The following is a 113,188-nucleotide window of genomic DNA, read 5'->3' as shown; positions in this document are numbered from 1 at the left end:
TGGGCCGCCGCATGGGCTACCACTCCAGTACGGTCTCCCGGAGGCTGAGCCCGGAGGAGTTGCCCCCGCTCGACTTCGTGACGGCGTACGTGACGGCCTGCGGGCAGGAGCCGGGGCCGTGGGAGGAGCAGTGGCGGCAGGCCGAGGCGGCGCAGAGCCGGGAACAGCCGGAGGATCCGCCGGCACCGCGCCGTCGCCGATGGTGGGCCTACGCCCTGGCGCCGGCCGTCCTGCTGGTGGCGGGCGTGGTGTGGCTGGCGACGGTGGATCGCACCCCGCAGGCCACGGCGGCCCCTCCGCCGGAGCCGGTGGCCGGGCAGGGGTTCCGCTGGACGATCGAGCACCTGACCGTGCGGCTGCCGTCGCGCCGCTGGACTATGGCGGAACCGGGCAACGTGGAGATCTGGGCGAACATGTCCTGCCCGCGGGGCGTCACCTCCTACGCGATCGCCCTGCAGCCGGGCGGCGAGCGGGTCGGGTACGACTGCGGCCGCTGGCAGCGCTACACCTGGACCGGGGTGGCGCCCGGGATGCACCACTTCGAGGTGACCAAGAGCGACGACGGGCAGGTGATCATGGGCGAGGGCCTGGTGAGTTCGACCACGAAGGTGGTCGAGGTGCCCAGGCCCACACCCAGTGGCTGATCTGGCACCCTTCCCGGATCCCCGATAGGTTCCGGGAATGTCCTCGCATCTCGCCCTGCTCGTCAATCCGGCCGCCCGCGGGGGCCGGACGCTGCGCCTGCTGGAGCCGGTGGTGCGCCGCCTGCGCGACGGGGGCGCCGAGGTGTCGGTGATCGTCGGCGACGACGCCGCCGACGCCCTGGAGCGAGCGTGTACGGCTGCCGCCGAACGCCCGGACGCGCTGGTGGCCTTCGGCGGCGACGGGCTGGTGCACCTGGCGGTGCAGGCGGTGGCGGGGACCGGCGTGCCGCTCGGGATCATCCCGGCGGGAACCGGCAACGACATCGCCGCCGCCTACGGGCTGCCGGTCAAGGACCAGCTGGCCGCGGCCGACACGGTGCTGCGCCTGCGCGCGAGGGCCGTGGACGCCGCCTGGATCGAGCGGGCGGGCGCGGACGGGGAGTGGTTCGCCGGCGTGGTGTGCTGCGGCTTCGACTCGCGGGTCAACGAGCGGGCCAACCGGCTGACCTGGCCGCCCGGCATGGCGAAGTACCTGGTGGCGCTGGCCGCGGAACTGCGCGCGTTCCGGCCGATCCCGTTCCGGGTGACGCTGGACGGCGAGGAGACGCTGGAGCGCGAGGCGATGCTGGTCTCGGTGGCCAACACCGGCACCTACGGCGCGGGCATGCGCATCAGCCCGGACGCCCGGCCCGACGACGGCCTTCTGGACGTCGTGGTGCTGGGCGCGGTGCCCAAGGCGGAGTTCGTGCGGGTCTTCCCGCGGGTGTACAAGGGGACGCACGTCCGGCACCCGGCGGTCTCGGTCCACCGGGTGCGCGAGGTCAGGGTGGAGGCGCCGGACGTGGTGGCCTACGCCGACGGCGAGCGGGTCGGGGCGGCGCCGGTGACCTGCCGGGTCGAGCCGGGCGCCCTGACGGTTCTCAGCTAGAGCCCGGGATTCGCCCTGTTTGAGCAGGGTGTGGGTGACTACCTGGCCTGACCGGAAAGGCGGTTTCGGTAGGCTGATCGGTATGACAACGCCAGCGGAGCGGTACGCGGCCTTCCGCGAGAAGTTCGGGGACGACGGCGGCGCACTCAGATCGTTCCGTGGACTGTACGACTTCGCGCTCGACGACTTCCAGCTCGACGCCTGCCGGGCCCTGGAGGCGGGCGACGGGGTCCTGGTGGCCGCGCCCACCGGCTCGGGCAAGACGGTCGTCGGCGAGTTCGCCGTCCACCTCGCCCTCGAGCAGGGCATGAAGTGCTTCTACACCACCCCGATCAAGGCGCTGTCCAACCAGAAGTACAACGACCTCGTCAAGCGGTACGGCACCGCCAAGGTCGGCCTGCTGACCGGCGACAACAGCGTCAACGGCGAGGCCCCGATCGTGGTCATGACCACCGAGGTGCTGCGCAACATGCTCTACGCCGGTTCGGCCACGCTGGCCGGGCTCGGCTTCGTCGTCATGGACGAGGTGCACTATCTGGCCGACCGCTTCCGCGGCGCCGTCTGGGAAGAGGTCATCATCCACCTGCCCGAGTCGGTCCGGCTCGTGGCGCTGTCGGCGACGGTCTCCAACGCCGAGGAGTTCGGGGAGTGGCTGGGCGAGGTGCGCGGCGACACCACCGTGATCGTCGACGAGCACCGCCCGGTGCCGCTGTGGCAGCACATGATGATCGGCAACCGGATCTACGACCTGTTCATCGCCGACGAGCTCACCCCGCGCATCAACCCCACCCTCATGCGCGTCACCCGCGACGCCGAGCGCCTCACCCAGGGCAAGGGCAGGAGAGGGTACGGCCGGCCCACTCGCTCCCGGCCCCCGGACCGCGCCCAGGTCATCGAGAAGCTGGACGGCGAGGGCCTGCTGCCGTCGATCACCTTCATCTTCTCCCGGGCCGGCTGCGACGCCGCGGTCATGCAGTGCCTGTATGCCGGGATCCGGCTGACGACCGAGCGCGAGCAGCACGAGATCCGGCAGATCGTCGACGAGCGCACCGCCCACCTGCCCGACGAGGACCTCGCCGTGCTCGGCTACCTCGAGTGGCGCGACTGCCTGGAGCGCGGCCTGGCCGCCCACCACGCGGGCATGCTGCCGGCCTTCAAGGAGGTCGTCGAGGAGCTGTTCACCCGCGGCCTGGTCAAGGCGGTCTTCGCCACCGAGACCCTCGCGCTGGGCATCAACATGCCCGCCCGCAGCGTCGTCATCGAGAAGCTGGACAAGTGGAACGGCGAGACCCACGCCGACCTGACGCCGGGGGAGTACACCCAGCTCACCGGCCGGGCGGGGCGGCGCGGCATCGACGTCGAGGGCCACGCGGTGGTGCTGTGGCAGCCGGGCATGGACCCGCTGGCCGTGGCCGGCCTGGCCGGCACCCGCACCTACCCGCTGCGCTCCAGCTTCCAGCCCTCCTACAACATGGCGGTCAACCTCGTCGGCCAGTTCGGCCGCGAGCGCACCAAGACCCTGCTGGAGGCGTCCTTCGCCCAGTTCCAGGCCGACCGGGCGGTGGTCGGCCTGGCCAAGCAGCTGCGCAAGCAGGAGGAGGCGCTCGAGGGCTACCAGGAGGCGATGACCTGTCACCTGGGCGACTTCACCGAGTACGCGGGGCTGCGCCGCCGGCTGTCCGACCGCGAGGCCGAGCTGTCCAAGGCCCGCGGCGCCGCGCGCCGGGCGGCCGCGGTCAAGTCGCTGGAGGCGTTGCAGCCCGGTGACGTCATCCGCGTGCCCGGCGGCCGGCGCGCGGGCCTGGCGATCGTGCTCGACCCGGGCCGCAACCCGCGCGGCCACGGGCCGAGCCCGCTGGTGCTGACCATCGGCAAGCAGGTCAAGAAGCTCGACCCGGCCGACTTCCCGGTGCCGGTGGAGCCCATCGAGAAGCTGCGCATCCCGAAGAACTTCAACCCGCGTGCCCCCAAGGAACGCGCCAACCTGGTCTCCAGCCTCCTGGCCAAGATCGGCGACCGCGACCTGGGCAAGCCGCAGCGCGCCCGCGACCACGCGATGGAGGACGACGAGATCAACGAGCTGCGCCGCCGTATCCGCCAGCATCCCTGCCACGGCTGCGACGAGCGCGAGGACCACGCCCGCTGGGCCGAGCGCTACCACAAGCTGCTGCGCGAGACCGAGGGGCTGCGCCGCCGGGTCGAGGGCCGCTCGCACGTCATCTCCCGCACCTTCGACCGCATCTGCGCGGTGCTGGAGCAGCTCGGCTACCTGGAGGACGAGACCGTCACCGAGGAGGGCCGCCGCCTGGGCCGCCTCTACACCGAGCTCGACCTGCTGACCGCCGAGTGCCTGCGCCAGGGGCTGTGGGAGGAGCTGGAGCCCGCGGAACTGGCCGCGTGCGTGTCCGCGCTGGTCTTCGAGTCGCGCCAGGCCGACGACGCCCGCCGTCCCAAGATCCCTGCGGGGCGAGCTCAGGACGCGCTGACCAAGATGGTGCGGCTGTGGGGCGAGCTGGAGGCGATCGAGAACGACCACGGCCTGCAGACCATCCGCGAGCCCGACCTCGGCTTCGCCTGGGCCGCCTTCCGCTGGACCAAGGGGCACAGCCTGGACGCGGTCCTCATGGACGGCGTCAACGGCGCCGAACTGGCGGCGGGCGACTTCGTGCGCTGGGTCAAGCAGCTCATGGACCTGCTCAGCCAGCTCGGCGCCGCCGCGCCCAAGGACAGCAAGGTCCGCCAGACGGCGAACAAGGCGATGGACGCCATGCGCCGGGGCGTGGTGGCCTATTCGTCCATGACGTGAGGCGTTAGTCCTCCTGTCCCGCGGGCAGGAGGCGCTGCCATGAGTTCCATCGAGTACGCCCTAGACGTCCGAGTCCCGATCCGCGTCGCCTACAACCAGTGGACGCAGTTCGAGACGTTCCCCGAATTCATGGAAGGGGTGGAGTCGGTCAAGCAGCTCTCCGACACGCGCAACGCCTGGCAGGCCGAGATCGCCGGGGTCAGGCGCGAGTTCGAGACCGAGATCACCGAGCAACGCCCCGACGAGAAGGTGGCCTGGCGCACCGTCGGGCCGCCGCATCACGGCGGAATCGTCACCTTCCGTCACATCGACGCGACCACCACCCGGGTCACGCTCCAGATGGAGTACGACCCGGAGGGCTTCGTCGAGACCGCGGGCGACTGGCTGCAGCTGGTCCGCATGCGCGTGCAGGGGGACCTGCGCCGGTTCAAGGACTTCATCGAGACCCGCGGCGGCGAGACCGGCGCGTGGCGCGGTGAGGTCCCGCCGCCCGCCACGGGTACGGCGCCGCCCGTCACGGGCATGCCGCGGCCTCCCGGCTCGCCGCCGATGGGCACCTAGGCTCCCGCGCCGCCCGGGTGGCGCATCCCCGGGCGGCGCGCAGGCGTCAGACGCGCTGCCAGAGTGCCGGGACGTTCGGCGGCTCCCAGCCGGGAATCGCGGTGTGCGTCTGCAGGCACTGGTAGGTCGCGCCGTTGTAGGTCACCCGGTCGCCGGGCCGGTAGGCGGTGCCGGAGGTCCAGGTTCCGCCGGGCTGCGTCGGCGTGGGCGTCGGGGTGGGGGTGACCGTGGGAGTCGGCGTGGGCGTCGGGGTGGGGGTCGGCGTCGGGGTGGGCTGGCTGCCGCCGAACTGCACGTCGGAGCAGGTGTAGAACGCCTCGTTGCTGCCGACGACCCGCTGCCAGATCGAGTACAGGATGTGCCGGCCGGTGCGCTGCGGGATGTCGATGGTCCAGTTCGTGAACGTCGTCGGGTTGACGTTGTTGAACGTCTTGATGTGCACCAGGTCCGACCAGCGCAGCGGCATGGTGGGGTTCCAGCCTTCGCGCGTGATGTAGAACTCGAAGTTGCTGTTCGCGTGGGGTGCGGAGGCGTGGTAGGTGATCGTGCGCGGGCCCGCGGTGAAGGGGGTGGCGGGCCAGTCGGCGCGCTGGAGGTCGAGGCCCCGGTACTTGTCACGACCGGCGCTGCACAGCTTGCCGTCGGGGATGAGCTGGCGGTGGCGGCCGCCGGCCTCCAGCAGGGAAACCTCGTTCCAGTCGTAGTACGCCTGCGTGCCTCCGGCGGCGACGGCCGCCTTGCAGGCGTCGGACTTGGGGGTCTCCGGGCCCTCGTTCTTGCAGGTGTAGACCCTGCTGGGCGGGTTGGACAGGGTGCCGTGAGCGTAGGCGGGGGCGGTGGTGAGGACCGTGGCCAGCAAGGCGGCGGGCAGGCCGGCCGCGGTCGCGAGCGCGACCTTGTTTCGGGTTCGCAACTGTCTCTCCTGCTCATCAATGGGGGGGTGATGGAGGGCAGTGGTTGCCTATTCTGTTAGGAAACTTTCCTAAGAGTTCAACTATCTCGGACGACAGCCTCCGGCGCAAGGGATTGACGGGCCGGAGGGGACACCCTACGCTCCCAAATTTATAGGAAACTTTCCTATAAATAGGGGGGACTCACCGGCCCCCGGCCCTCGCCCGCGCGTCGCAGCGAGGGCCGGGCACCATCAGTTGTCCTGCACGAACCGCTGAGCCAGCTGCCTGCCGAGCGTCACCGCCTGCTCGTGGTCGTCGATCGTCTGCACCTTCGTCCCGGCGCCGGTGAAGACGATGTAGGCGACCGGCCCGTCGGTGCCGCCGTTGCGCGGATCGGGATTGACGCCCAGGTTCGCCGCGGCCGCGTAGGATGCCTCGCCGATGATCGCGGCGGGCCCGGTGTCGCCCATGACGGTGTACTCCACCTGTCCGTTGTAGACGATCGCGACCACGGTCCCGCACCCGATGCCGCGGCTGCGGTAGTCCCAGGTGCCGCTCGGGCTCGGGACCACCATATACGGCAGGCGCGCGGCGTTGAGGTAGCCGCCGCCGCTCGCCGTACAGAAGGTCTGGGGCTGGAAGCAGCAGTCGGTGTCCTCGTTGCACTGCGCGGTGCGCACGCCGTCGCAGTCGATGTCCATGTCGCCCGTCCAGTGGACCGCGCCGGTCTTGGCGCAGACCGGGATCGTGGCCGAGGAGACGTCGGCGTCGGTCTTGTAGCGGCCGTTGGAGATCTGCTGGCAGGTGGTGACCTTGGCCAGGAGCTGCTCGGCCGTGGGGCCGCCGCCGCCCGGGTCGGCGCGGCCGGTCACGGGGACGCTGGCGGCGGACTCGTTGCCGGCGGCGTCCAGGGCGGTGACGGTGTAGGTGTGCGTGGAGCCCGCGGCCAGGCCCCCGATGGTGGCGGCGGGCGTGGGGGAGGCGGCCACCACGGCGGCGCCCTCGTAGACGCGGTAGCCGGTGACGCCGACGTTGTCGGCGGACTCGGTCCAGGCCAGCGAGATGCTGGCGGCCGAGGTGCCGGTCACGCGCGGTCCGCCGGGGACGGTCGGCGCCTGGCCGTCGGGGCCGCCGGAGCCGCTGACGGTGATCCGGTCCACGTTGGGGCCGCCGTCGGCGGTGACCCCGGTCGCCCTGACGGTGTTGACGCCGGCGGTGAGCGTGAGGCCGACGTGCTTCTCGGCCCAGGTGCTCCACGCGCCGGTGCCGGGGAAGCTCACCCCGGCCGCGACGGTGACGCCGTTGACGGCCAGGTCCATGGGCCGGACCGCGCCGGTGCCGTTGGCGTAGCGGATGGCGACCGTGTGCGTGCCCGCCTCTGCCACGTTCACGCTCCACTCGATGGAGCCGCCGGCGGCGTTGACGTAGTCGACGAAGCCGGATCCGGTGTACCCGGCGTGGTTGGTGGCGACGCTCGCCCGCTCCAGCGCCGCGCTCTCGGCCTGGTACTCGGTGGCGGGCCCGGCCGCGGTGGTGACCTCGAGGTAGTCGAGGTTGGGGTTGCCGCCGGCGCCGGTGGCGGTGATCCGCACGGTGTTGTCGCCCGCGTTCAGCGTCGCGGTGAGCGTGGAGGCGGCCCAGGCGCTCCACGCGCCGGTGGGCCCGAAGGCGCGCCCGGGGGAGACGACCGCGCCGTTGACGGCGACGTCGGTGGTGCGGGCCGTGGTGGTGCCGTTGGCGTAGCGGATGGCGAGGGTCGCGGTGCCCGCCGCGGGGGCGTGCACCGTCCATTCGGTGTACGGCCCGGCCGCGTTGTCGCTGTTGACGAAGCCGGTGCCGGAGAATCCGGGATGATTGGCCTCGACGGCGCCCCGGGAGCTGGTGGCGTTCTCGGCCTCGTAGCGGGTGGTGGCGGCCTGCGCGGGGAGCGCGAGCAGCCCGGACAGCAGCAGGACGCCTAACGACGCGATGGATAAGCGACGCATATCGCCCTCCTTCCGAGTTTATTAGGAAAGATTCCTAACAACCATGGTGATCCCCCGCGGTGAGGATTGCCAGTCATTCCCCTTGTCGGGGCGCCCGGCGGGGCTTACGATCCGTGTAATTCTTAGGAAACTTTCTTTAAAGAAAGGTCCTGCACGTGCGCCGATCACTCACCCCCCTGATCGCCGTTCTCGTGGTCATCGCCCTGTCGGCCCTGCCCGCCAATGCAGCGGGACGTCTGCTGGCCGCCTTCAGCCTGTCGGGGACAACCGGCACGTTCGTCGTCAGCAACCCCGGCACCACCTCGGTGTCGGGCTGGTCGATCGTGTTCGAGTTACCCTCGGGCGTCACCGCGAGCAATCCCCAGAACGCCACCGTCCGACAGACCGGCACGAGAGTGACGCTCACCCCGGCCTACTACATCGACACCTTGCAGCCGGGCAAGAACACCGAACCCTTCAGCCCCAAGGTCACGCTCAGCTCCGCCGTACAGCCGACCAGCTGCAAGATCAACGGCGCGAACTGCGACGGCAGCGGCCCCGAACCGCCGGCGCCCGCGGCCGTCACCGCGACCTACGACGTCAACGGCACCTCAGCCAAGATCGTCGTCGCCAACAACTCCACCACCGCGCTCAACGGCTGGACGGTCGTCTTCGACCTGCCCGCCGGCGTCACCGCGAGCAACGCCCAGCACTCCAGCATCAGCCAGAGCGGGCGCACGGTCACCCTCGCGCCCGCGCACTACAACACCACCATCGCGGCCGGGCGCACCACCGAGCCGTACAGCCCGACCTTCACCGTCAGCTCCGCCAACGCCGAGCCCACGAGCTGCCGCGTCAACGACGTCAACTGCGACGGCTCGCCCGACGCGCCGCCCGGCGCCCCCGGCAACCTGCGCTCACCGGTGAAGACCACCAAGACCGTCACCCTGGCCTGGAACGCGGCCACCCCCGGCAGCCTGCCCATCACCGGCTACGAGGTGTACAACGGCAGCGCCCTGGCCACCAGCGCCGAGGGCACCGAGGCCACCGTCACCGGCCTGACCCCGAACACCGCCTACACCTTCACCGTCAAGGCCAAGGACCGCAAGGGCACGCTCTCGGCGGCCAGCTCGCCGGTGACCGTCACCACCAACAACCCCTCCGACGACACCCAGGCCCCGAGCGTCCCCGGCAACCTGCGCAGCACCGCCAGGACCGCCGGCAGCGTCACCCTGGCCTGGAACGCCTCCACCGACAACACCGCCGTCGCCAACTACGACGTCTACCGGGGCGCCACGCTCGCGGCCACGGTCACCGGCACCACCGCGGTGATCTCCGGGCTGTCGCCGTCCACCCCGTACACCTTCACCGTGCGCGCCCGCGACCAGTACGACAACCTCTCGGCCGCCGGCGCGCCCGTCTCGGTCACCACGCTCGACATCGTCGAGACCGGCTACGCCCGCGTCGGCTACTTCGTCCAGTGGGGCATCTACGGCCGGCAGTTCTTCGTCAAGAACCTCGACACCAACGGCGCGGCCGCCAAGCTCACCCACATCAACTACGCCTTCGCCAACATCGACCCCGTCAACCTGACCTGCCTGCAGGGCGTCACCAGGGCCACCACGCCCAACCCGCAGGACCCCAGCCAGGGCGACGGCGCCGGCGACGCCGAGGCCGACTACGGCCGGCCCTTCAGCTCCGCGCAGTCCGTGGACGGCGTGGCCGACACCGGCTGGGAGAAGCTGCGCGGCAACTTCAACCAGCTCAAGAAGCTCAAGGCCAAGCACCCGCACCTGAAGATCCTCATCTCGCTCGGCGGATGGACCTACTCCAAGTACTTCTCGGACGTGGCCGCCACCGACGCCGCGCGCAAGAAGTTCGTCTCCTCCTGCATCGACATCTACATCAAGGGCAACCTCCCGGTCGTCAACGCCGCTGGCGGGCCCGGGGTCGCGGCCGGCATCTTCGACGGCATCGACCTCGACTGGGAGTGGCCGGGCGCCGAGGGGCACGCGGGCAACCACGTCAGCCCCAACGACAAGGCCAACAACACCCTGCTCATCGCCGAGTTCCGCCGCCAGCTCGACGCACTCGGCGCGCAGACCGGCAAGCGCTACCAGCTGACCGCGTTCACCCCGGCCGACCCGGCCAAGATCGCGGCCGGTTGGGACCTGCCGAACATCGCCCCCAACCTGGACATCTTCAACATCCAGGGCTACGACTTCCACGGCGCCGGCAGCGACAACTCGTGGGAGCCCTTCCGCACCGGCCACCAGGGCAACCTCTACCTGGACGCCGACAGCCCCTACAACCCCGACTTCAGCGTCGAGAAGGCGGTCAACGTCTACCTCGACGCCGGCGTCAATCCCCGCAAGCTCACCATCGGCCTGGCCTATTACGGCCGGGGCTGGAAGGAGGTCGCCGAGGGCGGCAAGTCCGGCGAATGGCAGTCGGCCAACGGCGCCGCACCCGGCCAGTTCGCCGAGGAGGCCGGCACCCGTGGCTACAGCAACCTGATCGCCGGCGTGCCCGGCTGCACGGTCAAGCACGACGAGGCCGCGGTCGCCACCTCCTGCTTCACCGGCAACGGCGGCCAGTGGTGGACCTTCGACGACACGTGGTCGATCGGCAAGAAGACCGCGTGGATCAAGAGCAAGGGCCTGCTGGGCGCGATGATCTGGGAGATGTCCGGTGACACCGGCACCCTGACCAACGCCCTGGACGCGGGCCTGAGGTAGAGAGAGTTCCGGCAGGCGAGGATGGGACGCTCGTGCCGCACGATCCCTTCGTGCGGCACGAGAGGAGAAGTCCGTGAAGCGGACAGCGATCACCATCCTCGCCTCCGGCGCGTCCCCCGCGCGTACCGGCCCCGGAAACTCCGGCCGGGCCGGAGCCGCGACCCCCTCCGCCGATTAGGGGGCGGCACGGCAGGGGCAGGGGTTGGAGTGCCCGCACCGCCTGGCTTTACTGCCTACATAGGCGAAGAAAGGCGGAGGTGCATCGCATGGGCGACCAGCTCACCCACCAGGCCGTGTGCAACACGATGAAGGGCATCGTGGCCCGCGTCCTCCAGGTCGAGGAGGGCGGCATCGCGTCCAGCTCGCGCATCACCGACCTGAGCCTCGTCGAATCGATCAAACTGCTGCGCATCGGCGGCCGCATCGAGCGCACCTTCGGCATCGAGCTCGACAACGAGGTCCTCTTCCGCACCGCGACCCTGAGCGAACTGGCCGACGAGGTCCACCGGCTGTGCCTGCGCGAGCAGGAGACCCAAGCCGCCTGAGAACACCGAGCGGGTCAGGAGCGCGGCATGAACCCCTTCCCCACCGCCGAGGCGCTCGAGCACACCCTTGGCGACCCCCATCTGCCGAACGGGCCGCTCACCTACGCCGCCGCCATGGCCGGCGACCGTACCGAGCGGTGGCCGCACGCCTCCCTGGACCGCCTGCGCGGCTGGGGGTACCCGGCCTTCCTCGTGCCCGCCGCCCGCGGCGGCCGCCTGACGGCGCTGGAGGAACTGCTGGCCCTGGCCCGCGTGGTGGCCCGCCGCGACCCCACCGCCGCGCTCATCGCCACCTCGCCGTGGCTGGCCGGCGTACCCGTCTGGCTGGCCGGCACCCCGGCCCAGCAGCGCGCCTACGCCGAAGCCACCCTGCGCGGCCAGTGGTCCGCCCTGGCCCTGCACGAGCCGCTCACCACCGGCGTCGCAGACGGCGGCTACCGGCTCGACGGCGACGTCACCCTGGTCAGCAACGTACGGCTGGCGCGCTTCGCCGTCCTGACCGGCCGCGACCCCGCCTCCGGCGGGTCCACGCTGCTGCTCGCCGACCTCGACCGGCTGCCCAGCGCCGGGTACGAGCTGCTGCCCCGCGTGCCCACCCACGGCGTGCGCGGCGCCGACGTCGCGGGCATCCGCTTCCACGGCGCGTTCGTGCCCGCCTCCGCCGTCCTCGGCCGCCCCGGCGGCGCCGGAGCCCTGATCAGCCGCTCGCTGACCACGATCAGGACCGTCCTGCCCGCCTTCAGCCTCGGCGCCCTGGACACCGGCCTGCGCTGCGCCCTCGACTTCCTGCGCCACCAGCACGTGCGCCACGGCCGCGCCGCCGACCTGCCGTCCGTCCGCGCCGAACTGGCCGCCGCCCACCTCGACCTGCGCCTGGCCGAAGCCGTCGCGCACTCCTGCGCCCGCCTCCTGCAGCAGCTGCCCGCGCTCGCGCCCATCTCCTCGGCCGTCGCCAAGTACCTCATCCCGCACCTGGCCGAGCAGCGGCTGCGCCGCCTGGCCGGCGTCCTCGGCGCCCGCTACCTGCTGCGCCAGGACCACTGGTCCGGCATCTTCGACAAGATGCTGCGCGACGCCCGGCTGTTCGTCCTGCTGCACGGCGCCGCCCACGACATGCTCGGCGCGCTCGCCGCCCAGCTGCCCTGCCTGGCCGGGCCCGCCGCCGACCCGCGCCGCGCCGACCCCGCCTTCCTGCCCGTCAGCGCGGCGCCGCCGTACCCCCTGGGGTTGCGCGCGCTCGCCGTCGCCGGCGCGGCCGACCCCGTCACGGCCGGTCTCGACGAGGTCTGCGCGGCGCTGCGGTCGCGCGCGCCCGAGGCCGCCGCGCTGCTGCACGCCGAGGGGGTACGGCTGCGCGCCGACGCACACGAGGCGCCCGGCCCGCGCACCGAACGCGGCCAGCGCGCAGGGGAGCGCTACGCCCGGGTCTTCGCCGCGCTCTGCCTGGCCAGGCGGCACCTGGCCGGGGAACGGCGGCACTGGCTGACACCCGCGCTCGTCACCCTGTTGCGCCCGGACCTCCCGCTGCCGGGCGACACGGCCGAGAGCCTGTACCTGGAACTGGCCACGGAGTGTTCCGGGCGGCGCGCGCTGTCGCTGTCACGCCCGGCCTGAAGAGGAGTGCGCCGGGCGCTCGGCGCTGAGGCCGCCGCGCCCGGCCTGATGAGGGGAGCCCGCATGGACGAGGCGACCACCCGGGCCCTGGCGGTCGCCGCCGAGCTCGACCGGGCGCTGGCCGACCCCGCCGACGAGCGCAACCCCGCCTCCTTCCCGGCCGCGGTCGCCGCCGACCGGGAGGGCCGGTTCCCCCGGCGGCTCTGCGCGGCGGCGCTGGCGTGGGGGCTGGCGGAGTACCTCATCCCGGCGGCCTCCGGCGGGCGGCTGAGCACGCTGGAGGAGGCGTTCGCGCTGTTCCGCGTCCTGGCCAGGCGCGACCTGACCGCGGCCACCACGATCGCGGCCAGCTTCCTGTCGGCGCTGCCCGTCTGGCTCGACGGCAGCCGGGCCCAGCGCCGTGCCGTGGCCGGGCTGCTGCGCGAGCACGAGCTGATGGGGCTGCCGATCGGCGCGGCCGAGCCCGGCGTGGACATCCTGGCCCGCGAGATCGCCGCCTTCGGCGACCGGCACGCCTGGCGGCTGGACGGGCGCACCTCGCTGATCGACAACGGCAGTCACGCCGCCGCCACGACCGTCCTGGCCCGGACCGGCCAGGGGCCCACGGCCTTCCTGCTGCTGCGCGGGGGCGGCGAGCACTGGTGGTTCCAGCCCGCCCGCGAGACCCACGGGCTGCGCGGCGGCGCGCTCAGCCGGCTCACGCTCGCCGGGGCGCCGGCCGGCGACGCCCAGGTCGTCGGACGGCTCGGCCAGGGGCTGGCCCTCGCCGGGCGGACCCTGCCCGTCGCCCGGCTGCTCGTGGCCGCGCTCACGCTCGGCGGCCTCGACACGTGCCTGCGCTCCGTGCTGCCCCGGGTGCCGGTCGAACCCGAGCCCGTGGCCCGCCGCCTCGTCGACGCCTACACCGACCTGCTCATCGGGGAGGCGGTCTGCCACGAGCTGTGCAGGACCGCCCGCCTGGACCCGCACGGCTTCGCCGGCGCTTCGGCCCGGGTGTGTCCCCCGGTGGCCCGCCTGGCCGGGGATGCCGTGGAGTCGCTGGCCGGGCTGCTGGGCGGGGACGGGTACTGCGCGGGCATCGTCGAGAAGATGCGCCGGGACGTCGCGGTCGCCGGCGCGCTGGCGGACGACCACCTGCCGCGTGCCGAGGACGACCTGCCGCCCGACCCCTTCGTGCGGATCCCACCCGAACTGGCCTGGCTCGAAAGGCCCCCGGCGGGCGAGGACTCCGGGCCGGCCTGGCTGGGCGGGCCTTCGGCGGCCGAGGGCACGGCCGGCTCCGTGGGCGGCGGGCTGGAGGCCGCTGCCGAGGTCGTTCGCGCCGACGGGCTGCCGGGGCCGCACGCTCCGCGGCTGCTGGAGCTGCTGGAGTGGTTCGCCGCGCGGCGACCGGGCTCCTGGCCGGCCGAGGCCGCCGCCGCGTGCGCCGCCGCCTGGCTGCGGGCGCGCGGCCGCGACGGGTACCACATGTGCGGCGGCTGGCTGCTGTTGTGCCTGCGGCGCCTGGCGATCCTGGCCGGGCACGAGCAGCCCGAGGACGCCGGTGTGCGCCGGGTGGCGCTGGTGCGCCTGCGCAGGGCGGGGGAGCAGCGGCGCCTGTTCTCCGATCACGACGTCGAGCTCGCCTGACCGACCGGCCAAACTGACCGCCCGGTCAAAGTGCTGTCGTCATCGGTGCACCCAACGTCACCTTCACGACAGTTTTCTTGGCGATCTCGCCGGAAATCCCCAAGGCGGAAGCCCGTCAGCCCCTCGGACGCACCCGCTGAGGCCCGCCCCCGCGGTGTCCGGCAACCTGCCAGGAGGTTGAAATGTTCGCCCTCGTCGCCGCCCTGCTGTTCGTGCTCGCCCTGATCTTCGAGATCGCCAACGTGGCTGTCGGCAGCGTCGTCACCGTCGCCACGCTCGGCACGGCCGGCCTGCTCTGCGTCGCCCTGCACCTGATGGGCGTGGGCGCCAACTGGACCCCGATGAAGAAGTAGTCAGCTCCGGTACGGCGAGCCGCACCCGTCCCGGTGTGCGGCTCGCCCGCAGGTCCCTCACCGGCTGAGCGCCGCCGCCTTCGCGGCCGCGGCGGCGGCGAAGGCCGAGATGATCGGATGCGGGCGCGAAGGGTCGCCCGACAGCTCCGGCTGGAAGAGCGTGCCCAGGTAGAACGGGTGCCCGGGGAGTTCGGCCGCCCGGACCGAGCCGTCCTCGGCCCGGCCGGTGAAGGCCAGGCCGCGCTCGGCCAGGGCCTGTTCGAAGGCCGGGTTGAAGCCGTAGCTGCAGTTGTAGGCGGCCATGGCGGCCGGCGCGCCCACCACCCGCTCGGCCAGCGAACCCGGCGTGAGCCGTACCAGGCTCTCGTGGCCGGCGAGCGAGCACGTCAGCGGCAGCAGCAGGAAGTCGCTCGCGCCCGGGTCGTTCTCGGCGTGGGCGACCGTCAGGCCGCAGACGTTGCGCGCGTACTCCAGCAGCGCGTGCTGGAAGCCGCCGCAGGTGGCCAGGAACGGGATGCCCTGCTCACGGGCGGTACGGGCGGCCGCGACCGCCCCCTCCTCGCTGGCGTAGGGACTGCCGGGCAGCATCCAGATGCCGTCGAAGCGGCCGAGGCCCGTGCCGGCCTCGGGAGTGGGAACCCAGTAGGCGTCCACGGCCAGGCCGTCGCGCTCGCGGAGCGCCTCGATGATCTGCGGAATCCGGGCGTGTGCCCGCACGCTGGGCGAACGATCGGCAACCAGGGCGATTCTCATGCCACCAGCCTGACCGGCCCGCCTTCATAAGGCCAACGAGAGTTTCTGCTGATCTGATAAGAAATGCTGATGGATCCGCGTCTGCTCCGCACGCTCGTCTCGGTCGCGCGCTGGGAGTCGTTCTCGGGCGCGGCGCAGGAGCTCGGCTACACCCAGTCCGCGGTCTCCCAGCAGATCGCCGCACTGGAGGCCGACCTCGGGCTGCCGTTGCTGCGCCGCCGCCCCGTGCGGCTCACCGAGGCGGGGGCGCGCCTGCTGGAACACGCCGGTCCGCTGCTGCTGCGCATCGAGGCCGCCCGAGCCGACGTACGGCGGGCTGCCGCCGCACCCGCCCACCGGCTCACCGTCGCCGCCTCCCCGCTGGCCGTCACCCCGGTCGTGGCCGGGCGGCTGGCACGGGCGCGCGCCGCGCAGCCGCGCCTGCACGTCGAGCTGACGACGGCCGGCCGGGACGGCGCGGCCACGGAGGTGGCGGCCGGGCGGGCGGAGCTGGGCCTGGCCGACGGCATCACCGCCCCCAGCGACCCCTTGCGCCTGCCGGACACAGGTCCGATGACCGCGCTCGGCATTGCCGAGGAGGACCTCGTCGTCGCCCTGCCGCCCGATCACCCGCTCGCCGGCCGGGCCGGGCTGCGCCTGGCCGACCTCGTGGACGCCGCGTGGCTGCAGACGTCCCTGTGCCCGCTGGAGCGCCTGCGCCAGCTCCTCGGGGACGGCTTCCGGTACGGCCTGGCCTACACGGGGGACGACGTGCACACCGTGCTCAACCTGGTCAGGGCCGGGCACGGGCTCACTCTGCTGCCCGCCTCGGTGGGGGAGGGGGTGCCGCTGCTCGGGCCCAGGCTGGTGCACCGGGTGGAGCTGCTGCACGGCGCCCTCCCGGACGGGCCGGCGGCGCAGGTCAGGGACGTGCTGGCGGCGAGTGGCGAAGCGGGCTGAGTCTGCTCTGTTCACGCCGGATTCCTCCGATGTTTCCGGATCGGCTCCCGTGGACTTCTCCTTCGCCTCACTACGGTGACGCCGGACGTGTAGAGGGGCTCATGGGGCCCGAGTTACGGGAGTACGGCATGCACAACTCAAGCCGCCGGTCCTTTCTGCGGACGACCGCGCTGACCGGCGCGGGCACGGCGGCCCTCGGCCTCGTCGGCGCACCGCCGGCCGGCGCGGCGGACTCTGCTTCGACGGGCGCCGCCTCGGCCGACCCCGGCGCCACGGACGCGGCCCGATCCCGGCGGCCCGACGCGGAGAGCCCGCGGTTCACGGTCGTCGTCATGCCCGACACGCAGTACCTCTTCGACGACCGGAGCATCCATCCCGAGCCGGTGGAGGCGTCGTTCCGCTACCTCCTGGAGCGGGGCAGGGAGGAGAACATCGTCTTCCTGGCCCACCTCGGCGATCTCACGCAGAACGGGCTGGCCCACGAGTTCGAGCCCATCGGCGAGTCCTTCCGGCTCCTGGACCGGCGCGGCCTGCCGTACAGCGTGCTGGCCGGCAACCACGACATCAACTCCTCGACCGACGACCAGCGCGGCCGCACGCCGTACCTCGACGTCTTCGGGCCGCAGCGGTTCCGCAGGTCGCGCACCTTCGGCGGGGCCAGCCCGGACGGCTACAACAGCTGCCACGTCTTCCGCGCCGGGGGCCGGGACTGGCTGCTGCTGGCCCTGGACTGGCGGCCGTCGCCGGCGGGGATCGCGTGGGCCCAGGGGGTGATCAGGCGGCATCCCACGTCGCCGGTGATCCTGACCACCCATGAGCTGATTTATGCGGATAACTATGGTGAAGAGGGGCGGTTCTCGGAGTTCGGCGCACGCCTGTGGGACCAGCTCATCGCGGGCAACGACCAGATCTTCCTCGCCGTCAACGGGCACTACTGGCCGCCCGCCCGCGTGACCCGCAAGAACGCCGCCGGTCGCGACGTGCACGTGCACATCACGAACTACCAGGACCGCTACTACGGCGGCGCCGGGATGATCAGGCTGTACCGGTTCGACCTGGCGCGGAACACCATCGACGTCGAGACGTTCTCCCCATGGCTGCTGGCCAAGGACCCGGCCCGGCTGAACGTCCTGGAGCGCCAGGAGATCGAGCGGACCGGCGCGCAGGACTACTTCTCGGTCCCGATCGACTTCGAGCAGCGCTTCGCCGGGTTCGCGCCGGTGCCGCCCCGCCCGGCGCGGCCCGCCCGGCCGATGCTCGTCCGCGGCACCGTGGCGTACTGGCGCTTCGACGGCTCCCGCCAGGACGGCTCGCCGGTCGGCGACGGCGAGCGGGTGGCCGACCTGTCCGGCCGCGGCAACGACCTGACCAAGGTGAGCGTGCCGGGCAGCCCGGCGGACGCGCTGACCTGGTCCGCGCAGCACCACCCCGACCAGCCGGGGCACGGCAGCCTGTACTTCCGCGGCAACAAGAACCCGCTGCGCGGCGCCCACCTCCAGACGGTCCCGTCCGCGCCGCTCAACACCGCCACCTTTCCGAACGGCTACACCGTCGAGGCGTTCTTCAAGCTGCCCGCCGGCTGGGACGCCGGTCAGAACGGCTGGGCCGCGCTGCTGAGCCGCTGGGGCCTGAGCAAGGAGGCGGGCAAGACCCAGGGCGACCCGGACGAGCCGGTCGCCACCCTGAGCCTGTCGCCCGGCCGGGAGCTCCAGTGGGCCGTCTACCCGGTGAACCTGCCCGGCCCGGTCACGAACTGGGGACACGAGCTGCCGCTGGACACCTGGTGGCACGTGGCCGTGGTGAACGACGGGCGGCACACCACCATGTACGTGGACGGCTGCCCGGTCGCCCGCAACCCCGCCACCAGGGCGACCGGCCTGTCCACGCTCGGGCTGCCGTGGATGCTCGGCGGGTTCGCCTACGGCGGCAGGCTGGACCAGGTCCTGCACGGCTGGGTGGGCGACGTCCGGATCGCCGAGCGCGCCCTGCGGGTGGAGCAGTTCATGATCGGCTGATCGGGATGCCGCCGGAGGCGCCGGTCAGGATACGGCTCTGGGAGCCTGCTCCTACTTCACGGCCCAGGCCCGGATGACCGTCTGGACCGCCCCGGCCCCGCCGTCCGCCGTGACGCCGGCCCGGAGGGAGACCGCGCCCCCGGACCCGGGGTTGGCCACCAGCGCGGTCCATCCAGGGCCGGAACGCACGACCGGCACCCGCTTCCACGTGGCCCCGTCGTCATGGGACACCTCCAGCCGCAGCGAGCGCACGGCCCCCGGAGCCCGCTCGACCCGGATCGGCACCGGCGTGACCTTCTGCGTGGCCCGGTTGGCGTCGTCCAGCCCGGCGGGCGTGTACCGGACGGTCATCAGCGGAAGCTCCTCGGCCTTCGCGGTGTGCGCGGAGCGGAAGGTCCACTGCGACTCCACCCGCGGCGACAGCGGGGAAGGACGCCGGGCCGCGGCCGTCAGAGTGTAGACGCCCGCCTGACCGGGCAGCGTGGCGGACAGCTCACAGCCGCTCTCGCAGCCGGTGAACTCCTTGCGGGCCAGCTGGGCGCCGTCCTTGGACAGGGTCAGGGCGCCGGTCGCGGCTTCGTCCCAGCCGGTGTGCCCCGTGCCATCGCTGAAGAGCTGGGCGGCCGAGAAGCCGACGGCGTCGCCGTACCGGATGCCGTTGCCCTTGGCGACCGCGGGGCCGGTCACCGCGGCCAGCCACAGCTCGCGGGCGGCCGGTGCGGATGCGGGCCCCTCCAGCGTCGCGGTGCCGGCCTGGACGCCCGGCTGCCAGCGCTCTCCCGGCGTGCGGTGGTGGATCAGGACGCCGGGCAGCGGCACCGGGCCGGACGGCAGCTGGAAGCCGGTGAGGCCGCCGGCGACCGCAACGGCGACGCCGGGGGTGACCTGTCCGCTCTCGCCGCGATACGTGGCCTTGGTCGTGGACAATTCACTGACCTTGGCGTCGTGAGCGGGATTGCCGGGGATGCCGCCGGTGTGCCGGGAGACCAGGTCGTAACGGTGGCCCGGCTTCTGCCAGACACTCCTGGTGAGGTAGGTGAGGCCGGGTTGCCGCACGGGGACGACGTAGAGCGGGAACGCGGCGACGTCCCACCAGCCGATGTACCACGCCCCGTTGACCAGCGTCAGCTCGCGGTCGGGGGTGCGCACGGCGGCGGGGTCGTCGAGCGTGAAGCGGATCTCCTTGGCCTGCCCGGCGTCCAGGGACACCCGGGCGTCGCCGTCGGCGATCGTCGCCTGCTGATGGGCGGTGACGGAGTAGGCGGGGCCGCCGGCGGAGAAGGCGTAGACGTCGGCGTAGACGTTCCACCGGCCCTTGGGCAGGCGGACCTTGGCGCTGCCCCTGTCGTCGAAGTACAGGAGGCGCTCCTGCCCGGTGCCGGCGTCGTAGACGGCGCCCGTGGTCACGAACGCGCGGTCGTCGCGGGGGATGACGGTGACCGTGAGGTCGTACGACTCCGGTTCGACGTAGGCGCTGGCCGGGGTCCTGACCGTGATGCCGCCGGCCGTGGCCGTGACGGCGCCGGGGTGGTCGCCGGGGGCTTTGCCGGTGGCGTCGAGGGTGACGGTCAGGGTGCTCTGGCCGCCTCCGGGCACGACGAGCCGGGTGGAGGGGAGCTTCAGGACCTCGCCCTCGGCCGCCAGCTCCAGCGTGAGGTCGTCGCCGGTGGTGTTCGTGTAGGTGATGGTTCTGGTCGTCACCCTGCTGCCGGTGTCGCCCCACGGGTGGGCGACCGCGAGGGTGGAGGGCTCCGGCACCACCGGGAGCCCGGTCGCCGCGACCAGGTCCACGCGGCCCGCGCCCTGCTCCTTCAAGGGAGCGCCCGGCTTGGCCGACGCGGTGAGCGCGGCCTTGATCCGCTGCCCGGACCAGCCGGGGTGCCGCTGGGCGACGATGGCCGCGGCGCCCGCGACGTGCGGTGCCGCCATCGAGGTTCCGGAGTGGGCGATGTGGCCGCCGCCCGCCTTCGCCGCGACGATGCCGGTGCCCGGCGCCGAGATCTCCGGCTTGACCGCGTGGTCGCCCGAGCGCGGGCCGCGGCTGGAGAAGTCCGCTGTGGCGTCCTGCCGGTCCACCGCGGCGACGGCCAGCGCGGCGTCGGCGCCGGCGGGGGAGCCCACCGGCTCGCGGGTGCCGGAGTTGCCCGCGGCGACCACGAACAGGGTGCCCTTCTCCGCGGAGATCCTGCCGATGGCCTCCTCCAGCGGATCGAGGCCGGGGGTGTCGGGGCCGCCGAGGCTCACGTTGACGATCTTGGCGTTGACCTCGTTCGCGGCCCACTCCATGCCGGACAGGATCGCCGACGTCGGGGCGCCGAACTCGTTGCCGACCTTGCCCACCGCCAGCTCCGCCTCGGGCGCCACCCCGCGGTAGCGCTCCCCGGCGCCCGCGACGATCGAGGCCACGTGGGTGCCGTGCCCGACGGTGTCGCCGTCGGGCCCGCCGATGAAGTTGGCGTACCGCTTGACCACGTCCTTCAGCGCCGGATGCGTGGCGTCGTAGCCGCTGTCCAGCACCGCCACCGTGACGCCCTTGCCGGTCCACCCCTTCTGCCAGACCTGGGGCGCGCCGATCTGCGCGACGCTCCGGTCGAGTGCGTACGGCACCAGCGCGTCCAGCCAGACCTTCCCGCCGGCCTGGACGCCCCGGGCGGCGGTCAGCCGCTTCCAGGCGGCGGCGGCCTCGCTCTTGGGCACCGAGGCCGCCGCCAGCCCGCCGGCCCGGAACCCCTTGGCCGCGGCGATCGCGGAGGCGCCCTTGGTGACCAGGGGAACGTCCGTGCGGCCGGCGTCGCCGTACCCGGAGGAGAGCAGGCCGGTGACGTCGAAGAGCCGTTCGTCGAGCCGGTCGGCGGCGATGAGCGGGAGCGCGTCGGAGGGGATCACGTACAGGTGGCCGTCGCGTTTCTTGGTCAGATACCGCACCTTCCTGCCCGGCGGCGGCTCGACGCGGAACCCGCCCGCCGCGCTCACCACCACCTTGTCGCCGCTCAGCAGGGTGACCGCGCCCGGTGCGGCACCCGCCGGGGCGGTCACCGGGGAGACTCCTAACAGGGACAGGGCCAGAAGCCCGTTGATCATGCTCATACCCGTGTCTTGCCGTTTCGCGGCCGAAGCGTTTCCTGTGGTGTCGGCCACACCGTGCGCAGAAGTGTCACAAACCGCTGCGGCCATCCCGTCAACCAGGTATGAGGCATCTTCAAGCGCGGATGGACCACTGGTCGTTCCTGTTCGGGCAGATCGCGATCTACTCGTTCCTGGTGCTGCTCGTCACCGGCGTCTTCCTGACGTTCTTCTACGACCCCGACCTGACCCAGGTCGTCTACCAGGGCAGCTATCTTCCGCTGCGGGACGTGCCGGTCAGCCGGGCGTTCGCGTCCTCGCTGGAGATCAGCTTCGACGTGCGCGGCGGGCTGTTGATGCGGCAGGCCCACCACTGGGCGACGCTGGTGTTCGTCGCCGCGGTCTGCCTTCACCTGCTGCGCCTGTTCTTCACCGGCGCGTTCCGCCGCCCGCGCGGGCTGAACTGGCTGATCTGGATCGGGCTCCTGGTGCTGGGCATGGCCGCGGGCGTGACCGGCGGCATCCTGCCCGACGACATGCTCTCGAGCGGCAGCCTCAGCCTCATCCAGGGGATCACCCAGTCGATCCCGTTCATCGGCACCACCGTGACCGGCTGGCTGTTCGGCGACGAGGCCCCCGGCACCCAGATCGTCCCGATCTTCTACTGGCTGCACGTGATCGTGCTGCCGATCATCATGGCCGAGCTGTTCGTCGCCCGGCGCTGGCTGCTGCAGCGGCACGGGCACAGCCACTACCCCGGCGCCGTGCACGTGCCTCCGCTCGCCTCGCTGGCGCTGTTCTTCTTCACCGCCGCGATGCTGACCCTCCTGGGCACCGTCGCCCAGATCAACCCCATCTGGCAGTACGGCCCCGCCCGGCCGGGCACCATCGGCGCCGGAGCGGTCCCGGACTGGTACATGGGCTTCCTCGACGGAGCCATCCGCGTCATGCCCGCCTGGGAACCCGTCATCGGCGGCCACCCCGTCACGCTGTCGGTGCTCATCCCCGCCCTGATCGTGCCCGGCGCGTTCTTCACCGTCCTGGCCGCCTACCCGCTGCTCGAGCGCCGCTTCACCCGCGACACGAAACCGCACCACACCCTCGACCGGCCCCGCGAGGCCGCCGTCCGCACCGCGCTGGGCGCCGCTGGGATGACCTTCTACGGGCTGCTGTGGGCCGCGGCCGCCAACGACCAGATCGCCCACACCTTCGACGTCTCGCTCTTCGCGGTCACGTGGTTCTTCCGCGTCGCCGTGATCGCGGGGCCCGTCCTGGCCTTCGAGCTCACCCGGCGCCTCTGCCTCGGGCTGCGCGGACAGGAGCGCGAGGAGCTCGCGCACGGCGTGGAGACGGGCACCGTCCGCCGCTCGCCCGAGGGCGGGTACACCGAGGTGACCGTGGCCGTCCGCGAGCAGGCGGGCATCGGGGGCACACCCGTTACCTGAGAAACGCCCGGGGTAGTGGCCGGGCCTATGAGCTCCACCATCACCACGAAGGTCCCCGCGCGGCTGGACCGGCTGCCGTGGTCGCGCTGGCACTGGCGCATCGTCATCGGGCTCGGCACCGTGTGGATCCTCGACGGCCTCGAGGTCACCATCGTCGGCAACCTGTCCGGCCAGCTCGCCAAGCCCGGCAGCGGCCTGGACATCACGCAGGCCCAGGTCGCCGGCCCCGCGGCGGCCCTCTACGTCGCGGGCGCCTGCCTCGGCGCGCTGTTCTTCGGCTGGCTCACCGACCGCTACGGCCGCAAGAAGCTGTTCATCATCACGCTGCTGGTCTACCTGGTGGCCACGCTGGCCACGGCGTTCTCCTTCAGCGCCTGGTGGTTCTTCCTGTTCCGCTTCATCACCGGCTTCGGCATCGGCGGCGAGTACGCGGCGATCAACTCCGCCATCGACGAGCTGATCCCCAGCCGGCACCGGGGCCGCGTCGACATCCTCATCAACGGCAGCTACTGGCTCGGCGCCGCGGGCGGCGCCCTGCTGACCGTCCCCCTCCTGAACGACCTTCCCGTCGCCATCGGGTGGCGCATCGCCTTCGGGCTGGGCGTGGTGCTGGGCCTGGCCATCCTGCTGGTACGGCGCAGCGTCCCGGAAAGCCCCCGCTGGCTGTTCATCCACGGGCGTGACCGGCAGGCCGAGGACATCGTGGCCGGCATCGAACGCGAGGTCGGCGGCGACCTGCCCGAGCCCGGGGAGTCGATGACGATCCACCAGCGCAGGTCCATCGGCTTCGTGCGCATCGCCCACACCATGGTGGCGCTCTACCCCAAACGCACCATCCTCGGCCTGTCGCTGTTCATCGGGCAGGCGTTCCTCTACAACGCGATCACGTTCGGCTACGCGCAGATCCTGGCCACCTTCTTCAAGATCGACACCCAGGCCGGCTACTACTTCGCGGTCATCGCGATCGGCAACTTCCTCGGGCCGCTGCTCCTGGGACCCCTCTTCGACACCGTCGGCCGCATCCCGATGATCTCCGCCACGTACATCGGCTCCGGGGCGCTGCTGCTCGGCACGGCCTGGCTCTTCGCCCAGGGCCACCTCACCGCCGTCACCCTGACGATCTGCTGGTCCGTCGTGCTGTTCGTGGCCTCGGCCGGGGCCAGCTCCGCCTACCTCACGGTCAGCGAGATCTTCCCCATGGAGACCCGGGCCCTGGCCATCGCGTTCTTCTTCGCCATCGGCACCGCCGCGGGCGGCATCGCCGGGCCGCTCATCTTCTCCAGCCTGGTGTCCACCGGTGTACCGGGCGACACCGCGCTCGCCTTCGCCATCGGCGCCTGCGTCATGATCCTGGCGGGGCTCGTGGAGCTCTTCCTGGGCGTCAAGGCGGAACGCAAGGGCCTGGAGGCCATCGCCGCCCCGCTCTCCGCCGCCGGTCCCGGCTAGCTGTACCGACAGCTAGCCGGGGAATGTGTCCCCTTTTGTCAGGTAGAGGGGAAATCTGGTGACATCTTCTACCCGGTGGGCGGGCGTGCGGAGGACACATCCATGGCACACGACGCCCTGCGGGCTCCTGAGGCCGTCTGGGACGACCGCGACACCTTCGATCTGTTCGACGGCGACCGCGACGGCAGGCTGTCGGCCGACGAGATCCTGCTGGGGCCGGCCGTGACGGCCCAGCCCCTCACCATGCCTGCCGCGCGAGCTCTACGAGGCGTTCGTGCGCGCCTACCGGCGGGCGTGAGGTTTGCCGGGCGGGGCCCGGGTATGGGAGGCCCTTCCCGATCGACGGCCGGAAGGGAGAGATCATGACCGGCCTCACCACGCCGGCCGAGCTGGCGGCGCAGCTCCGGGTGGACGCGGTCCGCTGCTCGGCCGCGGCGGAGTCGGGGCATCCGACCTCGGCGATGTCGGCGGCCGACCTCATGGCGGTGCTCCTGGCCGAGCGGCTGACCTACGACTTCGGCGATCCGGGCAACCCGCTCAACGATCATCTGATCTTCTCCAAGGGGCACGCCTCTCCGCTGCTGTATGCGATGTACAAGGCGGCGGGGGCGATCACCGACGCGGAGCTGCTGACCTTCCGCCGCCGGGGGAGCAGGCTCGAAGGACACCCGACGCCGCGGCTGCCGTGGGTGGACGTGGCCACCGGGTCGCTGGGGCAGGGACTGCCGGTGGGCGTCGGGGTGGCGCTGGCCGGGCGGCTGGAACGCCTGCCGTACCAGGTGTGGGTGCTGTGCGGGGACGGTGAGCTGGCGGAGGGGTCGATCTGGGAGGCGGCCGAGCACGCCGGGCACGAGGGGCTGGCGAACCTGACCGCCATCGTGGACGTCAACCGGCTCGGGCAGCGCGGGCCCACCCGGCACGGCTGGGACACCGGCGCCTACGCCCGGCGGTTCGGCGCGTTCGGATGGCATGCGATCGAGATCGACGGGCACGACCTCGGGCAGATCGGCGCCGCGTTCGGCGAGGCGCTGAGCACGCCGCGGCCGGTCGTGATCCTGGCGCGCACCCGCAAGGGCGAAGGCGTCAGGGAGGTGGCGGACCGGGAAGGGGTGCACGGCAAGCCGCTGGCCGAGCCGGAGCGGGCCGTCGAGGAGCTCGGCGGCCGGCGCGCGGCCGAGGTCACGCCGCGCCGCCGGCCGCGGCCGGACGGGCGGCCGCACCGCGTCCCCGCGCACGGGACGCCGGAACTGCACGTCTTCGACAAGGACGAGGCGACCAGGACCGCCTTCGGCCGGACGCTGGCCGCGCTGGGCGCCGCCCGCGCCGACGTCGTCGTGCTCGACGGCGAGGTCGCGGACTCCACCAAGACCGCGGAGTTCGCCGCCGCCTGCCCGGAGCGCTTCTTCGAGTGCTACATCGCCGAGCAGCAGCTCGTCGCCGCGGCGATGGGGCTGCAGGTGCGCGGCTGGAAGCCGTTCGCCGCCACGTTCGCCGCGTTCCTGACCCGGGCGCACGACTTCATCCGGATGGCCGCGGTGTCGGGCTGCGACCTCCGGCTGGCCGGCTCCCACGCGGGAGTGTCGATCGGCGAGGACGGCCCCTCGCAGATGGGGCTGGAGGACCTGGCCATGATGCGGGCCGTGCACGGCAGCACCGTCCTGTATCCCTGTGACGCCAACCAGGCCGCCGCGCTCACCGCCGAGATGGCCGATCTCGGCGGCGTCAGCTACCTGCGCACCACGCGCGCCGCCACACCGGTGATCTACGGCCCCGGCGAGCGGTTTCCCGTGGGCGGGTCACGGGTCCTGCGCCGCTCGCCCGAGGACCGCGTCACCATCCTGGCCGCCGGGATCACCGTCCACGAGGCGCTGGCCGCCGCCGACGCGCTGGCGGCCGACGGCCTGATGGCCGCCGTCCTCGACCTGTACTCGGTCAAGCCCGTGGACACGGCCGCGCTGCGCGCCGCCGCCGCGATCACCGACGCGCTCGTCACCGTCGAGGACCACCGGCCCGAAGGCGGCCTGGGCGACGCCGTGCTCGACGCGCTGGCCGATCTGGGACCGCGCGTGGTCAAGCTGGCCGTGCGGAACCTGCCCGGCTCGGCGAGCCCGGCCGAGCAGCTCGCCGACGCCGGCATCGACCGGCACGCCATCGAGGCGGCCGTCCGCGCGCTGCTCTGACGCCCGCCTGCCCGGCGGCGTGGACGCCCGCCTGCCCGGCGGCGTGGACGCCCGCGCCCGTGAAGCCGTCGTCGCGCTTCTCGGATGGTGACAAATGTTCACCAATCGTTTGACGCCTTTAGACCCTTCGGAGTCATCGCAGCTGGTGACGATGGGAGTGTCCGTCGCACCCCCGCAAGGAGGCTTCGTGCACACTCCGCCACCCCCCGGACTGTCCTGGCCGGTGCGGCTCACCGCCGCCCTCGCCCTGCTCGTCTCCCTCGTCGCCCTGGCCGGCGTCACCCCCGCCCGCGCCGACGTCTACGACTCCTGCACCATCTCGCGCTGCGCCGACGCGCGCGCCGCCCGGTCGATCTGGGCGTCCAAGGGCTACCCCACCCCCAGGGCCTGGTACTCCTGGCCGGACGGCCGGTCGAACTTCGCCGGCGGTCGCTTCTACAACCGCGAAGGCCAGCTCCCCGGCGGCGCCACCTACTATGAGTACGACGTGTACTCCAGGACGCGCGGCGCGCCGCGTGACGCGTACCGGATCGTCGTCAACCGCGGCACCGGCGTGGCGTGGTTCTCGCCCAACCACTACACCGACTTCCACCGGCTCTAGGAACGTCCCATGACCTCTGCCGCCCGCCCGCTGCCGCACTGGCTGACCGTGTGCACCGATCCGGCGCCGGTCGTGGTGGACGGGCGGCTGTGCCGTACCCGTGCCGCCTTCTTCGAGGAGGCGGCCCGGGCGCTGCGCCTCCCCGGCTACTTCGGCCACAACTGGGACGCGCTGTTCGACTGCCTGCGCGACGCCGGCGCCGTCTCCCTGACCGTGACGCACGCCGAGGACCTGCTGGGCGCGGAGCCGCCCCGGCAGTTCGCCACTCTGCTGGGCGTCTTCTCCGACGCCGCCGAGTCCGGGCTGACCGTGACGCTGTGCACGGAGCCGGAGCACGAGGCCCTGCTCCGGCAGCGGGTCGCCGCCGCGCTGGCCTGAGTCACCGGAAGGCGATGCCGCCGAAGGCCCCGGACACGGACCGCCCGGTGGTTCTCGGCGGAGGGGTGACCGTCTCCCCTTCGGCGGGCGACGGGGAACCTTCAGTGACCGGCCAGGGTGGTGCGCAGGATCTCGGTCCACCAGCCGAGCGTGCGTTCCCGTGCGGTCGCGGCCAGCCCGGCGCTTCTGCGGAAGTCGGCGCCGAACATCGGCTCCATCGCGAGGGCCTGGTGCAGTGCGGCCATCGTCAGCTGGATCGCCTCACGGGAGGGCGGCGTGCGGCCGGTGGCCGCGCACCGGGTGACCGCCTGGTCGTGCAGGCGGCCGATCACCTCGTCGAGCATTCCGCTGCCGGTGTCGCGCCAGCCCGACCGGTGGAGGGCGAGTGCCAGCTCGGCGTACCCGTCGGCGTAGATCGCCGCCAGCGCGCGCACCAGCTCGGCGGGGCCGTCGGTCCACTCGCTCAGCGCGTTGCGCAGTTCGGCCTTCAGCTTGGCGCCGCCGAAGCGCAGCAGCGACTCCAGGAGCTGCTCGCGGGTGCCGAAGTGGTGGTTGACCGCGGCGTCGGAGACCCCGACCTCGGCGGCCACGGCACGCACCTGGACGGCGGCCGGGCCGCCCGCGGCCAGCAGCTTGCTCGCCGCCTCGAGGATCATCCGCTTGGCGTCGTCGGGTTTGCGTCGTACTCGGGCAGCCATCCGCCCATCATACCTTGACCGGTCAAGGTAAAGCCCCTTACCTTGAGGTCCCAAGGTAAGGGGGCTGGAAATGTCTGGAAATTTCACTATTCCGGCGGTGACCGAGCTGGCCGAGGCACTAGGCGTCAAGATCCACGACCCGGCGCCGCCCAGCGAGATCCGCTTCACCCGCGCGGGCTGCCGGCTGCACGCCCTGGACTGGGGCGGGACGGGCGCCCCGATCCTCCTGCTGCACGGCGGCGGCCTGACCGCGCACACCTGGAACTTCGTCTGCCTCGGCCTGCGCGGCGCCGCCCGCCTGGTCGCGCTGGACCTGCGCGGTCACGGCGACAGCGACTGGTCCGACGACTACCGCATCGCCACCCTGGCCGCCGACGTCGTCGCCGCCGCCGACCACCTCGGCTTCGGCCGGGTACGGCTGGCCGGCATGTCGCTCGGCGGCGTGGTCGCGGCCCACGTCGCCGAGGCGTACCCCGATCGGGTGGACCGGCTGGCGATCGTCGGCGTCGCGCCCGGCGTGGACTTCGAGGGAACCCGGCACATGCGGGCGTTCATGAGCGCGCTCGTCCCGGTACGCGAGCTCGAGACGGTCGTGGAGGCCGCGATGCGGGTCAACCCGCACGCCGACCGCGCGCGGGTCGCCTACCGCATGAGCACCATGTTCCGCCGCAGGCCCGGCGGCTGGGAGCCGAAGGCCGATCTGCGCTCCCCGGACTTCCCCGGCATTCTCGCGGCCGTCGAGGGGATGGCCGCCCAGCTGACCGGGTTGCCGGTGCTGCTGGTGCGCGGCGCCCGCAGCAAGGTGCTTCCCCAGGCCGCCGCCGAACGCCTGGTCGGCGCCATCCCGGACGGCCGCCTGGTGGTCGTGCCGGACGCGGGACACAACGTCCAGGAGGACAACCCGGCCGCGCTGATCACCGCGTTGCGCGCCTTCCTGGCCTCCTGAACCCGCGCGGAGCGGCTAGGGTCTGTCCCTGTGCACGACATTCGTCTCCTCCGTCCCGAGGAACTCCCCCTCTGCCTGCAGCTCGAGAGCGACCGCGAGTGGTCCACCGACCCGGCCAAGTGGCAGCTGATGTTCGAGACCGGCGAGGTCTACGCCCTCGACGCGCCGGACGGCGACGGCCTGGCCGGGTGCGTCGTGCTCACCTCCTACGGCGACCGGCTCGCCGCCGTCGGCATGATGCTGGTCGCCACCCGGTACGGCAGGCAGGGCCTGGGCACGCGGCTGATGGAGCACGTCCTGGAGGCGGCGGGAGAGCGTACGGTCGAGCTGACCGCGACCCGCTTCGGCCGGCCGGTCTACGAGCGCCTGGGTTTCCGCCCGACCGGCGGCCTGACCATCACCTACGGCCCGCTGGCCGGGCGGACCGGCGCCGGGGTGCGGGCGGCCGGCCCCGGCGACCACGCCGCGATCGAAGCCCTCGACGCCGAGGCCACCGGCGCCGACCGGAGCAAGGCGCTGAGCCTGCTCCTGGCCCGGGCCGAGCGGACGGTCGTCACCGGCGACGGCTCCGGCTTCGCGATCGCGTGGAACGCCGGTCCCCAGCGGGTCATCGGCCCGGTCGTCGCGCCCTCCGAGGAGGTGGCCCGCGCGCTCGTCCTGGCCGCCGCCGACGGCGCCGACCGGGACGTGCGCATCGACCTCCTCGACGCCCTTCCGGGGCTGCGCCCCTGGCTGGCCGGGCTGGGCCTGACCGAGGGGCCCGCCGTACTGCCCACCATGGTCTACGGCGCCGGCGCCAGGCCCGGCGCGCGGGACAGGTACGTGGCGCCGATCCTCATCTCGATGGGGTAGCGGACATGCGGCGCAGGAGCGACTCGAACGGCCCCCGGTAGCCCTTGCGCCGCATCCAGGACGCCGCCGGAAGCGAGGCCGCCCACATGACGACCGCGATGGCGAGGGCGGCGGCGAAGCTGACGTCGTCGCGCAGGCCCAGGGTGAACGGGTAGAACAGCACCACCCACACCACCGACTGCGCCAGATAGAACGTCATCGAGCGCTGGCCCATCGCGGCGAGCGCGTTCGTGAGGCGCCCGCGGCTGTGGCCGATGCGCACACAGGCGAGCCCGATCGCCGCGGCCGCGCCGATGCCGCCGATGTATCCGGTGAAGCTGTGCGCTGCGTAGGTCAGCCAGACCGCGGGCGTGCCGCCGGACCAGGCGCCGACGGCCAGGAGGGCGGCGGGAAGGCGGCCGGCGAGGGCGGCGCCGAGGCAGAGCAGGGCGATCCGCTTCAGCAGCGCCACGTTCCGCTCGGGCTCGTCGAGCATCCTCTTGCGGGCCGCCAGGAGCCCCCAGGCCATGCCCGGCACCCCGAAGAGGATGGCCACGACGGTCTTGGCCGGCCAGCCCACGGCGTTGGTCAGCAGGTGCTCGGCGAAGGTCGGCGCCATGTACTTGGCGATGGTGAACGGCGAGCCCTGGAGGGCCGTGGTGTAGACCTGCACACTCTGCCAGGTGAGGAAGAGCGCCCCCGGGATCAGCGTCACGCCCCCCAGCCACCACAGCACCGAGTCCCGGGCGCGGACGAGCGAGGCGAGGAAGAGCATCGTCACGCCGTAGACCGCGATGACGTCGAACGGCACCAGGACGACCGCGTGGGCCAGCCCGATGAGGATCAGCCAGAAGCTGCGCCTGCGCAGCAGCCTCCGGACGGACGGCCAATCGCCGCCGCGCGCGTACTGGCGCTGCGTGAGCTGCCCGAGCCCGTAGCCGAACAGGAACACGAACATCCCGCGCGCCTGGTTGTCCGTGACGAGCGTGGTGAAGAAGTGCGCGATGTCGTTGAGGACCGACGACCCGCGGCTCCAGTCGAGGAGGAACTGCGGGGCGTGGGCCAGGGCGATCCCCAGCAGCATGAGGCCGCGGGCCAGGTCCGGCGCCAGGGACCGGGCGGCCGTGCTCGTGGGTGCCGGCATGGGGGCGGTGGTAGTCACGACGGCCTCCCCGTCGGGCCGGAAGACTGCATGGCGAAACTCCTCCAAACGCGAACTGCGTGCACTTGACGGGGACACAGTATGCGATGAGGAACAGTGTGCGCAAATGGTTCACACCGTTCACGGCGAGTGCAGTCGAGGAGCGGGTTTAGGCCAGGGTGAACCGGATCTCGCGGGTGGCCGGGTCCGCCTTGGCCAGCCGTACCGTCACGCGCTCCCCGAGCGGGAGGGCGCCGTCGCAGCGCGCGATCACGGCCGGATCCACGAGCTGGACCAGGCCGCCGGCGCCGCGCGCAGCCACGTCGATCACCACGGCGGCGAACTCCTGCCCGATCCGCTCGCGCAGCAGGAACGCCTCCACCAGATCGACGCCGGCCCGCTCCACCGCCCCGGCCCGCCGCCCGGTCACCGACATGATCTCCGGCAGGCCGGGCAACGCCGCCCGGATCTCGGCCGGGACCGGCTCGCCCGCGGCCACCGCCAGGCACACCTCGGTGGCGAAGCGGTCCACCAGCCGCCGCAGCGGCGCGGTCACGTGCGCGTACGGCGCCGCCACCGCGGCATGCTCGGCCAGCGCCGGCGGCTCCCCGTCGAAGGCCACGTAGCCGGAGCCGCGCAGCAGCACCTTCGACTCCTGGAGGAAGGCCGCCTGCTGCGGGTTCTTCGGATCGAGGTCGTGGACGACGCTGCCGTACGTGGCGCCGTCCGGCCAGGGCACGTCGAGGGCCTGGGCCACGCGGCGCACCTTGGCCAGGTCGCCCGGCTGCGGCGGCGGCAGCACGCGCAGCACGCCGATCTCGGCGTCGAGCATCATCGCGGCCGCGGCCATGCCGGTCAGCAGCGAGATCTGGGCGTTCCACGTCTCGGCCGGCAGCGGGATGCGGAAGTCCAGCCGGTAGCCGTCTCCGTCGGCCGCCACCTCCTGCTCGGGGGTGGGCAGGGTGACGCCGCCGCGGGCCCGCTCCAGGTCCAGGCGGAGGCGGCCGATCTCCGGCAGCAGGGCGAGCGTCCCGTCGGCGGTGGCCGTGTCCACGACGGCCTGCACGTAGGCGTAGTCCAGGCGCTCGCGGCTGCGCACCAGCGCCCGCTGGACGTCGGCGCCGACCGTGCGGCCCGCGGCGTCCAGGTCCACCCGCCACACCGCCGCCGGGCGGGTCGCGCCGGGCAGCAGGCTGGCGGCCCCCTCCGAGAGCACCGGCGGATGCAGGGGCACCTTGCCGCCGGGTAGGTAGACGGTCTCGCCCCTGGCCTTGGCCTCGGCGTCCAGCGCGCCGCCGGGCCGGACGAACGCGGCGACGTCGGCGATGGCGTACCACACGCGGTAGCCGTCGCCCAGGCGCTCCAGGTGGACGGCCTGGTCGAGGTCCATCGACCCGGGCGGGTCGATCGTGACGAACGGCAGCTCGGTGAGGTCCTCGCGCTCGCCCCGCAGCGGCGCGGCGGCGGCGCGCTCGGCCTCGGCGAGCGCCGCGGGCAGGAACGCCTCCGGCAGCCGCTGCTCCCGCCGGATCCGCTCGAAGCCGTCTTCCAGCCGGGCCGGAACCTCACCGTGCACGTGAATCTTGGTCGTCACACCGGCCAACCTACCCTCAGCCCTTGACCGCGCCCTCCTCGACACCGCGGAAGAAGAAGCGCTGCAGCGCCGCGAAAAGGATCGCGATCGGCAGGAACGCGATCATGATTCCGGCCGCGATGAGGCGCGGGTCGGAGCTGAAGGCTCCGCTGAGGTACTGCAGGCCGACGGTGAGCGTGTACCGCTCCGGGTTGGTCAGGACGATGAGCGGCCACAGGAAGTCGTCCCAGGCGCCGATGAACGAGAAGATGATCACCACGCTGATCATGCCGCGCACGTTCGGCAGGCCGATGCGGACGAAGCGCTGCCAGGCGTTCGCGCCGTCGATGATCGCCGCCTCGTCCATCTCGTCCGGGATCGCGGCGAACGCGGTCCGCATGAGCAGCACGTTCAGCATCGCGATCGCGCCCGGCAGCGCCACCCCGAGCAGCGTGTCGGTCAGCCCCATGCTCCGGATCGTCACGTACTGGGAGATGATCGTCACCTCGCCCGGCAGGATCAGCGTGCCCAGCGTGAGGCCCAGCAGCAGCTTCATGCCGGGGGCGCGCAGCCTGGCCAGCGCGTACCCGGCCAGGGTCGCGCCGACCGCGTTCCCGGCCACCGCCAGGGCCGCCACGATCAGCGAGTTGGCGATGTAGTTCCACACCGGGATGCTCTGGCCGACCCGCGCGTAGTTGCTCAGCGTCGGCTGCTGCGGCAGGAAGCTCGGCAGCTCGGTGAAGACGTCCTCGCCGCTGCCCTTGAGCGAGGTGGACAACATCCACAGGAACGGGCCGACGGTCAGCACCAGCACCAGGAGGAGCAGGGCGTAGCGCAGCACGTACTCCCGCGCGTGAGTGCGCATCTAGGCCCCCTTCCTGTTGAGCCGCAGCAGCAGGAGCATCGGGCCCACCGTGACGACGAACAGCACCAGGCTGAGCATCGAGGCGTAGCCGAGGTGGCCGCTGAAGCCCCTGGAGTACATCTGGATCAGCATCACCACCGACATGTCCTGCCCGCCGGGGCCGCCCGTGCCGTCCGACAGCACGTACAGCTCCGAGAAGACGCGCAGCGCCGAGACCGCGATCAGCACCGAGACCAGCAACATCGTGTTGCGCACCCCGGGCACCGTGATCGACCAGAACCTGCGCGCCGGCCCCGCCCCGTCGACCGCCGCGGCCTCGTGCAGCTCACGCCGCACGTTCCCCAGCGCCGACAGGTAGATGACCATGTAGTAGCCCAGGCCCTTCCAGATCGTCAGGCTGATCGCGCTGAACAGCAGCAGCCACCGGTCGGTCAGGAACGGCAGCGGCTCGGCCAGCACCCCGAGCCACTGCGCGAACCCGTTGATCAGCCCCCGGTCCTCCAGCAGCCACTCCCAGATCAGCGCCACCACCACCGCCGAGGCCACCACGGGCGTGTAGAACGTGGTGCGGAAGAACGTGATCCCGGGCAGCCTCTTCTCCACCAGTACGGCCAGCAGCAACGGCAGCAGGGTCAGCACCGGCAGGCAGACCAGCATGTAGACGATGCTGTTGAGCAGCGCGGTGGCCAGCTGGTCGTCGTTCAGCGCGCGCTCGAAGTTGGCCGCCCCGGTGAAGCGGCCGCCGCCCAGCGGCTTGGCGTTGGTGAAGGCCAGCACCAGCGTGTTGACCGCCGGCCACAGGTTGAACACGGCCAGCCACACCAGACCGGGCGCGGCGAACAACCACGGCGTCCACCGGCGCTGATAGGTCACGCTCACTGCTGCAGCAACTCGTTCGCCTTGGCCACCGCGGCGTCCACCGCCTGCCGGGAGGTGGCGCCCCCGCTGATGGCCAGCGCGAACTGCTGCCGGACGACCTTGTTGATCGAGTCGCCCACCTCGACCGGCAGCATCTTCGCCTCCGGCAGCGACGAGAACGCCGTCACCTTGGCGTCACCGCCGTTGCTGCCGTCGCTCTTGCTGAAGAACGGGTCCGTGGCCGACGCCTTCGTGCTCGGGAAGATCGCGGTCAGGTGCGCGAACGCCGCCTGGTTCTCCGGGCTGGTCACCCATCGCGCCAGGGCCGTCGCCGCCGCGAGGTTCTTGGTCTTGGCCGAGACCGACAGCCCCTGCACGTACAGCGGCGGGATGCCGAACGCCTTGCTCGAGACCACCTTCGGCGCCATCGACGGGTTGTCGACCGCCAGGGAGGAGATGAAGTTGCCGCCGGCCGTCGTCCAGGCCGCCTTGCCCTGGGTGAACAGCTTGGCGTTGCCCGCGTAGTCGTCGGTCAGCACGTCCTTGGGCAGCAGCCCCTCCTCGAACGCCGCCCGGTAGCGGTCCAGGACCGCCACGGCCTCCGGCGTGTTGAAGGTGAAGCTCTTGCCGTCGTCGCTCATCAGCTTGACCCCGGCGTTGATCAGGTCGCCGAGCTCCGGCTTGCGGCTCATCAGGTAGACCTTGCCGCCCGACTTCTCCTTCATCGTGCGGGCCTGCGCGATGAGCTCGTCCAGGTTCGCCGGCGGCTTGGCCGGGTCGAGCCCGTACTTCTTCATCAGCTCGGAGTTCCAGTAGTTCACGTCCGTGTTGAGGTACCACGGATAGCCGAAGACGCCGTCGATCCCGGCGAAGCGGTAGGCGGCCAGCCCGCCCTCGACGTAGTCGGCCATCGCGCCGGCGTCGGTCTTCGCGATGTCGGCCAGCATGCCCTGCCTGGCCAGTGGCAGCGCGAAGTCCGGCGGCACGTTCGTCACATCGGGCAGCGTCCCGCCGGCCGCCTGGCTCAGCACCTTGTCGGAGTAGCCTTCGCCGGGCTGGTCTAGCCACTCCACCTCGGCACCGGGATACTTCTTCTCGAAGGAATCGATGACGCCTTGCACGTAATCGGTGAACTTCGGCTTCAACGACCAGGTCTGCAGCGAGACCTTCCCCGTGATCCCGCCGCTCGCGCTCGCCGCGGGGCTGTTCGCGGGGGTCTCGGCGTCACCGAGCCCGCATCCCGCGAGCATCAGGACCGCCGCCGTGGTCAGCGCTGTTAAGGGGAAGCGCATCATGCTCACTCCTGCCGGGGTTGCTAAACCGCTTCAGTTTTCGGGACTATCTACCCGCCGTACTTGTCGTGTCAAGGGGAGGGGTCGTGGCGCGGCCGACGATCGACGACATCGCCCGCAGGGTCGGAGTGTCCAGGGGCGCGGTGTCGTTCGCGCTCAACGGGCGCCCGGGCGTCAGCGAGGAGACCCGCGCGCGCATCCTCGCCGTGGCGGAGGAGATGAACTGGCGCCCGCACAGCGCCGCCCGCGCCCTCGGCGGCGCCCGGGCCCAGGCGGCGGGGCTGGTCATCGCCCGACCCGCCCGCACCATCGGCGTCGAGCCGTTCTTCGCCCATCTGCTGTCCGGCCTGCAGGCGGGCCTGTCGGCTCGCGGGGTCGCGCTGCACCTGCTCGTCGTCGAGGACACCGCCGCCGAGATCGAGGTCTACCGCGCCTGGGCCAGCGAGCACCGCGTCGACGGCTTCATCCTGGTCGACCTGCAGGTGGCCGACCCCCGCATCGCCGCCATCGAGGACCTGGCCGTGCCCGCCGTCATCCTCGGCGGCCCCGGCAAGCACGGCAAACTCTCCAGCGTGTGGGCCGACGACCGCGCGGCCATGCTCTCCATCGCCGACTACCTCGCCGCCCTGGGCCACGACCACATCGCGCACGTCGCCGGCCTGCCCGGCTTCCGCCACACCCAGCGCCGCATCCGGGCCCTGCGCGACGCCGCCAAACGCCTCGGCCTGGCCGAGGTGGTCTCGGTGCCCACCGACTTCAGCGACGCCGAGGGGGCCGCCGCCACCCGGTCGCTGCTGTCGCGCTCGGCCCGGCCGTCCGCGATCGTCTACGACAGCGACGTGATGGCCGTCGCCGGGCTCGGCGTGGCGGCGGAGATGGGCGTGGCGGTGCCGAGGGAACTGTCCATCGTGGCCTTCGACGACTCGGTGCTGAACCGGATCGTGCACCCGGCCCTGACGGCGCTGTCGCGCGACACGTTCACGCTGGGCGAGACGGTCGCCGCGACGCTCCTGGAGACCCTCGCCGACCCCTCGCGCCCCAGGGACGTGAAGACCCCGACGCCCCGGCTGACGGTCCGTGAGAGCACGGCTCCCGCCGTACGCTAAAGGGGTTTAGTACGGCCTGGCGTAACGGCCGCCCTTGGGCAGCCCGATAAAGGAGGACAGTCCGCACGAACCGGATCGCCGGGGGGCGAGGATGTGGCGGGACGTCTCGCTGACCTATCGCGGTGCGCTGCAGATTCTCGGCCACCACGACCGCCCCTGGCTGGACCGGATGGACCGGCTGCTCGGCGGGGGCATCCTGGCCGCCGGGGTGACGGCGCTCGCGGTCGCGGCGCCCGGCCCCGCGGCGGCCTTCGCGGCGGTGTGGGGGTGGATCGACCAGAAGAACGAGGCGAGAAGTCTCCTGCGGGCGGCCCTCGACCGGGTCTCCGGCCGGTTGCTCGGCCTGGAGGGCTACGAGCGCCACCAGCTCATCGTCGCCGCCCACACCACGGTCGTGGTCTCGGCCTTCTTCGAGGCGCTGGGCGAGGCGGCGGAGGGGTTGTCGCTGCAGGACGAGGATCGCGGCATGCTCCTCACCTCCGCCGGGCACAGGGAGGGCGAGCACCTCTTCGAGATCCTGTACCAGTCGGAGGTGCCGATTCCCTCCGCCACCTGCGGGTTCGAGGAGAACCTCGGGCAGGTCGAGAAGTGGCTGAACCTGTTCGCCGAACGCACGCTGCGTCACCTCCACATCCTGCGCGAAAGGCGCGTCGAACTGCCCGGCGCGCCGTTCCTGGCGGGGCGGGCGCTGGAGCGCTACCGCTCGCGTTACCTCGGGCTGGCCGCCTCCGTGCCCGAGTTCTTCATCTGGGCCAGCCTGGGGGAGCACGCCGCCACCCGGCAGGTCGTCACGGGTGCCCGGACGGAGCTGCGGGAGGCGTTCCAATCGCAGGGGGCGGCGCTGGCGCGGATCGAACAGCTCCTGACCCTCGCCACGACCGGCCGGGAGAGGACCGAGCGGGACGTGGCGGCCGTGATCGCCCGCGCGAACAGGGGCGCGCTGTCGGAGCCGGTGGTGCCGGTGACCGATCAGCCGCACCCTGCGCTGACGGTCCCGACCGTCGCGGAGATCTACGTCAGCCCGCACTGCAGCTTCGCCACCTACCACCGCAACGTCAGCCATCCCGCTTCCGAGCCATGGTGGGGGAACCAGCGGGTCAGCCAGCACCTCGACCTGCTGCTGGCCGCGCATCTCACCTCGCCGGTCGCCTTCCAGCGGCCGCTGCTGCTGCTCGGGCATCCGGGAGCGGGCAAGAGCCTGCTCACCCAGGTGCTGGCCGCCCGGCTTCCGTCCGCCTCGTACACGGTGGTGCGGGTGCCGCTGCGGCGGGTGAACGCCGACGCCGGCATCCTGGAGCAGATCCAGGCCGCGCTCGACCTCGCCACGAACGGGCGGGCCCAGTGGTGGGAGGTCGCGCAGGCGAACCGGCAGGCCGTGCGCGTCGTCCTGCTCGACGGCCTGGACGAGCTCCTGCAGGCCGTGTCCGGAGGGCGCGACCGGCGCGGTTATCTACAGGAGATCATGGACTTCCAGCGGGCGGAGGCCCAGCAGGGCTTCCCGGTGGCGGTGATCGTCACCTCCCGCACCGTGGTCGCGGACCGGGTGCTCATCGCCGACGGCACGCCGATCATCAAGCTCAAGGACTTCGCGGACTGGCAGATCGCCGATTGGCTGAAGCGCTGGGACCGGGTCAACGAGGCCGCCATCGCGGCCGGGCGCGTGCGCACGCTCTCCCTCGCCTCCGTGCTGGAGCGCCGTGAGCTGGCCGAGCAGCCGCTGCTCCTCCTCATGCTCGCCCTGTACGCCGCCGACCCGGCCGCGCCGCCGATCGACGAGGTCATGTCGACGACGGCGTTGTACCGGCGGCTGCTGACCGAGTTCGTCCGCAGGGAGGCGGCCAAGCAGCCTGAGGGGTCCGTCGCGGAGAAGAAGCAGTTGTGGCGGCTGACGGTGGCGGCCTTCGCCATGCTGAACAGGGGGCGCCAGGACATCACGGACACCGAGCTGGGGGCGGATCTGATCGCCCTGGAAGACCGGCCGTCGGAGGCGGCCGACGTGGCGGAGATCGGCCGCGACCTGGTGGGGCGGTTCTTCTTCGTCCACCGGGCGGAGGCGCGCACGGGCAACGAAGGCTCCGTCCGGCGCTGCTACGAGTTCCTGCACGCCACGTTCGGGGAGTACCTGGTGGCCGCGCACATCGTCGAGTCCCTGCGCACGCTGGCCGCGATGCGCTCACTGAGCGGGAGGCCGGTGGACGACGGTTTCCTGTACGCGCTGCTGTCCCACCAGCCGCTCAGTGACCGCCGACAGGTCCTCGCCTTCGCCGCTGAGCTCTCCTTTGAGCTCACGGCACGGGACCGGGAGCAGATCCGAAGCCTCCTGGAGGAGTTGGCGGCGTCCGTCAGGCGGCGTCACGACACCGGGCGCCACGCCTCTTACCGGCCTGTTCCGCTGGATCGGGTGCGGCAACTGGCGGCGTACTCGCTGAACCTCGTGTTGCTACGAGTGCGGGTGGGGCCGCCGCTCGGCGTCGCTTCCTTGTGCGGGCCGGAGGACGATCCGCAGCTCGCCTGGCGCTCGACCGTGCGGCTGTGGGCTGCGGGACTTGGGCCGGAGAGGCTCGACGGGTTGATGGAGCTCTTCCACTACTCGAATGGTTTCGTGCGTGAAGTGCTCTTTCGCTATGGAGCGCCGCCGCAGGCGCACGAGCTCGACTTGGCCCGCTTGGCTGGGGACAAGATGTTGGAGCGGCGGCTGAAGTTCGGCGTAGGGGTCCATGACGGCTATGTGGTACCGGACGATTCCTGGGACGAGGCCACGGCAGCCTCGCTCGTCCGGGCCCTCCTATGGCCCGGCAAGCGCATTGATGTCAACCTGCGTGAGTTCTACCCAGGGGTCCCGGATGAAGCCGCCGCGGCAGTGGCCCGCCTCGCGGACATGCTGCTCATCCTGCGCAGTCGCCATCTGGTAGACGGGCTCTCGGGCCTGGTGAACTGGCGGCTCGGTTTCGGCGCTGCCCACCCTCCCAATCCCGCTGCTTTGGTCGCCGCGCTCCTGGCCGATCCGGACGAGCGTCTCGTGGAGATGCTCCGGTCTCACCTTGACGCGGATCACCCACTCATCGCCTCCCTGCAAGAGCCCGGCCAGATGGACATGCTCCGCGAGGTCGTCAAGCTCTTCCGCTGGCCCGACGACCCGGTGCTCCCCGACAGCGTGCACAGCCACGAATGGGATGAAAAGCGGTACTGGCCACATATTCCCTAAGGAAACCTGGCGCCCTACCCGATTGAGCTGCCGAATCCCCTCCCGCACCCCACCGTCACCACGGAGAATCACCATGTGACCCAGCGCGTTACCCCCCTGCCCGGCATGTGGTTCGAGCACGCCCTGCACGTGCCCCGCGACGACAGCCCAGCCTGGTACATGATCATCGAACCGCCCCACCCCACCTCCAAGGCGTTCCTGCAGATCCACTACCGCCACCTGGGGTCGGCGCCCGACTCCCTCCCGGAGAGCATCGACGCCGACCTCTTCGACGACATCGTCCTGCGCTGGCTGACTCCCGAGGAGAGCGCCCTGGCCCAGACCCGCGCGTCGTTCGAACCATAGGATCTCGCCCATGGCACTCGACTTGTTCGCAGGAATCTCGGTGTCCGACTACGCGGCCGCGCTGCCGTGGTACGAACGCCTGCTGGGCTCGCCTCCCACGTTCATCGCCCACGAGACCGAAGCCGTGTGGGAGCTGGCCGAGCACCGCTACGTCTACATCGAGCAGCAGCCGGAGGACGCCGGCCACGCCCAGCACACGATCTTCGTCGACGACCTGGACGCCGTCGTGGCGGGCATCACCGAGCGGGGCCTCGAACCGGCCAAGCGCGAGACCTACGGCAACGGCGTGCGCAAGGTCACCTACCACGACCCCGACGGCAACGAGATCGGCTACGGCGGCGCCCCGATAGGCCAGGAGACCCAGGAGCCCCAGGAGACCCCGAAGCGCCGCGCGATCCTCAGCGGTTCGACCTTCGAGGAGCAGATCGGCTACGCCCGCGCCGTCGTGGACGGCGACTGGGTGCACGTCTCCGGCACGACCGGCTACGACTACGCCACGATGACCATCTCGGCCGACGTGGCCGAGCAGGCCGAGCAGTGCCTGCGCAACATCGAGTTCGCTCTGACCGAGGCGGGCTGCACCTTCGCCGACGTGGTCCGGGTGCGCTACCTGCTGACCGACCGCGCGGACTTCGAGCCCTGCTGGCCGGCGCTGCGCCGGGCCTTCGGCGAGGTACGGCCGGCCGCCACGATGCTGGTGTGCGGCCTGGCCGAGCCCGAGATGAAGATCGAGATCGAGGTGTACGCCCGCCGCTCCGGCGCCTAGGCCCCCTCCGGATCCACCACGCCCCGGTCCGCCCAGAACGGTTCCACGAGTTCCCTGACCCGCTCGGGCCCCAGCCGGTCCAGCACCTCCAGCGCGCCCACGTTGTCCACGAGCTGCTCGGTCGAGGACGCCCCGAACAACACGGTGCACGTGGCGGGGTGGGCCAGCGCGAAGGCGACGCAGAGCTGGGCGGCGGTGGCGTCCACGCTCGCGGCGGCGGTGCCCAGGCCGGCCGCCGCCCGGATGATCGACGGGCGCACGCCTCCGGGATCGCGCCCGATCTGCCGGGACGGGGTGGTCTTCCCGGCCAGGATGCCGCCTTCCATCACGTCGGACGGCTGCAGCGCCAGGCCCTCGGCGAACAACGACGCGTACGGCCCGCCGTCCGGGATCGACCGGCGGCACGGGCTGTACTTGAGCTGTGCCAGCTGGGGCCCGGGTGACCCGGCCTCCAGCGCGTGGCCACGGATCGTGCGCACGGCGGTGGCCGACCAGTTGTTGACCCCCCAGGATCCGATCAGCCCTTCACGCTCCAGCTCGGCCAGGTCGCCCGCCAGCCGTACCAGATCGAGGTCGGTGCGCCGGATGTCGCCGAGGATGACCAGGTCGGCCCGGTCGGTTCCGGCACGGAACAGCGCGCGGGCGAGCTGGTCGCGCAGAGATTGCTCGGGGTAGCTCTCCAGCCAGAGCTTCACCGACAGCAGGTAGTCCGCGCGGGGGATCCCGGCGGCGCGGACGATGGCCGAGAACAGCACGTCGGTGAAGACCGGCGGCTGTCCGGGAAAGCCGTAGACGCCGACGTCGAACAGGTTGACGCCCAGGTCGGCCGCGTGGCGGACCATGGCGACGGCGTCGGCGAAGTCCATGCGGTCGTAGATGTGCCACGAGCCCAGCGCCAGGACGGACGCTTCCGGGCCATGGGTGCCGATCTTGCGATGGGGGACGGTGCTCATCGGACTCCTCAGGGCAGCCAGGGATGGATGACGGCTTTGACCTCGTCGTGTCTCGACATCGCCGCGAGCGCGTCCGTGGCCGCGCCGAGCCCGGCGGGTTTGCCGAACATGGCGTCCCAGTCGAAGCGGGCGCGGAACCCGCGCAGGAACGCGATGGCGCGGTGGTAGTCGCCGATGTCGCCGTTGAGCGAGCCGAGCACGGTCAGCTCCTTGCCCATGATCGTGCCGAGCGGCACCGGGTCGGGGCGCGGCCCGGTGCTGCCGACGATCACGCAGGTGCCGCCCCAGGCGGCCAGGTCCACGGCCTCGGCGGCCACCCCCGGCGCCCCGGCCATGTCGAGCACCAGCTCGGCGCCGCGCCCGCCGGTGGCCTCCCTGACCAGGGCCAGGCGTTCGCCGGCGGGGGAGTCCAGGCCGATGACGAGGTCGGCGCCGAACCGCCGGGCCAGCTCCAGGCGCGACGACGGGGCGCCGATGGTGATCACGGGACCGGCTCCCGAGGCGGCGGCGACCGCGGTGGTCACCAGGCCGAGCGCCCCGGCGCCCTGGACGACGACCGCGGCGCCGGGCCGGACGCCGCCCGCTCTGCCGTACGCGTGAAGGACGGTCTTGACCGCGCACCCGGCGGCGGCCGCCCAGGTGTCGGGGACGTCCTCGGGCAGCAGGAGCTTCAGCGCGCCGGGCCGCACGTAGGCGTAGGCGGCCAGGCCGCAGGTGGAGTACGGCCAGACGTCGGCGCGCTGGGTGAAGCCGTATCCGCGGCTGGAGCAGGCGACCGGGGTGCGCAGCACCGTGCAGCCGTGGCAGTGGCCGCAGGCCGACTCCGACCAGCCGATGCGGCTGCCGACGCGGATCGGCTCGCCGAGCGCGTCCACGGTACCGGGCCCGGCGGCGGCGACCGTCCCGGTCATCTCGTGGCCGAGGACCATGGGGAGCATGCCGGGCCAGGACATCGTCCCGTTCCAGAGGTGGACGTCGGTGGCGCACAGGGTGGCGCAGGTGAGCTTGACGACGGCGGCGCCGGGTTCGACGTCACGGGGGAGCGGGAGTTCCTCGATGACCAGCGGCTGGCCGTGCTCGCGGAGCACCGCGGCGCGGGTGGTGGCCGGGACGGGCACGATCGGGGTCCTTTCTCAGCGGGTGTGGGCGGTGTCCCAGACCTCGTTCCTGCTGCGCCACCACAGCAGGACCAGGATGACCAGGAAGGGCACCACCCCGCGGTATGCCTGCAGGGCGCTGAGCGAGACGGCGGCCCCCTCCAGCAGGCCCAGGATCAGGCCGCCGGCCAGCGTCATGGGCAGGCTGCGGAAGGCGCCCACCATGGCCACGGCCAGCGCGGTGGTGATGAGGTTGGCCAGCGTGGCGAAGTCGCCGCCGAGCCGCGGGGCGACCAGGACGATGACCAGCGTGCTGAGCGCGCCGATCGCCGCCCACACCGCCAGCGCCAGCCGGGGTACGGCGATGCCGACCACTTGGGCGGTCGCCGGCCGTTCCGACAGGGCCTGCAGCCGCAGGCCGAGCAGCGTGCGGCTGAACAGCAGCCCGACCCCGGCGGTGATGAGCACGGCGAAGGCCAGCGAGACCGGCACGGACTGCGGCACCACGACGCCGCCCACCGTGAACGCCGGCCCATCGAGGGGCGCCGGGAAACGCCGGGCGCCCGTCGCGGACCCGCCGAAGACGCGCAGGCCGATCGCCATGATGGCGACATACAGGGCGACGGTCACGGCCGCCTTGGTGCGCTCGTCGTGCCCGGCGAACCAGCGCACGAGCACCACCCCGATGAGCGCCGACAGGGCGGCGCCGGCCAGGAGCCCGCCGGCGAGGGCGAGCGGCCCGGGCACGCCTTCGCCGATGAGCCAGACCATCGCGTACGCCCCGGCCGCGCCCGTGGCCGCCATGGCGAAGTTCACCACGGCGACCAGCCGGTAGGTCAGCACGACGCACAGCCCGAGCAGCGCGTACACGCCGCCGCTCGTCAGCCCGGCGATCAGGGAGGCGAGCACGTCAGCCCTTGCCCGGGATGACGAAGCCCTCGGGCAGCACCCGCCAGGCGCGGTTCTCCGCCTTCACGAACCGCGCGCCCTCGACCGGGTTGTGGGCGTCGCCGGGCCCGAAGACGTACGGCGTGCCGACCAGCGGATACTCGACCGGCTTCATCTCCTTGAACGCCTTGGTCACCGACTCGCGGGTGATCGGCCCCCGGATGCCCTTGACCACCTGGACGAAGACGTCGGCCGCCATGATGGCGCCCTGGCTGAAGGCGGTCTTCGGGATCCCGCCGGCGCTCACCAGCTTGGCCCACCTGTCGTTGCCGGGCAGGCTCTCGTCGGTGTACGGCTGCCATTCGGTGGCCGAGTACACGTTGAGCCCTTCGGGGATCGCCTGGGCGTTGGCGTCGGTGTAGCTGTTGGCCAGCATGACGAAGTCGACGGCCGTCATGTTCTGCGTCTTGGCCTGGGCGAACCAGGGGCCGACCTGGGAGTTGTAGACGATGCCCGCGCAGCCCGCCTCCTTGGCCTTCACCAGGTAGGGGGTGGGGTCGCCCTGACCGACGGAGGTGTCCTTGACGGTCAGCCGCTTGCCGGTGACCGCCGACCACTCCTTGATCGCGTTCTCGATGCCGTCGCCGCTGCCGGGCAGGACCGTCAGGTAGGCGCACACCTTCTCGTGCTTCTTGGTCTGCGACAGGAAGTACAGGGCCGCGGTCAGCTGCTTGTACGGGCCCGGGTTCACCGGGGCGATGTTCGGGCTGGTGAAACAGGCGGGGTCGACGCCGACCGCCGGGATGGAGACGATGCCGGCCCTGCCGTACTTGGCCCGGTTGAGCCCGCAGTCCACGGCGCTGGAGGAGCCGACGAGCGCCACCACGGCCTCGGAGTCGATCAGCTCCACGGCGGCCTCGGTGGAGCGCTGGGGGTTCATGGCGTCGTCCTTGCTGATGTACTCGATCTTCCGGCCGTTGATCCCACCGGCCGCGTTGACCTCGTCGAAGACCGCCTGCACGGCCTTGGGCACCTCGGGCGCCTGGAACAGGCCGGTGACGCCGTTGATGGCGCCGACCTTGATCGGCCCCGTGTCCCCGCCGCCCCCGCCCCCGCCGCCGGCGCACCCGGCCAGTGCCAGCGCCGCCGCCCCCAGGACGGCGGCGGCCTTGTGTGAACGCTCCATCTGCGTGCTCCCTCCACGTAAGGGTTCAGGCCAGCGGGGCCGCCGCTATGCCGAGGTAGGCGTTGACCACGGCGGGGTCGTCGAGCACGGCCGCCGTGGGGCCGGAGGCGATGACCCGCCCGAAGTCGAGGACGGTGAGCTGTGAGCAGACCGCCGAGACGAGCTCCATGTCGTGTTCGATCAGCAGGACGGCGACGCCGTAGCGCTCCGGAACCTCGGCCAGGCGCGCGGCGAGGCGGCGCGATTCGGCGGCCGACTGCCCGGCGGCGGGTTCGTCGAGTAGCGCCACCTTGGGGCGGGCGGCGACGGCCGCCGCCACGTCCAGCAGCCGCCGGGTGCCCGCGTCGAGCAGCGACACCGGCACCGGCCCCGGCGGGCAGCCGAAGTACCTCAGCAGCTCGTCGGCCTCCGCGCGCTCCAGGCGGCGCCCCGCCCCGATGGTCAGGTACTCGTACTGGGTCAGCTCGGCCGGGATGACCGTGGTCTGGAAGGTACGGCGCAGCCCGCGCCCGGCCCGGGCCTCGGGCCGCAGCCCGTCCAGCGGCCGGCCGGACAGGGTGATGCCGCCCGCGTAACCGCCGATGAAGCCGGTGACGGCGGCGATGAACGTGCTCTTGCCCGCGCCGTTGGGCCCGATGAGGCCGGTGACCGTCCCTTCCGGCACGGTCAGGTTCACCTCGTGCAGCGCGCTCACCTCGCCGAACCGCACGCTGAGCCCGCGCACCTCCAGCAGCGGCGGGCCCGGCGGGGCGGGCGCCGGCACCACGGCGGGGCGATCGTCGCGCTCGTCGAGCAGCTTGCGCGCCGCGCGTTCCCGCCGCCGCATCTGGACGAAGTCCGTCTGGCTCATCCCGGAACGCAGGGCCAGGATGGCGAAGACGCCGAACAACATGCCGCCCAGGTCCTGCGGCAGCCGGAGGCGCTCCAGGACGGTGGCCATCACGGTGCCGAAGACGCCGCCCATGACCGCGCCGTCCACGTGGTGGGGGCCGATGAGGATGGCGACGGCGAAGAACGCCAGCGACTGGCCCATCGAGAAGTTCTGCGCGACCACGAGGCCGAGCTGCCCGGCCATCAGCCCGCCCCCGATGGCGGCGACGAACGCGCTGATGGCGAAGGCGGCGAGCTTGCTGCGCGCCACGGAGACGCCGTGGGAGGCCGCGGCCCGCTCGGAATGGCGCAGCTCCAGCCAGGACATGCCGAGCCGGGTGCGGTTGAACCGGCTCAGCCCGAGCGCGATGAGGCAGAAGACGATCACGGTGAGGACGAAGTAGCCGCCGTCGCCGGCGAACCACGCGGGGCGCTCGACCGTCTTCAGCTCACTGGTGCCGGGGAACTGGTGGGCGTTGAGCACGATGTCGGTCGAGACGGCGAAGCCGAAGGTGACCACCGCGAGGTTGACGCCGCGGATGCGTAGCGCGGGCAGGCCGATCAGGACGCCCACCGGGACCGCCGCCAGCCCGCCCAGCACCAGCCAGAGCAGGAACCCGCCGGGCGCGTCGAGCAGGTTGAGCCTGAGCACCACCCAGGCGCCGATCGCGGCGAAGGACATCTGGCACAGCGACATCATCCCGGCCCGGCCGACGATCACGCCGTAGCTCTGCATGATGATCGCGACGACGGCGGCGGTGATCGCCAGGAAGATCCAGTGGGCGGGGAAGAAGAGGGGCACGATCACGCAGGCGGCCGCGGCCAGGCCGAGCCCGGCGGCCGTGGCGCGCGGGTTCACGCGGGCTCACCTTCTCCCGGCGGCGGCGCCGTACCGAAGTAGGACTCGTGCAGCAGGCCGTCGTCGTCCTTCAGCCGGGCGCACGCGCCGGAGTAGACCACGCGGCCCTTGCGCAGCACGTAGGCGCGGGTGCCGATCTCCAGGGCCAGGGCGGCGAACTGCTCGACGAGCAGGATCGCGATGCCGAGGCCGGTCATCTCGCGCACCGCCAGCATCAGGCGGCGCACCACGACCGGCGCCAGGCCCATGGACATCTCGTCGATGAGCATGACGCGCGGGTCGGCGACCAGCGCGCGGCCGAGGGCGAGCATCTGCTGCTCGCCGCCGGACAGGTGCCCGGCCTGCAGGCTCCGGCGGCGTTCCAGCTCGGGGAAGAGCCGGTAGACGGCGTTCAGGTCGCCTTCGCCGCTGCGGGCGACCCTGAGGTTCTGCTCGACGCTGAGGGTGCGGAAGACCGTGCGGGACTGCTCGACGTAGCCGAGCCCGGCGCGGGCGCGCTTGTAGGCCGGCAGTTTCCCGATCGGGCCGCCGCCGAGGTGGATCGTGCCGGAGGAGACCCGGGCGAGCCCGGCGACGCCGTCCATCAGCGTGCTCTTGCCCGATCCGTTGGAGCCCAGGACGACGGTCACCGCCCCGGCCTCCGCCTCCAGCGACACGTCGTGGACGACGCGGGCCTCGCCCCGGTGGACGTCCACCCCGGCCAGGCTGAGGACGCTCACCGGAACGCCGCCAGAAGCGAGCCGATGACCTGCTCGTGCGCCTCGCGGGCGGGGGGCAGCTCGGGGGCGAGCAGGCCGAAGAAGCCGTGGATCAGGCCCTCGTAGCGCACCGCCCGTGCCTCGACCCCGGCTTCGCGCAGCCGGGCGGCGTACTCTTCCCCTTCGTCGCGCAGCACGTCGTACTCCGCGCCGAGCACCAGCGCAGGCGGCAGCCCGGACAGGTTCGCGGCTCGCAGCGGCAGCAGGTAGGGGTCCTCGAGGTCGGCCGCATTACGCGGATAAAGAGTGAAAAACCAGTCCATGCTCGCCTTGGACAGGAAATATCCGTCGGCGTAGTCGCGGTAGGAGGCGCGGCCGTCATCGGGATGCCCGAGCACGGGCGAGACGAGCACCTGGAGGTCGATCGACGGCCCGCCGAGGTCGCGCGCCTTCAGCGCGGTCACGGCCGCGAGGTTGCCGCCCGCGCTCTCCCCGCCGACCGCGATGCGCGCCGGATCGGCCCCGATCTCCGCCCCGTGCCTGCTCACCCACCGCACGGCGGCATAGCAGTCGTCGGCCGCCGCCGGAAAGGGGTTCTCGGGCGCCAGCCGGTAGTCCACCGACAGGACCACGACCCCCGCCCTCGAGCAGACGGTACGGCAGGCGTAGTCGTTCTCGTCCAGGCTGCCCAGCGTCCACCCGCCCCCGTGGAACCAGACGAACACGGGAAACGGCCCGATCCCGCCGGGGGTGTAGACGCGGGCCGGGATCGCGCCCGCCGGGCCCGGGAGCACGGCGTCGGCGACCCGGCCGACCGGGGGCAGGTTGTCCGGCAACTGCCACATGGCGCGGAACTGCTCACGGATGGCCTGCGGGTCCAGCAGGACGGGGACGACGGCGGGAGCGCGATCGAGGATCGCCTGGGCGTCGGGATGCAACGGCATGCCCACCTCCGCGTGGAGCGCCAAATCGTATCTGATTCCGTGTACGTTATGGGCATCCGCGGGATGGTGTCCAGAGCAGGGAGGAAGATGTTGCCCAACCGAGCCGACACGGTGTTCACGGGCGGGACGGTGCACACCCTCGACGCGACCGGCCGCCTGGCGCGGGCGCTGGCCGTACGCGGGGGCCGCATCGCCGCAGTCGGCGCCGAGGCCGAGGTCACGCCGCTCATCGGCCCCCGCACCCGGGTGATCGCACTGGACGGCCGCTCGGTGCTGCCCGGCGTGAACGACTCCCACCTCCACGGCGTCTGGCTCGGCGCCCTGTGGCCGGACCTCCTCATGGACCGGCTCACCCGGAGCGCGCCGGACCATTCGGAGGCCCGTCCGGCCGAGATCCGCCTCACGACCGGTGAGCAACGCCGGGCCGCGATCCTGCGCACGGGACGGATCCTGGCCGGGCTGGGCATCACCAGCTACACCGAGCCCGGCCTCGGGCCCGGCGAGGACGAGGGCCCGACCGGCTGCTTCGGCGCCGCGGCGCTGCGCGACTACGCGACGCTGGCCGAGGAGGGACGGCTCACCGCCCGGGTCACGGCGCTCATGCTGTTCGGCGAACTCGACGGCCCCAGCTCGGTGGCGGGCTTGCGAGAGGGCTTACGCACGTTCCGCCCGCCGGCCGAGGTGCCCGGCCGGCTGCGCGTCGCCGGAGTCAAGATCTTCGCCGACGGCATCCCGCCGATGGGCACCGCCTGGACCGACCAGCCGTACGGCGACGGCGGCCACGGCGGGCTCCTCGTCGAAGGCTCTTCACCGGAGGCGCTCGCCGAGATGATCGCCCTCACCCACGAGGCCGGCTACCAGGCCGGCGTCCACGCCACCGGCGGCCGCGCCGTCCGCGCCGCGGCAGCGGCGATGGCAAAGACGGCCGGGAAGGGCCGTGACCTGCGACACTACATCATCCACGGTGACCTGGCCGCCCCGGACACGCTGGCCGTGATGGCCCGCGCGGGCATCGGCCTCACCACCCAGCCGGGCATCGCCGTGGCCACCGCGGACATGCTGGCCGCCGCGCTCGGGCCCGAGGCGCTGCGCCGGGCGTGGCCGCTGCGGGAGGCGCTGGCGGCCGGGGTACGGCTCTGCCTCAGCTCGGACGCGCCCGTGGTCACCCCGGACTGGCGGCTGACCGTCGCCCAGGCGACGGCCCGGGGGCTGACGCTGGACGCGGCGCTGCGGGCCTGCACCGTCGTGCCCGCCTGGCAGGACGGCGCGGAGGGGTGGAAGGGGACGCTGGAGCCCGGCAAGGCGGCCGACCTGTGCGTGCTCGGCGGCAGCCTGCGGGAGGTGGAGCCCGCCGCCCTGCCCGAGGTGCCGGTCGTCCTGACCATGGTGGACGGCCGGATCGTCCACGAAGCCGGGGTATGACGGGGCCCTGGCGGCGTGATCCCGAAATCATATACCATCTCCGATACTGTTTCCGGGTGGAAGGGGTGCTTCATGTCGGTTCACCGGGACGCCTCCGGCGCGGCGCGCATCGTGGAGGTGGCGACCGGCTACATGGCCGCCAAGCAGCTCTTCGCCGCCACCGAGACCGGCCTGTTCGCGGCGCTGGCCAAAGGCCCCGCGTCCGCGGCCGAACTGGCCGCCCGCACCGGCCTGCCGGAGCGCACCGCCCGCATCCTGGCCGACGCCATGACCGCCCTGGGCCTGCTGACCAGAACCGGCGGCCGCTACGACAACACCCCGGCCGCCGCCCGCCACCTGACGGGCGGAGGAGAGGACCTCGACCTGCGCCCGTTCCTCACCTTCCTCGACACCATCAGCTACCCGCACTGGCTCGGCTTCGGCGCCAGCGCCCGCACCGCCCGGCCCGCCCCGCTCGACCTGGGCGGCGACCGGATGGAGATCTTCCTCACCGGCGTGATGACCTACAACGCGCTGCACGCCAGGACGCTCGCCGCCCACTACGACTTCACCGCCCACCGCCACGCCCTCGACCTCGGCGGCCTGTCCGGCGCTTTCCTCGCCGAGGCGCTCCGTTCCGCCCCCGCCCTGCGCGGCGCCTTCTGCGGCGACGGCGAACTGGCCGAGCTGGCCATGAAGGCGCTGGAGGAGGCCGGCGTGGCCGAGCGCGCCGAGCTGATCGAGACCGACCCGCTCACCGGCGACCTGCCCACCGGCTTCGACCTCGTCCTCCTGGAGCACGTGGTGCACCGCTTCGGCCCCGAGGAGAACCTGCGCCTGGCCGAACGCGCCCGCGCGGTGGCGGCCCCGGGCGCCACGCTGCTCGTGCTGGACTTCTTCCTCGACGCCGACCCCGTCCAGCGGCTCGTGGACGCCCTGCACGCGGCCGAGTACCTCGTCATCGACGGCACCCGGGTCCACCCGGAGGACGAGGTCCGCGGCTGGCTGGACGCCGCCGGCTGGGAGCCCCGCCAGACACTCTGCCTACCCGGCTGCCCGCGCGTGCTGGTGGCACGGGCCCGATGAGCGCACGGGCACGGCGCAGCGCGGTTGTGACGAGCAAGCGGGTACGGCGGAGCGCGGTAGTGACGAGCGAGTGGGTACGGCGGAGCGCGGTAGTGACGAACGGGTGGGTACGGCGGAGGGCGGACGTGACGTGGAGGCGGGCGGGATGAGCGGGCAGGGGCGGCTGGTCCTGGTCACCGGTGGGGCGAGCGGGATCGGGCGGGCGGTGGCCCGTGCGTTCGCCGAGGCCGGGGACCGGCCGGTGCTCGCCGACGTGGACGGGCCGGCCGCGGAGAAGGCCGCCGCGGAGATCGCCGCGGAGTTCGGCGGGGAGTTCGGCGGGGAGTTCGGCGGGGAGTCCGGCGCGGGGGGCGGCGGGAAGCCCGGCGCGGGGTTCGGCGCCGCGGCGGTGACCATGGACGTCACCGACGCCGCCTCGGTCGAGAGCGCGCTGGCCCGCGTGACGGCCGCGCACGGCCAGGTCGAGGTCCTGGTCAACAACGCCGGCGTCGTCGCCGGAGGCGGCCCGCTGGCGGAGCTGCCGGTGGAGGTCTTCGACCGGGTGGTGGCGGTCAACCTCCGCGGCACGTTCCTGGTCACCAGGGCGGTGGCGGGCCGGCTGATCGCGGCCGGGCGGGGCGGCTGCGTGGTCAACGTGAGTTCGGCCGGCGCCCGGCAGCCCACCGCCGGCCTGGGCCACTACGAGGCGACCAAGGCCGCCGTGGAGGCGCTCACCAGATCGACCGCCCTCGAGCTGGCCCCCCACGGCATCCGCGCCAACGCGGTGGCGCCCGGCCCGGTGCTGACCCCGATGACGGCCGGGCTCATGGCCGATCCGCGGGCGCGCGCCGCCTGGGAGTCACGCATCCCGCTCGGCAGGATCGCCGCGCCGGACGACGTGACGCCGCTGGTGCTGTTCCTCGCCTCCGCGGCCGCCGCGCACATCACCGGCGTCGTGGTGCCGGTGGACGGCGGCCAGCTCCTGACGTGAGCCGGGACCGCCTGGCCTGAGCCGGGACCGCCTGGTCTGAGCACGTCAGCTCGCCCGTCCTGGCCCAGGCGGGCCGGCTCCGCCCAGTCCGGGCCGGGGTCAGCTCTTCCTGGCCTGGGCCTTGTGCAGCGCCTCCGCGGTCGCGATCTTGTGCGCGCACGCCACCCGCTCGATCTCCTGGGCCTCCGCGCCCGCCTCGATCAGCTCGAGCATGTTCGCGTGCTCCTCGACCGACCGGCGGGCCCGCCCCGGCACGTGGCTGAAGGTGGAGCGGCGCATGTGATCCAGCCTCGCCCACTCCGCCTCCAGCAGCGCCCGCAGGTGCTCGTCCGGGCAGTGGGCGTAGATGGCGAAGTGGAACTCCCGGTTGAGCGCGGTGAAGGCTACGGGGTCGAACTCCTCCAGGGCGGCGATCATGCGCTGGTTCACCTCACGCGCCTGCGCGATGTGCTTGGCGGTCATGGACGGCGCCGAGATGGCCGTCGCGTACCCCTCCAGCCGGGCCAGCACCTGCAGCGCGTGCTCGACCTGGGCCGCGTCGAAGACCGCCACCCGGGCGCCGATGTTGCGCACCACCTCGACCAGCCCGTCGGACTGCAGCCGGCGCACCGCCTCCCGCAGCGGGATCGTGCTGACCCCGGTCTCCCGGGCGAGCTGGTCCATGACCAGCCGGTAGCCGGGGCCATAGGTGCCGTCGAGGATGCGTGAGCGCAGCAGCTCGTAGCTCAGCTCGGCCTTCGACACATTGGCCCGCGTGGACCCCTTCGCGGAATTCACCGCTCTGCCTCTCTCCCCGATGCGTTTGCCGATCAGTGCACGAGCGTTTTCGCCACGACTTCCAGCAGGCCGGGTCCGGCCAGCGCCTGCAGGTGGTCGCCAGGGACGGTGACCAGGCTGGCCCCGGCCACTAGCCCGACGATACGCTCGATTCCCGCCGTCACCACGTCCTCCCGCCCCGCGACGAACACCGGAGGCTCCTGGCCCCTCCACGGCCCCGGCTCGAACGGCGTGGCCCGGAGCCCTTCCACGCAGGTCACCAGCCCGGCCGCCCGGTCGCCGTGGGCGAGAACCATACCAGCGATCATGGCCGAGAGCGGATCGGCGGGCATCGGGCCGCCGGCGGCGGCCTGCCGTACCGCCTCGACGTCCAGTGCGGCGAACGGATCCACGGGGCTCAGCCCCCCGAGGACGGCGCGGCGCACCCGCCCGGGCGCCGCGGCGGGCAGTTCCCAGGCGATCCTCGCGCCCAGCGAGTAGCCGACCACGTCGAACGGGCCGCGATCGACCGCGTCCATCGCGCCGACGAGGGCGGCGGCGATGGCGCCGGCGCCGGCCTGCGCGCTGGTGACGGGCGCCGGGCTGTCCCCGTGGCCCGGCAGGTCGGCGACCACGGCCCTGCGGCCCGCCGCGGTCAGCGCGGCCACCATGCCGGTCCGCACCCAGTCGCGCTGCCCGTCGGCGGCGAAGCCGTGCAGGAGCAGCACCGGAGGCCCGGCCGCGGCCGGCTCCTCGGGGACGTGCACGCGTACGGCCAGCCGCGCTCGATCGGCCATCTCCCGGCATCCTTTCGCATACGATTTCAGATGTTAGATTAACCTGAGCCCTGCTCACGCCACCGTCGAGGGCACCGGGAAGTCGACCACGATCTGCCCGGTGCCGCTGCTGCCGAAGTACGGGCACAGCTGCTCGCCCCGGCCCGAGTAGTCCTTCCAGCCGAGGATCCCGAAGAGCATGGCGGTGTCGGCCATGGCCCCCTCGCCCGTGCAGCGCTCGTTGTAGTCGGGCAGCATCTCCAGGAACTCCGCGATCCGCCCCTCGGTCCACAGGTCGAGCACCGCCATGTCGGTCTTGCGGTTGAACGCGCTGCTGACCTCGTTGAGCAGGCTCTCGGCCACTTCGTTGGGCGGGAAGGCGTGCGAGAGCGAGCCGCTGGCCAGGAAGGCCACCTTGCGCTCGCTGCGCTCGGCCGCGCGCCGCAGCGCCTCGCCGATCCGGCGGTTCTCGTCGATGGAGGAGTAGACGTTGCACCCGATCGGCAGCACTCTGATGGCCGAGTCGCCGTTCATGAAGTACATCGGCACCAGCGTGGCGTACTCCAGGCCGAGGTCCTTGTAGGTGTGCACGAGCGCCTTCTGGCCGCCGGCCGCGATCTCCTCGCGGGCCAGCTCGGCCAGATGCGGGTCGCCCGGGTAGTCGTAGGCCAGGTCGTGGATGAAGTGCGGCAGCTCGTGGCTGGCGTAGGAGGCGCGGTGGCGGTCCTTGCCGTTGAGGTGGAAGCCGATGGTGTTCATCCAGTGGGTGTCGGCCACCAGGAAGGTGTCGGCGCCGAGCTCGCGGGCCCGCCGGCCGATCTCGGCCAGCGCCATCTCCGCCGGGCGCCGGATGCCGTGGTACTTGCCCGGCTGGATGGACAGCCAGATGGACGGCACGTGCGTGATCTTGGCGGCCAGGACGATCTCTCCCATGTGCATCCTCCGATCCGGGCGCCGAAGAGCGGCATCGCAGAATCATGTACGAACTCAAATATCTTTGTCTATAGTGCCCGCTCCTTCCGATCCGCTATCATCCACGATGTCGTATATGATCTGGAGCTGCCATGGACCATCCTCTCGGCCTCGCGCCGAGGAAGATCATCGCCGTCCACCTCAACTACCGAAGCCGCGCCGCGGAACGGGGCCGCGTGCCCGCCGCGCCCTCCTATTTCCTCAAGCCGCCCACCTCGCTGTCCTGGTCGGAGCGGCCCGTCGTCCGGCCCGCCGGCTGCGAACTGCTCGCCTTCGAAGGCGAGATCGCCCTGGTCATCGGCAGCCGCGCCCGGCAGGTGCCGCCGGAACGGGCCCTGGAGCACGTCGCCGGCTACACCGCCGCCAACGACTTCGGCGTCTACGACTTCAAGCACGCCGACCTCGGATCCAACCTGCGCGCCAAGGGCCAGGACGGCTACACGCCCGTCGGCCCGGCCATCCTCACCGGCGCCGACCCCGGTTCGCTGCGGCTGCGGACCTACCTCAACGGCCGGCTCGTCCAGGAGGCCGGCATGGGGGAGCTGCTGTTCGGCTTCGACCTGCTCATCGCCGACCTGTCGCGCTACATGACCCTGGAGCCCGGCGACCTCATCCTCACCGGCACCCCGGCAGGTTCGACCGTCGTGGAGCCGGGCGACCTCGTCGAGGTGGAGCTCGAAGGCGCCGGGCGGCTGCGCAACCAGGTCGTGGGCGACTCCCGCGACGCCCCGGCCGCCTGGGGCGTCCAGCCGCGGGTCACCCTGGAGAGCTGGGCCGCCGCCCTCGGCTCCGCCGGGTCGGCCGCGCCGTACCACTCCTTGAGCGCGGAGACGATGCACACGCTGCGCTCGGTCTCCACCGCGACGCTCTCCTCGCAGCTGCGCAGGCGCGGCATCGACCACCACTTCATCGAAGGCGTCCGGCCCACGCGGCCCGACCTGCGCATGGCCGGGTTCGCTCGGACGCTGCGCTACCTGCCGCTGCGCGAGGACATCTTCACCGAGATGGGCGGCGGGATGAACGCCCAGAAACGCACGATCGAGGAGATCCTCCCGGGAGAGGTGCTGGTGATCGAGGCGCGCGGCGACCACGGCGCGGGCACGCTCGGCGACATCCTGGCCCAGCGCGCGCTGCGCCGGGGCGCGGCCGGCGTCGTCACCGACGGGGGGCTGCGCGACAGCCCGTCCTTCGCCGGCCTGGACCTGCCCGCCTACTACGCGGTGCCGCACGCGGCCGTGCTCGGGCGCCGGCACGTGCCCGCGGTGTCGCAGGTGCCCGTGGCCTGCGGCGGCGTGCTCGTCATGCCGGGCGACGTGCTCGTGGGCGACGCGGAGGGCGTGGTCGTCGTGCCGTACGCCATGGCCGCCGACGTGGCCGCGGACGCCGCCCGCCAGGAGGACGAGGAGCGCTTCATCCTCCAGCGGGTCGCGGAGGGCGCCTCGATCGACGGCCTCTATCCGATGAACCCTGCTTGGCGGCAGGCTTATCGCGCCTGGCGGAAATCTGGAGAAGACGCATGAAGTACCGCTCGGATCCCGCGGCCATCCGGGGGTCGATCGCGCCGCTGGTGACGCCCTTCACCGCCTGGGGCGCGCTCGACCTCGCCTCCCTGCGCGCGCTGGTGCGCTGGCAGCTCGACCAGGGCTCGCACGGCATCTCCCTCGGCGGCTCCACCGGCGAGCCGTCCGCGCAGACCGTCGAGGAACGCATCGCCGCGATGACCGCGGTCGCGCAGGAGATCGCGGACCGGGCGCCGTTCCTGCCCGGCACCGGCTCGGCCAAGCTGGAGGAGACCCTCCAGCTGACCGCCGCGGCCGAGCGGCTCGGCGCCGACGCCGTCCTCGTCATCACGCCCTACTACGCCAGGCCCGGCCAGGAGGCGCTGTTCCGCTGGTACGCCACGATCGCCGGGGAGTTCCCCGGCCTGCCGATCGTCATCTACAACGTGCCCTCGCGCACCGCCGTGGACCTCGCGCCCGAGACCGCGGGACGGCTGCGCCGCGCGCACGCCAACATCGTGGGCATCAAGGAGACCACCCGCGACTTCGAGCACTTCTCCCGGGTCCTGCACCAGTGCGGGCGCGACTTCCTCATGTGGTCGGGCATCGAGCTGCTGTGCCTGCCGCTGCTGGCCATCGGCGGCGCCGGGTTCGTCAGCGCCGCCGCCAACCTCGCCCCCGCAGCCGTGGCCCGCATGTACACCGCCTACGCGGAAGGCGACCACGAGCGCGCCCTGGAGCTCCACTACGCCCTGCACCCGCTCGTGGACCTGCTGTTCGTCGAGACCAACCCCGCTCCGGCCAAGTGGGTGCTGGAACACCGGGGCCGGATCGCCTCCGCGCACGTCCGCCCGCCGCTCATCTCCCCGACCCCGGCCGGGATCACCCGGATCGAGGCCCTGCTGGCCGACTGTGAGGATCTGGTCCGATGATCCTGGAGCACTACATCGACGGGGCGCACGTCCCCAGCATCTCCGGCGACACCTTCACCTCGCTGGAACCGGCCACCAACCGTCCCTACCTCACGGTCTCCGCCGGGCACGCGGAGGACGTCGCCGCCGCCGTGGCCGCCGCCAGGAAGGCGTTCGGCGACGGCCCCTGGCCCCATATGCCCGCCGGCGAGCGGGCCGCGACGCTGCGCGCGATCGCCGCCGCCATCGAGACGCGCGACGAACGGCTGGCCGCGCTGGAGTGCCGCGACACGGGCCTGCCGATCACCCAGGCGCGGGGCCAGGCGCGCCGCGCGGCGCAGAACTTCCGCTTCTTCGCCGACGTCATCACCACGCTGGGCGAGGACGTCTACCGGGTCGGCTCGGCCCAGCTCAACTACGTCCTGCGCAAACCGGTCGGCGTCGCCGGGCTGATCACCCCGTGGAACACGCCGTTCATGCTGGCGACCTGGAAGCTGGCGCCCGCGCTGGCCGCCGGCTGCCCGGTCGTGCTGAAACCCGCCGAGTGGTCGCCGCTGTCGGCCGGGCTGCTGCCGGAGATCATGGAGGAGGCGGGCCTGCCGCCCGGCGTGTTCAACCTCGTGCACGGCATCGGGGAGGAGGCCGGGGCGGCGCTGGTGGAGCACCCCGACGTCCCGGTGATCTCCTTCACCGGGGAGAGCGCCACCGGGCGCGTCATCATGCGCGCCGCCGCCTGCCACCTCAAGACCCTGTCGATGGAGCTGGGCGGCAAGTCGCCGCTCATCGTGTTCGACGACGCCGACCTGGAACGTGCCCTGGACGCGGCCGTGTTCGGCGTGTTCTCGCTCAACGGCGAGCGGTGCACCGCCAGCTCCCGCGTGCTCGTGCACGCGCCGATCTACGCCGAGTTCACCGCCCGCCTGGCCGAGCGGGCCGCCCAGGTGCGCGTGGGCGTGCCCGACGACCCCGCCACCGAACTGGGCGCCCTCATCCACCCCGACCACTATGCCCAGGTCAGCGAGTACGTGCGGATCGGCGTCGAGCAGGGCGCCCGCCTGGCCGCGGGCGGCACCCGCCCGGCCCACCTGCCCGAGGGCAACTACCTGAGCGCGACGGTCTTCGCCGACGTCACCCCCGACATGCGCGTCTTCCAGGAGGAGATCTTCGGCCCCGTCGTGTGCGTCACCCCCTTCGGCAGCGAGTCCGAGGCGGTCGAACTGGCCAACGCCACCCGATACGGCCTGGCCGCCTACGTCTGGACCAGCGACCTGCGCCGCGCCCACCGGATGGCGCAGGCCGTCGAGAGCGGCATGGTCTGGGTCAACTCCCAGAACGTCCGCGACCTGCGCACGCCGTTCGGCGGGGTAAAGGCCAGCGGCCTGGGGCGCGAAGGCGGGCGGCACAGCATCGACGTCTACACCGCCGCGCACATCGTGCACCTGGCCACGGAGGACCTGCCGGTCCCCCGCTTCGGTACGGCGTGAGCCCGGGTCAGGAGCAGGTGGCCAGGATGACCGTGACGACCGTGCAACTGGCCGAGGCGCTGTCGTTGGCCGGGTTCGGGTCCGCGGGCGCCGAGGCGGTACGGCCGGCGGTGACCGTCACGTTGCCCAGGCTGAGCAGGCCCAGCGGGAGCCGGAAGCCGGAGGCGGCGCTTCCGCCGGCCGCGATGGCCCCGTAGGCGCAGGTGACGCTGCCGGGGACGGACGTGCAGCCGGGCGACAGGCCGGTCGCGGTCCTGCCCGGCGGCAGGGTGGCGGTCAGCGTGGCCGAGGTGAGCGGGCCGGGGCCGAGGTTGCGCGCGGTCATCGTGTAGCTCAGGTACGGCACCAGCAGTCCGAGCCTCGGCCGCGCGACCAGGTCCACGTCCACGTCGGCGTCGCCGGCCGGCGCCCAGTCGATGGTGAACTGGAACCCCGGGATCGTGGCCAGCACGGTCTTGCCGGAGCCGTCGGCGTTCATCGTGTACAGGTCGTTGTCCCGGGTGAAGGCGATCTTGGCGCCGTCCGGCGACCATCGGGGCGCGCCGCTGGTCGTGGTGTCGGCCGACAGGTTCGCCTGGCCGCTGCCGTCGGCGTTCATCACGTACACCTGGCCGCGGTCGGGGGAGAACCGGTTCCACCCGTAGACGATCTTCGTGCCGTCGGGGGACCAGTCGGGCAGCCCGGCCGCCTCGTTGCAGCAATAGCTCGTCAGCTGGGTCTCGCCGGTGCCATCGGCGTTCATGACCGAGATGTTCCGCGTGGGGTTCCGGAAGGCGATCTTGGTGCCGTCCGGCGACCACGCGGGGGCGTCGCCGTACACGCCCAGAGAGGTGAGGCCGGTGCCGTCGGGGCGGATCACGGTGAGCGTGCTGTCGGCGGCCGAGCGGTAGACGATCTTCGTGCCGTCCGGCGACCAGTCGACCGGGGCGTCGATGACGGCGGTGCCGCCGGGGACCTGGGCCTGGCCGGAGCCGTCCGGGTTCATGGTCCACAGGTAGTGCAGGCCGCCGTCCATGCGGGTGAAGGCGACCTTGGTGTTGTCGGCGTTGGCGGCGGCGTTGGAGTCGGGCACCTCGTTGTCGGTGAGCTTGGTGACGCCGGTGCCGTCCGGGTTGATCCGGTAGATCTCCCTGTCCGGATCGGTGGTCTGGTCGACGAAGTAGATCGGGCCGTTGCTGCCAGGGAAGGCGGCGTGCGCGGGGCTCGCCACTACGGTCAAGCCCGATAACACCAGCGCGAGCACTCCCGTGAGAACGGGTAACGGCCGCCGGGCACTGAGCATGTGATACCTCCGGTAGAGAAGGACCCACCCCATGCAAGCCAGTGCCCGGCCCGGAACATCGGCAACCCCTGTCACATGGCCAGCTCCGGCCATCGGCCGCCGTTACACGACGACCAGGTCCCGCGGGGTGTTGTTGAGGCGCAGTCCGCCCGATTCGGTGCAGACCAGAATGTCCTCGATGCGCGCTCCATGGGCTCCGGCGCGGTAAATGCCCGGCTCGACGGAGAACGCGAAGCCCGGCTCCATCGGCTCGTCGTTGCCGGCGACGATGTAGGGCTCCTCGTGGGTCTCGATGCCGATGCCGTGCCCGGTGCGGTGGATGAACAGCTCGCCGTACCCCGCCTCGGCGATCACCTCGCGGGCCGCGGCGTCGATCGACTCGCACGACACGCCCGGGCGCACCGCCGCGCAGGCCGCGTCCTGCGCCCGCCGCAGGACCTCGAAGAAGGCCGCGTACTCGGCCGGCGGCTCGCCGATGCAGTAGTTGCGGGTGGAGTCGGAGCAGTAGCCGTTGTGCAGCTGGCCGCCGATGTCCACCACGACCGGCTCCCCGGCCTGGATGACCCGGTCCGACAGCTCGTGGTGCGGGCTGGCGCCGTTGGGCCCGGAGGCCACGATCACGAAGTCGACCGTCTCGTGCCCGGCCGCCAGGATCGCCTCGGCGATGTCCCGGCCCACCTCCCTCTCCGTACGGCCCGGCCGCAGGAACCCCGGCACCTGCCGGTGCACCGCGTCGATCGCCTCGCCCGCCTGGCGCAGCGCCTCGACCTCGGCCGGCGACTTGCGCATGCGCAGCTCGCGCAGCACCGACCCGGCCAGCACCTGCTCGGTCCCCGGCATCGCGGAACGGAAGCGCAGCGAGGCCATCGCCCACATCCGGTCGGCCAGCCCGACCTTCGCCGCGGGGCCGAGCCGCTTGGCCGCGATCTCATACGGGTCGTCGGTCTCGTCCCAGGCCACGAACTCCAGCCCGAGCCGGGACGCGGGCGAGGCCTGCGCGGCCGGCAGCTCCAATCTGGGCACCATCATGTACGGCTCGCCGGCCGCGGGCACCACGAGACATGTGAGCCGCTCCAGCGGCAGGGCCTGGTAGCCGCTGACATAACGCAGATCCGGGCCCGGGGTGAGCAGCAGGGCGTCGAGGCCGGATGCGGCGGTGGCCTCCTGGACGGCGGCCAGGCGCGACACGGGATACAAGTCTTGGGACGTCACAGGCCCAATCTACTCGTCATCGCTCCGCTAAAATCCGCGAAAAGGTCTCACAACACGCCAAGCCGCCGCTACACTCCGTTCAAGGACGATCACATACGGTGGGACCTCTTGTCCCGTTCCACGCCATATGAGAGTGAACATGGTCGACGTCGCGGGCGGCCATCAGCCACCCCTCCCTTCACCGGACCACCAGCGTCCGATGAGCGCGGCCGAGCTCATCGGACACCTCACCCAGCAGCAGGCCGACGAGCACGACTCGGCCATGCTGGCCATCCGCCTGTCCCACGCCGAGCGCCTGGGCAACATGGGCTGGGCCGAGTGGAATCTCCGCACGGGCGACGCCGTGTGGTCCGACCACGTCTACGTGATCTTCGGCCGCGACCGCGCCGACGGTCCCCTCGGCCTGCCCGAGCTGGCCGGATACGTCGAACCCGGCGACCTCGGCGCGCTCGACCAGCTCCTGTGGAGCGTCGTGCAGGGAGTCGAACCGGTCCAGGCGGAGTTCCGTATCCGCCGGGGCGGCGAGGTGCGCAACCTGCGGGTCGTGCTGGAACCCCTGCTCGCGCCGGGCGGCCCGATCGGCGTCCACGGCGTCGTCCAGGACATCACCGGCCGCCGCAGGGCCGAGCGCATCATGTCCGAGTCGCGCCGCCAGCTCCTCGAGGCCAGGGAGCGCGCCGCCGAGGAGCGCCACGTCATGCTCGCCCTGCGCGAGGCCATCCTCCCCGCGCCCGGCGGCCGCCTCGACCTGCCCGGCACCCGGATCGCCGTCCGCTACGTCCCCGCCGAGAAGACCGCCAACCTCGGCGGCGACTGGTTCGAGGCCGCCGCCCTGCCCGACGACCGCGTCCTGCTGGCCATCGGCGACGTCTCCGGCCACGGCCTGCCCGCCATCGCCCACATGGCCCAGCTCCGGCACGCCCTCGTCGGCCTGACCATGACCGGCGAGCCCGCCGACCGCCTGCTCGCCTGGCTCAACGAACTCGTCCTGCACCGCCTCGACGAGACCACCGCCACCGCCATCATCGGCCACCTCGACACCGAGACCCGCGTCTTCACCTGGAGCCAGGCCGGCCACCTGCCGCCCATCCTGGTGCGCGAGGGCAAGGCCGAGGCCCTGGTCCAGCCCAAGGGCGTCCTGCTCGGCGCCACCTGCGACCAGCCCTACCGGCTGGCCAGCGTGGAACTCCAGGACGGGGACCTGCTGCTGCTGTTCACCGACGGCCTGGTCGAACGCCGCACCCGCGACATCGACGTCGGCCTGGACCTGGCGGTCTCGGCCGCCGCCCAGCTGCTCACCTGCGACCTGGACGCGGGCCTGGACCGCCTCCTCGCCGACATCGGCGGCCCGAACCCGGAGGACGACGCCTGCCTCCTGGCCGTCGGGGTCGGCTGCTGACGCTCGTCGCCGCGGGCCGCTCCCGTACGGCGCAGCCGAGCCGGCCCGATCCCGGGTTCCGTGGGCCGGGGCGGCCTGCCGTACCCCATGAGCTGGTGCGGCGGGAGGCGGAATGTCGGGGCGGGATGCCACCATGGGCGGGTGCTGATGCTTCTCGACACACCCTCGCTCTACTTCCGTGCCTTCTACGGCATCCCGGAGTCGATGACCGCCCCCGACGGCATGCCGGTCAACGCCGTCCGCGGGCTGATCGACATGATCGCCACGCTGGTGCGCACATACCGGCCGGCGGAGCTGGCGGCGACGATGGACGCCGACTGGCGGCCGGCGTTCCGGGTGGCCGCGATCCCGACCTACAAGGCGCACCGGGTGGCCCACGGCGACGCCGAGGAGGTGCCCGACACGCTGGTGCCGCAGATCCCGGTGATCGAGCAGGTGCTGGACGCCGTGGGGATCGCGCGGCTGGAGTCGCCGGGCTATGAGGCTGACGACGTCATCGGCACCCTCACCCGCCGGGCGGCGGGGGCGGTGGACGTGGTCACGGGCGACCGGGACCTGTTCCAGCTCGTGGACGACGCCCGGCCGGTCCGCGTCCTCTACACCGCGCGGGGGATCCGCAACCTGCAGATCGTGGACGAGGCGTTCGTGACGGACAAGTACGGCATTCCCGGCCGAGGGTATGCCGACTTCGCCACGCTGCGCGGTGACCCGTCCGACGGGCTCCCCGGCGTGCCGGGCGTGGGGGAGAAGACCGCGGCCGCGCTGATCACCCGGTTCGGCTCGCTGAGCGCGCTCCTCGAGGCCCTGGACTCCGGGGCCACCGAGGGCTTCCCGGCCGGCGCCCGCACGAAGCTGGGCGCCGCCCGCGACTACCTGCGCGTGGCCCCCGCCGTGGTGGAGGTGGCCGGCGACGCCCCGCTGCCCGGCGTGAGCCTCGCCCTGCCGGGCAAGCCGCACGACCCGGAGGCGCTGGTCCGGCTGGCCGACCGGTACGACCTCGACAGCCCGCTCAACCGCCTGCTCGACGCCCTGAAGTGAGCAACACGGGCATACCTTGATCGGTAGGACGCGATCATGTGACAATTCGCGCACCGGATTACGCAGAGTGGGGGAGCGGTGCCGTGGCGCGAACGCTGAGCGAGCGAACCTAGGGTGGCGGGCGACGAGCTGGGTGAGGCCTCCGAGCTGGGCCGCGTCTGTGCGCTCGCCGCCGAATGCGCCAGAGACCTGCGCCGATGCGCCGAGCTGTACGGCGGCCTGTTCCCCAGGGCGGCCTTCGACCCCGACCTCTACCACGCGCTCTGCCTGACCAGCGCCTTCAGCTCGCCGTGGTCGGCGGCCGAGCGGCTGCGCGTGGCCAACCGGGCGGCGTTGTGGGTCCGGGCGGTGGGCTGGCAGGTGGATCACGCGGCCACCACGCGCGAGGAGGTGGAGGAGCTGGCCGGCGACTGCCTGGCCGTGGCCGACGGGGCGGGTCCCCGGGGGCCGGCCACGCGCTTCCTGGCCGATCTGTGTGACGAGCTGGCGACGGTCAAGGAGTTCGAGGAGCTGCGCGGGGCGTGGCGGGAGCAGCTCGAGCGCATGCTGGCCGCGATGGGGCGGGTGTGGGCGTGGCGGGAGGCGGGGGCGGTGCCGTCCCTGGAGCGATATGTCGAGAACGCCGATAGCCACGGCTCGAGTTTCGTGGATCTGTCACACTGGATATACGCCGACCCGTGGGCCCGTGGGCATCTCGGCGTGCTGGGGCCGGTGAGCCGGCAGGTCCAGCGCTACCTTCACCTGCTGGGCGATCTGGCCTCCTACCGGCGGGATGTCAGCTGGGGCGCCCTCAACGTGCTCATGCTGGACGTGAGTCACGGGGACGTGACGGATCGGATGACCGTTCTGGCCGGGCAGGCCGCGGGGCTGATCGGCCCGTTGCGCGAGGTGAGCCCGCTGACGGCCGCCTACCTGCGGCGCCAGATCGGGTTTAGTACCGGGTTTCATGGCATTTCGGGCCTTCTGGCCTGACAGCTCACTGACTCAGGGGTTTACGAGCGGGCCGCGCTGTGGTGTATTACCGTTCTCTAGGCGACAAAGCGGGACATATGACTTCCTGTGATGGATTGTGCCTTGAGTGGAAATTGTGGCGTTGCTAGGGTGTCTCGTTGCCAGGTAAGTGGATCAGACCTTTTCTCTGCGCCTTGACAGGTCACTCTGACCAGGGCACTTCACAGGGCGGTGCTCGATGGACTTCGGTCGCTCTGATCGATGGCGACTGCCGACCGCGATCAAGATTCTGATCGCCGGCGGGTTTGGCGCGGGCAAGACCACGATGGTCGGCGCCGTCTCCGAAACGCGCCCGCTGCGCACCGAGGAGATGATCACGCACGTCAGCGCGGGCGTGGACGACATGGCGGGCGTGGAGGCCAAGCCGACCACGACCGTGGCCATGGACTTCGGCCGCATCACGATCCGCGGCGACTACATGCTGTACCTGTTCGGCACGCCGGGCCAGGAGCGCTTCTACTTCGTCTGGGACGAACTCGCCCTCGGCGCGCTGGGCGCGGTCGTCCTGGCCGACACCCGGCGGCTGGCCGACTGCTTCCCGGCCATCGACTACTTCGAGCGCCACCGCACCCCGTTCGTCGTGGCCCTCAACTGCTTCGACGGCGCCCGCCCCTTCACGGTCGGCCAGGTGCGCCAGGCGCTCGAGCTGGAGCCGGAGATCCCTATCGTGCTGTGCGACGCCAGGCGCCGCGACTCCGGCAAAGAGGTCCTCATCACTCTGGTCGAGCATGCGCTGCGCATGGGCGCCACCCCGGTCGGGACCGCGCCGTGACGCGAAGCCGCTACCTTTGACCGATGGAGGAGATCGATCGCCGGATCGTCACGCTGCTGGCCCAGGACGGCCGCATGAGCTTCACCGATCTGGCCAGGGAGACGGGACTGTCCGTTTCGGCCGTGCACCAGCGGGTGCGCCGCCTGGAAAAGCGCGGGATCGTGCGCGGGTACGCCGCGATGATCGACCATGACGCGATCGGCCTGCCGCTGACCGCGTTCGTCTCGATCAAACCCATCGACCCCGCGGCCCCCGACGACGCCCCCGACCGCCTGGCCCACCTCCACCAGATCGAGGCCTGCCACAGCGTCGCCGGGGACGAGAGCTACATCCTCAAGGTCCGCGTGGCCTCGCCGGTGGCGCTGGAGGACCTGCTGCAGCAGATCCGCGAGTCGGCCAACGTCTCCACCCGGACGACGGTGGTCCTGAGCACCCCCTACGAGCACCGTCCCCCGCCCCTGGGCGACGGCGCCGTCCCCGAGTAGCGCGGCCGCCCCGCACGCTCCGGGGCGGCCGCGGCCGGTCAGCGCTGCAGCGGGAGCGTGGGCAGCACCTTGACCATGACACCGTCGCAGCTGGCGCACGTCGCGTGCGCCCAGGGCGGCATGCTGCGCAGCCCGCGGTGGCGCCAGGAGACGGCGTCGCCGCCGTGCCCGTCGTCGAGGTGACGGGCTTCGTACTCGTCCTGCCAGATGTGCGAGCAGTGCTGGCAGAAGAAGGTCCAGGTTTCTGAGAACACGTCGGTTTCGCGCATGGCGAAGCACCCTCCGAGAGCTCGGTGCGGTTGGCTGGCGGGCTGGGGAGGTGCCGCCGGCCTATATCCGCCAGACGCTCAACCGGGTCCGGAGCTCGGCGTGCCCGGCCGGGCCCGCGCGTCCCGGCTCGCCCGCCCGCCGTACCACGGAAGCGGGTGCGGGAGACCCGCCGCCCGGCACCGCGGGCGGCGGGCCCGCGACGGCGCGCGCCCGTTTCGCGGGCTGACGCTGCGGGACCCGCGAGCCCGCCTCGTCGGTGCCGGACTCCTCGCCGAGGTGTACGGCGGAGGCCGCCGGGACGGGCTCGGCCGGCACCGCCGGGCAGCCGGGTGACCACATCGCCGCGCACAACCAGAGCGCGGCGAACGCGATCAGCCACCGCGCGGGGCGGCCGAGCGAGCGATACGTGGTCACATCATCACCGTAAGTCACCGAATCAAGCCATGACTCTTGCGTGATGATTCGTATCCGCAGGTCAGAAGGGATAAACGTGCCGTGACGCACCGTCACGGCACCCCCGGACCCGCCGAGGTCAGGCCAGTCGCGGCGTGTAGTGGGCGCGCAGCCTGGCCTTGGCCTCCTCCGTGGCGCCGAGCATGTCCAGCCCGCTCAGCGCCGCCCCCGCGATCGGCGGCACGTCGGCCACGATCACCTTGGCCCGCGGCGCACGGACGGCGAACTCGCCGTCGAGCAGTGCCGTCATCAGCGGATCCCGGGCGGTCAGCATGCCGCCGCCCAGCACCACCTCGGCCGGCGTCTCCAGCAGGTCCAGCCGCCGCAGGCACACCTCGGCCATGACCGCCACCTCGCCGGCCAGCCGCCGCGCCAGGGCCGCGGCCACCTCGTCCCCCGAGCGGGCCGCGGCGAACAGGCCGGGTGCCAGATCCAGCACCCGGTCCGGATCCACGCGGCCGAAATGCAGGTCGAGGACGAACTGCTCCACCGAATCCACCGCGAACTGCCGCCGCACCAGCGTGGAGAGCGTGGTCTCCGGCCCGCGGCCGTCCTCGGCGCGGACGGCGTGCCAGAGCATCTCCTCGGCCACGTCCTGCCCGCCGCCCCAGTCGCCGGACACCTTGCCCAGCGCGGGGAAGCGGGCCACCCGGCCGGTGGGGGAGACGCCGACGGCGTTGATCCCGGCGCCGCAGACGACGGCCACGCCCGACGGCCCGGAGGCGCCGGCGCGTAACAGGGCGAAGGTGTCGTTGCGCACCACGATCCGCCCGCCGACGCCCTGGGCCGCGAACTCGGCGGCCAGCGCCTCCTCCTCCACCGGCAGGTCGGCGCCGGCCAGGAAGGCGGCCACGAGCACGGGTGAGGTGGTCATTCCGGCCTGCCGTACCGCCCGCAGGGTGTCCGTGACGGCGGCGGGGACGCCGTCGCTCTGCGGGGTGAACGGGCCGCCGCGGGCGGTGGCCAGGACCTGCCCGTCCGCGGCGACAAGGGCCAGGTCGGTCTTGCTGTTGCCCCCGTCGACGGCCAGGATCAGCCCTTCACCCCCGTCAGCGTGACCCCTTCGATGAACACCTTCTGCGCGAGGAAGAAGATGATGATCACCGGGGCCGTCACCAGGAGCGTCGCCGCCATGGTGAGGTTCCATTGGACGCTGTGGAACGCCTTGAAGGTCGCCAGGCCGAGCGATAGCGTCCACCCTTCCTGGTCGACGCCCGCGTACAGCAGCGGGCCGTAGTAGTCGTTCCAGCAGTAGAAGAACTGGAAGATCGCGACCGCGGCGATGGCCGGGCGGGCCATCGGGAAGATGATCTTGACCAGTGTCCTGAAGTCCGAGCAGCCGTCCACGCGGGCGGCGTCGGTGTAGTCGCGCGGGATCGTCACGAGGAACTGGCGCAACAGGAAGATCGAGAACGCGTCGCCCATCAACATCGGCAGGATCAGCGGCCACAGCGAGTCGGTGAGGTCGAAGCGCGCCCAGATGATGTACACCGGGACGGCCACGACCTGGGGCGGCAGCATCATCGTGGTGATGACCAGCAGGAACGCCATCTTGCGCCCCCGGAAGCGGAACCTCGCCAGCGCGTAGGCCACCGGGACCGACGACAGCAGCATGAACAGGGTCGCCAGCCCCGCGTACATGAACGTGTTGAGCGTCCACTGCACCAGCTTGGACTTGGCGAACACGGCGGCGAAGTTCGACCAGCTCCACGTCTCCGGCCACAGGTTGCTGGTCAGCGCCTGCTCGTCGGTCATCAGCGCGGTCAGCAGGACGAAGACCATCGGCGCGAGGAAGATGATGCAGACGGCGATGGTCAGCGCGTGCGTGGCGATCCACATGAGCGTCCTGCGCCGCGCCCCGGCCGCGGGCTTCGCGCGTACGGCGGGCCGCCTGGCGGTGGCGGTGGCGGTCATGAGATCTCCTCCGCGTAGCGGAACCTGCGCAGCAGGAACAGGGTGCAGACCATGGCGGCGGCGAACAGCACCAGCGCCATCACGCTGGCCAGGCCCATCGTCCAGTCACGGAAACCGGTGTGGAAGAGGTGCTGGGGCAGGGTGAGCAGCGACTGGTCGGGGTAGCCGGGGGTGAAGGCGGTTCCGGGCGAGTCGGTCGAGCCGGAGGCCACCCGGGAGGCGATCATCGCCTGGGTGAAGTACTGCAGGGCGTAGATGACCGCGGTGACCGTGGAGAACAGCAGCACCGGCGAGATCATCGGCAGGGTGACGCTGCGGAACTGCCGCCAGGCGTTGGCGCCGTCCAGCGCCGCCGCCTCGTACAGGTGCTTGGGCACGTCCAGGAGCGCCGCCATGAAGATGACGATCATGTTGCCGGAGCTCCACAGCGCCAGCAGCGTCAGGCTCGGCTTGGACCAGGCGGCGCTGCCGAACCAGTCGGGCCCCTGGATGCCGACCAGCCCGAGAAGCTGGTTCCACGGGCCGGTCGAGGGGTTCATCAGGAAGACGAAGGCCACCGTCCCGGCCACCATCGGCACCAGCGAGGGCAGGTAGATGATGGTGCGGACCAGCCCCACGCCCGACTTCAGCCGGGTGACGAGCTGGGCGACGCCGAGCGCGAAGATCAGTTGCGCCGGGACCATGAAGGCCACCAGCCACAGCGTGTTCCTGACCGAGATCCAGAACCGCTCGTCCCTGACCAGGTAGGCGTAGTTGTCCAGGCCGACGTACTCGAGCGTGAACAGGTCGTAGCGGTGGAAGGAGAAGTAGACGGTCGCCAGCAGCGGGTAGACGAAGAAGATCGTGACACCCACCAGCCACGGCGACAGCCACACGAGGGCGCGCAGGCCCTCGCTGCGCCGCCACAGCGACGGCGCAGCGTGAGCGCGGAAGGCCATGGCGGATCAGCCTCCGGACAGCTTCATCTTGTCGTTGATGCGCTTGTCGACGTCTTTCAGCCCGGCGTCGAGGTCCTTGACCGCGCCCTTCTCCCAGGAGGCCATGAAGGTCGAGAGGGCGTCCTGGTTGAAGACGCTGTTGACGTTGGCGGGCAGCGTCGAGGTCTTCGGGTGGGCGAAGATGTCGAGGAAGGTCTTGAAGTTGTCGTCCTTGGCCAGGGCGGGCGACTCCATCGCGGCCTTGGTCGTGGGCACGTTGCGCAGCGCGTTGGACAGCGTCACCAGCGAGTCGGTGTCGGTCGTCAGGTGCTTGATCAGCTCCCACGCCTGCTGCGGGTTCTTGGCGCCCTTCGGGACGCCGATGACGGTTCCGGCGGTGAAGCCGCTGCCGTACAGGTCGGGCTTGTCGTCGGCGACCGGCAGCGGGGCGGTGCCGTAGTCCATGCTCTTGGCCTTGGGGTCGTTGGCGATCATGGCGTTGCGCCACTCGCCGTCGAGGACCATCGCGACCTTGCCCTTGAAGAACGGGTGCTCGGCGCCCCACTCGTCACCCAGGCCCTTGCGGAACTTGTCCAGCTTGTCGTAGCCGTACCAGTCGACGAGCTCCTTCTGCCAGGTCAGCAGCTGCTTCCAGGCGGGGTCGGAGCCGATGGCCGAGGTGCCGTCGTCGTTGTACCACTTGGCGCCGACCATCGGGCCGAGGTGCGAGGGGCTGTTCTCGTAGTACTGCGAGCTGGGGATGAATCCGGCCACTTTGATGTCGCCGTTGGCGTCGCGGACGGTGAGCTTCTTGGTCAGCTCGGTCAGCTCCGACAACGTCTTGGGCGGCTCGCTGCCCTTCATCAGGGCCTTGTTGTAGTAGAGGCCGTAGGCGTCGGCCAGCAGCGGCATCGTGCAGCGCCGGCCCTCGAACTCGGTGTACAGGCGCGAGGCCTCGGGCAGCACCGACAGGTCGATGCCGTCCTGCTTGATGACCGCGGTGAGATCCTGGAACGCTCCCGACTTACACCATTGGGCGACGTTGTCGGTGGTGAAGGAGGCCGCGACGTCCGGCGCCTTGCCGCCGCGGATGGCCGCGGTGATCTGGTCGTCCTGGACGCCGCTCTTGGTCTTGACGGTGATCTGCGGGAACTTCTTGCTGAAGGCCGCCACCGAATCCTCGAACGCCTTGATCTCGGCGGGGGTGGAGAAGCCGTGCCACAGTTCCAGGGTGGCCGCGGGCAGCGCCTGTGAAGCCGAGCCGGCGGGCTTGGGCTGCGCGCCGAGCGATGGCGCCGCCTCCCTGCCGGTGGTGCAAGCGGTCAGGAGCAGGGCGGTGAGCCCGGCGACCGCGATGGGTACGAAGCGCACGGGGGGTGCCTCCTCATGGCGTGGAAACCGTACTGCTGAAGACCTCGTCACGGACTGTGTCGAGGGCAAGGTCGAGCGCGCCGGCGAGGACGGGATTGCCTTCCATGGTCGACAAGCGCACCTGGGGTCGAAGGATGGTGAGCGCGTGAAGCTCGTGTTCGACGAGCTCACGCAGGGTGTCGCCGCCGGTCAGCACGGTGGCGCCGGTCAGCACGACGAGCGCGGGGTCGATCACCGAGGTGATCGAGGCCAGGCCGACCGCGAGCCGGGCGGCGACGTCGCGCAGCCCCGCCCGCGCGTCGTCGGCCCGCTGCCCGCTGCCCTGGGCGGAGCGAACGGCGTTGGTGATGGCCTGGCGGAAGTCGGCGCCGCGCACGCCGTAGGACTGCAGAAGCTTGTGTACGGCGGGGCCGCCCGCCAGCGCCTGGTAGCCGTGGTTGGCGTAGCGCCCGGCCTCCCGGGCGGTCGGGGCGCCGGGCGTGGGCATGTAGCCGACCTCGCCGGCGCCGCCGGTCGCGCCCCGGTGCAGCCGCCCGCCGAGCACGATGGCCAGGCCGATGCCCTCGTCGGCCCACAGCAGCACGAAGTCGCCGTGGCCGCGGGCGATGCCGTGGGCCTGCTCGGCCCGCGCGACGAGGTTGACGTTGTTCTCCACGTCCACGGGCGCGCCGAGCCCCTCGGCGAGGGTGGGCAGCAGGTCGGGGATGAGCCAGCCGGGCACGTCCTTGGCCGTGGCGAACCCGAGCCGGCCGGTGGTGGGATCCATGGCGCCCTGGACGCCGATGACGATGCGGCGCGGCGCCCCCGGCGGCCGGGCGCCGTCGAGCGCGGCGCGCAGCCGTTCGACGAGGGTGCCGGCGGGGCGGCGGGCCGTGGGCAGGGTGAACTCGCCGACGGTCGCGCCGGTGATGTCGGCGACGCGGGCTTCGATCCGGTCGGGCGTGACGTCCATGGCGCCGACGTAGGCGGCGGCCGGGTTGATCCGGTAGACCTCGGCGGTGCGGCCCGGCAGGCCCTCCCTGATGCCGTCGAGGACGACCAGGCCGGCGTCCTGGAGGCGGGACAGGAGCTGGGAGGCGGTGGGCTTGGACAGCCCGGTCAGCGCGCCGATCTCGGGGCGCGTGAGGGGTCCGCGCTCCAGCAGCGCCTGCAGCGCGGCGCGATCGTTGATCGCCCGCAGCAGGCTTGGAGTACCAGGAACCGGACTGCTCACGTCTTCTCCCTCACCGCATGCTGAGACGCAGGGTTAGGAAACTTTCCTAACTTGGTGTGAACGTACGGAGTCCTGGCAGGATTGGTCAAGAGGTGAAACCAAGACGTGACCGTCGAGAGGAAAGGAGAATCCTGGGTGTCTCAACAGGCATGCTAAGGTCGTCATTTGTCGTAACAACTAGCAGAATGGCCCGGAGTGTCCCATTAACGCCACCAACACTAGTGGTCCCATGGCCGCTCGTCAAACCGAGCTGGCCAAGGAACAGGAATACGTCTCCCGCCTGTACACCCGCCTTGACGTGCTGCGCGAGCGAACCCAGGTCCAGCTGAAGGACGTCCTGGCCACCGGAGCGGTCGGCACCATGCAGAACCGCTCCGAGCGCGACACCTTCGCCGAGATGTACGCCAACCGCCTGGCCCGGCTGTGGGCGGTCGAGCGCGGCCTGGTCTTCGGCCGCCTCGACCACGCCGAGGAGGGCAGGCTCTACATCGGAAAGCTCGGCCTCACCGACGACGAGCAGGAACGCCTGCTCATCGACTGGCGGGCCCCGGTCGCCCAGCCGTTCTACCGCGCCACCCCCGCCGCCCCCATGGGCGTCACCCGGCGCCGGCATCTGCAGACGCGCGGCCGTACCGTCGTCGGGGTCGACGACGACCTGCTCGACCTCGACGCGATCAGCGACGCCGACCGCGCCACCCTCAACGGCGAGGCCGCGCTGCTGGCCGCGCTGGACGAGAAGCGCACCGGGCGCATGCGCGACATCGTCGCCACCATCCAGTCGGAGCAGGACCGCGTCATCCGCGCCGACCTCAACGGCGTCCTCGTCGTCCAGGGCGGACCCGGCACCGGCAAGACCGTCGTGGCGCTGCACCGCGCCGCCTACCTCCTCTACACCCACCGCGAGCGGCTGGAACGGCGTGGCGTGCTCATCCTGGGCCCCAACCTCACCTTCCTGCGCTACATCGAGCAGGTGCTGCCCTCGCTCGGCGAGACCGACGTGCTGCTGTCCACCGTCGGCGAGCTCTACCCCGGCCTCAACGCCACCGCCCGCGACCGGCCCGAGGTCGCCGCGCTCAAGGGCGACATCAGGATGGCCGACGTGATCGCCAAGGCCGTGCGCGACCGCCAGCGCGTCCAGCGCAAGCCGGTGGACCTGCCGCTCGGCCGCTACACGCTCACGATCGAGCCCGGCATGCTCGACGCCGCCCGCAACAAGGCCATCCGCTCGCGCCGCCCGCACAACCAGGCGCGGGCGGTCTTCGTGCGCTCCATTCTCAATGCGCTGGCCCGCCAGGCCGCCAAGAAGATCGGCAAGGGCCTCATCGACGAGGAGGAGCTGGCCGACCTGCGCGAGGAACTCCGCACCGAGCAGGTCGTGCGCACCGCGCTCAACCGCTTCTGGCCCTACCTCACCCCGCAGCGTCTCCTCCTGGGCCTGTACGGCTCGGCCGAGCGGCTCGGCTACGCCGCCGCCGCCCTGACCCCCGGCGAGCGCGCCCTGCTGCGCCGGGAGGGCGGGGAATGGACCGAGGCCGACGTCCCCCTGCTCGACGAGGCCGCCGAGCTCCTGGGGGAGATCGACGAGAAGGTGCTGCGCGCCAGCGCCGCCCAGGCCGAGGAGGAACTCGCCGCCGCCCGCCAGGCCGAGGAGCACGAGCGCGAGGCCGAGCTCGCCTACGCCCGCGAGGTCCTCGAGCTGACGGGACTGTCGGACGTGATGGAGGCCGAACGGCTGGCCGAGCGCCAGCGCGGCGAGGGCCCCTACCTCACCACCGCGGAACGCGCCGCCGCCGACCGCACCTGGGCCTACGGTCACGTCATCGTGGACGAGGCGCAGGAACTGTCGCCGATGGCCTGGCGGACGGTCATGCGCCGCATCCCCACGCGCTCCATGACGATCGTGGGCGACATCGCCCAGACCGGCTCGGCCGCCGGCGCCCGCGCCTGGTCGGACGTGCTCGACCCCTACGTGGCAGGACGCTGGCGGCAGGAGAAGCTGACCGTCAACTACCGCACCCCCGTGGAGCTCATGGCGGTCGCCGCCGACGTGCTGGCCACCATCGACCCCGTCCTGCAGGCGCCGACCTCGGTGCGCGAGAGCGGCGCGGTGCCCTGGTCGGCGCCGCTGACCGAGCTGCCCGAGCTGGTCAAGGCCGAGGTGGGCGAGGGCGGCAAGGTCGTCGTCGTGGCGCCGGACGCGCTGGTCGGGACCGTCGGGGCGCGGGTCGCGGACGCGGTGCCCGGGGCGGTCACCGGCGGGGGCGCCGCCGCGCTCGACGCGCCCGCCGCCGTCATGGGCGTGGCCGACGCCAAGGGCCTGGAGTTCGACTCGGTGATCGTGGCCGAGCCGCAGGCGATCGCCGGGCAGTCGCCGCGCGGATCCAGCGATCTGTACGTGGCTCTGACCCGCGCCACGCAACGGCTCGGCGTCGTCCACGACCAGCCGCTGGGGCCCGAACTACGGCGCTTGCGACCCCGTGGAGCATGAGCCGACAAATGGCCATCGGTACGGGGCCTTGGTGTCAAGACTGGGTGCGGCACATGCCCTACCTGGGAAAACTTGATGTTTCCGCTGATCGGGACACGGTTGACATCTGAGTTGGAGTCGGTAGTTTGCTGCGCAGTCCAGCACGGGACTTGGCCGGTTGGCCGTCTCTGACATCGTCGGATCCTGCGTCCGTGACGGAGCGTGACTCCGTCCACACAGCCAGGTGCAGGGCCGTCGGTCCGTCGAGTCGGGGCACCCCAACCGGGCGGGGGGTTGGACCCGGGACGGGCCCGGTAGCCCAGTAGACAACGGAATTCCGCGCTCGCCGCCGACGAGACGGATCCGGTCCGAAGGGTTTCCGGGCCCTCTTCCCGCTCCCGTGCCCCCGGACCACACACGCGCGGGGTGATCCTGCGGCCAGACGTCGCCGCGGGATCACCCGGCCGGTGCGGAGACTCCAGGGGTCCGGCACGACACTCCTGGGGCCCCGGCGCACGCCGGACCGGGCCGGTCAGGGGGTAGCGTTTGCGCAGGAGATGTTGCGATCGCGAGGAGACCGGGTGGTGCAGGACAAAGCGGAGGCCCCACCGTCCACGCCCGTGCGTCCCGCCGCGCCCCCGACCACGCCGAAAGAACCACGCGCCACGCTCCTGGCCCGCGTCGCCGCGGCCGCCGCCGGCGGCTTCCTCCTCTTCCTCGCCTTCCCGCCCCTCGACTGGTGGTGGAGCGCGCCGATCGGCATCGCGCTGTTCACCCTGTCGGCGTACGGCTGCCGCCCCCGCCGCGCCGCCTGGCTCGGCTACCTGGCCGGGCTCGTCTTCCTGCTGCCCGCCCTGCAATGGGTCGGCCCGATCGGCGTCGACGCCTGGCTGGCCCTGGTCGGCGTCGAGGCGCTGTTCTACGCCGCCTGGGCCTTCTGCGCCCGGCTGAGCTTCCGGCTGCCGTGGTGGCCGCTCTGGGCGGCGGCGCTCTGGGTGCTCATGGAGTGGGGCCGCTCGACCTTCCCCGTCGGCGGCTTCCCCTGGGCGCGGGTCGCCTTCAGCCAGGGCGAGTCGCCGTTCACCCCCTACGCCGCGCTCGGCGGGGCGCCGCTGGTCACCTTCGCCGTCGCGCTGGCCGGCACGCTGCCGGCCGCGGCCGTGCTCCGGTGGAGGTCCGCCCAGGGCATCCGGCGGGCGGCGGCGCCGGTCGCGCTGGCGCTGGCCGTACCTCTGCTGGCCTTCGCGGTGCCGCGGCCCGGTGACGAGGGCAAGAGCGTCAACATCGGCATCGTCCAGGGCAACGTGCCCGGCCGGGGCATCTACGCCTACGGCGACGAACCCGCGATCGTCCTGCAGAACCACGCCAACGAGACCAAGCGCCTCGCGCAGGCCGTGCGCGCGGGCGAGCTCCCCAAGCCCGACCTCGTCGTCCTGCCCGAGAACTCCACCGACATCGACCCCTACCGCAGCGAGTTCGCCCGCTCGACCATCGACGCCGCAGTCAAGGACGTCGGCGTCCCCACGCTGGTCGGCGCCGTCGTCGCGATCGGCGACAACGAGCGCGCCACCCGCAGCCTGGTCTGGGACCCGGTCACCGGGCCCGGCCCCTACTACGACAAGCAGCAACTCGTCCCCTTCGGCGAGTACACCCCGTTCAAAGAGATCTTCCTGACCCTGTTCGAACGGGCCAGGCTGGTCGGCCGGCAGTCCGTGGCCGGCGACAAACCCGGCGATCTCCGGATGGGGCCGGTCACCATCGGCGCCGTCAACTGCTACGAGGTCGCCTTCGACGCAACCGTGCGCGACACCGTGAGGGCCGGCGGCACCCCGCTGGCCGTGCAGACCAACAACGCCACATACGCGCTGTCCAACCTGCCGCCCCAGCAGCTGGCCATGTCCAAGCTGCGCGCAGTCGAGCACAACCGCGCCGTCGTGACCGCCGCCACCACGGGGATCTCCGCCTTCGTCACGCCGGACGGTAAGGTCTCGTGGCAGACCCGTGAGCGGGTCGCCGACATGACCGTGGTCAAAGTGCCGGTGCGCACCCAGTCCACGATCGCCACCCGAGTGGGCGCGGCGCCCGAATGGGCATTGATAGCGATGGGTGTGGCGGCCGTGTGCGCCGCCGCGTGGCGTGGCAGGCGCCGAGACGACCGGATGAGGTAACGACTGACCATGGAGACGCTTGGCCGGGTGCTCATCGTCGTGCCCACCTACAACGAGCGTGACAACCTGCCGCTGATCGCCCAGCGCATCCGGGCCGCCGTGCCCGACGCCCACCTCATGGTGGCCGACGACAACAGCCCCGACGGCACCGGCGAGGTCGCCGACGGGCTGGCCGCCGCCGACGACCACATCCACGTCCTGCACCGGCCCGGCAAGCAGGGCCTCGGCGCCGCCTACATCGCCGCCTTCCGCTGGGGCATGAACGAGGGCTACGACGTCCTCGTCGAGATGGACGCCGACGGCTCCCACCAGCCGGAGGAACTGCCCAAGCTGCTGGAGGCGCTGGCCGAGGGCGCCGACCTGGCCATCGGCTCGCGCTGGGTGCCGGGCGGCAAGGTCGTCAACTGGCCCTTCCACCGCGAGTTCCTGTCCCGGGGCGCCAACGTCTACGTGCGCCTCATCCTGGGCCTGCCCATCCGCGACGCCACCGCGGGATTCCGCGCCTACCGCGCCTCCACCCTGGAGAAGGTCGGCATCACCGGCGTGGAGTCGCAGGGGTACTGCTTCCAGGTCGACCTCACCCTGCGCACCGTCCGCAACGGCCTGCGCGCCCGCGAGGTGCCCATCACCTTCGTCGAACGGGTCAACGGGGTGAGCAAGATGAGCGGGAAGATCATCTCGGAGGCGTTGTGGCGGGTGACCCTGTGGGGCGTCACCGGCCTGCCGTCCCGTCTGCGCCGCCGCCGCTGAGCGGAACGCCTCGGGCGGCCCGGACGTTGTACCGTGCAGTGAACCCCGCCTGCCCGAATGAGGAACAACGATGGTCCGGCTCCTGCTCTTCCTGGCCTTCCTGGTCGTGCCCGTCCTGGAGATCTTCCTGCTCATCCAGGTAGGGCAGGTGATCGGCGGCTGGCCCACGGTCGCCCTGCTGATCGCCGACAGCCTCCTGGGCGCCTGGATCGTGCGCAGGGAGGGCCGGCGGGCCTGGCGGCGGCTGCAGGAGACGCTGCAGTCCGGCCGCATGCCCGAGCGCGAGCTCGCCGACGGCGGGCTCATCCTGGTGGGCGGCGCCCTGCTGCTGACGCCCGGCTTCCTGACCGACGTGCTCGGGTTCCTGTGCGTGCTGCCGTTCACGCGGCCGATGATGCGCCGCCTGGGGTCGTGGTTCTTCGCGCGCCGGATGAAGGCGATGGCGGCGGCTTCGCCGTACGCGAACCTGGGGGTGCCCTTCCAGCGGCCCGGCACGGACTCCGCGCCCGGCTCCAGGCCCGGCTCCACGTCCGGCTCCGCGCCCGGCGGGAAGGTCGTGCACGGCGAGGTCCTGCGCGAGGAGCGCGACGTCTAGGTTCTGTCGGAGCGTCCGGCTACTCTCCGCAGTGTGGATGATGTCGAACCGCTGCGAATGCCGCCGATGCTGCTCTATCTGGGCAAGACTCCCGCGTTCCTGCTCGCGTGGCGGCGCGGCCCGGCCGGGTGGGAGGGACGGCTGGCCATCCCGCAGTCGCAGGTCGACGTGCGTGGCCAGGCCGTTCACGGGCTGAACTACCGCTGGGCGCCGGCCGGGGAGCTCGGCAGGCTGCCGGGCGCCGACTATGCGGACGTGCCGCGGCCCGGGCCCGGCGAGGAGGATCCGGCGCCGCTGAGGATGCCGCCGATGGTGCTGGCCGGCGGGAATCCGGCGTTCTTGCTGGCCTGGGCGCCGTTCACCGCCGAGGGGCGGCAGGGCTGGGAGGGCTGCCTCGCGGTCCCGCCCGCCGCCGACGGCGGGCCGCGCACGATCGCCTACGAGCGGGTGCGGGCCGGGTCCATCGCCAAGCTGCCCGAGGCCGACTACACCGGCGTGCCCGTTCTCAACGGCTCGAGCCGCGAAAAGCCCCCGGGGTAGAAACCCCGGGGGCTTTCACCGTGAGACTGTGTCAGGCGCTCTTGCGACGCTGGGCGCGAAGAACGGCCAGCCTCTCGTTGAGCACCTCCTCCAGGTCCTCGATGGACCTCCGCTCCAGGAGCATGTCCCAGTGCGTCCTCGGCGGCTTCGCCTTCTTCGACTCCGGTTGCTCGCCGTCCACGCGCACCGCCGTCGCGCCGCACATGCGGCACTCCCAGGTCGCGGGGATCTCGGCCTCAGCGGCAAGCGGAACCTCGAAGCGATGGCCCTTAGGACAGGTGTAGGACACCTCCTGGCGCGGGGCCAGATCCGTGTTACGGTCGTTCTCGTAGCTGGTTGCCCCGAGCCGGGTGCCACGAAGCGCGCGCTCGCCCATGTCTTAATGCCTCCTACAGGGCCCCCAAGAAATTGGGGGGTCTGTCTCCCACGGTGTCTAACGCTTGATACCGTGATGGGATTCCCATCCAGAGGGTGATCCAATCGCGCTGTCCGCCAGGAACGACGGGAAGTTCTTCTTTCACGCGGTTCGCGAACGCCACACGACCACGGCCAGCCACAGCGCGCCCAGGGCGATGAGCACCCCGTGGGCGACCCGGAGAGCGTAGACCGGGGCGAAGAACTGCGGGATGAACAGCGCGAACCCGGCCGCCATCGGCACCGCGCTCCACCGCCCGACAATCCCGGAGCGCCACACGGCGACCGCGGCCATGACCGCACCGACGCCCAGCAGCAGCAGTCCTCCGGCGAACATCGTGACCGGGACGGTGCCGTGCCTGAACTCCGCGGCCAGTTCCATGAGCGCCGGAGTGCCGTCACGAAGGGCGCGCTGGGCGATGACGTAGAGACCGAAATCCTCGGCGCCGTAATAGGGCAGGGTGAGCCCGGCCCCGATCCAGGTCACGACCGCCGCGCGCAGGGAGAGGCGGTCACCGAGGATCTGGTGCAGCCCGAGCACGGCCAGGCCGAGCAGGACGAACCCGAGCATCGCCGCCAGATGGCCCACGACCCAGCCGGTGGAGGCCATGGCCGCCGCGTCGTCGCCGGAGGGGCGCAGGACGGGGTAGAGCAGGAACATCACGCCGGTGGCGGCGAAGGCGGCGGAGGTGAGGCGGGGGGCGGACATGGGGTCTCCTTTGAGGTCATCGCTCCGTTATGAGAGCAATGCTCTCCAAAAAGAGCCGCTGTGTCAAGAGCACTGCTCTCGTTTGTGCCGGTCGGTCCTTGTGCCCGGGCGTGAGACGCGGGTGAGATGTCCGTGGAACGCGGGGCGGCCACGGTGGGTGTCATGACTCCACTCACCAGACGCCTGGCCGCGGGCGTGGCGCTCGTGCTCGGGGTGTCTGCCTGCGGACCGGTACGGCAGGCGGCCCGCCAGGAGAGTTACCCGGCGGCAGAACCCGCCTCGTCCGGGCCTGCCCCCGCGGTCAGCACTCCAGCGGGCGGCGCTTCGGCCGCCGATGGGGGAGGCGTGAGCACGGGGCCCGTCTCCACCGCGCTGCGTGTCGAGGGGCGGAACATGCGGCTCACCCGGGTGGGGGACAGGGAACTGGCGCTGCAGTTCGACCTCTACAACGGCACCGACGAGGACATCTCGCCCGGCGAGCTCGGGCTGGAAGGCCGTGAACGGCTCCTGGCGCTGATCGACCCCCAGAAGGGCGCCGCCTACGGGCTGATGGGCGCGGACCGGATCAGCGAGGACGCCGATATCGAGCCCGGCGGCACGGCCCGGGTGACGGCGGTGTTCGCCGCGCCGCCCGGGGACACCAGCGAGCTGCTCGTCGCGCTCAACGGGCTGCTGCCGGTCATGGTGCCGATCGGCAGCGGTACGCCGGAGGACGATCCCGCCCTGCGCGGCCCGCACGCGGAAGGGAGCACGGGAGCGCTGGTCTGCAAGGTGAGCGAGGGCGGGAACGAGACGTTCCGGCTGCCCAGCGACGTGCTGTTCGCGTTCGGCAGCGCCCGCCTGTCGCCTGCGGCCACGTCGGCCATCGCGGCCCTGGGCGCACGTGTCGCCGCCGGTTCCGGCACCGTCACCGTCGAGGGGCACACCGACGCCGTGGGCGGCGACGCGGCCAACCAGACGCTGTCGGAGCAGCGGGCCGAGGCGGTCGCCCGGGAGCTGCGGCCGGTTCTCGGGGACGGCTTCACCTACCAGGCCGCCGGCCACGGCGAACGCAAGCCGGTCGCCCCAACACCACGGCCGGCGGGGGCGACGACCCGGCGGGCCGGGCCAAGAACCGGCGCGTGGAGATCCGCGTCGACAGTCGCTCCGGTGAACCGGCCCCGGTGCCCGCCACCGGGGACGAGCTGTCCGGCCTGCGGGCCGAGGTGGAGTCCGTGCGCCGCCTGTCGGGCTACGTGCTGGCACAGGTGAAGGTCGCCAACCCCGGCGGACAGGCCGCGCCGCTGCCGTACGAGAACCACTTCACGCCCAAGCAGCTGACCACCGGCCAGCTGGCCGCCACCTCCGCCGCGGCCCGCCACGACCTGTGCGGCTTCGCCGAGCCCACCTACTTCGACTTCGTCGGCACCCTCAGCCCCACCTTCGCGCCGGACGGGCTCGACGAGCTTCCCGCCGGGGCGGAGGTCACGCTCTGGGGCCTCCTGCCCGCGCCCGACCCGTCGGTCACCTCCATCAAGGTCCACCTCGCCGGGTACGGCCGGCCGCTCGAGGCCCAGATCACCGACGGGTGAGGCCATCCGGCCACGAAGCCCCGATCGCCCCCCTCCACCGTGCGGCCCACGGGAGAAGCGATCGGCCGGCACCCGGGCACGCCCAGGAGACTGCGTGCCCGGGTGCCTTGACTTCCCAGCCCGTCCTGGAGGGGCTTAAGCCCAGCGCGTCCTGGAGGGGCTTAAGCCCAGCGCGTCCTGGAGGGGCTTAAGCCCAGCGCGTCCTGCAGGGGCTCAAGCCCCAGTGCGTCCTGCAGGGTTTAAGCCCCAGCGCGTTCTGGAGGCCGGGTGCCCGGGGTTCTCCTGGAGGCGGCGGGCCAGGCCCTACAGCCCCAGTTCCTCTCGTACCGCCGCCAGCCGGCCGGCGTATCGGGGCCAGCCGAAGCCGGAGGCCGCGTACCGGCCCGTCGCCGCCTCGGCCAGGCCCAGGGCGGTGTCGCGCTCGCCCCGGGCCAGCGCCAGGGCGGCCGAGACCGCCTCGGCGGCCAGCCAGGGGGTGCTGCCCTCCGGCGCTTCGGCGTAGACGGCGGCCAGCAGCGTCGCCGCCTCGTCCGTCGCACCGCGCAGGATCAGCACGTCGGCCAGGTCGATGTGCGCCATCCCCGCCCCGGTGCCGTCCTCCTCGGCGTAGGCCAGCGCCGCCCGCAGGTGCGACTCGGCCGTGCCCAGGTCGCCCGCCGCCATGGCCGCGTTGCCGCGGACCTGCTCGTTCAGCGGCAGGATCTGCCGGTCGTCGAGGCGCCGGGCGTAGTGGCCGGACTCCTCCGCGCAGGCCACCGCCTCCCGGGGACGTCCCATGCCGAGCAGCGCCTGCGCCTGGTTGCTGAGGCCGCGGGCCAGGCCGTGCTCGTCGCCGCTCTCCCGGTCGAGGGCGTTGGCCATGACGTACCGGTCCAGAGCCGCCTCGGCGTCGCCCGCGTACAGGTGCAGCGTGCCGAGCGCGTCGGCGAAGGCCGACATCCGCTGCCGGTTGGCCAGCCGTTCCGCCAGCGCCAGCCCGTCGAGCAGCGGCGGCAGGGCGTCGCGCAGCCGTCCGCGCTCGATCTCGACGATGCCGCGGTAGTAGCGCACGTTCATGGCGAGCGTGTCGTCCCCGGCCAGTTTGTCGGCCTTGGCCAGCAGGTCGGCGGCCTCGTCGAAGCGGCCGATCATGGTGCTGACGAACCCGTGGTCGCACAGCGCGGCGGCCCGCTCCGCCACGGTGGCGCCCGGCGCGTCGGCCAGGGCGGCGAAGTGCCGCTCAGCCTCGCGGTACCAGCCGCGGATCAGCCACGGGGTGTGCATGGCCAGCGCCAGCCGTAGCCCGCCGGCCGCCCGGCCGGTGCCCGGTGCGGCGTCGAGCGCGTCGAGGAGGTTGGGCCACTCGGCGAACAGCGCCGTGACCGACTCGGCGGTGGCGAAGTCGTCGGGCTCACCCATCCGCGTGGCGAACTCCAGGCACCACGCCAGATGCCCCCCGCGCACCGCCTCGCCTTCGCCGCTTTCGCCCAGCCGCGCCCGCGCGTAGTCCTTGACCGTCTCCAGCAGCCCGAACCGCCTGCCGCCGTGCGCCTCGACGGTGACCAGACTCCGATCGACCAGCTCCGCCAGCGCCGGTGCCACGTCACCGGCGGGAACCGGGTCCGGCTGATCGCTCAGGGCCGGGTCGCTCAGATAGGCGGCGACGTGCTCCGCCGCCTCGAGCGTGAAGCCGCCGCTGAACACCGACACCATGCGCAGCACCGCGCGCTCGCGTCCCTCCAGCAGGTCGTGGCTCCAGTCGAGGGCGGCACGCAGGCTGGTGTGCCGGTTGCCCGCATCGCGCCGGCCGCCCACCAGCAGCCGCAGCCGGTCCTCCACTCGTGCGGCCAGCTGCTCCACGGTGAGCACCCGGGTGAGTCCGGCGGCCAGCTCGATGCCCAGCGGCAGCCGGTCCACGGCCGCGCAGATCGCCGTCACGGCCTCGGCTCCGGCCGACGCCTGGTCCGGGGCGCACCGCTCGCGGAACAGCCGGGCCGCCGCCGCGCCGGCCAGGGGCCCGACGCGGTGCAGCTCTTCACCGGCGGCCAGCAGCGGGCGTTGCGAGGTGACGAGCACGGTCAGCGCCGAGGTACGGCCCAGCAGCGCCGTCACCAGATCGGCGGCGGGTTCCACCAGGTGCTCGGCGTTGTCGAGCACCAGCAGCCCGCCCTCCAGCCGCCTGGCCGTCTCCTGAACCGGGTCGTCGGCACCCGGTTCGGCGCCCAGCGCGGCCCAGATCGCCTCTCGCCGCGCCAGCGGCGCCAGCTCCACCACCGTGACCGCCCGACCGGCGGCCACGGCCCTGGCCGCCTCGATCGCCAGCCTGGACTTGCCGCTGCCCGGCCCGCCGGTGAGCGTGACCAGCCCGGGCCGCGCCAGCCGGTCCACCAGCGCGGCCAGATCGGCGTCCCGCCCGACGAAACTGGTCATCGGCCCCGGCAGCCGAGGGGAAGCCCCGCGAACCGGCTGCGCCGTCTCGGCACCGGAGGGCGGCTCCGCCGCCTGGGGGACCGTTAACGAGGCCGGCGATGGGCGGTCCGGCAGGCCAAGGGAAGGGTCCTGCCGCAGGATCAGCAACTCCAGCCGCGCCGTCTCCGGCGCCGGATCCACCCCGAGCTCCCCCGCGAGCGTACGGCGCAGCCCCGTCAGCCGTTCCAGCGCCTCGGCCTGCCGCCCCGTCTGGTAAAGGGCCAGCGCCAGCAGCCCGTGCAGCCGCTCGTGCAGGGGATGTTCGCCGGCCAGCCGGGCCAGCTCGGCATGGACCTCGGCCGCGGACCCCAGCGCCAGGTCGGCGGTGAGCCGCTCGACGAGCAGGTCCAGCCGCCAGGCGTCCAGCCGTGCGCCCTCGGCGGCCGCGTAGGGAATGGCCCGCAGGTCTTCCAGAGCCGCCCCGCGCCACTGGGCGAGCGCCGTGGCGGCGGCGTCCCTGGCCCGCTCGTGGTCCCCGGCACGGACGGCGGCATGGGCGCGTTCGGCCGCCTCCCGGGCGGTGCCGAGGTCGGCGGGCCGGGCGTCCAGGCGGTAGCCGCCGGGCGTCCTGGTCAGGTGGGATCCGGGCGACGGGGACAGGGCGGCGCGCAGGCGGGAGGCGAGGACCCGGAGGCGTTCCGCGGGGCGGGTGAGTTCGGATTCGCCCCACAGGTCGGCGGCGAGGCGGTCGTCGGGCACGGGCCGCCCGGACGCGAGCGCGAGGCGGGCCAGCAGCGCGCGTTCGAGGAGCCGGTCCACGCGGACGTCGCCGGCGACGACCGGTCCGAGCACGAGGACGTCCAGGCCGGAGGGGGCGGGCATGGCGGACAGTATCGCAGGTCACACTGGTGAGACGCCGGTGAAACGGGGGTGCAAGGCGGGGTACGGACTCTAGGGTTCCACCGTTTCACCAGGTCAGGGGAGGACGATGACGATGATGCGGCCCGCCGTACACGGAGAAGTGCTCACTCCGCGGGATCCCGGCTACGAGGACGCCAGGGCCCTGCACAACAGCATGATCGAGCGCAGGCCCGCGATGCTCGTGCGGGTGAGCGGGGCGGAGGACGTGGTGGCGGCGCTGGAGCACGCGCGCCGGCACGGTATGCAGGTGAGCGTGCGCGGCGGCGGCCACGGCGTGGCGGGGCGGGCGCTCGGCGGTGACCTGGTCGTCGACCTGTCGGCGCTGCGCGGCGTCACCGTGGACGCGCGGGCGCGCACGGCGGTGGTGGGCGGCGGCGCGACGTGGCGCGACGTCGACCAGGCCACGCAGGCGCACGGGCTGGCGGTGCCGGGCGGGCGGGTGAGCCACACGGGGGTGGCGGGCCTGACGCTGGGCGGCGGCGACGGGTGGCTGTCCACGCGGCACGGCCTGGCCTGTGACAACCTCGTCGGGGCCGAGATGGTCACGGCCGGCGGGCGGATCGTGGACGTCACCGGCGAGGACGAGCCGGAGCTCATGTGGGCGCTGCGCGGCGGGGGCGGCAACTTCGGGGTGGTCACCTCCTTCACCTTCCGGCTGCACCCGGTGGGGCCGACGGTGGTCAGCGGCATGATCGGCTACCGGGTGGCCGACGCGCCCGCGGTCATGGACGCGCTGGCCGCCGTGCCGTCCGGCCCGGACTTCGCCTGGGCTGCGGTGTTCATGACGGCGCCGCCCGCGCCGTTCGTCCCGGGCAACGTGGTCGGGCGGCCGATCGTCGCGGTGGTGCCGGTCTGGTTCGGCCCCGCGGAGGCGGCGGGCGACGTGCTTCAGCCCCTGCGCGCGGCGGAGGCGCCGCTGTTCGACGCCGTGGGTCCAATGCCGTACACGGCGCTGCAGTCGATGCTGGACGAGGGCGCCCCGCCCGGGCGGCGCAACCGATGGGGCGCGGAGTACGTGCGCGAGGTCGGCCCGCGGCTCGTGGCCGACCTGCAGGAGGCGGTGTTGTCGGCGCCGAGCCCGTTCTCGCAGGTGACGGTCTCGACGGTGACGGACGCGGTGCGCGGCGCCCCGGACTCGGCCTTCCCCAGCCGGTACGGCGGGCAGTACCTCATCCACCCCATGGCCATCTGGATCGACCCGGCCGCCGACCTGGTCAACGAGACCTGGGCGGAGAAGGTGACGGCCGCGATCCGGGGCCACGAGGTGACCGGCACCTACCTGAACCTGGAGTCGCCGGACGAGGACCGGGTCCGCTGGGCGATGGGGGAGGAGCGGTACAGCCGGCTGCAGCGGGTGAAGGCGGCCTGGGACCCGGACGACGTCTTCCGGCACTGCGCCCACGTCCGCCCGGCGTGATCGGGGTCAGGAGGCGGGCGGGGCGAGCAGGGGCACCAGCGTCCGGTCGCCGAAGTCGGTCATGAAGGCCAGCGGCTTGACCGCGCCGCCGACGACCGCGGCCAGGGCGGGCTTGCCGGAGGCGCGGGCCATGCCGGGGCCGAGGGCGGCCATCATGGCGGTCAGGGCGGGCAGGGGGCGGATCCACATGGTGATCTCGGTGATGAGGCCGTCGTCGCCGAGGCGGACGAGCGTGGCCTCTTCGAGTTCGCGGGTGCCGAGGCGGGCGGTGGCCGCGAGCATGCGGGTGTGGTCGTCGCCGACGTCGGAGTGGTAGCGCAGGCCGCGCAGCGCGCCCAGGGCGACGGTGAACAGGCCGCGGAGCTGGTCGTGCCCGGCGAAGCCGGCGCGGGCGCTGAGCGGGGAGTGGAAGCGGACGCCGGGGGCCAGGGTGGACATCAGGGCGGCGATGTCCTTGGCCTCGCCGGCCTCGCGGTAGCGCTGGGTGATGGCGTTCATCGGGAGCCTCCAGTGGGTCCTGAAAGTGAACTCATATGGGTTCACTTTATCAACCCACTATCCTGGTCCGGTGAACAGGTTCGGGGAAATGCACTGCTCGATCGCGCAGGCCGTCGGCGTCGTGGCCGAGCCGTGGACGCCGCTGATCCTGCGCGACCTGTACCTCGGGTTGCGCAGGTTCGACCAGCTCAGCGAAGACCTCGGGATCTCGCGCAACCTGCTCACCCAGCGCCTGGAACGCCTCCAGGCGGCCGGGGTGATCGAGAAGGTGCCCTACCAGGAGCGCCCGGTCCGCTTCGAGTACCACCTGACCGAGGCGGGCAAGGACATCGTGCCCGCGCTCATCACGCTCATGGCCTGGGGCGACCGCTGGGCCACGCCGCCCGGCGGCCCTCCGGCGCTGCTCGTGCACTCCTGCGGGCGGCAGTTCACGCCCACGGTGACCTGCCCGCACTGCGGCGGCCCCGCGGACGCGGACTCGATCACCATGGTCGGCGGCCCCGGAGCCGCCCAGGGCCCCGGGACGATGGTGCTGGCGAAACCGTCCTAGAGCTTGTCCGGGACGGCGTTGCCCGCGGCGCGGATGGCCTTGGGCAGGTTGACCGCGGCCAGGATGGCGCCGCCCAGCACGAAGAAGGCGATGAGCGAGATGATCGCCAGCCGGTAGCTGCCCGACATCTGGAATGCCATGCCGAGCGTGAAGGAGCCGAGGAAAGTCGAGCCCTTGTCGCTGATCTCGTAGAGGCTGTAGTACTCCGCCTCCTTGCCCTTCGGGATCACGTGGGAGAACAGCGACCGCGACAGCGCCTGGGTGCCGCCCATGACGATCGCGATCGCGAAGCCCAGGGCGTAGAAGGCCGCCGCCGAGCCCGCGGGCAGGAAGTAGGCGATCGCCACCACGACCGTCCAGGCCACCAGGGCGCCCAGCACGACCTTCTTGGCGCCGACCCTGGAGGCCACGAAGCTCAGCAGCAGCGCGCCGAAGAACGCGACGAACTGCACCATGAGGATCGCGCCGATCTGCACCGTCTTGCCGAGCTGCAGCTCCTTCTCGGCGAACGTGGCGGAGAAGGAGATCACGGTCTGCACGCCGTCGTTGTAGAGCAGGTAGCCGACCAGGAACGCCAGCGTCAGCGGGTAGGCCCTCAGCCCGATCGCGGTGCGGCCGAGCTGGCGGAAGCTGCCGCCGATCGCCTGCCCGGCCGACTCGCGGCGCGGCGCCAGCGCGTGCCGGTTGCGCAGGCGCAGCATCGGGATGATCGTGAAGCCGCCCCACCACAGGCCGGCCGAGCTGAGCGCGATGCGCACCGCCGTGCCCTCGTCCAGGCCGAGGGCCTCGGCGTTGAGGAACAGCCCCAGGTGCACGGCAAGCAGCAGCCCGCCGCCGAGGTAGCCGAAGCCCCACCCCATGCCGGAGACCTTGTCCCGCTCGTCGGGGGCGGCGATGTCCGGCAGGAAGGAGTTGTAGATGACGAACGCGCAGGCGAAGCCCACGTTCGCGATCAGGAACAGCACGCCGCCGAGGATGTAGCGGCCGTCGCCGACGAACCAGAAGCAGACCGTGGCCAGCGCGCCCGCGATCGCGAAGAAGCCCATGAGCTCCTTCTTGCGCCCGGTGTGGTCGGCCAGCGCCCCGGCCACCGGCATGAAGATGATCTGCAGGACCGCGGCGACGCCGACGACGAAGGAGAAGTACGCGCCGGGCCGTACGGCGAAGCCGAGGACGTCCACGTACGGGGCGCCGTTCGCGGCGGCCTCGGCGATCGTGATCAGGTACGGCCCCAGGAAGACGGTCAGGACCGTCGTGGGGAAGGCCGAGTTGGCCCAGTCGTAGAAGTACCAGCCCCATTGCTCGCGTTTGCGCGCGGCGGGGGAGTCGTCGAAGACCGCGGGGGGCGAGGGGACGGTCATGCTTCTCCTATGCGGCCAGGGAGCCGGGATGCCAGAGGCCGCGCCGGTCGAGGACGTCGCGCAGGCCGGAGATGTTGTCGGTCATGATGCCGTCGACGCCGAGGTCGAGCAGGTGGTTCATGCGCACGGCGTCGTTGATGGTCCACACGTGCACCTGCATGCCGACGGCGTGCGCGGTGCGGACCAGGGCCTTGGTCGTGACACGCAGCCCGCGGAAGCCGATCGGGACCTGCGCGCAGGGGACGCCGGAGCGGGCCAGGCGGGCGAGCAGGCGGCCGTAGCCGGAGGTGCTGGCCGCGGTGCGCAGGGCCGCCACGCCGCGGGGCCCGAGCGAGGAGCAGACCTCGCGGCCCATCGCCGCCCTGGCCCGCTCGAGCCGCTCGTCGGAGAAGGAGGTCAGGCAGACGCGGTCGTAGGCGCCGGTGCGCCTGATCACCTCGGCGAGCGGGGCGATCGCGCCGGACTCCTTCACGTCGATGTTGAACCGGGCTTCGGGAAAGCTGCCGAGGAGGTCCTCCAGCAGGGGGATCTCGTGCGCGCCGCCGATGCGCGCCTGCCGTACCAGCCGGTAGGGCAGGTCGGCGACGCGCCCGCGCCGGTCGGTCACCCGGTCGAGGGTGTGGTCGTGGAAGGCCAGCAGGACGCCGTCGGAGGTGGCGTGGGCGTCGGTCTCCAGGTAGGTGTAGCCGAGGCCGACGGCCCGCTCGAAGGCGGCTGCGGTGTTCTCCTCACCCTCGGCCGCCCCGCCGCGGTGGGCGAAGGCCAGCGGGCCCGGGTGGTCGAGGAACGGGAAGCGGCGGCTGAGCACGGGTCGAGTATGCCTTCCATGGGTGAACGTTTGGGTTACGAATCGGGTAGATCAGCCCATTCCTGGCGGCGGGCCTCGGCCAGCGCCATGGCCGCCGCCACCGCGACGTTGAACGACCCCACCCGCCCGACCTGCGGGATGTAGCAGGCGCCGTCGGCCGCCTCCAGCAGGGCGGGCGAACAGCCGTGATCCTCGCTGCCGACGACCAGGCAGACGTCCCGGCCGAGGTCGGCGCGGAAGATCGGCTGCGCGTCCGAGGTGAGCTCGATGGCGAGTACGGCGTAGCCGTCCTCGCGGGCCGCCTTCACCGCGTCCACGGCGGGGACCGCCTCGTGCCAGGTGACCAGGCGCTCCGTGCCGAGCGCGGTCTTGCCCGCCTTGGGGTTGGTGGGCGGGGTGGCGTTGCCGGCCAGCCAGACGGTGTCCACGCCGAACGCGGCCGCGCTGCGGAAGATCGAGCCGACGTTGAACGGGCCCGTCACGGACTCCAGGATCAGCGCGAGCCGGTGCTCGGTGTTGCGCCGCCAGGTGCGGTTGAGCCGCTTCACATCCGTGGGGCGAAGCTGCCTTCTCATCGTGTCACCTTCAGGATTCGGTACGCGGCCCGGGATGCCTCGCGGGTGGCCTGCCAGCCCTGTTCGCCGAGCCAGCGTTGCAGCGAGTCGGAGCCGAGGTGTTTCTGGACGACCAGGTAGGCCACGCCGTCGGGGGTCAGCCGGGACAGCCACCTGGTGAGCATGGCGTGGAGGGCCGGCTTGCCAATGCGGATCGCAGGATTTGACCAGATAGCGCGAAATTTCACGTCATCCGGTGCTTCATCGGCATGAACGGGTCTTACTTTGTAAAGGCCCGCGGTGTGGGCGTTGCGCTCCGTGAGCTCCAGAGACCTGCGGTTCACGTCCACGGCCCAGACCGTCGCCTCCGGCGCCCGCGCCGCCATCGTCAGCGCGATCGGCCCGTAGCCGCAGCCCAGGTCGAGCAGGTCGCCTTCCTGCGGCGGCGGCGGAACGGTCTCCAGCAGGACCTTCGTCCCCAGATCGACCCGCTCGGGGGAGAACACCCCGCTGTCGGTCTCCAGCCGCAGGTGCAGGTCGGGCAGCACGAGGCTGACGGAGCCCGGCCTGCGGCTCGCGCCTGGCTGCTCGGAGAAGTAGTGGGCCACGTGCAGAAACGTTACGGGATGCGGGCACCGAACCAGACCGAGGCGCCGGCCACCAGCGCGCCGAGCAGCACCGCGGCCACGATGAACCACTGGCTGATCTCCTGGTTGACGAGCTTGAAGCCCAGCGAGGTGCCGATCTGCTCGTACACCTCGCGCAGCTCGCTGCCCGACTCCGCGGCGTACGCCCGGCCGCTGGTGCCCTCGGAGAGCGACTGCAGCGTCTGCTTGTTGACCGGCACGTTCACGTCCCGGCCGTCGATGGACACCGTGCCCTCCTGCGTGCCGTACGCGATCGTGGAGACCGGGACCCGCGCGCCCGTCGCGGCCTCGATCGCCTCCGGCACCGAACGCCCCGAGGTGTTGTCGCCGTCGGACAGCAGCACGATCGCCGAGGGCGGCGGGTCGGTGGCGGCCTGCTGGTCGAAGGAGCGGATCGAGTCGAGGGCGTTGAACACCGCCTCGCCGATCGCGGTGCCCGGCCGGGTGGTGAGGTTGCCGATCGCGGTCACGACGGCCTGGTGGTCGGTGGTGGGGGAGATGACCACGTTGGCCGAGCGGGCGAAGGCGACCACACCGACGTTGAAGCGCTCCGGCAGGTCGCGGGCGAATGCCTGGGCGGCGGCCTTGGCCGCGCTGATGCGGTTGGGCTGGACGTCGTCGGCCTCCATCGACAGCGACACGTCCAGGGCGATGATGATCGTGGCCCGGTCCCGCGGCACCCGCACCTGGTCGGCCGGCCGGGCGGCGCCGATGACCAGCAGCGCCATCATGACGAGGAACAGCACCGGCGCCACGTGCCGGCGCCAGCCAGGGCCCTCGGGGACCACGAGGTTGAGCAGGGCCAGGTTGGTGAAGCGCACGGTGTAGCGGCGGCGCAGGAACAGCGACGCCACGTAGCCGCCGATCAGCAGCACCAGCAGCAGGAACAGCCACAGCCACGCGGGCGACAGGAACGTCACGGCACCTCCTCTGCGGCCATCGTGCCAGAGCTCACCCGGGCCTCCGGTGCGCGAGATGCGCCATCCGGCGCCGGCGCAGCACGAACTGGGCCACGTCGAAGACCCAGTCGCGGTCGGTGCGCAGCACCAGGTGGGAGACTCCGGCCCGGCGCAGCGCGACCCGCGTGCCCTCGCGCTGGAGCGCCGCGGCCTCCGCGTACGCCTGCCGTACCTTGGGTGAAAGGTGCACGTCGCGTACCTTCCCGCTCTCCGGATCGGCGAACGCGATATGCCCGACATCGGGGAGTTCGAGCTCGCGTGGGTCGATCACCTCCACGGCCAGCACCTCGTGCCGGGCGGCCAGGCGGCGGATCGGGCGCTCCCACGGGCGCTCGGTCGCAGGGTCCAGCGACGGGTGGGCGTCCAGGAAGTCGGAGACCACCAGGCGCAGCCCGCGCCGCCTGCGGGTGGCGGCCAGCACGTCGATGCCCTCGGCCAGGTCGGGCGCGTCCTGCGCCGGGCGGCCGCGCGGGGCGTCCAGCAGCGCGTGCAGCATGCCGTACAGGGCGGGGCGGCCGGTGCGCGCGGGCAGCCGGTGGATGTACTCGTCGTGCAGCACCAGCGCGCCGAACCGGTCGCCCATCCGGCTGGCCAGGAACCCGATCGCGCCGATCGCCGCCACCACCAGCTCCCGCTTGTCGGTGTCGGCGGTGCCGAAGTCCATGCTGGCCGACAGGTCGGCCAGCGCCCACGTCTCCAGCTCCCGGTCGGCGATCAGGTCGCGCACGTGCGGCACCGTGGTGCGGGCGGTCACGGCCCAGTCCATCCGCCGCACGTCGTCCTCCCCGGGCACGTAGACGCGGCTGTCGCCCGCCTCGCTGCCCGGCCCCGGCAGCAGCCCCTGGTGGGCGCCGTGCAGCAGCCCGTCCAGCCGCCGGGTGACGGTCAGCTCCAGCCGCCGCAGCGCGTGCTCGGCGCTCTTGCGCGGCTCGGGTACGGCGGGCGTCGCGGTCATCGGTTCTGGTTCCAGACCACCAGCGGCGGCGGCACGGTATGCAGGATCTGCCGGACCACCTGCTCAGGGTCCACGCCGTCGGCCAGCGCGTCGAAGGTCAGCATCAGCCGGTGCGCCATCACGTCCACGGCCACGTCACGGACGTCGTCGGGCAGCAGGTAGTCGCGCCCGCGCAGCAGCGCCAGCGCGCGCCCGGCGGCCACCAGCCCGAGCGTGGCCCGCGGGCTCACGCCGATCTCGATGGTCTCGGCCAGGGCGGGCACGCCGTACTCGGCGGGCGAGCGGGTGGACATCACCAGGCGCACCACGTAGTCGGCGACCAGCTGGTGCACCGAGACCTGCTCGGCCTGCTCCTGCAGCGCCATCAGCACCGTCGGCTCCAGGATGCGCTCGGCCACCGGCGGCGCCACGCTCATCCGGTGCAGGATCTCCAGCTCCTCGTGGGCGCTGGGGTGCGGCACCCGCACCCGGAACAGGAACCGGTCGCGCTGCACCTCCGGCAGCGGGTAGACGCCTTCGGACTCGATCGGGTTCTGCGTGGCCAGCACCACGAACGGCCTGGGCAGCGGATGGGTGACGCCGGCCAGCGTGACCTGCCGCTCGGCCATGACCTCCAGCAGCGCCGACTGCACCTTGGCCGGGGCGCGGTTGATCTCGTCGGCCAGCAGGAAGTTGACGAAGACCGGCCCCAGCTCCACGTCGAACTTCTCGCTGGAGGGGTGGAAGACCCGGGTGCCGACGATGTCGCTGGGCACCAGGTCGGGGGTGAACTGGATGCGCGCGAACGTGCCGCCGACCACCGTCGCGAGGGTCGAGGCGGCCAGCGTCTTGGCCACGCCCGGCACGCCTTCGAGCAGGCAGTGCCCGCGCGCCAGCAACGCCACGACCAGGCGTTCCACCATGTGCTCCTGGCCCACGATGACGCGCCGGACCTCGTCCAGCGTCTGGCGGAGCACGGCCGGGTCGGTTCCGCTGGGCAGCTCTTCAGCGACGGTCATGGGTGCCATTTCACCAAACGCGCCGCGAACGCGCACGGAGGCGCATCAGATCAAGTTGCCGAACCGGCAACGCAATTTGCCCATCTTGCTGTCCGGGTCGCATGCTGCCGGGCAGGAGGTGGTCAACATGACCGGACTGCAGGACAGCTACGACGTGGTGGTGATCGGCGGCGGCGCCGCGGGACTCAGCGGAGCGCTGATGCTGGCCAGATCCCGGCGCTCGGTCGCCGTCATCGACGCCGGCGCGCCGCGCAACGCCCCCGCCGACGGCGTGCACGGCTTTCTCGGCCACGACGGCATCCCGCCCGCGGACCTGCTCGCCCGCGGCCGCGAGGAGGTGCGCCGGTACGGCGGGCACGTCGTCAGCGGCGAGGTGGCCGACGCGGTGGCCGACGGGGAGTCGTTCAAGGTGGTACTGGCAGGGGGCCGGGCCGTGCGCGCCCGGCGGCTGCTGGTGACCACCGGGCTGGAAGACCGGCTGCCGGACGTCCCGGGGCTGCGTGAGCGCTGGGGGCGCGACGTCGTGCACTGCCCCTACTGCCACGGGTGGGAGGTGCGCGAGCGGCGCATCGGGGTGCTGGCCACCGGGCCGGCGTCGGTGCACCAGGCGCTGATGTTCCAGCAGCTGAGCGACGACGTCGTCTACTTCACCCACACCGCGGCGCCGCTGTCCGGGGAGGACGCGGAGAAGCTGGCCGCCCTGGGCGTCTCCGTGGTCGGCGGGCCGGTGCGCGCGCTGGAGATCGGCGGCGACGCCATCACCGGGGTCCGGCTGGAGGACGGTCGCGTGGTCGAGCGGGACGTGGTGGCGGTGGCCTCCCGGATGGTGGCGCGGGCGGGGTTCCTGGGCGGGCTCGGGCTGCGGGCCGTCGAACACCCCTCGGGCGGCGGGGAGCACGTTCCCGCCGACGCGGCCGGCCGTACCGCGGTGGCGGGGGTGTGGGTGGCGGGCAACGTCACCGACCTCATGGCCCAGGTCGGCGCGTCGGCGGCGGCCGGGGCGGCGGCGGGGGCGCAGATCAACGGCGACCTGGTCGCCGAGGACGCGCGCCGGGCGGTGGCCGCACGGCGGGAGGCGGCGTCCGGTTGACGTCTGGCGGGCGAGAGGGGGAGGCCGCGTCCGGTTGACGCCCCGCGGGGAGGGCCGCGTCCGGCTGAGGCTTCGCGGGGGACGGGCGGGGGCTGTGCTTTCATGGGTGGGTGGCCAGTCCGCTGCAGCACGGGGATCCGCCCCACCTGGGGCCGTTCACGGTGCAGGCACGCCTGCACGTGCTGCAGTCCGGGTTCGTCTACCTCGCGCAGGCGCGTGACGGGCGGGCGGTGTCGCTGGCCGTGCTCACCCGCGGTGCGGCGCTGGACGCGGCGGCGCGCGACCGGTTCGTGACCGCCGTGCGGGAGTCGGCCCCCGCCGCCAGGCGCGGCTGGTTCGGGCGGGCCACGGTGCTCGACAGCCCGCCGCAGGTGCTCGCCATGGACGCCGGTCCCGCCCCGTGGGTGGCGGTGCCGTACCAGCCGGGGCGGCCGGGAGCCGAGCGGTTCCTGGAGCCGGTGATGGTCGGCGGCATGCTCATCGGGCAGGCGCACGGGCCCGACTTCGTGCCGTACTGGCTGCGGGACTCCGATCCCGCGCTGCCGGGTGCGCCGGGTGCGCCCAGGCCGCTGACCGAGACCGCGCGCAGGGTGCTGCTGGCGCTGGCCGTCCTCGTGGCCTTGCTGCTGCTCGGGGTGGTGATCGCGCTGGTGCTGCTCATCGGCAGGCAGGACAGCGATCCGCCGCCGCAGCCGCTGCCGCCCACCCTTCAGGTGCCCACCCCGCCGCCGACCCCGGCCACCCCGGAGCCGAGCGAGCCGTCCCCCTCGCCGTCGCCGAGCACGAGCGGCCCCGGCACTCCCGGGCCGTCCCAGGGCGACGACTCCGGGGAAGAGGACCCGATTTAACGGTTTGAACCTGACGTAACGTGAGGTCCTAGCGTCCGGGGCATGGAATTCACCGTTCACGACACCCTGGAGACGATGACCGCGATCGTGCGGGCCCCGATCGCCGCGCGGCGCGACCTGCTGGGCCGGATGCTGGCCCCCATCGGCGCCGCCGTCCCCCATCTCGGCGACCTGGTCGCCATGCACGAGCAGGGCGGCGGGTTCCGCCTCGACGCCGACGACGAGCGCTACCTGCCCGCCCTCGAGCGCCTGCGCGAGCAGGGGCTCATGGAGCACATCGAGACCGAGCTGCGCCGGGCCGCCGGGCACCTGGAGCACCTGAAGCGGCCCGAGCACGTGCAGGTCCTGTTCGTGCTGGGCAATCCGGACGACGACTACCTCATGAACGTCGGCCGCGGCTACTTCGGCATGGGCTCCGCGCCCGGCTGGATCTACCTGCTGGCCTGGCCCACGGAGGAGAACGCGCACAAGATCGCCCACTGCGCCGTGCACGAGCTGCACCACCAGATCCGCTACGCGAACGTGGTCTGGGACCCGGCCACGGTCACGGTCGGCGAGCACATCGTGGCCGAGGGGCTGGCCGAGGCGTTCGTGCGCGAGGTGTCCGGCCCGCAGGCGATGGGGCCGTGGTCGGGCATGGTGACCGGCCGGGCGCTGGAGGACGCCTACGCCACGACCATGGCGGCCATCGATCGGGAGGGCATGCAGAACACCCCGGCCTACGTGCTGGGCGACACGGCGGTGCGCAAGTTCGGCGGCGAGCCGGCCGGCATTCCGGACATGGCCGGGTACGGCGTCGGGCTGCGCCTGGTCGACGCCCACCTCGCGGCCACCGGCATGACAGTCGCGGCCAGCTCCGGCCTGTCGGCGGCGGAGATCCTGCGCCCCAGCCGGTGACCGGCGGCTCATCCGGGGATATCCGGATAAATCCGCAGATGTGTCCGCGGACATCCGGTGACCTGTCCGATGGCCTACCCGGGGGAGACGAAGCCCGACTCGTAGGCGGCGATCACCGCCTGCGTGCGGTCGCGGGCGCCGAGCTTGGTCAGCACGTTGCCGACGTGGGTCTTGACCGTCTCGGCGCTCACGACGAGCTCGGCGGCGATCTCCCCGTTGGACATCCCCCTGGTCATCAGCCGCAGCACGTCGCCCTCCCGCCCGGTCAGCCGGTCGATCCCGGGCACCGCCGTCCTCGGGCGGGTGGCCGCCAGCGTGCGGATCGCCGCGGGGAACAGCAGCGACTCGCCCCCGGCCACGGTCCTGACCGCGCCGGCCAGGTCCTCGGGCCTGGCCCGCTTGAGCAGGAACCCGGCCGCCCCGGCGCGCAGGGCGTCGTAGACGTAGTCGTCGTTCTCGAACGTGGTCACCACCAGCACCTTGGGCGGCGACTCCAGCGCCACGAGCTGCCGGGTGGCCTGGATGCCGTCCACGGCGGGCATGCGCACGTCCATCAGCACCACGTCGGGCCGCTCCCGCCGCACGACCGGGACCACGGCCGCCCCGTCGGCCGCCTCGCCCACCACGCTCAGGTCGGGTTCGGCATCGAGGATGATGCGCAGTCCCGTGCGGATGAGGTCCTCGTCGTCGGCGATCACGATCCTGACTGTCATAGGCTCGACCGTAGCGGCAGCCGTACCGACACCCGCCACCCGCCCTCGGCGGGACCCGCCTCCAGCTCGCCGCGCAGCAGCCGCACGCGCTCGCGCATCCCGGTCACGCCGCGCCCGCCGCTCCTGCCGCGCCGCGCGCCGCCGTCGTTGCTGACCAGCAGGGTGAGGTCGTCCCCGTGTACGGCTGCCGCCAGCCGTACCGGGCCCCGACCGTGTTTGATGGCGTTGGTGAGGGCCTCCTGCACGATGCGGTATGCCTCGCGGGAGACCACGGCGGGCACGCCGCTGAGGTCGCCCACCTCCGCCCGCACCTCGGCGCCCGAGGCGCGCACGAGCGCGTCGAGGTCGGCCAGCGTGGCCTGCGGCGCGGTGCCGGCGCGGTCCTCGCGCAGGACGCCGAGCACGTGGTCGAGGTCGTCCAGCGCCGAGCGGGCCGACTGCTCGATGGCGGCCAGCGCGGTGCGGGCGGTGGCGGGGTCGCGGTCGAGGACGCGGGCGGCCGCGGCCGCCTGGACGGTGACGACGCTGAGCGCGTGGCCGACGGAGTCGTGCAGCTCGCGGGCCAGGCGGTTGCGCTCGGCCAGGGCGCGGGCGCGGTCCTCGGCGGCGGCCAGCCGCTCTGAGGGGGTGGGGCCGAGCAGGACCGGGGCGAGCCCGGCCAGCAGCGCCCCGGCCCCGGCGGCCGCCGCGACCAGCGCCGCGAGCAGGCCGAGGCCCATCAGCGTCCACAGCAAGCCCTCCCAGCCGGGCCCGATGTCGTACGCGAGCCAGGTGGAGCCGCGCCAGGCCAGCGGCAGGGTCCACAGGGTGAACGGCACCCCGGCCAGCGTGCAGCCGCTGACCAGCCCTCCGACGCCCAGGTGGAGCGTGAACCAGGTGGCGGTGCGCCGCCGTTCCTGCCAGCTGCGGCGGGCCTGGCGGGGCGGGGTGTCGACCTGGACGCCGAGCAGCCCCTGCGCGGCGTTGACCTCCAGCCCGCGCACCGGCAGGAAGAGCCCGGTGAGCGCCACGACGGGCAGCACGGCCGCGAAGACGCCCAGCTGCACCGGGAGCAGCACGTCGGACAGCCGCCCGTTGCCGCCGAGCACGCCGGACAGCAGGGCGCCGACCATCATGTACGGCATCAGCATGGCGCCGCCGAGGATCAGGCAGGCCCAGCGCCGGGCGAGGTTCTTTGCCACACCGGAGATTGTATGTCGATGGAATTCGCGCACGGCATAATGCGCCTTTGGCGAAATATTCCTTGAGCGAAAAGAAACGGGAAATCGGGTGGACCGGGTCTACCGTCGGAAGAAATTCCTCTTCGACGGAAAGGCAGCTCATGACGGAGACGAAGCAGTGGCCCGAGCAGTTGAGCCAGCGGTTGCTGAACGAACGCATCCTCGTGCTGGGCCAGGAAGTCGATGACGACATTTGCAACCGGCTCTGCGGCGAGCTGCTTTTGCTGGCGGCCGAGGACCCGAAACGCGATGTGACGCTTTACATCAATTCACCGGGCGGTTCGGTGAGCGCCGGGATGGCGCTGTACGACATGATGCAGTTCGTTCCGTGCGACGTCGCGACGGTCGCCATGGGCTTCGCCGCCTCCATGGGCCAGCTGCTGCTGTGCGGCGGGGCGCCCGGCAAGCGGTACGCGCTGCCCAACGCCCGCATCGTGATGCACCAGCCGCTGGGCGGCATCGGCGGCTCGGCCGCCGACATCGCCATCCAGGCCGAGAACCTCCTCTACACCAAGAAGCGCCTGGCCGAGATCATCGCCCACCACACCGGGCAGCCGCTGGATCGCATCCGGGAGGACTCCGACCGGGACCGCTGGTTCACGGCGCAGGAGGCGCTGGAGTACGGCTTCATCGACCACATCGCGGACGGGGTGAACTAGGCCATGAGCGGACGATACGTGCTGCCCTCCTTCGTGGAGCGCACCTCCTACGGCGTCAAGGAGATGACGCCCTACAACAAGCTGTTCGAGGACCGCATCATCTTCCTCGGCACCCCGATCGACGACACCAGCGCCAACGACATCATGGCGCAGCTGCTCACCCTGGAATCCATCGACACCGACCAGGACATCCAGCTGTACATCAACTCGCCCGGCGGCGAGTTCACCGCCATGACCGCCATCTACGACACGATGCAGTTCGTCCGCCCGGACGTGCGCACGGTCTGCATCGGGGAGGCGTCCTCGGCGGCCGCCGTCCTGCTGTCCGCCGGTGCTCCGGGCAAGCGGGCCGCGCTGCCGCACGCACGGGTCCTGCTGCACCAGCCCGCCACCGAAGGCGGGCGCGGGCAGTCCAGCGACCTGGAGATCCACGCCAGGGAGATCCTGCGGATGCGGGACCAGCAGGAGCAGATCCTCGCCCGGCACACCGGGCGCGGGGAGCTCGACATCCGGCGCGACATCGAACGCGACCGCATCTTCACCGCCGAGCAGGCGCGGTCGTACGGGCTGATCGACGACATCTTCGCCAGCCGCAAACGCACCCTGGCCAAGCGCTGAGTCTTGGGTCAGGGCGGCCCTCGGCTCAGGGGGCCGCCCTGACCAGGCCGTGGTCGAAGGCGAAGACCGCCGCGTGCACCCGGTCCCGCAGGCCCAGCTTGTCCAGGACGCGTTTGACGTGCGTCTTCGTCGTGGTCTCGCCGATGTGCAGGCGCAGGGAGATCTCCGCGTTCGACAGGCCGCGGCCCAGCAGCAGGAGGACCTCGTGCTCGCGGGCGGTCAGCCGGCCCAGGGCACGCCGCACCTGCTCCGAGTGCGGCGCGGGCGCGGCCCTGGCGAACTCCGCCAGCAGCCGCTTGGTCACCGACGGGCCGAGGATCGCCTCACCGCCGGCGAGGGTCCTGATCCCGGCCAGCAGCTGCTCGGGGGGCGTCCGTTTGAGCAGGAAGCCCGCCGCTCCGGCCCGGATCGCGGCGAAGACGTACTCGTCCAGCTCGAACGTGGTCAGCACCAGCACCGCCGCGGGCGAGCCGGAGGCCACGATCGCCCGGGTCGCCTCGACGCCGTCCACGCCGGGCATGCGCACGTCCATGAGCACCACATCAGGGGCGGCGGCCCCGGCCAGCCGCACCGCCTCGGCACCGTCGGCCGCCTCGCCCACGACCGTCAGATCGGGCTGCGTCTCCAGCATCATGCGCAGGCCCGCGCGCATCAGGTCCTCGTCATCGGCCAGCAGCACCCGGATCACGGCACGAGGTCCTTTCTCATCGCTCACGGCACCGGGATCCTGGCCGTCACCCGCCACCCTGCCGCGGCCGGTCCCGCCTCCAGGGTTCCGCCCGCCTTCTCCACCCGGGCCCGCATGCCCCGCAACCCGCGCCCGCCACCGGCCAGGCCGGCCCCTTCGCCGCCTCCGTCGTCGGCGACCGTCAGCGTCACCACCCCCTCATCCCGCCGCACCTCCACCCGGGCCAGGGAAGCCCCGGCATGCCGGATGACGTTCGTCAGCGACTCCTGCGCCACCCGCCGCAACGTCTCCGCCTGGCCTGGCCCGAGGTCGTCCACACCCGGGCCGAGCCGCAACTCCACCCGCACCGGCAGCCCGCGCACCAGCTCACGCAGCCCGTCCGGCAGGCTCCGCCGATCCGACAGCAGGCCGATGACCCGGTCGAGATCGGCCATGGCATCCCGGCCCGCCTGCTCGATCCGCTCCAGCGCCGTGCGCACCTGCGGCGGCCCGTCCGGCAGCGACAGCCGCGCCGCGCCCGCATGCGTCACCATCAGCGTGACCGCGTGCCCCACCGCGTCGTGCAGTTCCTGGGCCAGCAGGGCTCGCTCGTCGGCGCGGATCCGGCCGGCCCGTTCCTCGGCCGCCTCCTGCCGCAGCCGTTCCTCGCGCGTCCTCCTGGTACGGCTGGCCGTACCCGAGATCCAGGCGCCCGCATGGACGGCGGCCACCAGCTCCACCTGCGGATGACCGGCCAGCGCCACCAGCACGCCCAGCACCGGCACGGCGGCCAGCTCCGCCGTCACCTGCGGCCGCCGCCCCTGCGCGATCATGGTCAGCGGCAGCGCGCTGGCCAGCGACAGGTTCGTCACCGGCGCACCCGCCAGCACCACGGCCACGGTCGCCGCCGCACCCGCCCACAACGCGGTCACCGGCGCCAGCCTGCGCAGCCCGATCGCGCAGAACCACACCACCACGGCCACCCGGCTCGCGATCGGCCCCTCGGTCAGCGACGCGACATACTCCGTCGAGCCCACGGCGATCCCCGCCGAGGCCCACGCCACCGCCAGGTCCAGCGCGACCCACCACGGGCCGCGGTCGATCGCCCGATCGGGCCGCCACCGTCTCACGACCACCCAGTAGACACTCCCGCGCGGCGCCGCGTCGTCATCCTGGAGGATGACGGGCTCCGCCCGCCAGGACGTTTCGCCTGGTACGGCGGTGCCGCGACGGTTGCCCCATGACCAGACAGACGGATGAGCAGGCGAAGACGCTGGGCGCTGACCCGGGAACGGCGGAGAGGACACGTGGCCACGCCTCCTCACCTGCGGGTGGAGAGACGCGGGACCACGGCAACCCGGGCGAAGGGACGCGAGACCAAGGGAACCCGGACGGAGGGGTGCGTGGTCATGAGGCCGCGCGGCCGGGTGAGGGAGTGCGTGGGCATGAGGTCGCGTGCGCGGGTGAAGGGGCGCCGGGCCGTACGGGGGCTCGCGACGGTGCGGGAAGGGCGGATCGCGGCGGGAAGGGGCCGGGGCGGTGGGGAAGGTGGGCTGGGGCCTGGGTGCTGACGTTGGCCGGTGCCGTGGCGGGGCCGCCGGCGGCGGGGGCGGCGTTCCTGGGGGCGGCGGCCGTTGTGCCGAGCCTGGCCGTGATGGTGGTCGCGGGGCTGGCGGCGCTCGGGGCGGGGTGCCTGCTGCCGGCGTGGGGTGCGGCCAGGCTGGTCCGGCGCCGGTTGCCGCTGGTGGTGGCGGGAGGCGTGGTGGTGGTGTGCGTGGCCGCTTCGGCGGTCGTGTTCGTTCCCGGGCAGGCGAGCGTGCCGAGGGCGGAGCGGGCCTATTGGGATCTGGGCACCGGGTCCCGGGTCGCCTATCGGGTGACCCGGGCCGAGGGGGCGGCGCGGCCGGTGCCGGTGATCCGGCTGCACGGGGGGCCGGGGACGCCGGGGGAGGGGGAGGACGCGCTGGACCGGGCGCTGAGCGGGGCCGGGTTCGACGTCTACGCCTATGACCAGCTCGGCTCCGGTGACTCCCCGCGGCCGGACGACGTGTCCGGGTACACCGTGGAGCGGCAGGTGGCCGACCTGGAGGCGGTACGGCGGCGGCTCGGCGCCGAGCGGGTGATCCTGGTGGGCGCCTCCTGGGGGGCGACTCTGGCCGCCGAGTATCTGGCGCGTCACCCCGGCCACGTCGCGAAGGTCGTCTTCGTCTCGCCCGGGGCCCTGTGGACCCCCGAGTGGAGCGACGAAGAGGCCGGCCAGCTCTGGGACCGGCTCACCCCCGGCCAGGCCGCCCGGGTCGGCGCGCTGGGGGAGAACGCGCGCTTCGCCGTGTGGGAGACCCTGATGGCCATCGACCCGCGCGCCGCGCACGCCCTGGTGCCCGACGCCGAGGTGGACCACCTGTTCGGCGAACTGCTGCGGATCGCGGGCGGCGCGGCCAGTTGCCGCCCGGGCGGCGCCGAACTGCCGGCGAAGGTCCCCGGCTTCTACGCCAACCAGCTCATCACCGCCGACCAGCAGTCCCGGCCCGACCCGCGGCCCGCGCTGCGCAGAGCGGGGGTGCCCGCGCTGGTGCTGCGCGCGGAGTGCGACTACAAGCGCTGGCCGGTCACCCGCGAGTACCGCGACACGATCCCCGGGGCGCGCCTGGTCTACGTCAAGGGCGCCGGCCACGCCATCGGCCTGGACCGGCCCGCCGAGTTCGCCGCCACCGTCACCGCCTTCCTCACGGGCGCGCCCCTCCCGCTGCCGCCCTACACCGGCGTGGAGGACCCGGCGGCCCGGTAGCCGGAGCCCAGGACGGCGGTCGCCTGCCGGGGCCGAGCCCGCACTGCCCGGCCAGGTAGACGAGCGGCCCGGCGGTGACGCACTGCGAGTAGCCGTAGGCGGATAGTAACTAGTGGCAGGCGACGCGGGCGAGCGGGCGCTCGGTCCGGCAGCGCTCGCGTTCGGTACGGCCGAGCCGTTCGGCGTAGAGCGGGCACCGGGGGATGGAAGCCGCACCCCCGGGCGGGCTCAGCGCGCCGGGCGGGTCGCCGGGCAGCAGGACCCGCGGCCGGGACCGGTCCTTCACCGGGTCGGGCATGGGCATCGCCGAGACGAGCGCCCGGGTGTAGGGGTGGGCCGGCGTGCCCGGCACGTCCTCGGTCGGCCCGCGCTCGACCACCCGGCCGAGGTACATGCAGGAAGTCGTACAGCTCCGGCAGGTCGCGGGCGCACACCGAGGCCACCAGGTTCACCGGGCCCGTCGTGGCCGCCGCGAACCGCACGTTCGGCTGGGTCGCCAGGGCCCGGCCGACCCGGTCGAGGGCGGCCGGCCGTACTGGAGACCGACACGTCCGTCAGATGGTCGATGCCGGGCAGCTCCTTGAACAGGAACGCGGTGCGGCTCTCCCTGGACCCGGCGAACGTCACGAAGCAGATGTCCAGCCCGCCGACCAGCAGATCCACCCACAACGTGTCGTTGCGCCGCGCCAGGTTCCCCAGCACCGACGGCACCGCGCCCGCGGCGCAGCGCGCGCGGACGATGAGCGGGGTGGCGTAACCGGCGAAGTACGGGCTGGCCACCCCCACGATCCGCAGGACCCCGGCGCGGTCAGGCGATGGACGCGGCGCCCAGGACGTCGGCCGGCCTGCCCCAGGTCACCCGGGCGTCCACCTGCAGGGCGGAGACGATGGCGCGGTCGAGGTCGTCCAGGGTGAGCCGGTCCATCACCACAATTTACGGGCTGCCCCGGCAGGGCATAAGGGGCCCGCCGAACCTCCGGGAACCGGGGTTTATACCCTCTTGGTGGTTCGTTGGCCATGACGGGGGAGTGGCGTGTCGCTGGAGCAGATCGTCGTGTTGCTGGTGGCCGCCGCCGGTGCCGGGTGGGTGGACGCCGTCGTGGGCGGCGGCGGGCTGCTGCAACTGCCCGCGCTCATGGTGGCCGGGATCCCGCCGGTGCAGGCCATGGCGACCAACAAGCTGTCGTCCGTCTTCGGGACCACCACCGCGGCCATCACCTACGTGCGCTCCACCAAGCTGGACCGGCGGGTGGCGATCCCGGCGGGTGCGCTGGCGGTGGTGAGCTCCGGGCTCGGCGCCCTGGCCGCCGCGGCGATCAGCGCGGACGTGCTGCGGCCCGTCGTCATGGCGGTGCTGCTCGGGGTGGCGGCCTTCGTGACGCTGCGGCCCGCGATGGGACAGGTGCCGCGGCCGCACCTGCGGACCGGCGCCCGGGTGATCACGGCCGTCGCGGTCGCCGGCGTCGGGATCGCCTTCTACGACGGGATCATGGGGCCGGGGACCGGGACGTTCCTGATCATCGCCTTCACCGCCATCCTCGGCCTCGACTTCGTCAACGCCTCCGCCACCGCGAAGATCATCAACATCGGGACGAACGTGGGCGCGCTCCTGGTCTTCGGGCTCCAGGGGCACGTGCTGTGGGCGCTCGGGCTCGGCATGGCCGTCTGCAACGTCGCGGGCGCCCGCCTCGGCGCCCGCATGGCGCTCAAGCGGGGCGCCGGGTTCGTCCGCATCGTCCTGCTGCTCGTCGTGGCCGCCATGGTGACCCGCCTGGCCTGGCAGCAGTTCGGCTGACGGCCGGGCGCAGGCTGGGCACAGGACGGGCTCAGGCCCGGGTCAGGCGCCTGGCCAGGGTGGCGACCCAGATCGTGGCCAGCGCCGCGTAGGCGCACAGCAGGCCCGGCGTCTGGCCGGCCGGCAACGCCGCCGACACCGCCGCGGCCAGGGCCAGCAGGGCCGCCCAGCCGTACAGCACGGCGCGACCGGCGCGGGCGGAGGTGTGGGCGGCCTCCTGGACCGGTGTGACCAGGGCCATGACGGCCACGCCGGCCGTCCCCAGGGGCTCGTGGCCCAGGGCGATGCCCGCCACGAGCGCCGCGAGGCCGAGGCCGCACAGGGACCAGCACAGCACGGCCACGCGCGCCTCGCTGCCCGCCAGCAGCAGGCGCGTGCGGGCGCCCAGGTGCAGGCGGAGCGTCGCCCACGCCTCGGCCAGCCAGGCCGCCCAGTGCGCGACGGCGATGACGACGAACACCACGATCAGCGGGGGTACGGCCGGCAGCAGCAGCACCAGCCGCCAGCCACCCCGGTACCGGCCGCGGAAGCGGTCCAGCGCCCGGTAGAGCGGGTTGCGGCGCTTCAACGCCACGACCAGGAGGTCGCGCGCGTCGTCGAAACCGGGCGCCAGGCGCAGGACCTCGCGGAAGGCGCCGGCGGCGCGCGCCGGATCGCCGTGGGCCAGCTCGGCCCGGCCGAGCGCCAGGTGGGCGTTCGGGCTCTCGGGGTCCAGGCGCAAGGCGTCACGGGCGGCGCCCAGCGCCTCCGCGCCGCGGCCGAGCTGGGTCAGCGCCATGGCCAGCAGGGCAGCGGGGTCGGGGTCCTCGGGGTCCAGGGCCAGGGCGCGCCGGGCGGCGTCCGCGGCGTCGGCGGGCCGGCCGCTGCTCAGCAGGATGCGGGCCCGCAGCTCCCACAGGGGCGCCCAGTCCGGGTTCAGCGCCAGGGCGGCGTCGGCCGCGGGCAGCGCCGGACCGGCCTGCCCGGCGGCGAGGTGCACCTGCGCGGCGACGTAGTGGCCGAACCAGTGGTCCGGCGCCAGCCGGATCGCCTCGGCCGCGCTCGCGGCCGCCTCGGCGTACCGCCGCTGGGCACGCAGGGCCAGGGCCAGGTACGCGTGGGCGACCGGGTGCTCCGGCTCCTCGGCCAGCACGCCGTACAGCTCGCGGGCGGCCTCGGCGCCACGCCCCAGATCCAGCAGCGCGCGGGCCCGCTGAAGGCCCGTCTCGGTGCTCACCACGTGCCGCCCCTGTCACGGCCATCCCAGGCTCTCACCGTTTGCGGTCGATCCAGGGCATGAGCTCGTCCCACGCCCCGGACTCGTTGGCGTGCATGACGTAGTTGCGCGCGGTCGCCAGCCACTCGCGGACCGAGCTGGGCGCCGCCGTCCCGGCCGCGGCCAGCAGGTCGCCGGTGGTCAGCGGCACCGGCCGCCCGGCGGCCACGGACTCGCGCAGCTTGGCCTCCACGGCCCGGTCCACCAGGCCCTTCAGGTCGGCGCCCACGAGGTCCTCGGTGGCCCGGGCGATGGCGTCGAAGTCCATCTCGGCCAGCGGCTTGTCGCGGGTCAGGATGCGCAGGATCGCGGCGCGGGCGGCGGTGTCGGGCGGCGGCACGAAGACGAGCTGGTCGAAGCGGCCGGGGCGGCGGAAGGCCACGTCGATGTACCAGGGCGCGTTGGTGGCGGCCAGCACCAGGACGCCCTCGTTGGCCCGGTCGTCGACGCCGTCCAGCTCGGCGAGGAACTGGTTGACCAGTTGCCGGGTGTGCGCCTGCCGCATGTCGGAGCGGCGGGCGGCCAGGGCGTCGACCTCGTCGAAGAACAACACGCAGGGCCGGTTGCGGCGGGCGATCTCGAAGACGCCGCGCAGGTTGCGCTCGCTCTGGCCGACGTACATGTCGAGGATGTCGGCCAGCCCGACGTTGACGAAGGACGCGCCCAGTTCACCGGCGGCGGCCCTGGCCAGGTGGGTCTTGCCCGCGCCCGGCGGCCCGTACAGCAGGACGCCGCCGCCGGCCCGCTTGCCGAAGGCGGCGAACAGCTCCGGCTGCTGGACGGGCAGCAGCAGTTTGACCCGCAGCGCCTCCTTGACCGCCTCCATCCCGGCCACGTCGGCGAAGGTGAAGCGCGAGCGCTCCACCTCGGCGCCGCCGTCCGTGCCGGCGCTCTGCTGGTACGGCGCGGCCGGAACCCCGGCCGGCCGGGGAGCCGTGACCGGCTGCCCGGAGGAGCCCGGAGCCGCGACCGGCTGCGCGGGCGGCCCAGCGGCGGGTGCCGGGCGGGCTCCCGACGACAGGCGGGCGGCCAGGTCGGGGTCGGCGGCGGACGGGTCCCGCAGGATCGCCTCGTGGTAGCGGTACCCCGCCTGCGCCACGTCCCCCTCACCCAGGAACGCCCGCGCGGCCACCACGCCCATCCGCGCCGGGTACCCGGGCTGGGCCAGGAACGGCTCCAGCACCGACAGGGCCACGCCGTACGCACCCTGACGGGCGAAGGACTCGGCCAGTCCGGTGCTGATGCCCGGGTCGCGCGGGGCCAGTACGAGGGCGGCGCGGTACTCGGCCTCCGCCTCGGCCAGGTAGCCCCTGGCCAGGAGGGTGTCGGCGAGGTGGCGCCGGAGGGGCAGGTTGTCGGGGGACAGGCGTGCCGCCTCGCGCAGCGCCTGAAGGCCGCCGTCGTCGACCACGGGGCAGTCATCCCTTTCTGGGTGGATTACGGGACAAGGGTGTCAAGATATCGTGCTGACATGCGCGCCAGCCGCCTGTTGTCCCTGCTCCTGCTGCTCCAGACCCGGGGCAGGATGACCGCGGGCGAACTGGCCGGGGAGCTGGAGGTGTCGGTCAGGACCGTCTACCGCGACGTCGAGGCGCTGTCGGCGGCGGGCGTGCCGGTGTACGCCGATCGCGGGCCGGCGGGCGGCTACCAGTTGCTGGACGGCTTCCGGACCCGGCTCAACGGGCTGACCGCCGCGGAGGCATCGTCGTTGTTCCTGGCCGCGCTGCCCGGGCCGGCGGCGGAGCTGGGGTTGTCGGAGGTGGTGGCCAACGCCGAGCTCAAGCTGCTGGCCGCGCTGCCGCCCGAGCGGCGTTCCCACGCCACGCGCCTGCGCGAGCGGTTCCTGCTGGACGTGCCGGGCTGGTACCGGGGGTCCGACGACGTGCCGTTCCTGGGTGAGGTGTCGGAGGCGGTCTGGGAGCGGCGCGTGCTCGGGATGACCTACCGCCGGTGGGGGCGGCAGGTTGTGGAGCGGGTCCTGCACCCGTACGGGCTGGTGCTGAAGGGCGGCTCCTGGTACATGGTGGCGGCCCCGGCCGAGGGCGGGAACCCGCGCACCTACCGGGTCGCGCGCATCCTGAGCGCCGAGACACGGGAGGACGTCTTCGAGCGGCCGGAGGGCTTCGAGCTGGCGGCGTTCTGGCAGGCGTACGCCAAGGAGTTCCGCGAGCGCATGTACACGGCGCAGGCGGAGATCAGGATCGCCCCCGGCACGGAGGGCCTGCTGGCCTACACCCTGGGCGAGGACGTGGTGACCGCGGCGCTGGCCGAGGCGGGCGAGCCGGGCCCCGAGGGCCGGCGGACCCTGGTCGTGCCGATCGAGTCGATCACCCACGCCCGCTGGCTGCTGCTGCGGATGGGGGCGTCGGTGGAGGTCGTCGGCCCTCCCGAGCTGCGGGAACTGATGGCGGAGGCGGTCGCGGAGCTGGCGAAATTGTACGGCTGAGCAACAGGATCCGTGGAAGTATGTCCGGCATGTATCTGCTTGTTGCCTTCGTTGGGGCCTGTCTCCTGGTGGCCATGGTGCCCGGGGTCAGCGCGGCGGTCATCCTCCGACAGACGCTGCGGGCCGGCCGCGGCTCCGGCATGGCCGCCACGTTCGGCAACGAGACCGGCATCTTCCTGTGGGCCCTGGCCGCCGCCTTCGGCCTGTCGGCCCTGCTGCTGGCCTCCCAGCTCGCCTACGACGTGATGCGCGTGGCCGGCGCCGTCTTCCTGGTCTACATGGGCGCCCAGTCGCTGTGGCAGGCCCGCAAACGCCGCCGGGCCCCGGACGCCGCCGAGCCGGAGACGGCCGAGCCCGTCACCGGCTGGCGCCGGTCCTACCTCGCCGGCCTGGGCACCTGCCTGGCCAACCCGAAGGCCGCCGTCTTCGCGATGTCGTTCCTGCCGCAGTTCGTGCCGCCGGGCCAGAACGTCCCCCTCACGCTCGTGCTCCTCGCCGTCATCTGGGTGCTCGTGGACACCCTCTGGTTCGCCCTGGTCGTCTGGACGATCGCGCGCACCAAGGAGCTGCTCAACCGCCCGTCCGTGCGCCGCCGCCTGGAGCAGGTCTCCGGCGTGGTCCTCATCGGCCTCGGCGTGCGCCTCGCGGTGGAGTCGCGATGACGATCTGGTACGGCGAAGCCGGATCCGGTGACCCGGTCGTCCTGCTGCACGCCGGGGTCGCCGACTCCCGGATGTGGCGGCCGCAGGCCGAGGCCCTGGCCGGGCACTTCCGGGTGATCACGGTGGACTTCCGTGGCTTCGGCCGCAGCCCCTACGAGGCGGCCGGGCCGTACAGCGACAGCGGAGACGTCGCCGCGGTCCTGGACCGGCTGGGGCTGAGCGAGGCGAGGCTGGTCGGCGCCTCCTACGGCGCCCGGGTGGCCCTGGAACTGGCCGCGCAGGGGTACGCCGGGAAGCTGGTGCTGCTCAACGCCGGCTCCGACCTGCCGCGCAGCGAGGACCTGAAGGCGTTCATCGCCGAGGAGAACCGGCTGCTCGAGCTCGGTGAGGTGCAGGCCGCCGCCGAGCTGAACGCCGACGTCTGGCTCGGCCCCGAGGCCACCGCGCAGACCCGCGCCCGGGTCGTGGAGATGCAGGCGCGCGCGTTCGAGCTGCAGCTCGGCCACGACCTGGAGCAGGAAGAGGTGGCGGTGGACCCGGCCGCCGTCGATGTGCCCGCCCTGGTCGTCACCGGCGCCCACGACCTGCTGCACTTCCGGCAGAGCGGCCCCCACCTGGCCGGCCGGCTGCCGCAGGGCCGCCTCGTCGAGCTCGGCTGGGCCGGTCATCTTCCCTCGATGGAGCGTCCGGAGGAGATCACCCGGCTGCTGCTGGACTACCTTTAGTGCATGACGAACGACCTGGCCAACCTGATGCGGCAGGCGCAGGACGAGGACCCGCTGCGGGCCCTGCAGGCCACCACCGCGCTCCGCCGGGAGATTGAGCGCATGGAGGCGGTGCAGGTCCGCAGGGCCCGCGTGGCGGGCCTGGCCTGGGCGACGATCGCCGACGCCATCGGGGTGAGCAAGCAGGCCGTCCACAAGAAGTACGGCAGACGCTAGACGTTGTCCCAGATCGTGCCGTCGCCCAGCTCGATGGGGACGCCGACCAGCGAGCCGTACTCGGTCCACGAGCCGTCGTAGTTGCGCACGTCGGGGTGGCCCAGCAGCTCGTGCAGGACGAACCAGGTGTGCGCGGAGCGCTCGCCGATCCGGCAGTAGGCGATCACCGGGCCCCGCGGCTCGCCGTACAGCTCACGCAGCTCGGTCCTGGACTTGAACGTGCCGTCCGCGTTGCACGCCTGCGACCAGGGGATGTTCCGCGCCGTGGGGATGTGGCCGGGACGCTGGGCGCTCTCCTGCGGCAGGTGGGCCGGCGCCAGGAGCCGCCCGGCGTACTCGTCGGGTGAGCGCACGTCGATGAGGCGGACCGTGCCGATGGCGGCCAGCACCTCGTCGCGCAGCGCGCGGATGCCGGCGCGCTGCGGATCCGCCTTGTAGACGGTGGCGGCCCGGTCCGGCGCCTCGGTGACCAGCGGCAGGCCGTCCAGCTCCCACTTCTTGCGGCCGCCGTCCAGCAGGCGCACGTCCGGGTGACCGTACAGGGTGAAGTACCAGTAGGCGTAGGCGGCGAACCAGTTGTTGTTGCCGCCGTACAGGACGACCGTGTGCTCGCGGCCGATGCCGACGCGGGCCATCAGCCGTTCGAAGCCCGCCTGGTCCACGAACTGCCGCCGGACCGGGTCCTGAAGGTCCTTCGTCCAGTCCAGCTTCACCGCGCCCTCGATATGGCCGCGGTCGTAGGCCGTGGTGTCCTCGTCCACCTCGACGAAGACGACCTCCGGGTCGTCCAGGTGCCGCCGGGCCCAGGTGACGTCGGCCAAAGACTTCTCGTAGCTCATGGCCGTACCCTCGCCGACGCCGATATACGTCTCATAAGCAAGCGGTCACCACGGGCCGGGCACAGGCCACCTCCTCCAGGAACGGCGTGAACGGGAAGTCGGTGCCGAGCACGAGCCGGTCCCGGCCGAAGGTCTCGGCGGCGGCTCGCAGCGCGGGCGGGTGGGCGAAGCAGGCGGTGTCGTAGTACAGCAGCCGCAGCGCCTCGGCGAGCGGTTCGCCCGACTGGTGGTCGATGCGCCTGGCCAGCATCGGCAGCGCGCCGCCGAGGTGGGGGACGAGGATGCGCAGGCGGGGGAAGCGCTGCGGGACGCCTTCGCGCACCAGGGTGAGGGCGGCGACGGAGTCCTCGACCGGGGCGCCCAGCATCCAGCGCAGGGCGCCGCCGCCGACGTTCAGGCGGCCCGACGGGTGCACGAGCAGCAGCGCGCCGCGCCGGTCGAGCTCCTCGTACAGCGGGCCGAGCGTGCCGAGCCGGTCGGCGTTGACCGCCACCCCGGCCGCGCCCAGCTCGTCGAAGGCCCGGCGCAATTCCTCCAGCGCCGCGTCCGCGTGCGGCAGCGGCAGCGCGGCCAGGGCGCCCAGCCGTCCGCCCGACTGCTGGACGGCCGCCGCGTACAGGTCGTTGGCGTGCCGCGCCGCGCTGACGGCGTGGGCGGCGTCGGCGAAGTCCGGGCCCTGGGGCACCACCGAGATGAGCTGCCGGTCCACGCCGGCCCGTTCCATCAGCGCGAACCGCTCGCCCATCGAGGCGATCGCGTGCCGCTGGACCGAGGTGTCGGCGCGGCCGTACCTCTCGAGGCGGTCGAGGTAGTCGTGCGTCCACAGGTGGGCGTGGTGGTCGACGAGCATCAGAGGAGCATCAGTCGTGGGACGGGAACTCGGCCAGCACGTGCGCGCGGGCGGCCTCCACCAGCCGGTTGGCCCGGCCCTCCTCGACGCCGACGAGCCGGCCGTCGCGCTTGCGGACCTCACCGGCGACCAGGACGGTGTCGATGTCCCGCGTGCTCGCCTGCATGAGCACCTGCGCGGCGGGGTCGCCGAGCGGGGTGCCGAACGCGCCGGGGTCGATGACGATCACGTCGGCCTGCTTGCCCGGGGTGAGGCTGCCGATCCGGCCGGCCAGGCCGAGCGCCTCGGCGCCGCTCATGGTGCCGTTCCTGAGCACGTCGCGGGCGGTCAGCGTCGGGATGCCGGGGCGGCGCCGTCCGGTCCTGCCCTCGGCGCGCTCGGCCTGGGAGTCCAGGTAGCAGGTCAGCTGGTAGCCCAGGCGCATCTGGCCCAGCAGGTCGGCGTTGGTGTAAGTGGCCACGTCGCAGCCCCAGCCGGTGCGCAGGCCCAGCGCGGCGGCCCGGCGCTGCACGGTGAACGGGGAGCCGAGGCCGACCTCGACCGACGGGGTGACCGACAGGCTCGCGTCGGCGTCGGCCAGCATGCGGATCTCGTCGTCGGTGAACACGTTGCCGTGCACCGGCAGCAGGTCGGGGCCGAGCAGCCCGGCCTCGTGCATCTCGGTGATCTGGCCGGGGAAGTTGGAGTGGATGGTCATGCGCAGCCCGCGTTCCCTGGCGAAGGCCACCTCCTTGGCGCTCTTGGCGATGTCGATGGTCTCCAGGTCGCTGAGCGCCAGCATGAGCGTGACCCGGTCGTGGGTGATCGCCTCGTGCGCGCGCACGGCGTCGGCCAGGCGCTGGTCGTGGGTGGTGAAGTGGCCCAGAGGCTTCTCCCGGATGCTGTAGCCGTGCACGCCGCGCACGCCGGAGTCGATCAGGGCCTGCACGGCGGCATCGGAGTGCTCGGGGGTGACGATGGCGTGGCAGAAGTCCAGCGCCGTGGTCACCCCGTTGGCCAGCAGCTCCAGCCCGCCCGCGTACCCGCCGGCGTAGATGTCCTCCGGCCGGTAGCGGGAGCGGTAGGGCAGGACCTTCTCGAAGTACTCGCCCTTCCACAGCTCACCGGCCAGCCCGCGCATCACCGTCTGCCACAGGTGGATGTGGGTGTCCACGAAGCCCGGCATCACGATCTTGCCGGTCGCGTCGATCACCTGGTCGGCCCCGGCGGCCACGGTCTCGCCGACGGAGGTGATCACCGCGTCGTCGATGAGCAGGTCGCCGCCGGGCACGTCGCCGATGGCCGGATCCATGGTCAGCAGGTGGCCGCCGCGGATGAGGGTCTTCACGCGTTCTCCTTGGGTTCGAGGTGGCACAGGACGCCGTCGCGCAGCGGCGGGTCCTCCGCCTGGCAGGCGTCGATCGCGAGCGGGCAGCGCGGGTGGAAGGCGCAGCCGGACGGCGGGCTGAGCGGGCTGGCCGGTTCGCCCAGCGGCCGGGCCCGCCCGAGCCGCCGCTCGCGCTGCGCCTTGGGGTCGGGGACCGGCACCGCGTCCAGCAGCATGCGGGTGTAGGGGTGCCGCGGCTCGCGGTAGACCTGCTCGGCGGGCCCGGTCTCGACCAGCCGCCCCAGGTACATCACCCCGACCCGGTGGCTGATCTGCCGCACCACGGCCAGGTCGTGCGAGATGAACAGCAGGCTGAGCCCGAGCTCCTTCTGCAGCCCGGTCAGCAGGTCGACGATCTGGGCCTGGGTGGAGACGTCCAGCGCGCTGACCGCCTCGTCGCAGATCACCAGCCGGGGGCCGACGCTGAGCGCGCGGGCGATCGCCACCCGCTGCCGC

At 72.6% G+C, this 113,188-nt stretch carries 106 protein-coding genes and 1 pseudogene (2 of these 107 running past the window's edge); 54 read left to right on the top strand and 53 right to left on the bottom strand.

Annotated elements, in window-relative coordinates:
• The 4 genes from FVE25_RS14765 to FVE25_RS14750 all read left to right on the top strand — a co-directional run.
• Positions 1-644: the 3' portion of a helix-turn-helix domain-containing protein gene (locus FVE25_RS14765; RefSeq protein ID WP_157247309.1), read on the top strand. It extends 109 nt beyond the left edge of the window; 644 of the gene's 753 nt are visible here — the last part of the coding sequence; the start codon falls outside the window, past its left edge; it ends in the stop codon at positions 642-644.
• Between the two features lie 37 nt (positions 645-681).
• Positions 682-1,572, top strand: a complete 891-nt coding sequence (locus tag FVE25_RS14760; RefSeq protein WP_157247307.1) for a diacylglycerol/lipid kinase family protein — start codon at positions 682-684, stop codon at positions 1,570-1,572.
• Positions 1,573-1,654: 82 nt separating this feature from the next.
• A complete protein-coding gene (locus tag FVE25_RS14755; protein WP_157247305.1) occupies positions 1,655-4,378 on the top strand; it encodes a DEAD/DEAH box helicase in 2,724 nt (907 codons plus the stop codon).
• Between the two features lie 39 nt (positions 4,379-4,417).
• On the top strand, positions 4,418-4,939 hold the full coding sequence (locus tag FVE25_RS14750) for an SRPBCC family protein (RefSeq protein ID WP_157247303.1): 522 nt from the start codon (positions 4,418-4,420) through the stop codon (positions 4,937-4,939).
• Between the two features lie 46 nt (positions 4,940-4,985).
• Here FVE25_RS14750 and FVE25_RS14745 read toward each other — a convergent pair whose 3' ends face one another.
• Both FVE25_RS14745 and FVE25_RS14740 read right to left on the bottom strand, forming a co-directional pair.
• Positions 4,986-5,852, bottom strand: coding sequence for a lytic polysaccharide monooxygenase auxiliary activity family 9 protein (locus FVE25_RS14745; protein ID WP_246267024.1), 867 nt, complete (start codon positions 5,850-5,852; stop codon positions 4,986-4,988).
• A gap of 231 nt (positions 5,853-6,083) precedes the next feature.
• On the bottom strand, positions 6,084-7,817 hold the full coding sequence (locus tag FVE25_RS14740) for a CBM35 domain-containing protein (RefSeq protein ID WP_157247302.1): 1,734 nt from the start codon (positions 7,815-7,817) through the stop codon (positions 6,084-6,086).
• A 155-nt stretch (positions 7,818-7,972) separates the two neighbouring features.
• Between FVE25_RS14740 and FVE25_RS14735 the strand changes: the two genes are divergently transcribed.
• From FVE25_RS14735 to FVE25_RS53840, 5 genes are all read left to right on the top strand, one after another.
• A complete protein-coding gene (locus FVE25_RS14735; RefSeq protein ID WP_157247299.1) occupies positions 7,973-10,534 on the top strand; it encodes a glycosyl hydrolase family 18 protein in 2,562 nt (853 codons plus the stop codon).
• A gap of 266 nt (positions 10,535-10,800) precedes the next feature.
• The gene (locus FVE25_RS14730; RefSeq protein ID WP_157247297.1) at positions 10,801-11,079 is read left to right on the top strand and encodes an acyl carrier protein; all 279 of its coding nucleotides are present in this window, start codon (positions 10,801-10,803) and stop codon (positions 11,077-11,079) included.
• A 27-nt stretch (positions 11,080-11,106) separates the two neighbouring features.
• On the top strand, positions 11,107-12,693 hold the full coding sequence (locus FVE25_RS14725) for an acyl-CoA dehydrogenase family protein (RefSeq protein WP_157247295.1): 1,587 nt from the start codon (positions 11,107-11,109) through the stop codon (positions 12,691-12,693).
• Positions 12,694-12,756: 63 nt separating this feature from the next.
• Positions 12,757-14,322 (top strand): acyl-CoA dehydrogenase family protein, encoded by a 1,566-nt coding sequence (locus FVE25_RS14720; protein WP_157247293.1) that lies wholly within the window; start codon positions 12,757-12,759, stop codon positions 14,320-14,322.
• Positions 14,323-14,504: 182 nt separating this feature from the next.
• Positions 14,505-14,675, top strand: coding sequence for a hypothetical protein (locus tag FVE25_RS53840; RefSeq protein WP_181019592.1), 171 nt, complete (start codon positions 14,505-14,507; stop codon positions 14,673-14,675).
• A 57-nt stretch (positions 14,676-14,732) separates the two neighbouring features.
• Here the strand turns inward: FVE25_RS53840 and FVE25_RS14715 are convergent, their stop codons facing one another.
• Complete coding sequence (locus FVE25_RS14715; RefSeq protein WP_157247291.1) at positions 14,733-15,428, bottom strand: CTP synthase C-terminal region-related (seleno)protein; 696 nt, start codon at positions 15,426-15,428, stop codon at positions 14,733-14,735.
• A 69-nt stretch (positions 15,429-15,497) separates the two neighbouring features.
• Between FVE25_RS14715 and FVE25_RS14710 the strand changes: the two genes are divergently transcribed.
• On the top strand, positions 15,498-16,367 hold the full coding sequence (locus tag FVE25_RS14710; RefSeq protein ID WP_157247289.1) for a LysR family transcriptional regulator: 870 nt from the start codon (positions 15,498-15,500) through the stop codon (positions 16,365-16,367).
• Positions 16,368-16,495: 128 nt separating this feature from the next.
• Positions 16,496-18,382, top strand: coding sequence for a LamG-like jellyroll fold domain-containing protein (locus FVE25_RS14705; RefSeq protein ID WP_219825498.1), 1,887 nt, complete (start codon positions 16,496-16,498; stop codon positions 18,380-18,382).
• 51 nt (positions 18,383-18,433) lie between these two features.
• Here the strand turns inward: FVE25_RS14705 and FVE25_RS14700 are convergent, their stop codons facing one another.
• Positions 18,434-21,463 (bottom strand): S8 family serine peptidase, encoded by a 3,030-nt coding sequence (locus FVE25_RS14700; RefSeq protein WP_157247285.1) that lies wholly within the window; start codon positions 21,461-21,463, stop codon positions 18,434-18,436.
• Between the two features lie 128 nt (positions 21,464-21,591).
• On the opposite strand from FVE25_RS14700, the gene qcrB reads away from it, so the two are divergent.
• The 5 genes from qcrB to FVE25_RS14675 all read left to right on the top strand — a co-directional run bounded on the left by qcrB (position 21,592) and on the right by FVE25_RS14675 (position 27,495).
• Entirely contained in the window at positions 21,592-22,890 is a 1,299-nt protein-coding gene (gene qcrB / locus FVE25_RS14695) for a cytochrome bc1 complex cytochrome b subunit (protein WP_181019591.1), read from the top strand.
• A gap of 27 nt (positions 22,891-22,917) precedes the next feature.
• Positions 22,918-24,336: an MFS transporter gene (locus FVE25_RS14690; protein WP_157247281.1), complete on the top strand. Its 1,419-nt coding sequence runs from the start codon at positions 22,918-22,920 to the stop codon at positions 24,334-24,336.
• A gap of 362 nt (positions 24,337-24,698) precedes the next feature.
• Positions 24,699-26,516 (top strand): transketolase, encoded by a 1,818-nt coding sequence (locus FVE25_RS14685; protein ID WP_157247279.1) that lies wholly within the window; start codon positions 24,699-24,701, stop codon positions 26,514-26,516.
• A gap of 187 nt (positions 26,517-26,703) precedes the next feature.
• A complete protein-coding gene (locus tag FVE25_RS14680; RefSeq protein ID WP_219825497.1) occupies positions 26,704-27,117 on the top strand; it encodes a ribonuclease domain-containing protein in 414 nt (137 codons plus the stop codon).
• A 9-nt stretch (positions 27,118-27,126) separates the two neighbouring features.
• The gene (locus FVE25_RS14675) at positions 27,127-27,495 is read left to right on the top strand and encodes a barstar family protein (protein WP_157247275.1); all 369 of its coding nucleotides are present in this window, start codon (positions 27,127-27,129) and stop codon (positions 27,493-27,495) included.
• A gap of 101 nt (positions 27,496-27,596) precedes the next feature.
• Here FVE25_RS14675 and FVE25_RS14670 read toward each other — a convergent pair whose 3' ends face one another.
• On the bottom strand, positions 27,597-28,193 hold the full coding sequence (locus tag FVE25_RS14670) for a TetR/AcrR family transcriptional regulator (protein ID WP_157247273.1): 597 nt from the start codon (positions 28,191-28,193) through the stop codon (positions 27,597-27,599).
• Positions 28,194-28,290: 97 nt separating this feature from the next.
• On the opposite strand from FVE25_RS14670, the gene FVE25_RS14665 reads away from it, so the two are divergent.
• Positions 28,291-29,139, top strand: coding sequence for an alpha/beta fold hydrolase (locus tag FVE25_RS14665; RefSeq protein ID WP_157247271.1), 849 nt, complete (start codon positions 28,291-28,293; stop codon positions 29,137-29,139).
• 30 nt (positions 29,140-29,169) lie between these two features.
• Positions 29,170-29,991: a GNAT family N-acetyltransferase gene (locus tag FVE25_RS14660; RefSeq protein ID WP_157247269.1), complete on the top strand. Its 822-nt coding sequence runs from the start codon at positions 29,170-29,172 to the stop codon at positions 29,989-29,991.
• On the opposite strand, the gene FVE25_RS14655 is transcribed toward FVE25_RS14660, so the two are convergent.
• The 5 genes from FVE25_RS14655 to FVE25_RS14635 all read right to left on the bottom strand — a co-directional run bounded on the left by FVE25_RS14655 (position 29,975) and on the right by FVE25_RS14635 (position 35,702).
• The gene (locus FVE25_RS14655) at positions 29,975-31,132 is read right to left on the bottom strand and encodes a DUF418 domain-containing protein (RefSeq protein WP_246267022.1); all 1,158 of its coding nucleotides are present in this window, start codon (positions 31,130-31,132) and stop codon (positions 29,975-29,977) included. The genes FVE25_RS14660 and FVE25_RS14655 overlap by 17 nt on opposite strands.
• Before the next feature lie 148 nt (positions 31,133-31,280).
• The gene (locus tag FVE25_RS14650; protein ID WP_246267020.1) at positions 31,281-32,705 is read right to left on the bottom strand and encodes an RNB domain-containing ribonuclease; all 1,425 of its coding nucleotides are present in this window, start codon (positions 32,703-32,705) and stop codon (positions 31,281-31,283) included.
• Positions 32,706-32,721: 16 nt separating this feature from the next.
• Entirely contained in the window at positions 32,722-33,549 is an 828-nt protein-coding gene (locus FVE25_RS14645; protein ID WP_157247267.1) for a carbohydrate ABC transporter permease, read from the bottom strand.
• Positions 33,550-34,422, bottom strand: a complete 873-nt coding sequence (locus tag FVE25_RS14640) for a carbohydrate ABC transporter permease (protein ID WP_157247701.1) — start codon at positions 34,420-34,422, stop codon at positions 33,550-33,552.
• A 2-nt stretch (positions 34,423-34,424) separates the two neighbouring features.
• Complete coding sequence (locus tag FVE25_RS14635; protein WP_246267018.1) at positions 34,425-35,702, bottom strand: ABC transporter substrate-binding protein; 1,278 nt, start codon at positions 35,700-35,702, stop codon at positions 34,425-34,427.
• A gap of 83 nt (positions 35,703-35,785) precedes the next feature.
• On the opposite strand from FVE25_RS14635, the gene FVE25_RS14630 reads away from it, so the two are divergent.
• The 4 genes from FVE25_RS14630 to FVE25_RS55125 all read left to right on the top strand — a co-directional run bounded on the left by FVE25_RS14630 (position 35,786) and on the right by FVE25_RS55125 (position 41,121).
• The gene (locus tag FVE25_RS14630; RefSeq protein ID WP_157247266.1) at positions 35,786-36,805 is read left to right on the top strand and encodes a LacI family DNA-binding transcriptional regulator; all 1,020 of its coding nucleotides are present in this window, start codon (positions 35,786-35,788) and stop codon (positions 36,803-36,805) included.
• A gap of 91 nt (positions 36,806-36,896) precedes the next feature.
• Complete coding sequence (locus tag FVE25_RS14625) at positions 36,897-40,010, top strand: NACHT domain-containing protein (protein WP_157247264.1); 3,114 nt, start codon at positions 36,897-36,899, stop codon at positions 40,008-40,010.
• Positions 40,011-40,085: 75 nt separating this feature from the next.
• A complete protein-coding gene (locus FVE25_RS14620) occupies positions 40,086-40,355 on the top strand; it encodes a hypothetical protein (protein ID WP_157247262.1) in 270 nt (89 codons plus the stop codon).
• A gap of 10 nt (positions 40,356-40,365) precedes the next feature.
• Positions 40,366-41,121, top strand: coding sequence for a Rid family hydrolase (locus FVE25_RS55125; protein ID WP_246267016.1), 756 nt, complete (start codon positions 40,366-40,368; stop codon positions 41,119-41,121).
• Here FVE25_RS55125 and FVE25_RS14610 read toward each other — a convergent pair.
• From FVE25_RS14610 to FVE25_RS14580, 7 genes are read right to left on the bottom strand one after another with little or no spacing between them, the layout of a single operon-like run.
• Entirely contained in the window at positions 41,118-42,074 is a 957-nt protein-coding gene (locus tag FVE25_RS14610; protein ID WP_157247260.1) for an aldo/keto reductase, read from the bottom strand. The two genes, FVE25_RS55125 and FVE25_RS14610, sit on opposite strands and share 4 nt — an antisense overlap.
• A gap of 8 nt (positions 42,075-42,082) precedes the next feature.
• The gene (locus FVE25_RS14605) at positions 42,083-43,192 is read right to left on the bottom strand and encodes a zinc-binding dehydrogenase (RefSeq protein WP_157247258.1); all 1,110 of its coding nucleotides are present in this window, start codon (positions 43,190-43,192) and stop codon (positions 42,083-42,085) included.
• Positions 43,193-43,207: 15 nt separating this feature from the next.
• Positions 43,208-44,080: an ABC transporter permease subunit gene (locus FVE25_RS14600; protein ID WP_157247256.1), complete on the bottom strand. Its 873-nt coding sequence runs from the start codon at positions 44,078-44,080 to the stop codon at positions 43,208-43,210.
• A gap of 1 nt (position 44,081) precedes the next feature.
• Positions 44,082-45,245: an ABC transporter substrate-binding protein gene (locus tag FVE25_RS14595; RefSeq protein ID WP_157247254.1), complete on the bottom strand. Its 1,164-nt coding sequence runs from the start codon at positions 45,243-45,245 to the stop codon at positions 44,082-44,084.
• 25 nt (positions 45,246-45,270) lie between these two features.
• Positions 45,271-46,974, bottom strand: a complete 1,704-nt coding sequence (locus FVE25_RS14590; RefSeq protein ID WP_157247252.1) for a branched-chain amino acid ABC transporter ATP-binding protein/permease — start codon at positions 46,972-46,974, stop codon at positions 45,271-45,273.
• On the bottom strand, positions 46,971-47,693 hold the full coding sequence (locus tag FVE25_RS14585) for an ABC transporter ATP-binding protein (RefSeq protein WP_157247250.1): 723 nt from the start codon (positions 47,691-47,693) through the stop codon (positions 46,971-46,973). Before FVE25_RS14585 ends, FVE25_RS14590 begins: the two co-directional genes overlap by 4 nt.
• On the bottom strand, positions 47,690-48,616 hold the full coding sequence (locus FVE25_RS14580) for an alpha/beta hydrolase (protein WP_157247248.1): 927 nt from the start codon (positions 48,614-48,616) through the stop codon (positions 47,690-47,692). Before FVE25_RS14580 ends, FVE25_RS14585 begins: the two co-directional genes overlap by 4 nt.
• A gap of 87 nt (positions 48,617-48,703) precedes the next feature.
• Between FVE25_RS14580 and FVE25_RS14575 the strand changes: the two genes are divergently transcribed.
• The 3 genes from FVE25_RS14575 to FVE25_RS14565 all read left to right on the top strand — a co-directional run bounded on the left by FVE25_RS14575 (position 48,704) and on the right by FVE25_RS14565 (position 52,073).
• On the top strand, positions 48,704-50,038 hold the full coding sequence (locus FVE25_RS14575; protein WP_157247246.1) for an amidohydrolase: 1,335 nt from the start codon (positions 48,704-48,706) through the stop codon (positions 50,036-50,038).
• 72 nt (positions 50,039-50,110) lie between these two features.
• On the top strand, positions 50,111-51,103 hold the full coding sequence (locus tag FVE25_RS14570; RefSeq protein WP_157247244.1) for a methyltransferase family protein: 993 nt from the start codon (positions 50,111-50,113) through the stop codon (positions 51,101-51,103).
• Positions 51,104-51,206: 103 nt separating this feature from the next.
• Entirely contained in the window at positions 51,207-52,073 is an 867-nt protein-coding gene (locus FVE25_RS14565) for an SDR family NAD(P)-dependent oxidoreductase (RefSeq protein ID WP_246267014.1), read from the top strand.
• A 99-nt stretch (positions 52,074-52,172) separates the two neighbouring features.
• Here FVE25_RS14565 and FVE25_RS14560 read toward each other — a convergent pair whose 3' ends face one another.
• The 3 genes from FVE25_RS14560 to hpaD are packed head-to-tail and all read right to left on the bottom strand — an operon-like array spanning position 52,173 to position 54,538.
• Positions 52,173-52,850, bottom strand: a complete 678-nt coding sequence (locus FVE25_RS14560; RefSeq protein WP_157247242.1) for a GntR family transcriptional regulator — start codon at positions 52,848-52,850, stop codon at positions 52,173-52,175.
• Positions 52,851-52,882: 32 nt separating this feature from the next.
• Complete coding sequence (locus FVE25_RS14555; protein ID WP_157247240.1) at positions 52,883-53,626, bottom strand: alpha/beta fold hydrolase; 744 nt, start codon at positions 53,624-53,626, stop codon at positions 52,883-52,885.
• Between the two features lie 54 nt (positions 53,627-53,680).
• Entirely contained in the window at positions 53,681-54,538 is an 858-nt protein-coding gene (gene hpaD / locus FVE25_RS14550) for a 3,4-dihydroxyphenylacetate 2,3-dioxygenase (protein ID WP_157247238.1), read from the bottom strand.
• Positions 54,539-54,669: 131 nt separating this feature from the next.
• On the opposite strand from hpaD, the gene FVE25_RS14545 reads away from it, so the two are divergent.
• From FVE25_RS14545 to hpaE, 3 genes are read left to right on the top strand one after another with little or no spacing between them, the layout of a single operon-like run.
• Positions 54,670-56,097: a fumarylacetoacetate hydrolase family protein gene (locus tag FVE25_RS14545; protein WP_157247236.1), complete on the top strand. Its 1,428-nt coding sequence runs from the start codon at positions 54,670-54,672 to the stop codon at positions 56,095-56,097.
• Entirely contained in the window at positions 56,094-57,008 is a 915-nt protein-coding gene (gene dapA, locus FVE25_RS14540; protein ID WP_157247234.1) for a 4-hydroxy-tetrahydrodipicolinate synthase, read from the top strand. The genes FVE25_RS14545 and dapA overlap by 4 nt, the downstream gene beginning before the upstream one ends.
• On the top strand, positions 57,005-58,471 hold the full coding sequence (hpaE, locus tag FVE25_RS14535) for a 5-carboxymethyl-2-hydroxymuconate semialdehyde dehydrogenase (RefSeq protein WP_157247232.1): 1,467 nt from the start codon (positions 57,005-57,007) through the stop codon (positions 58,469-58,471). The genes dapA and hpaE overlap by 4 nt, the downstream gene beginning before the upstream one ends.
• Before the next feature lie 7 nt (positions 58,472-58,478).
• On the opposite strand, the gene FVE25_RS14530 is transcribed toward hpaE, so the two are convergent.
• Positions 58,479-59,681, bottom strand: a complete 1,203-nt coding sequence (locus FVE25_RS14530) for a DPP IV N-terminal domain-containing protein (protein WP_246267072.1) — start codon at positions 59,679-59,681, stop codon at positions 58,479-58,481.
• Positions 59,682-59,855: 174 nt separating this feature from the next.
• The gene (locus FVE25_RS14525; RefSeq protein WP_246267013.1) at positions 59,856-60,965 is read right to left on the bottom strand and encodes a M24 family metallopeptidase; all 1,110 of its coding nucleotides are present in this window, start codon (positions 60,963-60,965) and stop codon (positions 59,856-59,858) included.
• Between the two features lie 139 nt (positions 60,966-61,104).
• Here FVE25_RS14525 and FVE25_RS14520 point away from each other — a divergent pair, with 139 nt between their 5' ends.
• The 5 genes from FVE25_RS14520 (at position 61,105) to FVE25_RS14500 (ending at position 65,670) form a co-directional block, all read left to right on the top strand.
• Positions 61,105-62,364: a PP2C family protein-serine/threonine phosphatase gene (locus FVE25_RS14520; protein WP_157247229.1), complete on the top strand. Its 1,260-nt coding sequence runs from the start codon at positions 61,105-61,107 to the stop codon at positions 62,362-62,364.
• 147 nt (positions 62,365-62,511) lie between these two features.
• Positions 62,512-63,402: a 5'-3' exonuclease gene (locus FVE25_RS14515; protein ID WP_157247696.1), complete on the top strand. Its 891-nt coding sequence runs from the start codon at positions 62,512-62,514 to the stop codon at positions 63,400-63,402.
• A 114-nt stretch (positions 63,403-63,516) separates the two neighbouring features.
• Positions 63,517-64,374 carry a terpene synthase family protein gene (locus tag FVE25_RS14510; RefSeq protein ID WP_157247227.1) on the top strand — a complete coding sequence of 286 codons (858 nt, stop codon included), beginning with the start codon at positions 63,517-63,519 and terminating at the stop codon, positions 64,372-64,374.
• A gap of 217 nt (positions 64,375-64,591) precedes the next feature.
• Positions 64,592-65,185 (top strand): GTP-binding protein, encoded by a 594-nt coding sequence (locus FVE25_RS14505; RefSeq protein ID WP_157247225.1) that lies wholly within the window; start codon positions 64,592-64,594, stop codon positions 65,183-65,185.
• A gap of 23 nt (positions 65,186-65,208) precedes the next feature.
• Positions 65,209-65,670: an Lrp/AsnC family transcriptional regulator gene (locus FVE25_RS14500; protein WP_157247223.1), complete on the top strand. Its 462-nt coding sequence runs from the start codon at positions 65,209-65,211 to the stop codon at positions 65,668-65,670.
• A gap of 38 nt (positions 65,671-65,708) precedes the next feature.
• On the opposite strand, the gene FVE25_RS14495 is transcribed toward FVE25_RS14500, so the two are convergent.
• The 7 genes from FVE25_RS14495 to FVE25_RS14465 all read right to left on the bottom strand — a co-directional run bounded on the left by FVE25_RS14495 (position 65,709) and on the right by FVE25_RS14465 (position 71,808).
• Positions 65,709-65,939, bottom strand: a complete 231-nt coding sequence (locus FVE25_RS14495; protein WP_157247221.1) for a hypothetical protein — start codon at positions 65,937-65,939, stop codon at positions 65,709-65,711.
• A gap of 61 nt (positions 65,940-66,000) precedes the next feature.
• Positions 66,001-66,354, bottom strand: a complete 354-nt coding sequence (locus FVE25_RS14490) for a hypothetical protein (RefSeq protein ID WP_157247219.1) — start codon at positions 66,352-66,354, stop codon at positions 66,001-66,003.
• A 118-nt stretch (positions 66,355-66,472) separates the two neighbouring features.
• Positions 66,473-67,540, bottom strand: a complete 1,068-nt coding sequence (locus FVE25_RS14485) for an N-acetylglucosamine kinase (RefSeq protein WP_157247217.1) — start codon at positions 67,538-67,540, stop codon at positions 66,473-66,475.
• On the bottom strand, positions 67,426-68,307 hold the full coding sequence (locus FVE25_RS14480) for a carbohydrate ABC transporter permease (RefSeq protein WP_157247215.1): 882 nt from the start codon (positions 68,305-68,307) through the stop codon (positions 67,426-67,428). Before FVE25_RS14480 ends, FVE25_RS14485 begins: the two co-directional genes overlap by 115 nt.
• Complete coding sequence (locus FVE25_RS14475; RefSeq protein WP_157247213.1) at positions 68,304-69,245, bottom strand: carbohydrate ABC transporter permease; 942 nt, start codon at positions 69,243-69,245, stop codon at positions 68,304-68,306. Before FVE25_RS14475 ends, FVE25_RS14480 begins: the two co-directional genes overlap by 4 nt.
• Before the next feature lie 6 nt (positions 69,246-69,251).
• On the bottom strand, positions 69,252-70,595 hold the full coding sequence (locus tag FVE25_RS14470) for an ABC transporter substrate-binding protein (RefSeq protein WP_157247211.1): 1,344 nt from the start codon (positions 70,593-70,595) through the stop codon (positions 69,252-69,254).
• 13 nt (positions 70,596-70,608) lie between these two features.
• A complete protein-coding gene (locus tag FVE25_RS14465) occupies positions 70,609-71,808 on the bottom strand; it encodes an ROK family transcriptional regulator (RefSeq protein ID WP_157247210.1) in 1,200 nt (399 codons plus the stop codon).
• A gap of 229 nt (positions 71,809-72,037) precedes the next feature.
• On the opposite strand from FVE25_RS14465, the gene FVE25_RS14460 reads away from it, so the two are divergent.
• From FVE25_RS14460 to FVE25_RS14440, 5 genes are all read left to right on the top strand, one after another.
• Positions 72,038-74,296 (top strand): HelD family protein, encoded by a 2,259-nt coding sequence (locus tag FVE25_RS14460; protein ID WP_157247208.1) that lies wholly within the window; start codon positions 72,038-72,040, stop codon positions 74,294-74,296.
• Between the two features lie 563 nt (positions 74,297-74,859).
• Positions 74,860-76,443 (top strand): apolipoprotein N-acyltransferase, encoded by a 1,584-nt coding sequence (gene lnt / locus FVE25_RS14455; protein WP_246267012.1) that lies wholly within the window; start codon positions 74,860-74,862, stop codon positions 76,441-76,443.
• A gap of 9 nt (positions 76,444-76,452) precedes the next feature.
• Positions 76,453-77,193, top strand: a complete 741-nt coding sequence (locus FVE25_RS14450) for a polyprenol monophosphomannose synthase (RefSeq protein ID WP_157247204.1) — start codon at positions 76,453-76,455, stop codon at positions 77,191-77,193.
• 70 nt (positions 77,194-77,263) lie between these two features.
• Positions 77,264-77,788 carry an FxsA family protein gene (locus tag FVE25_RS14445; RefSeq protein WP_157247202.1) on the top strand — a complete coding sequence of 175 codons (525 nt, stop codon included), beginning with the start codon at positions 77,264-77,266 and terminating at the stop codon, positions 77,786-77,788.
• A 33-nt stretch (positions 77,789-77,821) separates the two neighbouring features.
• Positions 77,822-78,328, top strand: a complete 507-nt coding sequence (locus FVE25_RS14440; protein WP_157247200.1) for a hypothetical protein — start codon at positions 77,822-77,824, stop codon at positions 78,326-78,328.
• 31 nt (positions 78,329-78,359) lie between these two features.
• On the opposite strand, the gene FVE25_RS14435 is transcribed toward FVE25_RS14440, so the two are convergent.
• Positions 78,360-78,704 (bottom strand): RNA polymerase-binding protein RbpA, encoded by a 345-nt coding sequence (locus FVE25_RS14435; RefSeq protein ID WP_157247199.1) that lies wholly within the window; start codon positions 78,702-78,704, stop codon positions 78,360-78,362.
• A 141-nt stretch (positions 78,705-78,845) separates the two neighbouring features.
• Entirely contained in the window at positions 78,846-79,451 is a 606-nt protein-coding gene (locus FVE25_RS14430) for a hypothetical protein (protein WP_157247197.1), read from the bottom strand.
• A gap of 162 nt (positions 79,452-79,613) precedes the next feature.
• Here FVE25_RS14430 and FVE25_RS14425 point away from each other — a divergent pair, with 162 nt between their 5' ends.
• Both FVE25_RS14425 and FVE25_RS14420 read left to right on the top strand, forming a co-directional pair.
• The gene (locus FVE25_RS14425) at positions 79,614-80,702 is read left to right on the top strand and encodes an OmpA family protein (RefSeq protein ID WP_157247195.1); all 1,089 of its coding nucleotides are present in this window, start codon (positions 79,614-79,616) and stop codon (positions 80,700-80,702) included.
• Positions 80,666-81,022, top strand: a complete 357-nt coding sequence (locus tag FVE25_RS14420) for a hypothetical protein (RefSeq protein ID WP_181019590.1) — start codon at positions 80,666-80,668, stop codon at positions 81,020-81,022. Before FVE25_RS14425 ends, FVE25_RS14420 begins: the two co-directional genes overlap by 37 nt.
• Before the next feature lie 303 nt (positions 81,023-81,325).
• On the opposite strand, the gene FVE25_RS14415 is transcribed toward FVE25_RS14420, so the two are convergent.
• Entirely contained in the window at positions 81,326-84,292 is a 2,967-nt protein-coding gene (locus tag FVE25_RS14415) for an ATP-binding protein (RefSeq protein WP_157247192.1), read from the bottom strand.
• 106 nt (positions 84,293-84,398) lie between these two features.
• Here FVE25_RS14415 and FVE25_RS14410 point away from each other — a divergent pair, with 106 nt between their 5' ends.
• Positions 84,399-85,748 (top strand): FAD-binding oxidoreductase, encoded by a 1,350-nt coding sequence (locus tag FVE25_RS14410; RefSeq protein ID WP_157247190.1) that lies wholly within the window; start codon positions 84,399-84,401, stop codon positions 85,746-85,748.
• A gap of 6 nt (positions 85,749-85,754) precedes the next feature.
• On the opposite strand, the gene FVE25_RS14405 is transcribed toward FVE25_RS14410, so the two are convergent.
• Positions 85,755-86,246, bottom strand: a complete 492-nt coding sequence (locus tag FVE25_RS14405) for a nuclear transport factor 2 family protein (protein ID WP_157247189.1) — start codon at positions 86,244-86,246, stop codon at positions 85,755-85,757.
• 70 nt (positions 86,247-86,316) lie between these two features.
• Between FVE25_RS14405 and FVE25_RS14400 the strand changes: the two genes are divergently transcribed.
• Positions 86,317-86,796, top strand: a complete 480-nt coding sequence (locus FVE25_RS14400; protein ID WP_219825494.1) for a winged helix-turn-helix transcriptional regulator — start codon at positions 86,317-86,319, stop codon at positions 86,794-86,796.
• On the opposite strand, the gene FVE25_RS14395 is transcribed toward FVE25_RS14400, so the two are convergent.
• From FVE25_RS14395 to FVE25_RS14365, 7 genes are read right to left on the bottom strand one after another with little or no spacing between them, the layout of a single operon-like run.
• Positions 86,793-88,157, bottom strand: coding sequence for an MFS transporter (locus FVE25_RS14395; RefSeq protein WP_157247187.1), 1,365 nt, complete (start codon positions 88,155-88,157; stop codon positions 86,793-86,795). The two genes, FVE25_RS14400 and FVE25_RS14395, sit on opposite strands and share 4 nt — an antisense overlap.
• Before the next feature lie 7 nt (positions 88,158-88,164).
• A complete protein-coding gene (locus FVE25_RS14390) occupies positions 88,165-88,965 on the bottom strand; it encodes a glycerophosphodiester phosphodiesterase family protein (protein WP_157247185.1) in 801 nt (266 codons plus the stop codon).
• 35 nt (positions 88,966-89,000) lie between these two features.
• The gene (locus FVE25_RS14385) at positions 89,001-89,540 is read right to left on the bottom strand and encodes a TrmH family RNA methyltransferase (RefSeq protein WP_157247184.1); all 540 of its coding nucleotides are present in this window, start codon (positions 89,538-89,540) and stop codon (positions 89,001-89,003) included.
• A complete protein-coding gene (locus FVE25_RS14380) occupies positions 89,537-90,127 on the bottom strand; it encodes a class I SAM-dependent methyltransferase (protein ID WP_157247182.1) in 591 nt (196 codons plus the stop codon). The genes FVE25_RS14385 and FVE25_RS14380 overlap by 4 nt, the downstream gene beginning before the upstream one ends.
• 11 nt (positions 90,128-90,138) lie before the next feature.
• Positions 90,139-91,086, bottom strand: coding sequence for a VWA domain-containing protein (locus tag FVE25_RS14375; RefSeq protein ID WP_157247181.1), 948 nt, complete (start codon positions 91,084-91,086; stop codon positions 90,139-90,141).
• Positions 91,087-91,117: 31 nt separating this feature from the next.
• Positions 91,118-92,080: a DUF58 domain-containing protein gene (locus FVE25_RS14370; RefSeq protein WP_157247179.1), complete on the bottom strand. Its 963-nt coding sequence runs from the start codon at positions 92,078-92,080 to the stop codon at positions 91,118-91,120.
• Positions 92,077-93,078: an AAA family ATPase gene (locus tag FVE25_RS14365; RefSeq protein ID WP_157247177.1), complete on the bottom strand. Its 1,002-nt coding sequence runs from the start codon at positions 93,076-93,078 to the stop codon at positions 92,077-92,079. The genes FVE25_RS14370 and FVE25_RS14365 overlap by 4 nt, the downstream gene beginning before the upstream one ends.
• A 127-nt stretch (positions 93,079-93,205) precedes the next feature.
• Here FVE25_RS14365 and FVE25_RS14360 point away from each other — a divergent pair, with 127 nt between their 5' ends.
• The 3 genes from FVE25_RS14360 to FVE25_RS14350 all read left to right on the top strand — a co-directional run bounded on the left by FVE25_RS14360 (position 93,206) and on the right by FVE25_RS14350 (position 95,913).
• On the top strand, positions 93,206-94,168 hold the full coding sequence (locus FVE25_RS14360; protein ID WP_157247176.1) for an NAD(P)/FAD-dependent oxidoreductase: 963 nt from the start codon (positions 93,206-93,208) through the stop codon (positions 94,166-94,168).
• A gap of 110 nt (positions 94,169-94,278) precedes the next feature.
• On the top strand, positions 94,279-95,016 hold the full coding sequence (locus FVE25_RS14355; protein ID WP_157247174.1) for a hypothetical protein: 738 nt from the start codon (positions 94,279-94,281) through the stop codon (positions 95,014-95,016).
• Positions 95,017-95,058: 42 nt separating this feature from the next.
• Entirely contained in the window at positions 95,059-95,913 is an 855-nt protein-coding gene (locus FVE25_RS14350) for a DUF2268 domain-containing putative Zn-dependent protease (RefSeq protein ID WP_157247172.1), read from the top strand.
• 74 nt (positions 95,914-95,987) lie between these two features.
• On the opposite strand, the gene FVE25_RS14345 is transcribed toward FVE25_RS14350, so the two are convergent.
• Both FVE25_RS14345 and FVE25_RS14340 read right to left on the bottom strand, forming a co-directional pair.
• A complete protein-coding gene (locus tag FVE25_RS14345; protein ID WP_157247170.1) occupies positions 95,988-96,626 on the bottom strand; it encodes a response regulator transcription factor in 639 nt (212 codons plus the stop codon).
• Complete coding sequence (locus tag FVE25_RS14340) at positions 96,623-97,807, bottom strand: sensor histidine kinase (protein ID WP_246267010.1); 1,185 nt, start codon at positions 97,805-97,807, stop codon at positions 96,623-96,625. The genes FVE25_RS14345 and FVE25_RS14340 overlap by 4 nt, the downstream gene beginning before the upstream one ends.
• Before the next feature lie 140 nt (positions 97,808-97,947).
• Between FVE25_RS14340 and FVE25_RS14335 the strand changes: the two genes are divergently transcribed.
• Both FVE25_RS14335 and FVE25_RS14330 read left to right on the top strand, forming a co-directional pair.
• Positions 97,948-98,505 carry a ClpP family protease gene (locus FVE25_RS14335; RefSeq protein ID WP_157247168.1) on the top strand — a complete coding sequence of 186 codons (558 nt, stop codon included), beginning with the start codon at positions 97,948-97,950 and terminating at the stop codon, positions 98,503-98,505.
• Positions 98,506-98,508: 3 nt separating this feature from the next.
• Positions 98,509-99,123 (top strand): ATP-dependent Clp protease proteolytic subunit, encoded by a 615-nt coding sequence (locus tag FVE25_RS14330; RefSeq protein ID WP_157247166.1) that lies wholly within the window; start codon positions 98,509-98,511, stop codon positions 99,121-99,123.
• A gap of 25 nt (positions 99,124-99,148) precedes the next feature.
• Here the strand turns inward: FVE25_RS14330 and FVE25_RS14325 are convergent, their stop codons facing one another.
• Positions 99,149-99,811: a response regulator gene (locus FVE25_RS14325; RefSeq protein WP_157247164.1), complete on the bottom strand. Its 663-nt coding sequence runs from the start codon at positions 99,809-99,811 to the stop codon at positions 99,149-99,151.
• 23 nt (positions 99,812-99,834) lie between these two features.
• A complete protein-coding gene (locus FVE25_RS56260; protein WP_157247162.1) occupies positions 99,835-100,920 on the bottom strand; it encodes a sensor histidine kinase in 1,086 nt (361 codons plus the stop codon).
• A gap of 434 nt (positions 100,921-101,354) precedes the next feature.
• On the opposite strand from FVE25_RS56260, the gene FVE25_RS14315 reads away from it, so the two are divergent.
• Positions 101,355-102,578, top strand: coding sequence for an alpha/beta fold hydrolase (locus FVE25_RS14315; protein ID WP_157247160.1), 1,224 nt, complete (start codon positions 101,355-101,357; stop codon positions 102,576-102,578).
• A 109-nt stretch (positions 102,579-102,687) separates the two neighbouring features.
• On the opposite strand, the gene FVE25_RS14310 is transcribed toward FVE25_RS14315, so the two are convergent.
• Entirely contained in the window at positions 102,688-102,972 is a 285-nt protein-coding gene (locus tag FVE25_RS14310) for an oligopeptide/dipeptide ABC transporter ATP-binding protein (protein ID WP_157247158.1), read from the bottom strand.
• Between the two features lie 13 nt (positions 102,973-102,985).
• A pseudogene (locus FVE25_RS57005) lies at positions 102,986-103,096 on the bottom strand (Lrp/AsnC ligand binding domain-containing protein); the annotation flags it as partial.
• Positions 103,097-103,173: 77 nt separating this feature from the next.
• Between FVE25_RS57005 and FVE25_RS14300 the strand changes: the two are divergent.
• Positions 103,174-103,335: a hypothetical protein gene (locus tag FVE25_RS14300; RefSeq protein ID WP_157247156.1), complete on the top strand. Its 162-nt coding sequence runs from the start codon at positions 103,174-103,176 to the stop codon at positions 103,333-103,335.
• Between the two features lie 51 nt (positions 103,336-103,386).
• On the opposite strand, the gene FVE25_RS14295 is transcribed toward FVE25_RS14300, so the two are convergent.
• A complete protein-coding gene (locus FVE25_RS14295) occupies positions 103,387-103,503 on the bottom strand; it encodes an AsnC family transcriptional regulator (protein ID WP_157247154.1) in 117 nt (38 codons plus the stop codon).
• A gap of 108 nt (positions 103,504-103,611) precedes the next feature.
• On the opposite strand from FVE25_RS14295, the gene FVE25_RS14290 reads away from it, so the two are divergent.
• The gene (locus FVE25_RS14290) at positions 103,612-104,373 is read left to right on the top strand and encodes a TSUP family transporter (RefSeq protein ID WP_157247152.1); all 762 of its coding nucleotides are present in this window, start codon (positions 103,612-103,614) and stop codon (positions 104,371-104,373) included.
• A 31-nt stretch (positions 104,374-104,404) separates the two neighbouring features.
• On the opposite strand, the gene FVE25_RS14285 is transcribed toward FVE25_RS14290, so the two are convergent.
• Both FVE25_RS14285 and FVE25_RS14280 read right to left on the bottom strand, forming a co-directional pair.
• The gene (locus FVE25_RS14285) at positions 104,405-105,589 is read right to left on the bottom strand and encodes a tetratricopeptide repeat protein (protein ID WP_181019589.1); all 1,185 of its coding nucleotides are present in this window, start codon (positions 105,587-105,589) and stop codon (positions 104,405-104,407) included.
• Between the two features lie 34 nt (positions 105,590-105,623).
• Entirely contained in the window at positions 105,624-107,039 is a 1,416-nt protein-coding gene (locus FVE25_RS14280; RefSeq protein WP_157247149.1) for an ATP-binding protein, read from the bottom strand.
• Positions 107,040-107,099: 60 nt separating this feature from the next.
• Between FVE25_RS14280 and FVE25_RS14275 the strand changes: the two genes are divergently transcribed.
• The 4 genes from FVE25_RS14275 to FVE25_RS14260 are packed head-to-tail and all read left to right on the top strand — an operon-like array spanning position 107,100 to position 109,677.
• Complete coding sequence (locus FVE25_RS14275) at positions 107,100-108,074, top strand: helix-turn-helix transcriptional regulator (protein WP_157247147.1); 975 nt, start codon at positions 107,100-107,102, stop codon at positions 108,072-108,074.
• 29 nt (positions 108,075-108,103) lie between these two features.
• A complete protein-coding gene (locus FVE25_RS14270; protein ID WP_219825493.1) occupies positions 108,104-108,736 on the top strand; it encodes a LysE family translocator in 633 nt (210 codons plus the stop codon).
• Positions 108,733-109,461 carry an alpha/beta fold hydrolase gene (locus FVE25_RS14265; RefSeq protein ID WP_157247143.1) on the top strand — a complete coding sequence of 243 codons (729 nt, stop codon included), beginning with the start codon at positions 108,733-108,735 and terminating at the stop codon, positions 109,459-109,461. Before FVE25_RS14270 ends, FVE25_RS14265 begins: the two co-directional genes overlap by 4 nt.
• Before the next feature lie 3 nt (positions 109,462-109,464).
• Positions 109,465-109,677 carry a hypothetical protein gene (locus tag FVE25_RS14260; RefSeq protein ID WP_157247141.1) on the top strand — a complete coding sequence of 71 codons (213 nt, stop codon included), beginning with the start codon at positions 109,465-109,467 and terminating at the stop codon, positions 109,675-109,677.
• On the opposite strand, the gene FVE25_RS14255 is transcribed toward FVE25_RS14260, so the two are convergent.
• The 4 genes in view from FVE25_RS14255 to FVE25_RS14240 are tightly spaced (at most 31 nt apart) and all read right to left on the bottom strand, a layout consistent with a single transcriptional unit that may run on beyond the window.
• A complete protein-coding gene (locus FVE25_RS14255; RefSeq protein WP_157247139.1) occupies positions 109,674-110,516 on the bottom strand; it encodes a sulfurtransferase in 843 nt (280 codons plus the stop codon). The two genes, FVE25_RS14260 and FVE25_RS14255, sit on opposite strands and share 4 nt — an antisense overlap.
• 31 nt (positions 110,517-110,547) lie before the next feature.
• Entirely contained in the window at positions 110,548-111,366 is an 819-nt protein-coding gene (locus FVE25_RS14250; RefSeq protein ID WP_157247137.1) for an amidohydrolase family protein, read from the bottom strand.
• 10 nt (positions 111,367-111,376) lie between these two features.
• Positions 111,377-112,693, bottom strand: coding sequence for an amidohydrolase family protein (locus tag FVE25_RS14245; protein ID WP_157247135.1), 1,317 nt, complete (start codon positions 112,691-112,693; stop codon positions 111,377-111,379).
• On the bottom strand, positions 112,690-113,188 hold the 3' portion of the coding sequence (locus FVE25_RS14240) for an ABC transporter ATP-binding protein (RefSeq protein WP_157247133.1). 428 nt of this gene lie beyond the right edge of the window; only the last 499 of its 927 coding nucleotides appear in the window; its start codon lies beyond the right edge, outside the window; it ends in the stop codon at positions 112,690-112,692. Before FVE25_RS14240 ends, FVE25_RS14245 begins: the two co-directional genes overlap by 4 nt.

Origin of the sequence: Nonomuraea typhae (genome assembly GCF_009760925.1) — a bacterium.
GTDB classification, from domain to species: domain Bacteria; phylum Actinomycetota; class Actinomycetes; order Streptosporangiales; family Streptosporangiaceae; genus Nonomuraea; species Nonomuraea typhae.
Note: the sequence above shows the minus strand (reverse complement) of the source record. Positions and strands in the feature narration are given on the sequence as shown.

Excerpts from the sequence above, each read along its gene's own strand:
- FVE25_RS14760 (WP_157247307.1), top strand. The coding sequence starts at position 682 with ATGTCCTCGCATCTCGCCCTGCTCGTCAATCCGGCCGCCCGCGGGGGC.
- FVE25_RS14755 (WP_157247305.1), top strand. The coding sequence starts at position 1,655 with ATGACAACGCCAGCGGAGCGGTACGCGGCCTTCCGCGAGAAGTTCGGG.
- FVE25_RS14750 (WP_157247303.1), top strand. The coding sequence starts at position 4,418 with ATGAGTTCCATCGAGTACGCCCTAGACGTCCGAGTCCCGATCCGCGTC.
- FVE25_RS14740 (WP_157247302.1), bottom strand. The coding sequence starts at position 7,817 with ATGCGTCGCTTATCCATCGCGTCGTTAGGCGTCCTGCTGCTGTCCGGG.
- FVE25_RS14730 (WP_157247297.1), top strand. The coding sequence starts at position 10,801 with ATGGGCGACCAGCTCACCCACCAGGCCGTGTGCAACACGATGAAGGGC.
- FVE25_RS14725 (WP_157247295.1), top strand. The coding sequence starts at position 11,107 with ATGAACCCCTTCCCCACCGCCGAGGCGCTCGAGCACACCCTTGGCGAC.
- FVE25_RS14720 (WP_157247293.1), top strand. The coding sequence starts at position 12,757 with ATGGACGAGGCGACCACCCGGGCCCTGGCGGTCGCCGCCGAGCTCGAC.
- FVE25_RS53840 (WP_181019592.1), top strand. The coding sequence starts at position 14,505 with ATGTTCGCCCTCGTCGCCGCCCTGCTGTTCGTGCTCGCCCTGATCTTC.
- FVE25_RS14715 (WP_157247291.1), bottom strand. The coding sequence starts at position 15,428 with ATGAGAATCGCCCTGGTTGCCGATCGTTCGCCCAGCGTGCGGGCACAC.
- FVE25_RS14710 (WP_157247289.1), top strand. The coding sequence starts at position 15,498 with ATGGATCCGCGTCTGCTCCGCACGCTCGTCTCGGTCGCGCGCTGGGAG.
- FVE25_RS14705 (WP_219825498.1), top strand. The coding sequence starts at position 16,496 with ATGCACAACTCAAGCCGCCGGTCCTTTCTGCGGACGACCGCGCTGACC.
- FVE25_RS14700 (WP_157247285.1), bottom strand. The coding sequence starts at position 21,463 with ATGATCAACGGGCTTCTGGCCCTGTCCCTGTTAGGAGTCTCCCCGGTG.
- qcrB (WP_181019591.1), top strand. The coding sequence starts at position 21,592 with ATGGACCACTGGTCGTTCCTGTTCGGGCAGATCGCGATCTACTCGTTC.
- FVE25_RS14690 (WP_157247281.1), top strand. The coding sequence starts at position 22,918 with ATGAGCTCCACCATCACCACGAAGGTCCCCGCGCGGCTGGACCGGCTG.
- FVE25_RS14685 (WP_157247279.1), top strand. The coding sequence starts at position 24,699 with ATGACCGGCCTCACCACGCCGGCCGAGCTGGCGGCGCAGCTCCGGGTG.
- FVE25_RS14675 (WP_157247275.1), top strand. The coding sequence starts at position 27,127 with ATGACCTCTGCCGCCCGCCCGCTGCCGCACTGGCTGACCGTGTGCACC.
- FVE25_RS14670 (WP_157247273.1), bottom strand. The coding sequence starts at position 28,193 with ATGGCTGCCCGAGTACGACGCAAACCCGACGACGCCAAGCGGATGATC.
- FVE25_RS14645 (WP_157247267.1), bottom strand. The coding sequence starts at position 33,549 with ATGCGCACTCACGCGCGGGAGTACGTGCTGCGCTACGCCCTGCTCCTC.
- FVE25_RS14635 (WP_246267018.1), bottom strand. The coding sequence starts at position 35,702 with ATGATGCGCTTCCCCTTAACAGCGCTGACCACGGCGGCGGTCCTGATG.
- FVE25_RS14625 (WP_157247264.1), top strand. The coding sequence starts at position 36,897 with ATGTGGCGGGACGTCTCGCTGACCTATCGCGGTGCGCTGCAGATTCTC.
- FVE25_RS55125 (WP_246267016.1), top strand. The coding sequence starts at position 40,366 with ATGGCACTCGACTTGTTCGCAGGAATCTCGGTGTCCGACTACGCGGCC.
- FVE25_RS14610 (WP_157247260.1), bottom strand. The coding sequence starts at position 42,074 with ATGAGCACCGTCCCCCATCGCAAGATCGGCACCCATGGCCCGGAAGCG.
- FVE25_RS14595 (WP_157247254.1), bottom strand. The coding sequence starts at position 45,245 with ATGGAGCGTTCACACAAGGCCGCCGCCGTCCTGGGGGCGGCGGCGCTG.
- FVE25_RS14580 (WP_157247248.1), bottom strand. The coding sequence starts at position 48,616 with ATGCCGTTGCATCCCGACGCCCAGGCGATCCTCGATCGCGCTCCCGCC.
- FVE25_RS14575 (WP_157247246.1), top strand. The coding sequence starts at position 48,704 with ATGTTGCCCAACCGAGCCGACACGGTGTTCACGGGCGGGACGGTGCAC.
- FVE25_RS14570 (WP_157247244.1), top strand. The coding sequence starts at position 50,111 with ATGTCGGTTCACCGGGACGCCTCCGGCGCGGCGCGCATCGTGGAGGTG.
- FVE25_RS14555 (WP_157247240.1), bottom strand. The coding sequence starts at position 53,626 with ATGGCCGATCGAGCGCGGCTGGCCGTACGCGTGCACGTCCCCGAGGAG.
- hpaD (WP_157247238.1), bottom strand. The coding sequence starts at position 54,538 with ATGGGAGAGATCGTCCTGGCCGCCAAGATCACGCACGTGCCGTCCATC.
- FVE25_RS14545 (WP_157247236.1), top strand. The coding sequence starts at position 54,670 with ATGGACCATCCTCTCGGCCTCGCGCCGAGGAAGATCATCGCCGTCCAC.
- dapA (WP_157247234.1), top strand. The coding sequence starts at position 56,094 with ATGAAGTACCGCTCGGATCCCGCGGCCATCCGGGGGTCGATCGCGCCG.
- hpaE (WP_157247232.1), top strand. The coding sequence starts at position 57,005 with ATGATCCTGGAGCACTACATCGACGGGGCGCACGTCCCCAGCATCTCC.
- FVE25_RS14520 (WP_157247229.1), top strand. The coding sequence starts at position 61,105 with ATGGTCGACGTCGCGGGCGGCCATCAGCCACCCCTCCCTTCACCGGAC.
- FVE25_RS14515 (WP_157247696.1), top strand. The coding sequence starts at position 62,512 with ATGCTTCTCGACACACCCTCGCTCTACTTCCGTGCCTTCTACGGCATC.
- FVE25_RS14505 (WP_157247225.1), top strand. The coding sequence starts at position 64,592 with ATGGACTTCGGTCGCTCTGATCGATGGCGACTGCCGACCGCGATCAAG.
- FVE25_RS14500 (WP_157247223.1), top strand. The coding sequence starts at position 65,209 with ATGGAGGAGATCGATCGCCGGATCGTCACGCTGCTGGCCCAGGACGGC.
- FVE25_RS14495 (WP_157247221.1), bottom strand. The coding sequence starts at position 65,939 with ATGCGCGAAACCGACGTGTTCTCAGAAACCTGGACCTTCTTCTGCCAG.
- FVE25_RS14485 (WP_157247217.1), bottom strand. The coding sequence starts at position 67,540 with ATGGAACCTCACCATGGCGGCGACGCTCCTGGTGACGGCCCCGGTGAT.
- FVE25_RS14480 (WP_157247215.1), bottom strand. The coding sequence starts at position 68,307 with ATGACCGCCACCGCCACCGCCAGGCGGCCCGCCGTACGCGCGAAGCCC.
- FVE25_RS14475 (WP_157247213.1), bottom strand. The coding sequence starts at position 69,245 with ATGGCCTTCCGCGCTCACGCTGCGCCGTCGCTGTGGCGGCGCAGCGAG.
- FVE25_RS14460 (WP_157247208.1), top strand. The coding sequence starts at position 72,038 with ATGGCCGCTCGTCAAACCGAGCTGGCCAAGGAACAGGAATACGTCTCC.
- FVE25_RS14450 (WP_157247204.1), top strand. The coding sequence starts at position 76,453 with ATGGAGACGCTTGGCCGGGTGCTCATCGTCGTGCCCACCTACAACGAG.
- FVE25_RS14445 (WP_157247202.1), top strand. The coding sequence starts at position 77,264 with ATGGTCCGGCTCCTGCTCTTCCTGGCCTTCCTGGTCGTGCCCGTCCTG.
- FVE25_RS14435 (WP_157247199.1), bottom strand. The coding sequence starts at position 78,704 with ATGGGCGAGCGCGCGCTTCGTGGCACCCGGCTCGGGGCAACCAGCTAC.
- FVE25_RS14430 (WP_157247197.1), bottom strand. The coding sequence starts at position 79,451 with ATGTCCGCCCCCCGCCTCACCTCCGCCGCCTTCGCCGCCACCGGCGTG.
- FVE25_RS14425 (WP_157247195.1), top strand. The coding sequence starts at position 79,614 with ATGACTCCACTCACCAGACGCCTGGCCGCGGGCGTGGCGCTCGTGCTC.
- FVE25_RS14415 (WP_157247192.1), bottom strand. The coding sequence starts at position 84,292 with ATGCCCGCCCCCTCCGGCCTGGACGTCCTCGTGCTCGGACCGGTCGTC.
- FVE25_RS14410 (WP_157247190.1), top strand. The coding sequence starts at position 84,399 with ATGACGATGATGCGGCCCGCCGTACACGGAGAAGTGCTCACTCCGCGG.
- FVE25_RS14405 (WP_157247189.1), bottom strand. The coding sequence starts at position 86,246 with ATGAACGCCATCACCCAGCGCTACCGCGAGGCCGGCGAGGCCAAGGAC.
- FVE25_RS14395 (WP_157247187.1), bottom strand. The coding sequence starts at position 88,157 with ATGACCGTCCCCTCGCCCCCCGCGGTCTTCGACGACTCCCCCGCCGCG.
- FVE25_RS14385 (WP_157247184.1), bottom strand. The coding sequence starts at position 89,540 with ATGAGAAGGCAGCTTCGCCCCACGGATGTGAAGCGGCTCAACCGCACC.
- FVE25_RS14370 (WP_157247179.1), bottom strand. The coding sequence starts at position 92,080 with ATGACCGCGACGCCCGCCGTACCCGAGCCGCGCAAGAGCGCCGAGCAC.
- FVE25_RS14365 (WP_157247177.1), bottom strand. The coding sequence starts at position 93,078 with ATGACCGTCGCTGAAGAGCTGCCCAGCGGAACCGACCCGGCCGTGCTC.
- FVE25_RS14360 (WP_157247176.1), top strand. The coding sequence starts at position 93,206 with ATGACCGGACTGCAGGACAGCTACGACGTGGTGGTGATCGGCGGCGGC.
- FVE25_RS14350 (WP_157247172.1), top strand. The coding sequence starts at position 95,059 with ATGGAATTCACCGTTCACGACACCCTGGAGACGATGACCGCGATCGTG.
- FVE25_RS14345 (WP_157247170.1), bottom strand. The coding sequence starts at position 96,626 with ATGACAGTCAGGATCGTGATCGCCGACGACGAGGACCTCATCCGCACG.
- FVE25_RS14335 (WP_157247168.1), top strand. The coding sequence starts at position 97,948 with ATGACGGAGACGAAGCAGTGGCCCGAGCAGTTGAGCCAGCGGTTGCTG.
- FVE25_RS14330 (WP_157247166.1), top strand. The coding sequence starts at position 98,509 with ATGAGCGGACGATACGTGCTGCCCTCCTTCGTGGAGCGCACCTCCTAC.
- FVE25_RS14310 (WP_157247158.1), bottom strand. The coding sequence starts at position 102,972 with ATGTACCTCGGCCGGGTGGTCGAGCGCGGGCCGACCGAGGACGTGCCG.
- FVE25_RS14295 (WP_157247154.1), bottom strand. The coding sequence starts at position 103,503 with ATGGACCGGCTCACCCTGGACGACCTCGACCGCGCCATCGTCTCCGCC.
- FVE25_RS14275 (WP_157247147.1), top strand. The coding sequence starts at position 107,100 with ATGCGCGCCAGCCGCCTGTTGTCCCTGCTCCTGCTGCTCCAGACCCGG.
- FVE25_RS14270 (WP_219825493.1), top strand. The coding sequence starts at position 108,104 with ATGTATCTGCTTGTTGCCTTCGTTGGGGCCTGTCTCCTGGTGGCCATG.
- FVE25_RS14265 (WP_157247143.1), top strand. The coding sequence starts at position 108,733 with ATGACGATCTGGTACGGCGAAGCCGGATCCGGTGACCCGGTCGTCCTG.
- FVE25_RS14260 (WP_157247141.1), top strand. The coding sequence starts at position 109,465 with ATGACGAACGACCTGGCCAACCTGATGCGGCAGGCGCAGGACGAGGAC.
- FVE25_RS14255 (WP_157247139.1), bottom strand. The coding sequence starts at position 110,516 with ATGAGCTACGAGAAGTCTTTGGCCGACGTCACCTGGGCCCGGCGGCAC.
- FVE25_RS14250 (WP_157247137.1), bottom strand. The coding sequence starts at position 111,366 with ATGCTCGTCGACCACCACGCCCACCTGTGGACGCACGACTACCTCGAC.